General features: G+C 48.3%; 98 protein-coding genes and 4 pseudogenes (2 of these 102 only partly in view). 38 read left to right on the top strand and 64 right to left on the bottom strand.

The annotated features are described in order from the left end of the window. The 18 genes from nuoI to GN241_08130 all read right to left on the bottom strand — a co-directional run. On the bottom strand, positions 1-53 hold the 5' portion of the coding sequence (gene nuoI / locus GN241_08215) for an NADH-quinone oxidoreductase subunit NuoI (protein ID XAT57352.1). Its footprint begins 442 nt before the window's first position; only the first 53 of its 495 coding nucleotides appear in the window; it begins with the start codon at positions 51-53; the stop codon falls past the left edge of the window. Between the two features lies 1 nt (position 54). Next, a complete protein-coding gene (gene nuoH / locus GN241_08210) occupies positions 55-1,092 on the bottom strand; it encodes an NADH-quinone oxidoreductase subunit NuoH (protein XAT57351.1) in 1,038 nt (345 codons plus the stop codon). 81 nt (positions 1,093-1,173) lie between these two features. Beyond that, the gene (locus GN241_08205; protein ID XAT57350.1) at positions 1,174-3,183 is read right to left on the bottom strand and encodes an NADH-quinone oxidoreductase subunit G; all 2,010 of its coding nucleotides are present in this window, start codon (positions 3,181-3,183) and stop codon (positions 1,174-1,176) included. A 139-nt stretch (positions 3,184-3,322) separates the two neighbouring features. Next, a complete protein-coding gene (locus GN241_08200; GenBank protein XAT57349.1) occupies positions 3,323-3,649 on the bottom strand; it encodes a hypothetical protein in 327 nt (108 codons plus the stop codon). 4 nt (positions 3,650-3,653) lie between these two features. Then, entirely contained in the window at positions 3,654-4,949 is a 1,296-nt protein-coding gene (gene nuoF, locus GN241_08195; GenBank protein XAT57348.1) for an NADH-quinone oxidoreductase subunit NuoF, read from the bottom strand. Between the two features lie 7 nt (positions 4,950-4,956). Further along, positions 4,957-5,181 (bottom strand): hypothetical protein, encoded by a 225-nt coding sequence (locus tag GN241_08190; protein ID XAT57347.1) that lies wholly within the window; start codon positions 5,179-5,181, stop codon positions 4,957-4,959. 48 nt (positions 5,182-5,229) lie between these two features. Further along, entirely contained in the window at positions 5,230-5,847 is a 618-nt protein-coding gene (locus GN241_08185) for an NADH:ubiquinone oxidoreductase (protein ID XAT57346.1), read from the bottom strand. A gap of 39 nt (positions 5,848-5,886) precedes the next feature. Further along, positions 5,887-6,933 (bottom strand): NADH-quinone oxidoreductase subunit NuoE, encoded by a 1,047-nt coding sequence (gene nuoE, locus GN241_08180; protein ID XAT57345.1) that lies wholly within the window; start codon positions 6,931-6,933, stop codon positions 5,887-5,889. Then, complete coding sequence (locus GN241_08175) at positions 6,933-8,150, bottom strand: NADH-quinone oxidoreductase subunit D (protein ID XAT57344.1); 1,218 nt, start codon at positions 8,148-8,150, stop codon at positions 6,933-6,935. The genes nuoE and GN241_08175 overlap by 1 nt, the downstream gene beginning before the upstream one ends. Then, positions 8,147-8,764, bottom strand: coding sequence for an NADH-quinone oxidoreductase subunit C (locus GN241_08170; protein XAT57343.1), 618 nt, complete (start codon positions 8,762-8,764; stop codon positions 8,147-8,149). Before GN241_08170 ends, GN241_08175 begins: the two co-directional genes overlap by 4 nt. Further along, positions 8,761-9,285: an NADH-quinone oxidoreductase subunit B gene (locus tag GN241_08165; protein XAT59223.1), complete on the bottom strand. Its 525-nt coding sequence runs from the start codon at positions 9,283-9,285 to the stop codon at positions 8,761-8,763. Before GN241_08165 ends, GN241_08170 begins: the two co-directional genes overlap by 4 nt. After that, positions 9,285-9,650 carry an NADH-quinone oxidoreductase subunit A gene (locus GN241_08160; protein XAT57342.1) on the bottom strand — a complete coding sequence of 122 codons (366 nt, stop codon included), beginning with the start codon at positions 9,648-9,650 and terminating at the stop codon, positions 9,285-9,287. The genes GN241_08165 and GN241_08160 overlap by 1 nt, the downstream gene beginning before the upstream one ends. Before the next feature lie 201 nt (positions 9,651-9,851). Continuing rightward, the gene (locus GN241_08155) at positions 9,852-11,786 is read right to left on the bottom strand and encodes a biotin/lipoyl-binding protein (protein XAT57341.1); all 1,935 of its coding nucleotides are present in this window, start codon (positions 11,784-11,786) and stop codon (positions 9,852-9,854) included. A gap of 77 nt (positions 11,787-11,863) precedes the next feature. Beyond that, positions 11,864-13,468, bottom strand: coding sequence for a methylcrotonoyl-CoA carboxylase (locus tag GN241_08150; protein ID XAT57340.1), 1,605 nt, complete (start codon positions 13,466-13,468; stop codon positions 11,864-11,866). Then, positions 13,452-13,823: a hypothetical protein gene (locus GN241_08145; GenBank protein XAT57339.1), complete on the bottom strand. Its 372-nt coding sequence runs from the start codon at positions 13,821-13,823 to the stop codon at positions 13,452-13,454. The genes GN241_08150 and GN241_08145 overlap by 17 nt, the downstream gene beginning before the upstream one ends. A 46-nt stretch (positions 13,824-13,869) precedes the next feature. Further along, a complete protein-coding gene (locus tag GN241_08140) occupies positions 13,870-15,033 on the bottom strand; it encodes an isovaleryl-CoA dehydrogenase (protein XAT57338.1) in 1,164 nt (387 codons plus the stop codon). A gap of 1,153 nt (positions 15,034-16,186) precedes the next feature. Then, entirely contained in the window at positions 16,187-17,404 is a 1,218-nt protein-coding gene (locus GN241_08135; protein ID XAT57337.1) for an aminotransferase class I/II-fold pyridoxal phosphate-dependent enzyme, read from the bottom strand. A gap of 105 nt (positions 17,405-17,509) precedes the next feature. Beyond that, positions 17,510-18,187, bottom strand: coding sequence for an HAD-IA family hydrolase (locus GN241_08130; GenBank protein ID XAT57336.1), 678 nt, complete (start codon positions 18,185-18,187; stop codon positions 17,510-17,512). A gap of 139 nt (positions 18,188-18,326) precedes the next feature. On the opposite strand from GN241_08130, the gene glmU reads away from it, so the two are divergent. From glmU to GN241_08090, 8 genes are all read left to right on the top strand, one after another. Beyond that, complete coding sequence (gene glmU, locus GN241_08125; protein XAT57335.1) at positions 18,327-19,682, top strand: bifunctional UDP-N-acetylglucosamine diphosphorylase/glucosamine-1-phosphate N-acetyltransferase GlmU; 1,356 nt, start codon at positions 18,327-18,329, stop codon at positions 19,680-19,682. Further along, positions 19,682-21,502 carry a glutamine--fructose-6-phosphate transaminase (isomerizing) gene (glmS, locus tag GN241_08120; protein ID XAT57334.1) on the top strand — a complete coding sequence of 607 codons (1,821 nt, stop codon included), beginning with the start codon at positions 19,682-19,684 and terminating at the stop codon, positions 21,500-21,502. Before glmU ends, glmS begins: the two co-directional genes overlap by 1 nt. A 321-nt stretch (positions 21,503-21,823) precedes the next feature. Continuing rightward, positions 21,824-22,417, top strand: coding sequence for a resolvase (locus tag GN241_08115; protein ID XAT57333.1), 594 nt, complete (start codon positions 21,824-21,826; stop codon positions 22,415-22,417). Positions 22,418-22,682: 265 nt separating this feature from the next. Beyond that, entirely contained in the window at positions 22,683-23,216 is a 534-nt protein-coding gene (locus GN241_08110) for a hypothetical protein (GenBank protein XAT57332.1), read from the top strand. 10 nt (positions 23,217-23,226) lie between these two features. Further along, entirely contained in the window at positions 23,227-24,939 is a 1,713-nt protein-coding gene (locus GN241_08105; GenBank protein ID XAT57331.1) for an N-6 DNA methylase, read from the top strand. Continuing rightward, positions 24,932-26,218, top strand: a complete 1,287-nt coding sequence (locus tag GN241_08100) for a restriction endonuclease subunit S (protein ID XAT57330.1) — start codon at positions 24,932-24,934, stop codon at positions 26,216-26,218. Before GN241_08105 ends, GN241_08100 begins: the two co-directional genes overlap by 8 nt. A gap of 276 nt (positions 26,219-26,494) precedes the next feature. Then, complete coding sequence (locus GN241_08095; protein XAT57329.1) at positions 26,495-28,432, top strand: hypothetical protein; 1,938 nt, start codon at positions 26,495-26,497, stop codon at positions 28,430-28,432. Beyond that, positions 28,429-29,055 carry a GIY-YIG nuclease family protein gene (locus tag GN241_08090; GenBank protein XAT57328.1) on the top strand — a complete coding sequence of 209 codons (627 nt, stop codon included), beginning with the start codon at positions 28,429-28,431 and terminating at the stop codon, positions 29,053-29,055. Before GN241_08095 ends, GN241_08090 begins: the two co-directional genes overlap by 4 nt. A gap of 2 nt (positions 29,056-29,057) precedes the next feature. On the opposite strand, the gene GN241_08085 is transcribed toward GN241_08090, so the two are convergent. From GN241_08085 to ehuD, 3 genes and pseudogenes are all read right to left on the bottom strand, one after another. Then, entirely contained in the window at positions 29,058-29,378 is a 321-nt protein-coding gene (locus tag GN241_08085) for a hypothetical protein (GenBank protein ID XAT57327.1), read from the bottom strand. Beyond that, positions 29,341-30,137, bottom strand: a pseudogene (gene ehuA, locus GN241_08080) (ectoine/hydroxyectoine ABC transporter ATP-binding protein EhuA). The gene GN241_08085 and the pseudogene ehuA overlap by 38 nt, the downstream one beginning before the upstream one ends. Positions 30,138-30,155: 18 nt before the next feature. Continuing rightward, positions 30,156-30,670, bottom strand: a pseudogene (ehuD, locus tag GN241_08075) (ectoine/hydroxyectoine ABC transporter permease subunit EhuD). Between the two features lie 641 nt (positions 30,671-31,311). Between ehuD and GN241_08070 the strand changes: the two are divergent. The 7 genes and pseudogenes from GN241_08070 to GN241_08040 all read left to right on the top strand — a co-directional run bounded on the left by GN241_08070 (position 31,312) and on the right by GN241_08040 (position 36,174). After that, positions 31,312-31,785, top strand: a complete 474-nt coding sequence (locus tag GN241_08070; GenBank protein XAT57326.1) for a hypothetical protein — start codon at positions 31,312-31,314, stop codon at positions 31,783-31,785. Positions 31,786-31,889: 104 nt separating this feature from the next. Then, on the top strand, positions 31,890-32,357 hold the full coding sequence (locus GN241_08065) for a hypothetical protein (protein ID XAT57325.1): 468 nt from the start codon (positions 31,890-31,892) through the stop codon (positions 32,355-32,357). A gap of 57 nt (positions 32,358-32,414) precedes the next feature. Next, on the top strand, positions 32,415-33,305 hold the full coding sequence (locus tag GN241_08060; GenBank protein XAT57324.1) for an EamA family transporter: 891 nt from the start codon (positions 32,415-32,417) through the stop codon (positions 33,303-33,305). 259 nt (positions 33,306-33,564) lie between these two features. Beyond that, positions 33,565-33,984 (top strand): annotated as a pseudogene (locus GN241_08055) (XRE family transcriptional regulator). A gap of 210 nt (positions 33,985-34,194) precedes the next feature. Further along, positions 34,195-34,512, top strand: a complete 318-nt coding sequence (locus GN241_08050; protein ID XAT57323.1) for a hypothetical protein — start codon at positions 34,195-34,197, stop codon at positions 34,510-34,512. A gap of 52 nt (positions 34,513-34,564) precedes the next feature. After that, complete coding sequence (locus GN241_08045; GenBank protein XAT57322.1) at positions 34,565-35,125, top strand: tetratricopeptide repeat protein; 561 nt, start codon at positions 34,565-34,567, stop codon at positions 35,123-35,125. 149 nt (positions 35,126-35,274) lie between these two features. After that, positions 35,275-36,174, top strand: a complete 900-nt coding sequence (locus GN241_08040) for a LysR family transcriptional regulator (GenBank protein ID XAT57321.1) — start codon at positions 35,275-35,277, stop codon at positions 36,172-36,174. Here the strand turns inward: GN241_08040 and GN241_08035 are convergent. The 13 genes from GN241_08035 to GN241_07975 form a co-directional block, all read right to left on the bottom strand. Further along, a complete protein-coding gene (locus GN241_08035; protein XAT57320.1) occupies positions 36,171-37,283 on the bottom strand; it encodes a dimethylsulfoniopropionate demethylase in 1,113 nt (370 codons plus the stop codon). The genes GN241_08040 and GN241_08035 overlap by 4 nt on opposite strands. 3 nt (positions 37,284-37,286) lie before the next feature. Then, the gene (locus GN241_08030; GenBank protein XAT57319.1) at positions 37,287-37,637 is read right to left on the bottom strand and encodes a hypothetical protein; all 351 of its coding nucleotides are present in this window, start codon (positions 37,635-37,637) and stop codon (positions 37,287-37,289) included. Next, a complete protein-coding gene (locus GN241_08025; protein ID XAT59222.1) occupies positions 37,637-39,355 on the bottom strand; it encodes a thiamine pyrophosphate-binding protein in 1,719 nt (572 codons plus the stop codon). Before GN241_08025 ends, GN241_08030 begins: the two co-directional genes overlap by 1 nt. A gap of 53 nt (positions 39,356-39,408) precedes the next feature. Next, positions 39,409-40,527: an alpha-hydroxy-acid oxidizing protein gene (locus tag GN241_08020; protein ID XAT59221.1), complete on the bottom strand. Its 1,119-nt coding sequence runs from the start codon at positions 40,525-40,527 to the stop codon at positions 39,409-39,411. Between the two features lie 521 nt (positions 40,528-41,048). Continuing rightward, positions 41,049-41,603, bottom strand: coding sequence for a hypothetical protein (locus GN241_08015; protein ID XAT57318.1), 555 nt, complete (start codon positions 41,601-41,603; stop codon positions 41,049-41,051). Between the two features lie 16 nt (positions 41,604-41,619). Beyond that, entirely contained in the window at positions 41,620-43,284 is a 1,665-nt protein-coding gene (locus GN241_08010; protein XAT57317.1) for a hypothetical protein, read from the bottom strand. 64 nt (positions 43,285-43,348) lie between these two features. After that, positions 43,349-48,706, bottom strand: a complete 5,358-nt coding sequence (locus tag GN241_08005) for a filamentous hemagglutinin N-terminal domain-containing protein (protein ID XAT57316.1) — start codon at positions 48,704-48,706, stop codon at positions 43,349-43,351. Between the two features lie 373 nt (positions 48,707-49,079). Beyond that, complete coding sequence (locus GN241_08000) at positions 49,080-49,811, bottom strand: ATP-binding cassette domain-containing protein (protein ID XAT57315.1); 732 nt, start codon at positions 49,809-49,811, stop codon at positions 49,080-49,082. Then, a complete protein-coding gene (locus GN241_07995; protein ID XAT57314.1) occupies positions 49,811-50,644 on the bottom strand; it encodes an ABC transporter permease subunit in 834 nt (277 codons plus the stop codon). Before GN241_07995 ends, GN241_08000 begins: the two co-directional genes overlap by 1 nt. Beyond that, positions 50,644-51,456, bottom strand: a complete 813-nt coding sequence (locus tag GN241_07990; protein XAT59220.1) for a transporter substrate-binding domain-containing protein — start codon at positions 51,454-51,456, stop codon at positions 50,644-50,646. Before GN241_07990 ends, GN241_07995 begins: the two co-directional genes overlap by 1 nt. A gap of 39 nt (positions 51,457-51,495) precedes the next feature. Continuing rightward, a complete protein-coding gene (locus GN241_07985) occupies positions 51,496-51,753 on the bottom strand; it encodes a hypothetical protein (protein XAT59219.1) in 258 nt (85 codons plus the stop codon). Positions 51,754-52,538: 785 nt separating this feature from the next. Next, positions 52,539-53,495, bottom strand: coding sequence for an NAD(P)H-binding protein (locus tag GN241_07980; GenBank protein XAT57313.1), 957 nt, complete (start codon positions 53,493-53,495; stop codon positions 52,539-52,541). A 147-nt stretch (positions 53,496-53,642) separates the two neighbouring features. After that, the gene (locus GN241_07975; protein XAT57312.1) at positions 53,643-54,065 is read right to left on the bottom strand and encodes a hypothetical protein; all 423 of its coding nucleotides are present in this window, start codon (positions 54,063-54,065) and stop codon (positions 53,643-53,645) included. Positions 54,066-54,483: 418 nt separating this feature from the next. On the opposite strand from GN241_07975, the gene GN241_07970 reads away from it, so the two are divergent. The 6 genes from GN241_07970 to GN241_07945 all read left to right on the top strand — a co-directional run bounded on the left by GN241_07970 (position 54,484) and on the right by GN241_07945 (position 62,620). After that, complete coding sequence (locus GN241_07970; GenBank protein ID XAT57311.1) at positions 54,484-56,688, top strand: HAMP domain-containing protein; 2,205 nt, start codon at positions 54,484-54,486, stop codon at positions 56,686-56,688. Between the two features lie 585 nt (positions 56,689-57,273). Further along, positions 57,274-58,818: an ABC transporter substrate-binding protein gene (locus tag GN241_07965; protein XAT57310.1), complete on the top strand. Its 1,545-nt coding sequence runs from the start codon at positions 57,274-57,276 to the stop codon at positions 58,816-58,818. 144 nt (positions 58,819-58,962) lie between these two features. Then, positions 58,963-59,946, top strand: coding sequence for an ABC transporter permease subunit (locus GN241_07960; protein XAT57309.1), 984 nt, complete (start codon positions 58,963-58,965; stop codon positions 59,944-59,946). Between the two features lie 3 nt (positions 59,947-59,949). Beyond that, positions 59,950-60,855 (top strand): ABC transporter permease subunit, encoded by a 906-nt coding sequence (locus tag GN241_07955; protein ID XAT57308.1) that lies wholly within the window; start codon positions 59,950-59,952, stop codon positions 60,853-60,855. Continuing rightward, a complete protein-coding gene (locus GN241_07950) occupies positions 60,855-61,814 on the top strand; it encodes an ATP-binding cassette domain-containing protein (protein XAT57307.1) in 960 nt (319 codons plus the stop codon). Before GN241_07955 ends, GN241_07950 begins: the two co-directional genes overlap by 1 nt. Further along, positions 61,811-62,620 (top strand): ATP-binding cassette domain-containing protein, encoded by an 810-nt coding sequence (locus GN241_07945; protein ID XAT57306.1) that lies wholly within the window; start codon positions 61,811-61,813, stop codon positions 62,618-62,620. Before GN241_07950 ends, GN241_07945 begins: the two co-directional genes overlap by 4 nt. A gap of 322 nt (positions 62,621-62,942) precedes the next feature. On the opposite strand, the gene GN241_07940 is transcribed toward GN241_07945, so the two are convergent. Then, positions 62,943-63,371 carry an AsnC family transcriptional regulator gene (locus tag GN241_07940; protein ID XAT57305.1) on the bottom strand — a complete coding sequence of 143 codons (429 nt, stop codon included), beginning with the start codon at positions 63,369-63,371 and terminating at the stop codon, positions 62,943-62,945. Positions 63,372-63,489: 118 nt separating this feature from the next. On the opposite strand from GN241_07940, the gene rocF reads away from it, so the two are divergent. The 3 genes and pseudogenes from rocF (at position 63,490) to putA (ending at position 68,844) form a co-directional block, all read left to right on the top strand. Further along, positions 63,490-64,419, top strand: coding sequence for an arginase (gene rocF, locus GN241_07935; GenBank protein ID XAT57304.1), 930 nt, complete (start codon positions 63,490-63,492; stop codon positions 64,417-64,419). Between the two features lies 1 nt (position 64,420). Further along, positions 64,421-65,491 (top strand): annotated as a pseudogene (locus GN241_07930) (ornithine cyclodeaminase). Continuing rightward, a complete protein-coding gene (gene putA / locus GN241_07925) occupies positions 65,479-68,844 on the top strand; it encodes a bifunctional proline dehydrogenase/L-glutamate gamma-semialdehyde dehydrogenase PutA (GenBank protein XAT57303.1) in 3,366 nt (1,121 codons plus the stop codon). Before GN241_07930 ends, putA begins: the two are co-directional and overlap by 13 nt. Positions 68,845-69,245: 401 nt before the next feature. Here the strand turns inward: putA and GN241_07920 are convergent, their stop codons facing one another. The 8 genes from GN241_07920 to GN241_07885 form a co-directional block, all read right to left on the bottom strand. Then, a complete protein-coding gene (locus tag GN241_07920) occupies positions 69,246-69,485 on the bottom strand; it encodes a hypothetical protein (GenBank protein ID XAT57302.1) in 240 nt (79 codons plus the stop codon). A gap of 26 nt (positions 69,486-69,511) precedes the next feature. Continuing rightward, positions 69,512-69,706: a hypothetical protein gene (locus tag GN241_07915; GenBank protein ID XAT57301.1), complete on the bottom strand. Its 195-nt coding sequence runs from the start codon at positions 69,704-69,706 to the stop codon at positions 69,512-69,514. A gap of 157 nt (positions 69,707-69,863) precedes the next feature. Then, the gene (locus tag GN241_07910; protein ID XAT57300.1) at positions 69,864-71,150 is read right to left on the bottom strand and encodes an amidohydrolase family protein; all 1,287 of its coding nucleotides are present in this window, start codon (positions 71,148-71,150) and stop codon (positions 69,864-69,866) included. A gap of 8 nt (positions 71,151-71,158) precedes the next feature. Then, complete coding sequence (locus GN241_07905) at positions 71,159-72,100, bottom strand: ABC transporter permease (protein ID XAT57299.1); 942 nt, start codon at positions 72,098-72,100, stop codon at positions 71,159-71,161. A gap of 2 nt (positions 72,101-72,102) precedes the next feature. After that, the gene (locus GN241_07900; GenBank protein ID XAT57298.1) at positions 72,103-73,176 is read right to left on the bottom strand and encodes an ABC transporter permease; all 1,074 of its coding nucleotides are present in this window, start codon (positions 73,174-73,176) and stop codon (positions 72,103-72,105) included. Further along, positions 73,173-74,690, bottom strand: a complete 1,518-nt coding sequence (locus tag GN241_07895) for an ATP-binding cassette domain-containing protein (GenBank protein XAT57297.1) — start codon at positions 74,688-74,690, stop codon at positions 73,173-73,175. Before GN241_07895 ends, GN241_07900 begins: the two co-directional genes overlap by 4 nt. Before the next feature lie 41 nt (positions 74,691-74,731). Then, the gene (locus GN241_07890; GenBank protein ID XAT57296.1) at positions 74,732-75,724 is read right to left on the bottom strand and encodes a BMP family ABC transporter substrate-binding protein; all 993 of its coding nucleotides are present in this window, start codon (positions 75,722-75,724) and stop codon (positions 74,732-74,734) included. A 300-nt stretch (positions 75,725-76,024) separates the two neighbouring features. After that, positions 76,025-76,897: an SIS domain-containing protein gene (locus tag GN241_07885; GenBank protein XAT57295.1), complete on the bottom strand. Its 873-nt coding sequence runs from the start codon at positions 76,895-76,897 to the stop codon at positions 76,025-76,027. A gap of 120 nt (positions 76,898-77,017) precedes the next feature. Here GN241_07885 and GN241_07880 point away from each other — a divergent pair, with 120 nt between their 5' ends. The 7 genes from GN241_07880 to GN241_07850 are packed head-to-tail and all read left to right on the top strand — an operon-like array spanning position 77,018 to position 84,710. Then, a complete protein-coding gene (locus tag GN241_07880) occupies positions 77,018-77,797 on the top strand; it encodes an N-formylglutamate amidohydrolase (GenBank protein XAT57294.1) in 780 nt (259 codons plus the stop codon). After that, a complete protein-coding gene (locus GN241_07875) occupies positions 77,785-78,354 on the top strand; it encodes a TRAP transporter small permease subunit (protein XAT57293.1) in 570 nt (189 codons plus the stop codon). Before GN241_07880 ends, GN241_07875 begins: the two co-directional genes overlap by 13 nt. Beyond that, entirely contained in the window at positions 78,354-79,682 is a 1,329-nt protein-coding gene (locus GN241_07870; protein XAT57292.1) for a TRAP transporter large permease subunit, read from the top strand. Before GN241_07875 ends, GN241_07870 begins: the two co-directional genes overlap by 1 nt. A gap of 45 nt (positions 79,683-79,727) precedes the next feature. Next, a complete protein-coding gene (locus GN241_07865; protein XAT57291.1) occupies positions 79,728-80,759 on the top strand; it encodes a C4-dicarboxylate ABC transporter in 1,032 nt (343 codons plus the stop codon). 58 nt (positions 80,760-80,817) lie between these two features. Then, a complete protein-coding gene (locus GN241_07860) occupies positions 80,818-82,182 on the top strand; it encodes a glutamine synthetase (protein XAT57290.1) in 1,365 nt (454 codons plus the stop codon). A gap of 4 nt (positions 82,183-82,186) precedes the next feature. Beyond that, positions 82,187-83,560 carry an aldehyde dehydrogenase family protein gene (locus tag GN241_07855; GenBank protein ID XAT57289.1) on the top strand — a complete coding sequence of 458 codons (1,374 nt, stop codon included), beginning with the start codon at positions 82,187-82,189 and terminating at the stop codon, positions 83,558-83,560. 4 nt (positions 83,561-83,564) lie between these two features. Then, positions 83,565-84,710 (top strand): iron-containing alcohol dehydrogenase, encoded by a 1,146-nt coding sequence (locus tag GN241_07850; GenBank protein ID XAT57288.1) that lies wholly within the window; start codon positions 83,565-83,567, stop codon positions 84,708-84,710. A 444-nt stretch (positions 84,711-85,154) separates the two neighbouring features. Here GN241_07850 and recG read toward each other — a convergent pair whose 3' ends face one another. From recG to GN241_07830, 4 genes are all read right to left on the bottom strand, one after another. Then, the gene (recG, locus tag GN241_07845) at positions 85,155-87,245 is read right to left on the bottom strand and encodes an ATP-dependent DNA helicase RecG (protein ID XAT57287.1); all 2,091 of its coding nucleotides are present in this window, start codon (positions 87,243-87,245) and stop codon (positions 85,155-85,157) included. After that, on the bottom strand, positions 87,242-89,356 hold the full coding sequence (gene ligA / locus GN241_07840) for an NAD-dependent DNA ligase LigA (protein XAT59218.1): 2,115 nt from the start codon (positions 89,354-89,356) through the stop codon (positions 87,242-87,244). Before ligA ends, recG begins: the two co-directional genes overlap by 4 nt. 93 nt (positions 89,357-89,449) lie before the next feature. Next, a complete protein-coding gene (locus GN241_07835) occupies positions 89,450-90,166 on the bottom strand; it encodes a response regulator (protein XAT57286.1) in 717 nt (238 codons plus the stop codon). Positions 90,167-90,249: 83 nt separating this feature from the next. After that, a complete protein-coding gene (locus tag GN241_07830; protein XAT57285.1) occupies positions 90,250-90,531 on the bottom strand; it encodes a DUF1153 domain-containing protein in 282 nt (93 codons plus the stop codon). A 116-nt stretch (positions 90,532-90,647) separates the two neighbouring features. Here GN241_07830 and mnmA point away from each other — a divergent pair, with 116 nt between their 5' ends. Both mnmA and GN241_07820 read left to right on the top strand, forming a co-directional pair. Next, positions 90,648-91,784 (top strand): tRNA 2-thiouridine(34) synthase MnmA, encoded by a 1,137-nt coding sequence (gene mnmA, locus GN241_07825; protein ID XAT57284.1) that lies wholly within the window; start codon positions 90,648-90,650, stop codon positions 91,782-91,784. Between the two features lie 45 nt (positions 91,785-91,829). After that, positions 91,830-92,003 carry a hypothetical protein gene (locus tag GN241_07820; GenBank protein XAT57283.1) on the top strand — a complete coding sequence of 58 codons (174 nt, stop codon included), beginning with the start codon at positions 91,830-91,832 and terminating at the stop codon, positions 92,001-92,003. Positions 92,004-92,060: 57 nt separating this feature from the next. Here the strand turns inward: GN241_07820 and GN241_07815 are convergent, their stop codons facing one another. From GN241_07815 to GN241_07800, 4 genes are read right to left on the bottom strand one after another with little or no spacing between them, the layout of a single operon-like run. Then, complete coding sequence (locus GN241_07815) at positions 92,061-93,269, bottom strand: beta-ketoacyl-ACP synthase II (GenBank protein XAT57282.1); 1,209 nt, start codon at positions 93,267-93,269, stop codon at positions 92,061-92,063. Then, positions 93,266-93,523, bottom strand: coding sequence for an acyl carrier protein (locus GN241_07810; protein XAT57281.1), 258 nt, complete (start codon positions 93,521-93,523; stop codon positions 93,266-93,268). The genes GN241_07815 and GN241_07810 overlap by 4 nt, the downstream gene beginning before the upstream one ends. Before the next feature lie 12 nt (positions 93,524-93,535). Beyond that, positions 93,536-94,657, bottom strand: a complete 1,122-nt coding sequence (gene lpxD, locus GN241_07805) for a UDP-3-O-(3-hydroxymyristoyl)glucosamine N-acyltransferase (protein XAT57280.1) — start codon at positions 94,655-94,657, stop codon at positions 93,536-93,538. An 11-nt stretch (positions 94,658-94,668) separates the two neighbouring features. Beyond that, positions 94,669-96,291 (bottom strand): L,D-transpeptidase family protein, encoded by a 1,623-nt coding sequence (locus tag GN241_07800; GenBank protein ID XAT57279.1) that lies wholly within the window; start codon positions 96,289-96,291, stop codon positions 94,669-94,671. Positions 96,292-96,579: 288 nt separating this feature from the next. On the opposite strand from GN241_07800, the gene GN241_07795 reads away from it, so the two are divergent. Together GN241_07795 and GN241_07790 are read left to right on the top strand one after the other, a co-directional pair. Further along, the gene (locus GN241_07795) at positions 96,580-97,152 is read left to right on the top strand and encodes a DUF882 domain-containing protein (protein XAT59217.1); all 573 of its coding nucleotides are present in this window, start codon (positions 96,580-96,582) and stop codon (positions 97,150-97,152) included. Positions 97,153-97,338: 186 nt separating this feature from the next. After that, positions 97,339-98,706, top strand: coding sequence for a hypothetical protein (locus GN241_07790; protein ID XAT57278.1), 1,368 nt, complete (start codon positions 97,339-97,341; stop codon positions 98,704-98,706). 1,377 nt (positions 98,707-100,083) lie between these two features. Here GN241_07790 and GN241_07785 read toward each other — a convergent pair. Then, entirely contained in the window at positions 100,084-101,088 is a 1,005-nt protein-coding gene (locus tag GN241_07785) for an extracellular solute-binding protein (GenBank protein ID XAT57277.1), read from the bottom strand. A gap of 222 nt (positions 101,089-101,310) precedes the next feature. Here GN241_07785 and GN241_07780 point away from each other — a divergent pair, with 222 nt between their 5' ends. Further along, on the top strand, positions 101,311-101,883 hold the full coding sequence (locus GN241_07780; protein XAT57276.1) for a heme-binding protein: 573 nt from the start codon (positions 101,311-101,313) through the stop codon (positions 101,881-101,883). Positions 101,884-101,966: 83 nt separating this feature from the next. Here the strand turns inward: GN241_07780 and GN241_07775 are convergent, their stop codons facing one another. The 10 genes from GN241_07775 to GN241_07730 form a co-directional block, all read right to left on the bottom strand. Further along, positions 101,967-102,800 (bottom strand): universal stress protein, encoded by an 834-nt coding sequence (locus tag GN241_07775; GenBank protein ID XAT57275.1) that lies wholly within the window; start codon positions 102,798-102,800, stop codon positions 101,967-101,969. 260 nt (positions 102,801-103,060) lie between these two features. Continuing rightward, the gene (locus tag GN241_07770; GenBank protein XAT57274.1) at positions 103,061-104,581 is read right to left on the bottom strand and encodes a tripartite tricarboxylate transporter permease; all 1,521 of its coding nucleotides are present in this window, start codon (positions 104,579-104,581) and stop codon (positions 103,061-103,063) included. 11 nt (positions 104,582-104,592) lie between these two features. Continuing rightward, on the bottom strand, positions 104,593-105,084 hold the full coding sequence (locus GN241_07765; GenBank protein ID XAT57273.1) for a tripartite tricarboxylate transporter TctB family protein: 492 nt from the start codon (positions 105,082-105,084) through the stop codon (positions 104,593-104,595). A gap of 74 nt (positions 105,085-105,158) precedes the next feature. Then, entirely contained in the window at positions 105,159-106,127 is a 969-nt protein-coding gene (locus GN241_07760; protein ID XAT57272.1) for a tripartite tricarboxylate transporter substrate binding protein, read from the bottom strand. Positions 106,128-106,608: 481 nt separating this feature from the next. Then, positions 106,609-107,421, bottom strand: a complete 813-nt coding sequence (gene phnE / locus GN241_07755) for a phosphonate ABC transporter, permease protein PhnE (GenBank protein XAT57271.1) — start codon at positions 107,419-107,421, stop codon at positions 106,609-106,611. After that, positions 107,421-108,236 (bottom strand): phosphonate ABC transporter, permease protein PhnE, encoded by an 816-nt coding sequence (gene phnE, locus GN241_07750; protein ID XAT57270.1) that lies wholly within the window; start codon positions 108,234-108,236, stop codon positions 107,421-107,423. Before phnE (GN241_07750) ends, phnE (GN241_07755) begins: the two co-directional genes overlap by 1 nt. A 2-nt stretch (positions 108,237-108,238) precedes the next feature. After that, entirely contained in the window at positions 108,239-109,042 is an 804-nt protein-coding gene (gene phnC / locus GN241_07745; GenBank protein ID XAT57269.1) for a phosphonate ABC transporter ATP-binding protein, read from the bottom strand. A gap of 70 nt (positions 109,043-109,112) precedes the next feature. Further along, complete coding sequence (gene phnD / locus GN241_07740; protein XAT57268.1) at positions 109,113-110,090, bottom strand: phosphate/phosphite/phosphonate ABC transporter substrate-binding protein; 978 nt, start codon at positions 110,088-110,090, stop codon at positions 109,113-109,115. A gap of 281 nt (positions 110,091-110,371) precedes the next feature. Then, positions 110,372-111,172, bottom strand: coding sequence for a TIGR03084 family protein (locus GN241_07735; GenBank protein XAT57267.1), 801 nt, complete (start codon positions 111,170-111,172; stop codon positions 110,372-110,374). 106 nt (positions 111,173-111,278) lie between these two features. Then, positions 111,279-111,482: a hypothetical protein gene (locus GN241_07730; protein XAT57266.1), complete on the bottom strand. Its 204-nt coding sequence runs from the start codon at positions 111,480-111,482 to the stop codon at positions 111,279-111,281. 47 nt (positions 111,483-111,529) lie between these two features. Here GN241_07730 and GN241_07725 point away from each other — a divergent pair, with 47 nt between their 5' ends. Both GN241_07725 and GN241_07720 read left to right on the top strand, forming a co-directional pair. After that, a complete protein-coding gene (locus tag GN241_07725; GenBank protein ID XAT57265.1) occupies positions 111,530-111,988 on the top strand; it encodes a thioesterase in 459 nt (152 codons plus the stop codon). Between the two features lie 192 nt (positions 111,989-112,180). Then, a complete protein-coding gene (locus GN241_07720; protein XAT57264.1) occupies positions 112,181-113,092 on the top strand; it encodes an EamA family transporter in 912 nt (303 codons plus the stop codon). A gap of 149 nt (positions 113,093-113,241) precedes the next feature. Here the strand turns inward: GN241_07720 and GN241_07715 are convergent, their stop codons facing one another. Together GN241_07715 and GN241_07710 are read right to left on the bottom strand one after the other, a co-directional pair. Beyond that, on the bottom strand, positions 113,242-114,078 hold the full coding sequence (locus GN241_07715; GenBank protein XAT57263.1) for an NAD-dependent epimerase/dehydratase family protein: 837 nt from the start codon (positions 114,076-114,078) through the stop codon (positions 113,242-113,244). A 168-nt stretch (positions 114,079-114,246) separates the two neighbouring features. Next, on the bottom strand, positions 114,247-115,343 hold the 3' portion of the coding sequence (locus GN241_07710) for an FAD-dependent oxidoreductase (GenBank protein ID XAT57262.1). It continues 118 nt past the right edge of the window; 1,097 of the gene's 1,215 nt are visible here — the last part of the coding sequence; the start codon falls outside the window, past its right edge; the stop codon is at positions 114,247-114,249.

Raw genomic sequence — 115,343 nt, 5'->3', positions numbered from 1 at the left:
ACATCGGCAAGCAAAAAATACTTCGCGGCGCGTGTATAATCTATCTGGCTCATCTTAACCCCCTATCATCCAGCGGGCATAAGCGCCGCCAAACAGCTCAAATTTTGCAAAAAACGCTACAATAACAACCCAGGCTAACGACATCGGCAAAAAGACTTTCCAGCCGATCCGCATCAATTGATCATAGCGATAGCGCGGCGTAATCGCCTTCACCATGGCGAACATGAAGAAGAAGAATGCCATTTTGCCGACCATCCATAAAACTCCATCGGGAATTCCTGGGATTGGTGACAACCAGCCCCCGAAGAATAATAATGAGGTCAGCGCGCACATCAGGAAAATCGCAATATATTCGCCTGCCATAAACAACAGGAATGGCGTCGAGCTATATTCAACTTGATAGCCAGCCACCAATTCTGATTCAGCTTCCGGCAGATCGAAGGGCGGGCGATTTGTTTCTGCCAATGCAGAGATGAAAAACAAAAACACCATGGGCAGATGCGGTAACCAATACCAGCTGAAGAACCCATAAGCACCGTCTTGCGCTGCAACAATATCGCCAAAATTCATGGATCCCGTTGAAATAATAACCCCAATGATAATCAAGCCGATCGACACTTCATAAGAAATCATCTGCGCTGCTGAGCGCAATGAGCCTAAAAACGGATATTTTGAATTCGAGGCCCAGCCCCCCATGATAACGCCATAGACCTCAAGCGAAGAAATCGCGAAAACATATAGAATAGCAACGTTGATATTGGCCAAGACCCAGCCATCATTGAACGGGATCACCGCCCAGGCTACCATCGCCAACACAAAAGAAATCAGCGGCGCAAGGAAAAAAACCGTTTTATCGGCGCCCGCGGGCACCACGATTTCTTTCACAACGTATTTCAGCGCATCCGCGACTGTTTGCAACAGACCAAACACGCCAACCACATTAGGGCCGCGGCGCATCTGTACGGCCGCCCAAATCTTTCTATCTCCGTATACAAGAAAGAGCAGACTGACCATAACAAAGCCCAAAACCGCGAGACATTGCGCCACGATGGTTAGCGCAATACCGCCTGGAGTTGTGAGAAAATCAGCCATCGGTATTCCTAACTAGTTTCGCTGAAAACGTGGAAGAACGCGGGGTAATCTGCATCGCGCAGACCTTATTTAAGGAAAGAGTCATTCTGCCGCCACCGGCGCTTGAGCGCGCGCCTCAGTACCCGCCGAAAGTTCTGCCATCAATTTTGACGCCCGCGCAATCGGATTGGTTAAATAGAAATCTGAAATCGCGCTTCGGAACGTAGCTTTGCCCAACGTCCCCGCCTTAAGCGGCGCCCATTCGCTTTGCGAGATCTGATCGATTTGGCCAAGATGCGGGTGAGCTTCAAGCAAACTCTGACGCAATTCAGCGAACGAATCGAAGGGCAAGGTAGCGGCTAACTCGGCTGATAACGCCCGCAAAATCGCCCAGTTTTCTTTCGCCTCACCAGGTGCAAAACCCGCCCTTACGGCCAATTGTGGGCGCCCCTCGGTATTGACGAATAAGCCGTTCTCTTCCGTGTAGGCAGCGCTTGGGAAGATGATATCTGCGCGATGCGCACCACGATCACCATGGCTGCCTTGATAAATTACCACTGGACCAGCGGCAATTTCAACTTCATCCACCCCTAGGTTGAAAACAACCTCAGCCGAATCAAGCGCTGCGGTGACGCCGCCCTCACAGGTGGCATCGATATCCAGCATGCCCACGCGGCTGGCTGCCGTGTGCAGCACCATAAGTTTGCCGCCCGCGTCTTCGGCCAGCCCCATCGCGTGCCCCAGCACAGCCGCACCATCAGCCTCAACCAAAGCACCCATGCCAATGATGAATAATGGCGCCGTTGCAGATTTTGCGGTTTTCGACAATTTGGCCAGCGCAGCTCGATCCGCGCCAATCAGTTCATAGTCATAAGTGAGATCAACCGCCTGCCCGACAAGTTTGACTTGCGCGCCTTTTGTCCAAGCTTGACGAATGCGCGCATTCAAAACCGGCGCTTCCAACCTAGGATTACAGCCGATCAAATAAATTTCATCCGCGGCATCAATATCTTCAATCACCGCAGATCCAACATAGCCAGAGCGGTTCAAAGCGGGCAGCTGCGCGCCATCAACGCGGCATTCAACCGCGCCCCCCAAACCTTCAACCAGGTTTTTCAGCGCAAAACCCGCTTCAACCGGCACAAGATCCCCAATTAAACCAACCAAATTCTTCCCCGACATCGCCGCTGCTGCGGCCTTTAAAGCCTCGGGCCATGTGGCGGGGCGCAATTTGCCATTTTCACGCAGATAGGGTTGGTCAAGCCTTTGCCGGCGCAACCCATCCCAAACAAACCGGGTTTTATCCGAAATCCATTCTGCATTCACCTCGTCATGATTGCGTGGCAAAATACGCATCACTTCACGGCCTTTCGTATCCACGCGAATATTGGATCCAAGCGCATCCATCACGTCGATTGTTTCTGTTTTTGTTAACTCCCAAGGGCGCGCGGTGAAAGCATAGGGCTTTGACGTCAAAGCCCCAACAGGGCAGAGATCGATAATATTGCCTTGCAGGTTGCTGTTCAGCGTTTCCCCAAGATAGCTGGTTATTTCGCTATCTTCGCCGCGTCCAGTTTGACCCATCTGCGTGATTCCAGCAACTTCTGTTGTGAAGCGCACGCAGCGCGTGCAACTGATGCAACGCGTCATATGCGTTTCAACTAGAGGGCCAAGATCCAAATCGGTACTTGCCCGTTTGGCTTCGCGAAACCGCGAAAAATCAAGGCCATAAGCCATCGCCTGATCCTGAAGATCACATTCACCACCCTGATCACAAATCGGACAATCCAGCGGATGATTGATCAGTAAAAACTCCATCACGCCTTCACGGGCCTTTTTGACCATTGGTGAATTGGTCTTGATCACCGGTGGCTGCCCTTCCGGTCCGGGGCGCAGATCGCGCACCTGCATCGCGCAAGAGGCCGCAGGTTTTGGTGGCCCCCCGACAACTTCGACCAAACACATACGACAATTACCAGCGATTGTAAGGCGCTCATGGTAACAAAAGCGCGGCACTTCAATGCCAGCTTGCTCGCAAGCTTGGATCAACGTCATGGCGCTATCTACTTCAATTTCATTATCGTCGATAACGATGGTACGCATTGTGGTCATTGTATGATCTCAACTTTTGTTGCGTTAGAGGGCTGCGCTGCGACGGCTCTTAATGCGCTGACCAGCATGTGGCCAAGCGTGGCTGGGCAGACAAGGCAAGAATAGCACCCCGTTTGGCGCATATCGGATAACGCTTGGCTCATAAAATCACGCAGCTCCCAGTCAGGTTAAAATTGCCATTTTCAAGCTCTAAATCGGGGTTGTCAGGGCCCATTATCCAAGCAATATCTGAGGTTCCAAACTTTTCAACGCAATATTTCGTTGCCTCATAACGCCCGGCTTCGCGCGCCCCCGCAACACTTTTCGTAGCTTTTTTTACGCGCAGCGAGAAGGCCTCAGGGGCGTCTTTTCCCGCTTTCAAGGATGCGCTAAATTTCACACCGTCAAACGCATGTTGATTGTCTGTGTAGCTTTCACCACAAGAGACGCAGAACATGATTGGCAATATGGCTATCAAGCAACGCATTGTTTTATTCCGCCGCCACCGCATCGATCGAACCAGATCGCTTATGCGCGATCCGATCTTCTATTTCATCTCTGAAATTGCGGATAAGGCCCTGAATCGGCCAGGCCGCAGCATCGCCAAGCGCACAAATAGTGTGCCCTTCCACTTGTTTGGTCACATCCAACAGCATGTCAATTTCTTCAACACCGGCCTCGCCTGTCACCAAACGGTCCATCACGCGCATCATCCATCCAGTACCTTCACGGCACGGCGTGCATTGCCCGCAACTTTCATGCTTATAAAACTTAGAAAGACGCCAGATCGCTTTGATAATATCGGTCGATTGATCCATCACAATCACCGCCGCGGTTCCTAGCCCCGAGCGTTGCTCGCGCAAATAATCAAAGTCCATGATCGCATCACGCATATGCTCGCCGCGGATACAAGGAACCGAAGAACCGCCGGGAATAACGGCTTTCAAATTACTCCAACCGCCACGAATTCCGCCGCAATGCTTTTCAATCAATTCTTCAAAACTGATCGACATGGCCTCTTCAACAACGCATGGGTTGTTCACATGCCCAGAAATCGCGAACAGTTTTGTTCCCGCATTATTGGGCCGCCCAAAACTGCTAAACCAGTCAGGGCCTCGGCGCAAAATAGTTGGAACAACCGCGATCGACTCCACGTTATTCACCGTCGTAGGGCAGCCATAAAGCCCGGCACCTGCAGGGAATGGCGGCTTCATCCGCGGCATTCCTTTTTTGCCTTCAAGGCTTTCCAAGAGGGCAGTTTCTTCACCGCAAATATAGGCACCCGCCCCATGATGCAGATAAAGATCAAAATCCCAACCCGACTTGGCGGCATTCTTGCCAAGCAAGCCCGCATCATAGGCTTCATCGATCGCCGCCTGCAGCGCTTCGCGCTCGCGAATATACTCGCCGCGGATGTAAATGTAACACGCGTTGGCATTCATCGCAAAACTGGCGATCAGACAGCCCTCGATTAATGTGTGCGGGTCATGGCGCATGATTTCGCGGTCTTTGCACGTCCCCGGCTCTGATTCATCCGCGTTAACAACAAGGTAAGCCGGACGCCCATCGCTTTCCTTGGGCATGAAAGACCATTTGAGGCCGGTCGGAAACCCAGCGCCGCCGCGGCCGCGCAGACCCGATGCTTTCATTGTGTCAACGACCCAGTCGCGACCCTTTTTGATAATGGCCGCCGTACCATCCCAATGGCCGCGCGCACGCGCACCGGCGAGCGAACGATCATGCATGCCATAGATATTAGTAAATATCCGATCTTTATCCGTTAGCATACGCGCCTCATTTCCCTTGTTTCTGGCGGTGCCGCCACATGCGCAGAGACACCACCATCGCCCAAATAAACGCTGCCAAAACAGCGAGATCTATCAATATTGCAAACCGCCCGGCCAACCCCAACTTGGGACCAAGCCATTGCACAACAATCCAAAGCAGCATAGCGCCTGCGATGACCAAGGCCACCAAACGGCCCTGTCTGTTTTCATGTTGCCCCGCGCCCTGCGCCATCATCTTCCCTTCGAACGCGAGCCGTGCCGCATCCTTTTATCGTTAATTCTATGTCGTTAAGGCTTTCGCCTGCGCCACCCATTCATCGCGGCTGACACGCCCCTTAAACCCGTTTAAGTTTTCATCCATCCAAACAATATCATCTGGTCCCCAGGCCGTAATTTGATCATAATGAAAAACGCCAAGCGCGTTCAAAAGCGCTTCCAGCTTTGGACCAACGCCTTTTATCTTTTTCAGATCATCTGCTTGACCGTTGCGCGGCTGCGCTATCGCGCCTGGGGCGGTAACATCTGCACCTGCTGCAGAGGACGCATAGGCCCATTCAGGTTTACGTCCGGCAAGTTCAACCTCTCCGGGAAGCTGCGTAGAAGCAGGCTCAGATGCTGCGTCATATCGTTCAGCACCAACGCCACCAAGCGAAGTATCTTCAGCGCTGGCCTCAACCAAAGAACGCGCGCGCGCGCCGCCAAGCGGAGCCAAAGGTGTGCAAAACACCCACCCCAACAGCAAACCCAGGGCAACGAAAACGGTCGCAGCAAAAAAAACCGCGCCCATGAAGACTATTTTGCCCAAACCAAAACACATTATGAAGGTCAACACAGCTGAAGCGCCCGAAATTGCCCAGCAGCCCAGCTGGCAGCTTGTATACTTAATCGGCTCTAACATATTGAAACTCCTCTCTAATGGAACTCACGCTTAAAAACGCTATTCCTTTGTACCACGAGTTTGAGTTTTCGTCTTGTTTTGCGCGCTAAGCGCTTCCGCCTGCGCTGGCCAAGCATCACGACTAGCACAGCCTTTAAATCCCGGAAAATGCGTGTCAGCCCAGGCCACATTCTCAGCAGTCCATTTTGAAATCTGATCAAAGTGAAAGATGCCCGCAGCGTTTAAAAGCGCCTGTAACTTTGGCCCAATGCCTTTGATTTGCCCCAAGTCATCAGCGCCCGCTTTGCGCGCCATCTTTAAAAGCCGCGGCTGTTTCGCCGCAATGCCCGTTAAGCTTTCACTCGCGCTGGATTTAGCGATTTTGGCCTTTGCTCTTGACTTGCCAAGCCACGGCGTTGTCAGCGGCACTTCGCTTCCATCGATGCGCTTGAGCGTATCGTTTAGCTCAACCGCAAGCGCTGCACTGGCGTTATGGGCTTGCCGGTTAGCTTCATATTGCGTCAGAGACGTTGCGCCCCCCAAAGGTTCGCAAGAAAAACGACCATTTTGTGGGCCTGGCAGCGGTATTGCGCCCTCTGCCATTTTATCGATCAACGCAGCAAAGCCGTCTACCGTTAGGTTTTCGTAATAATCCTTGCCGATCTGGGCCATTGGTGCGTTTGTACAAGAACCCAAACATTCAACCTCTTCCCAGCTGAACTTCCCGTCAGCTGATAGCTGATGGGCCTCGGAAGCGATTTTCTCCCGACAAACTGAAATCAGATCTTCCGCGCCACAAATCATACAAGATGTGGTTCCACAGACTTGAATATGCGCAATAGATCCAACAGGTTGCAATTGAAACATAAAGTAAAATGTCGCCACTTCCAAAGCCCGCATATACGCCAAGCCGAGCATATCTGCCACGGCTTCAATGGCAGGGCGTGGCAACCAACCCACTTGTTCTTGCGCGCGCCAAAGAAGCGGGATGATCGCCGAAGCTTGGCGGCCTTCGGGGTATTTGCTGATTTGCGCTTCCGCCCAAGCTTTATTCGCAGGCGTAAACTCAAAACTATCCGGTTGATCAGGGTGTAAGCGGCGCAGCATCAGCGGTCAATCTCTCCAAAAACAACGTCCATCGTACCAATGATTGCAGCCACATCCGCAAGTTGGTGCCCAGACGCGATGTAATCCATAGCTTGCAAATGCAAGAACCCTGGCGCACGCAACTTTGCCCGATACGGTTTATTGCTTCCATCCGCCACCAAATACACGCCAAACTCACCTTTCGGAGCTTCTACCGCCGCGTAAACTTCACCGGCGGGAACATGAAAACCTTCCGTGTAGAGTTTAAAATGATGAATAAGCGCTTCCATCGATTGCTTCATCTCGGTGCGCTTTGGCGGTGTCAGCTTACCACGCGCCAAAATATCGCCCTTTTCGACACGTAACTTAGCAATGGCCTGCCGAATAATCGAAACCGATTGGCGCATTTCTTCCATCCGCACCAAATACCGATCATAACAATCCCCGTTCTTTCCAACCGGGATTTGAAACTCAAACTCATCATAGCACTCATAAGGCTGTGCCCGCCGTAGATCCCAAGCCAAACCGGATCCACGCACCATCACGCCCGAGAAGCCGTAATTCAGAATATCTTCTTCGCTGATCACACCAATATCGGCATTGCGCTGCTTGAAAATTCGGTTTTCTGTTAATAGCCCATCGATGTCATCCATCACTTCTGGAAACGCCAAGGCCCAAGCCTCTATATCATCGATCAAATCATCGCCGATATCCTGATGCACCCCTCCGGGACGGAAATAAGCCGCATGCAAACGCGCGCCGGAAGCGCGTTCATAAAACACCATCAGCTTTTCACGCTCTTCGAATCCCCAAAGAGGCGGCGTCAAGGCGCCCACATCCATTGCCTGCGTTGTCACATTCAACAAGTGATTTAAAACGCGGCCTATTTCACTGTAAAGAACCCGTATCAGCGAGGCACGACGTGGCACCTTAACGCCGGTCAGCTTTTCAATCGCCAAACACCACGCATGTTCTTGGTTCATCGGGGCGACATAATCCAGCCGGTCAAAATAGGGCAGGTTCTGCAAATAAGTGCGGCTTTCCATCAACTTCTCAGTGCCACGATGCAACAGGCCAATATGCGGATCGCAGCGCTCTACGATTTCGCCATCAAGCTCCAAGACCAGCCGCAACACACCATGCGCCGCCGGATGCTGAGGGCCAAAATTTATGTTGAAATTTCGAATTTTCTGTTCGCCTGTCAGCGCATCATTAAATTCGTTGGAACCATCCATCATTTCGCAGCCTCTTTTTCATCACCAGGAAGCACGTATTCAGCCCCTTCCCATGGCGACATAAAGTCAAATTGCCGGTATTCTTGCACAAGACTCACAGGCTCATACACAACACGCTTTTGCGCTTCGTCATAGCGCACCTCGGTATATCCGGTTGTCGGAAAGTCTTTGCGCAGCGGGTGCCCGCGAAACCCATAATCTGTCAGTAATCGCCTCAAATCAGGATGACCAGTAAATAAAATACCAAACATATCAAATACTTCGCGTTCAAACCAATTCGCTGAGGGATGAATATCACAGATCGATGGTAACATTTCATCTTCGCGAATTGACACCCGCAGGCGAACCCGTTTGTTTTGATACATCGATAGAAAATGATAAACGACGTCAAAACGATCGCTGCGCTCTGGATAATCGACTGCGGTAATATCTACCAAGCTCGAAAACTGACAATTCGCATCTGTCTTCAAAAAACTCACAAAATTATGCAAATTAGACGGAGCAACACAGATTGTGAGCTCATCAAACGCAATCTCCCAGCTTAAAACGCAATCCTTACGCTTATCGGCCAATTGAGCGCCTAACTCCTTCAAAGCAGAAACATTTGACTGGGTCATCGTACAATCGTTCCCGTGCGGCGGATTTTACGTTGCAAAGCCATGATCCCATACAGCAACGCTTCAGCTGTTGGTGGGCAACCGGGGACATAAATATCAACGGGCACAATGCGATCGCATCCACGCACCACGGAATAGCTGTAATGATAATAGCCGCCACCATTGGCGCATGAGCCCATGGAAATCACGTAACGCGGTTCGGGCATCTGATCATAAACTTTGCGTAATGCTGGCGCCATTTTATTGGTTAAAGTACCCGCCACAATCATCAAATCCGACTGGCGCGGGCTGGCGCGGGGTGCTGTTCCAAAACGCTCAAGATCGTAGCGAGGCATCGAGGTATGCATCATTTCAACGGCGCAACACGCCAATCCAAACGTCATCCAATGTAAGCTGCCCGTACGTGCCCAATTGATAATATCTTCTGTCGAGGTTAGCAAAAAGCCTTTATCTTGAAGCTCTCGGTTCAGCTCTTGCGTGGCAACTTCTTTATCCACACCCGCCGCGTTTACGCCCGCCATCAATCCCATTCCAGAGCCCCTTTTTTCCACTCATAGGCAAAGCCAATCGTTAAAACGCCCAAAAACACCATCATAGACCAGAATCCGACCATGCTTATATCCTTAAAGGCCACCGCCCAAGGGAATAAAAAGGCAATTTCCAAATCAAAAATAATGAAGAGGATTGAAACCAAATAGAATCGGACATCGAACTTCATTCGCGCATCGTCAAAGGCATTAAATCCGCACTCATAGGCAGAGACTTTTTCGGGATCTGGATTTCGAACAGCCACCACTACGGCGGCCAAAATAAGCAATAAGCCAAGGCCAATAGCGATGGCCATAAATACAAGTATCGGGAGGTATTCCCTTAGCAAGTCATCCACAGACGGCTCCATATTTTGGCGTTACGGTGGCAAACCCAACGCCCAGTTGGCTTGGCTCGGTTTACCCCTCTGGGAACTCGGGGTCAACATGCCAAGAGAAGAATTCACCGCCCAGAATAGCGCAACCTAACCATATTGATCGCAAACCTCTAAAATTCGGAAAATTCGATCAAAAAAATCTCGTTTCAAACCAAAAAAAATTTAATTTTGATCATTTTTTAGCTGAATAAGCAGTGCTTGCGCCTCAACATAAGCGCCCTCTTGAACAGCAATCTCATCAACCCTGGCGGAAAAAGGGGCAGAGAGCACTTGCTGCATCTTCATCGCCTCTAACGTGATCAAAGGCTGGCCCTCTTCCACCTCCTGCCCCGCGCTCACAGATACTGCAATTACAAGCCCGGGCATCGGAGCCTCGATCTGTGTTGTGCCAACAGCAGCCACTTCCGCGCGGCTTAAAGGGTCAATCAGCTTCAGCGCTATACCGCCCTGATCAAACACTGTGATATCGCGCCCCGCCCGGTGAGCGGCCGGCAAAGCCTCCCCCTCAAATTGCCACCCCGCATCGCTGTAAACCGCGAGATAATCTGCACCCTGCCATTTTAAAATAATTTGGTTTTCAATCAGCTGTACCGGCAATACGATCTGTTGCCCCTCAAAGATTACTTGCACCCTTTGTGACGCGCCTTTCCAAAGACAAAACCCGCTTAAACGCGACATGGTGACCTGGTTCCCAACTGCAGAGACCACGCCCGCCAATAGGGCGCGTGGCGTCAACTTGACCGGCGCAGTCAGCACCGATGAATTTCTAGAAATCAAACCTGTATCCAGCCGGCATGATGTGAAATCGCTAATTTGGGTTAACGCAGCGAGAAAACCCAGATTTGTCTTAATGCCGGCAATCTCAATCGCAGCCAAGCTCTGACCCATTTTATCGATCGCAGCGCGCCGATTTTGACCAAACACGATAACTTTCGCCAACATCGGGTCGTAAAATGCGCTTATCATATCATTGGCAATTACCCCAGAATCGATGCGGCACGCGCTGGGAAAGGCCAAATGCGTCAGCTGTCCCGCAATTGGCAAAAAATCTTGCTGGGGATCTTCGGCGTAAAGCCGCGCTTCGATCGCATGGCCAGTGATCTGTAAATCTTTTTGCTGCATTGGTAATTTACCGCCCGCCGCCACGTTTAACTGCCACTCCACGAGATCCACGCCGGTAATGGCTTCGGTCACAGGATGCTCAACTTGCAAACGGGTGTTCATTTCCATGAACCAAAAGCGATCTTCACGCAGCCCATCAGATCCATCAACAATGAACTCAACCGTGCCTGCTCCGCGATATTCTATAGCCTTGGCCGCTGCAACTGCGGCCTTGCCCATCACCGCGCGCATCTGCTCGGTCATCCCGGGTGCAGGCGCTTCCTCGACAACTTTTTGATGGCGCCTCTGTAAAGAGCAATCCCGTTCAAATAAATGCAGAACATCTGCCCCGTCCCCAAATACCTGTACTTCAATATGACGCGGTTGCGAAATGAATTTTTCCAGCAAAACATTGCCATTGCCAAAGGCATTTACCGCCTCAGAACGCGCCTCGGATAGGGCTGCCGCGAAGGCATTAGCAGATTTGACCAAGCGCATACCTTTCCCGCCGCCGCCCGCAACCGCCTTAATCAAAACCGGAAATCCTATTTTTTCAGCTTCTTTTTGCAAACGCGTGGGATCTTGATGGCCGGAAAACCCAGGCACCACGGGCACTCCTGCCTTCGCCATCAAGGCCTTTGCCGAATCTTTTAACCCCATGGCTCGAATGGCGCTGGCCGAGGGCCCAATAAAAACCAAGCCGGCAGCCTCTACCGCCTCAACAAATTCGGGGTTTTCAGATAAAAACCCATAACCAGGATGAATAGCCTGCGCCCCAGAGCTTAAAGCGGCTGCAATTATTTTTTCACCGCAAAGATAGCTTTGCGCTGGCAATGCGCCACCAATATGCACCGCGTGATCGGCTTGCAAAACATGTTGTGCATTCTGATCCGCATCGGAATACACCGCAATGCAACGCACGCCCATGCGCTGGGCGCTGCGCATCACGCGCAAGGCAATTTCACCACGATTCGCGATTAAAATAGCCTCAAACATGTAAACCCCCTATCTGCGGTTTCATGCCAAACTGACCAAATATAGATTGGATTACGCGCGCTGCGCCTCCGCTTATGTTACATTCTAAATAGGCCAAAGCGGGTCTCCTCTATGGGCGCGTTCAAGGCCGCCCGCAACGAGCAATAAAGCGTTTCACGGGTTTTTCGCGGATCAATGATCCCGTCATCCCAAAGCCGCGCCGAGGCGTAAAGCGGATGCGATTGCTCTTCAAACATATCCAAAGTGGGTTTTTGAAATGCCGCTTCTTCTTCAGCGGACCAAACGCCGCCCGCCCGCTCGATATTATCACGCTTCAACGCGGCCAGAACTTGCGCCGCTTGCGCGCCGCCCATCACCGAAATTCGACTATTCGGCCAAGTCCATAAAAAACGCGGCTGATAAGCCCGCCCCGACATACCGTAATTTCCCGCCCCAAAACTGCCCCCGATCAGAACCGTCACTTTTGGCACCGCCGTGGTGGCAACCGCTGTCACCATTTTTGCACCATGGCGGGCGATACCTTCATTCTCATAGCGCTGCCCCACCATAAAGCCTGTAATATTTTGTAAAAACACCAGTGGTATTTTTCGCTGGCTGCAAAGTTCAATGAAATGCGCGCCTTTTTGCGCGGCTTCGCTTAGCAAGACCCCGTTATTGGCGACAATTCCGACAGGGCACCCCATCACATGCGCGAAGCCTGTTACCAAAGTTGTGCCAAAACGGGCTTTAAACTCATCAAACCGTGACCCATCAACCAAGCGCGCCAACACTTCGCGTATATCATATTGACTGCGCAAATCTCGCGGCACAACGCCTAAGATTTCACTTGGATCATATTGGGGGTCCTCAACAGGTTGCAAATTTGGCAGCTCCAGTTTTGGACGGTTGAGATTGGCCACAGCTTGGCGCGCCAAAGCCAGCGCATGGTCATCATCCTCAGCCAGATAATCAGCCACCCCGGATAGGCGCGTATGCACATCAGCGCCACCAAGATCTTCGGCGCTTACAACTTCCCCCGTGGCAGCTTTGACCAAGGGAGGACCGGCTAAGAAAATCGTTCCCGCGCCGCGCACGATAATTGTGATATCAGACATCGCCGGAACATAGGCACCGCCCGCAGTGCAAGAGCCCATCACCACGGCAAGTTGAGCGATGCCTTTGGCAGACATTCTGGCTTGATTGTAAAAAATCCGCCCAAAATGGTCTCGATCGGGGAAAACCTCATCTTGATTGGGCAAGTTGGCACCGCCACTATCCACCAGATATAGGCAGGGCAAATGACATTCTTCTGCGATCTCTTGCGCGCGCAAATGCTTTTTCACGCTCATTGGGTAATAGGTTCCCCCCTTCACCGTGGCATCATTGCAAATGATCATACAGTCCCGACCGTGCACCTGACCAATACCCGCAACCAACCCGGCCGATGGCGCATCGCCATTATACAGCCCATGCGCCGCGGTTGCGCCAATTTCCAAAAACGCGCTTCCATAATCCAACAGATTGGCCACCCGCGCGCGCGGCAACATTTTGCCGCGGTCCAGATGCCGCTGCCGGGCCTTTTCGCCGCCGCCAGCCGCTGCAAGCTCGGCCGCCGAGCGAACCAATTCTAGGCTTTCCAAATGCGCAGATTGGTTACTCATGAAATCTTCTGATGCCGTTTTTATTTTAGAGAAAAGACGCATTTTGACCTCCGATAAACGCTGCCTGCAAATCATCAGAGCCAAGAGGCGTCCGAGATGTACCGATCAATTGCCCCCAAGGCGCGATCAAAAAGCGGTAGGGTGCTGCCGCGCCTGGCTGGCAAATCACCTCAAGGCGCACCCAAAATAAATCATGCGGCGTTGCATAGCAATCGCTCTCAGACCCGCTATGCCCCTCTTTAGAGGAGACAATGATATAATGCCTTGCGTAAAAGGTGATGGTTGCTGTCTCATCCAAAACGGCAGCTTTCACCCCCAAACGCAACGCCAAAAAAAGTAAGAGCAGGCAAAACACGCCAAGAACCAACCACGCGGGATGCAAGTTACGCAGCCTCACCTGACGCCCGTCTTCATGGCAGCCATTATGATCCGCATCTTCCCCATCAGCGCATCGCCGACATCAGCTCTCGACCGATCAACATACGCCGAATTTCAGACGTACCGGCACCAATTTCCATCAATTTTGCATCTCTAAAAAGGCGCGCAACCGGCGCGTCAGCCAGAAACCCTGCCCCGCCCATCGCCTGCACGGCTTGGTGGGCTATTTTCATCGCTTGCTCGGATGCATAAAGCACGCAACCGGCGGCATCTTGGCGGGTAATTTCGCCCCGATCACAGGCTTTTGCCGCCTCATAAACATAGGCTCGGGCTGAATTCATCGCTGTATACATATCTGCAATTTTGCCCTGCATCAGTTGAAAATCCCCGATACTTTGGCCGAATTGTTTGCGTTCAACCAAATAAGGCATCACCTCATCCAGACAGGCGGCCATAATCCCAGTACCAATTCCCGATAAGACAACCCGCTCGTAATCCAAACCCGACATAAGAACCTTGGCCCCTTTGCCCTCTTCCCCCAAAACGTTTTCAAACGGCACTTCAACATCTTCAAAAATAAGTTCCGCCGTGTTGGACCCGCGCATGCCTAACTTGTCAAAATGAGTTGAGGTCGAAAAGCCTGACATTGCTTTTTCGATCAAAAAGGCAGTAATACCTTTTGAGCCTGCTTCCGGATCGGTTTTGGCATAAACAACCAATGTATCCGCATCAGGCCCATTGGTGATCCAATATTTGCTGCCATTTAACCTATAATAACCGTTTCGTTTTTCCGCGCATAACTGCATTGAAACCACATCAGACCCCGCTGCAGGTTCTGACATCGCCAAGGCCCCAATATGGTGTCCCGACACCAGCTTGGGAAGATATTTTTGTTTTTGCTCTTCAGTGCCGTTTAAACTGATTTGGTTGACGCACAGGTTTGAATGCGCGCCATATGATAAAGCCACGCTCGCGCTGGCGCGGGCAATTTCTTCAATCGCCACAGTATGCGCTAAATAGCCCATCTCAGCGCCACCATGCGCGCCCGAAATGGTAATGCCGAGCAATCCCATTTTCCCAAGCTCTTGCCAAAGCGCATCAGGAAATTTGTTTGACCGGTCAATTTGGCCAGCTAAGGGGCGGATACGATCTTGAGAAAATCGATGCACCACATCCTGCAGCGCTTGCACATCTTCGCCAAGATCAAACCGCATAGAGGCTAAGAACATATCGCACTCCATTTATTGAACACTTGTTCATTAAATGGATTACTTTGGATCAATAGTCAATAGTTTTACACCAGCAATCGCAGCCCCAAAAGCGCAAAAAAACCCAAGCAGACCCTCGCTTTGAATACGAAGAAAAGTAAATTTAACCGTTAAAACGGTGTGAACCTTTGACGACAATTTGCACGTGAATTTTATCTATATGCGAGAATTATGTCGTTGAGAGCCTTTTCAGGTGCTCAAAAACGTCCTGGTTAGGGATTTGGCCCCAAAGAAGCCATTTTTATATTTAATTGAGATTTTATAGACCAATGCATTTCTGATTTTATCATTTGTTACTTAAATAAGGAATTTATCATAAAACAGGTTTCGATTGTTGCATGGCTTTTGTTTACGCTTAGTCCCGCATTCACCGCCGCCGATCACATTTGCCTTGGCTCGGGCCCTCAAACACCCCGTGATATCTCTCAAAAATTTGGCACCAATACCAGCAGCTTTAATCTCGCACCGAGCTATCGCGATATGAACTTATGCAACATAAACACCCACACTTTCGCTGAGCATAAAGGCCCTGGATTCTCAATTTCCGCTAATAATGGACAAACTGACGGATATCGCTGCAATGACACTGCAGGACTATCTCAAGAAGAACTCACAGATCTAACGCATGGAAGTGGCGCTTTTCAAGGCGTCGCCCCGGGTGATACGATTGAAGTGCATTGGGTATATTCCTCTTGCGCCGTTCAGCCAGGTCAAGGATTAACCTTTTGCTTCATGCCGCTTGTGCAACCCGGCAATTTCGGCAGGAAGCGCAAGTCTTTTTTAATTGATCAACAACTCATATGCCCTGAACCTTCAAACCAAAATATAAGACAAAACGGTGATTGATGCGCGCCATCAAGCGAAGAATCTGCAAACCTATACTGGAACGACAATCGTTTTTGCAGGTTTTCAACCGGCCCAAAAAATACGGCTAAAAATGCTCACCCCATCAAGTCACCTGGAGCGTTCGTCTAAAATGCGAAAAGTTAGATATGGCATCTTTGCATGACTGGGCGGCCAATGGGAATATTTTCAACGCAAGTCACTCTTATGGAGTTCGCGCGCCTGTCACTGAATCAGTGCTGTCTGCCACGATAAATGAAGCACAATCTGCTTATATTGCGGTTTGGGCCGCGCTATCTGCAAGCTGGTAGAGCGCGCCCACTTCTGCGCGAATAATACGCCCAATCACCGCGCAATCTTCGAGGCTGAAAGTAAGCGGCAAGCGCATATCGATCACCCCAGCCAAAACACGGTCGCTTTTTGGCATTGCAGATGATGGGGCATAGCGCCAACTGTCATAACGTGATGTGAAACCGGTCGGCTCTTGCCCGCCAAACCACTTCAACTCAACCCCTCTTGAAGCACAGCGCGCCAGCATCTTTTCAATCCTGTCAGCTGCCCAATCTAGCAATAAAAACTGAATAGATGACCCGACATAGCTTTCTTGTTCTGGTCGCGATATCAGCGTTAACCCCGGCGTATGCGCAAGCGCGGCTTCAACGGCTTGATAGCGCGCGTTCCACGCCTGCGCTTGCGCCTGCAGATTGGCCAATTGTGGACGCAGGATTGCGGCGCGCAAATGATCCATCCGGCCGGAAACATTGGGCGTGTGATACCGGACATCGTCAAAATGGCTGGCCGCCGGTGCGGCAATATGGCGATCATAAAGCATGTAAGATCCCGACAATATAACCGCTTTGGCCATCACATCCGCATCATCAGTGACCAAAAATCCGCCCTCGCCCGAATTTATATGTTTGTAAGTTTGTGTTGAATAACACCCCACCACTCCATGACGCCCAGACCATGTTTCACGCCATTTCGCACCCATCGTATGCGCACAATCCTCAATAACTCGGACGCCTGCATGCTCACAGATTTTAATCAACTGATCCATGTCGCAAATATGCCCACGCATGTGGCTGAGCATAAGCACATCCGCTTGTGCAATTTTTGCCTGCAAATCCTCTAGGTCGATCACCAGATCTTCGGTCACCCCAACATAAACCGGTATGGCGCCAACAGAAGCAATAGAGCCGGGAACCGGCGCAAGCGTAAACGCATTGGTTAAAACCTTATCACCTGGCTGCACATCCAATGCGCGCAGCGCCGTTGCCAACGCATATCCGCCCGAAGCAACCGCCAAGCAAAACGAAGCCTCCACGCTTGCTGCAAATTCCTGCTCGAGCAAAGCCACATGACCTGGCTCACCCTTTGCAACATTATAGCGATGCAATCGACCGCTTCGCATCACGGCCACCGCAGCTTCTATTGCCGCTTCCGGGATGGGTTCCTGCTGGGTGAATTCACCGGTGAATATTTCTGTCATAATACGTTGTTGCCTCTTCAAAAGCGAAGGTCAAGAGCGCAAACCCTCCCGGTTGCGCCAAGACCAGATTATCACCGCTTTGTAAGCCTTTGGCCCTACGCGCGATCACCGCATCGCCAAGCGTGCAATCAAGGGCGGCAGCTCTTCAAAAGACTCTATTACCGCTTCAGGCCTCAGCGCACGGATTTCTTGTGAAAGCGCTGACCCTTTGGGATGAAAATCAACCAAAATGCTGGGCACATTTGCAGCCCTTGCTGTGGAATGGTCGGTGAGCGTGTCTCCGATCATAAACGCCTTTTCAGGCAGGCCGCCGGCTTGGCGAACCGCTTCAAAAAATGGCTCCGGATCGGGCTTTCGCACGGATAAACTGTCAGCCCCAATCAGCGAGTCAAACAGCGCACGCTGCCCCATGCGGACCATCAGATCATCGGCAAGAGCAAATGGTTTATTCGTGCAAATGCCAATTTTAAACCCCGCAGACTTCAAATCTTGAACCGCTTGAAGCGCACCAGGGTAAAAAGTGGTGAAGCGATTGATTGAAGCGCCATACGCCTGCAAAAGAACCGGATAGAATTCATCAATCACCGCTTGATCAAATTTTCCCAATCGGGTCAACCCGAGGGTCAACATCGCCCGCCCGCCCCGCAAGGCGGTCGCAGCATCCTCAGGCCAGGTCAAAAGCTCGGGATGACCCATCTGTGCAAAACAAAAATTTGCGGCCGCCAATAAATCGCCGCTGGTATCAGCCAAAGTCCCGTCTAAATCAAAAATAACTGTTTGCATTGCCCCTGCCGATACATTGTTCGGCGGTTAACTGCCACGACCCGTAACATTGTGCAATGAAACTTGTGCAGCGCGGGCTTGCGCTTTGTGGCCCACCCGATAAAAGAGCCTTGCACTTTTAGTAATGGGTTGAGATCTTATGCAAACCGCCATTGTGATTTTAGCAGCAGGCAAAGGCACTCGGATGAAATCAGAGATGCCAAAGGTTTTGCATGAAGTTGCCGGCGCGCCACTACTCATGCATTGCATGAAAACAGCGCAAACAATCGAGCCCGAACATTTGATCATCGTGGCAGGTCACGGCAGCGAAGATGTTACAAAAGCGGCCGAAACCTACGCGCCAGATAGCCAAATTGTGACGCAAAGCGCGCAATTGGGCACCGCGCATGCCGTTGCGCAAAGCCGCGAAATTTTAAGCGGCTTTGAAGGCGATCTCATCATTCTTTATGGCGACACGCCCTTTATAAGGCCAGAAACGCTTGAAAAGCTGGCGCAAGCCCGGCAAAAAAGCGACCTTGTTATCTTAGGGTTCGAAGCAAATGATCCCGGCCATTACGGCCGTTTGATCACATCCGGAACAGATTTACTTGAAATCGTTGAATATAAAGAGGCTAACGCGGCACAAAAAGATATTACGATTTGTAACAGTGGCGTTTTGGCTGGCCCAGCTCAACTAATCTTCCAACTGATCGAGCAGGTCGAAACCTCCAACAAAGCTGGTGAGCTTTACCTAACCGATTGCATTGCTTTGGCGCGCGCCGCTGGAAAATCTGCGAGCGTGGTGACATGCCCCGAGGCAGAAACGCTTGGGGTAAATTCTCGGCGCGATCTCGCACAAGCTGAGCAGGTCTTTCAAAACAATGCGCGCGCGGCTTTAATGGATGCAGGCGTTAGCCTATTGGCGCCTGAAACAGTGTTTTTAAGCTTTGATACGGTGATTGGCCGCGACGCTCTGATTGAACAAAACGTGGTCTTCGGCGTTGGTGTCACGGTTGAAACCGGCGCAAAAATCCGTGCTTTTAGCCATTTGGAGGGATGCCATGTGTCGCGAGAGGCGGTGATTGGCCCTTATGCTCGCTTGCGCCCGGGGGCTGAAGTTGCAAATGCTGCCAAGATTGGAAATTTTGTTGAAATAAAAAATGCCCAAATTGGCGAAGGCGCGAAAGTCAACCACCTAAGCTATATTGGCGATGCCGATATTGGCTCAGACAGCAATATTGGCGCGGGCACAATCACCTGTAATTATGACGGGGTGATGAAACATCATACGCAAATCGGCCAGAACGTTTTTATCGGTTCAAATACCATGCTGGTCGCACCGGTTGGCATTGGCGATGGAGCAATGACAGCAAGCGGCGCTGTCATCACCAAAAATGTTCCTGAAGATGCGCTGGCCCTTGCGCGCGCCGAGCAAATCAACAAGCCGGGACTAGCGCGAAAACTTCGTAAACTTTTGGCCAAACGGAAACAGCAAAAAGAAACTGGACAAAGCTGATGTGTGGAATTGTTGGAGTTTTAGGGAAAAATGAAGTTGCCCCTATACTTGTCGAGTCGTTAAAGCGGCTTGAATATCGCGGCTATGACAGCGCCGGGGTTGCCACAATTGAACATGGGAAGTTGGACCGCAGACGGGCCGTTGGCAAATTGGTTGAATTAAGCGATGTGCTGGTGCGCGAACCGTTGCGCGGCCGCGCGGGCATTGGGCATACAAGATGGGCCACCCACGGAAAGCCCACGCTATCAAATGCCCATCCGCATCAATTTGGCGCTGTAAGCGTAGTCCACAACGGAATTGTAGAGAATTTCCGCGAATTGCGGCGTGAATTATCCGAGCACAATATCCACGCTGAAACCGATACTGACACCGAAACCATTGCGATGCTTACGGGGCATTTTATTGCCCAAGGGCAAAGCCCTATCGACGCGGCGCGCAGCACGTTGAAAAAGCTAGATGGCGCATTTGCGGTTTGTTTTTTATTCGCCGGATATGACGATTTGATGATCGCAGCACGCAAGGGCTCACCCCTGGCGATCGGGTATGGCAAGGGGGAGATGTTTGTTGGATCGGATGCAATTGCCTTAACGCCTTTAACCAACCAACTCAGCTATCTTGAAGAGGGCGATTTTGCCATTTTAACTCGGCAAAGCGTGGAGATCCATGACAAAGACGGCCAACCCGTTCAACGCGAAAAGCGGATCATTCGCGGCGATAGCAGCCGCTATGACAAGGATGGTTACACCCATTTCATGGAAAAAGAGGTTTTTGAGCAACCCAGCGTAATAAAAACCGCAATCACTCAATATTTCAATCCAAAAAAATCGCAAGAAACGCGGCTTAAAGATATAGATTTCAGTCGTTTTGATAGAGTTTTGCTGATCGCATGCGGCACTGGCTATTATGCCTGCCTCACAGCAAAATACTGGCTGGAACAATTGGCAGATATGCCCGCTGAAATCGATATTGCTTCGGAATTTCGATATCGCGAGCCGCCCATTACCCCAAATACTTTAGCGATCTTCGTCAGCCAATCCGGAGAAACCGCAGATACCCTGGCTGCGCTGCGCTATTGCGCGGGAAAAGCCGCTGAAATTTGGTCGGTAACCAATGTCGCGGAAAGCTCAATCGCCCGCGAAAGTGACGTCAATTTTCCTATTTACGCCGGAATTGAAATCGGTGTTGCATCAACAAAAGCCTTCACCTGCCAATTAACGGTTCTGCTCGCAATCGCAATGAAAGCAGCCGAGGCGCGCGGCTCTATGAGCGCGCGCGCGCACGAAACCTTATCACAGGCAATTTTGGATCTGCCGGCCTTAATCAACCGAGCGCTTGATCAGCGCGAGGCCTATCAAACAGTTGCCAATGATCTGGCGAAAAGCCAAGATATCTTATTTCTTGGGAGGGGTTTAATGTATCCACTGGCGCTTGAAGGGGCGCTAAAGCTAAAAGAGCTCAGCTATATACACGCCGAAGCTTATGCAGCGGGTGAATTGAAGCACGGACCGATTGCGTTGGTGGATGGCGCAGTGCCGGTGGTTGTGTTTGCCCCTAAAGATACATTATTCGAAAAAACCATGTCCAACATGCAAGAAGTGATGGCACGCAAAGGCAAAATAGCCCTTTTCTCTGAACCTTCAGGGCTTGAAGTAGCTGGAGAAGAACCTTGGCATAAAGTTTCCATGCCGCCTTGCCATGAAGCACTCACGCCAATTTTATACGCCATTCCCGCGCAATTATTGGCCTATTACACTGCCGTGACGATGGGGACGGATGTTGACCAACCGCGGAATTTGGCTAAGTCGGTCACAGTGGAATAGATTTCGCAATATAAAATGCGAGGATGTTGATTACGGTTTTGACATCAAAGTTGTGACCCAAATCCTTACATTAAAGGACATACCGGAAGACCAACTTAAACGTCTTCTATTGATTGAGACCCTTTATGAAAAGGGTCTCAATTCTGTTCAAATCTCCGATTTTCTCAATAGTCAGCAGATCTCTACCCCTACTGGTCTTTCTTATAACCCAAAACTTGTTTGGGTTACTCACAACAAATTTCAAAAGAGAAAAGAACGGATCAACGGCACTTTTGTGTCGGTTGACCAAGACTACTTTTATATCAGAGAAGGAGTGAAGTTTTGGACCGTGTAGCAATTTATGGTCGAGTATCAACAACTGAACAGACCTCGGATAATCAGATCAATTTCCTACAAGAAATCGTAAGTCGAAACGGTTGGGAATTGGTTCAAACATATGTTGATGAGGGAATATCAGGGACCAAGGGACGAGACAAAAGACCAGAGTTTGATCGACTTTGTAAGGATATGGTAAGAAGAAAATTCAACAGAATTCTCGTGTGGGATATCTCTCGTTTAGGTCGCTCACTCCAGCATCTAGTTGAATTTCTGAATGAAGTTCAGTCGGTCAACTGTCACTTATACATTCACCAGTCGGGACTTGACACCTCTACCCCTTCTGGTCGGATGATGTTTCAAATGGTGGGTGTGTTTTCAGAATTTGAAAGGTCGATGATCTCAGAACGGGTCAAGTTAGGATTGGAGAGGGTTAAATCCAAAGGGACTAAGTTAGGCAGACCAACTAAGATAGATGAAGAAACGAAAGTTAGAATTTGGTCACTCATAGACGAAGGGACGTCACTTTCAGAGGTATCAAGGGTTCTTCAAATTTCTAAAATGTCGGTTTCGAGGGTGAATCGAGAAAGAAATCCATGACATTGGATTAGTAACTGGTAACATGATTTCTTATAAGAAATCTATATTGTGGGGAGGACAGACATGTCAAAGAGTGATGGTGATTATTCATTAATTCACACCCCTGATGGTCAAACTAGACCGGACGAGCAAACTGACACTAAATTTTCATTCACAAACTTCTCTAAAGAGTTTGATGATCATATCGACAAATCTATCCGAGGTTATTCGACCCTTAGACAAGATGTTCTGTCACTGAGTCGATCCACAACGAAGAAATAGACTAATCGCAATAGCGGTTAGACCAGATATTTGTCGCAAGGTAGGCATAAAATCAGAAAGGGATCTCCTAGAGATTTATCCTCAGGGATCAATCTATGAACCAACACTTAAAGATGGACTTCAGGGTTTGGAAATAGATCCGACGCAAAGAAATTATCTATTAATGTCGTCAGTGAAGTCCTCTGCCTATGAGATATTGAAGTCTATTCCTAAAAATCCATCCCGCCCGATTGGAGTTGGTAATATCGATCCGGACTGGACATCGGATTTTAACCTAGTTCGAGCAAGTTGGGATCACCCATCTCCAACTCTGACCCAGATGGGACAACAAGGTGGTGGCGGTGGAATCCACCATCCCGATGAAGATAGAGTCTTTACGACTGATGAACTCAAAAGATTAATGGGGTTGCCGGATGACTTCCGTTTGACCGGGACCTTTAACCAAAAAGCAGAACGATGTGGACGGATGGTTACACCTCCCTTGTATAAACATCTATCAAGGTCGATATATGAAAAAGTGATCCTCCCATCACGATAAAGGATATTTTATGAATAACACAACTAACCTGTCATCCTTAATTTGGTCATCAGCAGACGATGTCCTTCGTGGTCTTTTCAGACCTTCTGAGTATGGTCGGGTCATCCTACCTTTCGTTGTCATGAGACGACTGGATTGTGTTCTAGAACCTAAAAAGGACGAGGTATATGAACTCTATAACAATTTCAAAGACCAACTCTCAGACCCCTCTCCGGTCATTCTAAGACAGGTTGGACTACCATTCTTCAATACCTCTAAATTTGATCTTTCACGTATCAAAAGTGACCCGACAAACGTGTTGATGAACTTCAATAATTACGTTCAAGGTTATTCAAAAAATGTTCTCGACATCATTGAAAACTTTTCTATCATCCCACTAGTCGAGAAACTTCACAAGAATAAACGTCTGTATCTACTGATCGATAAATTTACAGAGTTTGATTTACATCCTGACAAGATCGACAACCATCAGATGGGATCGGTCTATGAAGAACTTCTTCGTAAATTCTCTGAGATGTCGAATGAAGAAAGTGGTGACCACTTTACTCCTCGTGATGTAGTTAAACTTCTCGTCTCATTTGTGTTTGGTGGGGACAAGGAAGACCTTCAAGGGGAAGGAAAAATTAGGTCTGTCTTCGATCCGTGTTGTGGAACAGGAGGGATGTTAACGATCGGTAAGGAGTGGGTTCTTGAGAACATAAACTCCAATCTCAAAATTGATTTGTATGGTCAAGAACTCAACGATGTAACCTACTCAATCTGTAAGTCTGATCTTCTCATGATGGATGAGAATCCTGAAAACATTCAGGGTCCAACATCATCCATCTCAGATGATCGTCATCAAGGTCGTAAATTTGATTATATGATTACCAACCCACCATTTGGGGTTAGTTGGAAGTCAGAAGCAGAATTCGTTAATGAGGAAGCAAAAGACCCGAATGGTCGTTTCTTCGTTGGAACACCAAGAACATCAGACGGATCATTGTTGTTCCTTCAACATCTGATTCACAAGATGAACCCTGAAGGTTCTCGTATTGGTATCGTCTTTAACGGATCACCTTTATTTACGGGTGATGCTGGTAGTGGTGAATCCGAAATCCGTAAATGGATAATCGAAAATGATTGGTTGGAATGTATCGTTTCACTACCTGATCGAATGTTCTTCAACACAGGTATCACAACCTACATTTGGATTGTTACGAATAAGAAGTCCTATGACCGTAAAGGTAAGGTTCAACTCATCGATGGAACTTCTTTTTTCTCTCAAATGAGAAAAAATCTTGGTGATAAAGGTAAATACATTACCGACGAACAATCCCAACAACTATTTGAAATCTATCAGAACAACCAAGAAAACGAATTCTGTAAGATTTACCCTAATAATTTCTTTGGTTACACAAAGGTGGTCGTTGAACAACCACTTATCGAAAACGGTTATACCAAAACGGACAAAAAAGGAAATCCGAAACCAGACACGTCAAAACGGGATACAGAACGAGTTCCTCTTTCAGAGAGTATTGATGATTACTACGACCGTGAAGTAAGACCACATCTATCCGACTCTTGGATGGATCGATCAAAGGACAAGGTCGGTTATGAAATCAATTTCACCAAGTATTTCTATCAATTCACTCCACTAAGAAGTTTGGAAGTGATTTCAAACGATCTCAAAAACCTAGATGATGAAATTCAAAAGTTATCGTTGGAGATGACTAATGAGTAATTCAGTTGAGAATAAAAATATAGGTGTTGATTGGATAGGGAGTATTCCTTCGAATTGGAAAGTTTCTCGTTTCAAACACCTTTTTGACGAGAAAAGATCAACAAAAAACCCAGAGTTAAATTCGGGTTCGATAAGTTTTGGTCAGGTAATTTACAAGGATGATGAGTCAATTCCTGAGTCTACGAAAGAAGGTTATCAAGAGGTTCTAGAAGGGGAATTTTTAATAAACCCTCTAAATCTCAACTACGATTTAAAAAGTCTGAGAATTGCTTTATCAAGAATTAACGTGGTAGTCAGTCAAGGATACATTGTTCTGAAACTCCGTGACCATCTTCACCCTAACTACTACGAATACTTATTGAGAAAATTTGACGTAGAATACATGAAGAGTTTGGGACAAGGTGTTCGACAGACAATATCATTTACACACCTTAAAGACGAAAATTTAGTTGTTCCTCCAATTGAAGAACAAAAACTTATCTCCCAATACCTTGATAAAAAGACCAGTCAGATTGATTCATTGGTCGATAAGATTCAGAAGAAAATAGAAATCCTTAAAGAACAAAGAACTTCCTTGATCAATCAATACGTCACTAAAGGTCTCGATCCAAATGTTGAGATGAAAGACAGTGGTGTTGAATGGATTGGTGAGATCCCGAAACATTGGAGTATATCCAAGTTACGTTATCAGATCGATGGTATCAAAGACGGAACTCATGGAACTCACAAAAATGTTGCTGACGGGTATCTCCTTCTCAGTGGGAAGAACATCCAAGACGGGAATCTGGTAATTACGGATTCTGAACGGAGAATTTCAGAAGAAGACCATCTTTTGATAACCGGTAACGGATACCCAAAGAAAGGTGATATTTTATTTGTCTCGATTGGAGCAACGTTAGGAAAAACTACGGTTTATACGTTAGATGACTCACTGTCCTTTCAACGAAGTGTTTGTTTCATAAGACCCAAATCCTCGTGGGATTCGTTTTATATGGGACAACTTTTGTCAAGTGAAACAGTCCAAGGTCAAATAAAACAAAATGTAAATCAATCAACAATTGGTGGGATTTACATGGGGGATCTAGTTGAAGTGTTTGTTCCAGTCCCACCACAAAAAGAACAGAAGGACATGACGAAACAGTTAGATAAGGAACTTAAACAAATTGAAGAAATGATAAGATTGGAGAAAGATAGAATTTCTCTTTTTGTTGAATATCGTCAATCCTTAATCTCTTCTGTTGTGACTGGTAAGGTGAGAATATCAGAGGAAATGATATGAGTGCTCTGAGTCCTACCGAAAAACGGTTTGAGGAACATATTGAAGATCATCTCCAAACGGTCGGATATTCAACAACCCATTTCAGCGAATACGATCGTAATCTTTGTTTAATCCGAGATCACGTCGTCGATTTCATCAAGAGAACACAACCCGAAGAATGGGGTCGTCTTCAAGAGATTTACGATGTAGATACAGAGAACAAGATCCTTTCTAGGATTTCCTCGGAGATCACACACGCTCACCTCATTGTATCGATCAACAGGTGATACAAAGAGGATGTTCGACACAATCATCGTTGTAACCGATAGAACAGTTTTGGATGATCAACTTCGAAATACTATTCGGTCACTCGAAAAGATCGATGGTGTTGTGAATGGTGTTGAACATGGTTCTCAAGAACTTAAGAAGTTCTTAGAACAAGGTAAGGATATCGTAATCACGACAATCCAAAAATTCCCATTCATCTCTGAAACAATTTCATCATTGGGTAATCGGACCTTTGGTGTGATCATTGATGAAGTTCATTCCAGTCAATCTGGAGAGTTGTCCAAAGAACTCAAAAAATCACTGTCAAAGTCGGATGACGATGATGATTTTGATTACGAGGAGATGTTGAGACAAGAAATCCAAAGTCGAGGGAAACAAGATCACATTTCATTCTTTGGTTTCACAGGAACACCAAAGGAAAAGACCCTTGAGTTGTTTGGAACGAAAACCACCGAGGGAACCTTTGTTCCCTTCCATATCTACTCAATGTATCAATCGATACATGAGGGTTTCACACTCGATGTTCTCCAGAACTACACAACATACAAACGATACTTCAAAGTAAAACAAACCAAGGATGGGGATATCGAAGTCCCTACCGGTAAAGGTAAGAGAGAACTTGTTCGGTATGTTGACTCACATGAGATGACGATCCGAAATAAGGTCCAAATTATGTTGGATCACTGGATCGAAAAAGGTTCAAAAGAGATACAAGGTCGATCAAGGGGGATGATCGTCACACAGTCTCGGAAACATTGTGTTTGGTATTTCAATGAGATCAACAAACAACTGGAGGAGAGAGGTCTTTCTTATAGATGTTTGGTTGGATTTTCAGGTGAAGTATCGATTGATGGTGAAAAATTCTCAGAACCAGGGTGTAACCAAACTATTGGTCATGAAGGTGATGTCCCCCTTGGTCTGAAGAATCCGAAGTATCGATTATTAGTCGTAGCAAATAAGTTCCAAACTGGTTTCGACGAACCTCTCGTTCAATCAATGTATGTCGATAAAAAACTTGGAGGTGTTCAATGTGTTCAGACACTTTCACGGTTGAACAGAACGACATCAGGAAAAACACAGACCTTTGTTTTGGATTTTGTGAATGAACCGGAAGATATCCGTGAGTCTTTTCAACGGTTCTATCAATCAACAATCCTTGAAGGTGAAACCGATCCGAACCGTCTCTATGACCTACAACGTGAGGTCTATGATTTCCATCTTTACACTAATGAGGATGTTAATCGGTTCTGTGAAGTTTTCTATGACCCTAAACGAGATGAAGGAAATCTTCATCCAATATTGGATCATGTTGTCGATAAGTTTAACTCGATTGACGAAGACGAGATCAAAGAAGATTTCAGATCCAAAATTCAGTCATACATCAGAATGTATGGGTATCTTTCTCAAATCATCAACTTCAGTGATATTGAACTAGAGAAGACCTTCGTCTTTCTTAAGTATCTCAATAAGAAGTTACCAAAACGTCAGACGGACAGATTTGATCTATCAGACACGATTGATTTGGATTCCTTAAGAATCCAAAAGATCCATGAACACGTTGAAGATCTTGTTCGAGAGGACACAATCTTGAATCCACCAGATTTTGATTCCACCGGTGTTCAGGAACCAGAATACGATTTCTTATCGGAAATCATCAATCAGGTGAACAACACCTACGGGGTAAATTTGACCGAGGAAGATCGGTTGGATCTTTCAAGGTTGAGTAAGAGATTGATCGAAGATCCAGAAGTCGAAAAATACATGAATGGTAATAATACCGAAGACAACAAACGTAACTTCTTCAAACAACAATTTGAAGGAATGATGATCGATTACATCAATGAGAGGTTCGATTTCTACAAGAAAATGGATGATAACCCATCGATGAAGAACCTCATCTTCCAAATGATGTATAAGGATTATCAAACTCAGAGGGTTCAACCTTGACCGAGATAGTCTATATCCTCACAAACCCCGTTATCCCTGATCTTGTAAAAATAGGGAAAACGACAAATCTTGAAGAACGAGTAAGATCACTATCATCGCATTCGGGTGTACCTGTCCCATTTGAGGTCTACTACGCTTGTGTGGTTTCAGATTCATCGAAGGTGGAAAAACATCTTCATGATGGGTTTGGTGATCACAGGGTCAATCCAAAGAGAGAGTTCTTTAGGATCAATCCTGAACGAGTTCTATCGATACTTAAGTTAGTTGAAATCCAGAATATCACTCCAAACAGCGATTTTGTTGAAGACCAAGAAGAACAACAGTCACTGAATAAAGAACGAGGAAGAAGGTCGAATTTCACTTTTTCGTCTGTCGGAATTCCTGTTGGTTCAATACTTCACTTTGTCAGAGATGAAACTGTGACAGTTAAAGTGGTCGATGACAGAAATGTTGAGTTCGAGGGTGAGGTTACATCACTGACACAGTCCTCGTTGATCTTGCTCAATCGGGATCATGGATGGAATTCATCATCTGTTACCGGACCTCGTTACTGGGTGTTCGAGAATGAGACATTATCTGAAAGACGTCTACGTCTTGAAAACGGAGTGAGTCAGGAAAGTTAGGATCATAACGCGGCTTTAACCTCGGCATCGTTTTCAAGGTTAGAACAGATTGCAACAACCTTTTCCCAAGGCGCATCAACTAGCTCTACCTCATCGCCTTGCGCATGCAACACCGTTACCTTATCCAACCGACCATGGATCGGAATATAATCAGCATTGCCCGCCTTCCCGTCTAATCCATCAATGTTTTGGGTGATAAGTTTCTTATCAGCCAACCAATCATGAACATTATTCGGCTGAATATGCCGATAGGACGCAAACCGTCGGAAATACCATAGCAGAAATTCATCTGGATGGATCAAATACATCGCACGAGTGGCCATTTCTTGAGGTGTATAATTTTCGCTCCCGATTGTCCAATAGCTCTTTTGGGGGACCCTGTTCTAAAATCTTTCCTTCCGTGAAAAAACAAACGCGATCCGATATTTCTCTGGCAAACCCCATTTGATGCGTTACCATGATCATTGGCAGATCATATTCCTTATTCAGTGACCTGATAACATTCAAAACCTCCCCCACAACTTCAGGATCCAAAGCAGACGTGATTTCATCCAAAAGCATGAGCTTTGGACGCATCGCAAGCGCTCTTGCTATCGCCACCCGTTGCTGTTGGCCGCCAGATAATCGGCTAGGGTGCTGATCTTTTTTACTGCTCAAGCCCACCAGTTCGAGCAATTCAAGCGCCCGTTCTTCGGCAGCCTCTTTATTCATACCAAGGACCTGCATCGGCGCTTCGATGCAATTTTGCAGCGCCGTCATATGCGGAAACAAATTAAACTGTTGAAATACCATTCCGATTTTAGAGCGACGTTGCCTAAGATGCTTTTCATCCGCTTCAATGATCGAGCCGTTGGAAGCCATATGGGTGAGCGGCTTGCCATCAAAATGAATTATACCACCATCGATTTTCTCCAACGTCATCAGCACTCGGAGCACGGTTGTTTTCCCTGAACCAGACGGACCAATGATTGATATCATTTCATTTTTTTAAACTCTAAGTTCAGTTTATCGAGGACAACTAGGTCACCATACCTTTTTGTCACCTGATCAAACTTAACGATACAATCATCTTTTTCTGCCATGTCTCAACTTTTCTATTTCTACCGAGTCGTTTTGCCTTGAGCTTTGTTCACGCGCTTCTCAAGCCGTCGCACCCACATTGCGGCCGGGATTGATAAGGTCAAAAAGATCACTCCAACCATCGTATAGGGCTCTAATTATCTAAATTATAACCGCCAACGGCCGTTGCCGCGTGAAACAGCTCGGCCACTCCGATGGTTGACAGCAAGGGCGTATCTTTAAAAATACCCACGAGATAGTTCCCCATGCCAGGAATAGCGATTGGAAATGCTTGTGGCAGTATAATTCTTCTATAGGCATAGGCATTAGAAAAATTTAACGCTCGGCAAGCTTCCCACTGAGCTTTGGGAACGGCTTCTAAAGCCCCCCGGTAAACCTCGCAGAGATACGTTCCAAAATGCAGACCAATGGTGAGCATGCCGCAGACCCAAGCCGATAGGGTTATTCCAAATTGAGGCAGCACGAAATAAACGAAAAACAATTGTATCAAAAGCGGCGTCGAGCGAATAAACTCGACGATTTCTCTTGTGATCATATTCAGTATTCTGGACCTACTTGGCTTTTTTAGATTGGTCTGAAGTAATGTTCTTTTACAAAGCTAGCCGCTTCAAAAAAACAATTAAGGAGTGGCTGGGGTGTCATTAAATTTCTCTCGTAAGCGGGCTTCTATTTGATGAACAACACATTGTCTGCGTTAATCATCTTAGGCTTGGTTGTAACTTTTGCGATTGGTTTTCTGGAAGGTGAAAATAACTTGCAAGGTTGGCCAATCGGCCGAACATCATGCTCAACACCTTCCTGTGATTTTCAATAATTTCGATCGCGCGCGAAGCAGACTAACAAGACATTTAAGTCGATGAAAATTTTTTCTATCTGATTGTGCGGATACAAAATTGATCTAAATCTTGTTTGCAATCGTACCTTCCCCATCATGTCTGATAAGCCTTATGACCTCTAGTGTTTGCGTGAGTGGCCTTTTTCATTGACGCGGTGTGGGCCACCGCTGACCAGGATGCAGCATAAATTAATAAGGGAACAATTCATGTTTTTGGCAAAAAAGATCTTAGTAACTAACCTAGTATTGACCGGAGCTTTAATTGGAACAGCTTCCCTTACACTTATCGCATATGGCTGTAAAAACAAAAAAGACAGCTCTACAAAACAGGGACGCACATAATGAAAAAGGCCTGCGTGATATTTTTTGGTGCATGCTTGATTGGCACCTTTACGTTTGCGGCGGGCAGTTCTAGCGACACATCTTCCAGCTCTGATCGCTATGGCCCATCAAGCGCAGAAACAGACCGTTTTTCCAAGATCAATGCGCTGATCAAACTAGAAAAATTTGCTGAAGCCCATGCAGAACTGAAAAACCTCTCGCCTCAAACAGACGAGGCAGATCGTCAGAACCTTTTAGGTTTTACCGCTCGTAAATCTGGCGACTTGGTAGCAGCTGCCAGCTATTATAATACTGCATTGACGATTGACCCCAAACATATTGGCGCGCTGGAATATCAAGGCGAGCTATTTATTCAACTTGGTGATATCGAAAATGCTCAGAAAAATTTAGCAAAATTAGAAAAAATATGCTGGCTTCCTTGCCATGAAGAATATGAACTGCGAAGTGCTTTAGAAAAAATGCTCACCAATTAGGTTTGCGGCTATGTAAAATCATTCTGGCTCTCGACATCGTCTTCCTCAGAAGACCGTGTTCAAGCTTGTACGAGCGCTTCTTTTTTAAAGGTTAGGGGCTTTAATTGAAACTAAAAGTAGCGGTTTGGCTTTTATTATACGCGAGCACGATTGTGGCAGCTTCGGGCGCTATTTGGTTTGTGGGTAATTTGAATGCTAACAATTGGATTGCGCCGGATATAGCGCCGCCTCCATGGCTTTTTGGCCCCGTTTGGACAGTCTTATATCTGTTTATTGCAACAAGCGCCTATCGCGTGATTTATGCAGATCCTCATAATTTAAAAGGCGTTGCATTAGCTTTATGGAGTTTACAAATGTGTTTAAATACACTTTGGACACCTGTCTTCTTTGGCGCATTTGATTTACCCGGCGCTCTGGCTCTTATTGCTGTGCTTTGGGTGGTCATTGGAGCGTATAGCTCTGTTAGCTTCTCAATTGATCGGAAAGCTGGATATCTTTTTTTGCCCTATTGGGCTTGGGTCTCCTTCGCTACAATTCTGAACTATGAATATATGATTTTGAATCCGATTTAACTTAGTCTTAAAATGAATGCCGCGCCGGTTCCCCTAAATAAGGTTTAACTATCTATCATGCGTTCTCTCAATCGAACCGGACTTGCTATAATATTAAGCTTACTTGCATTGGCATTGTTCGATGCAATGGGTTTAATAATAAAGCTGCTTTCTTCAAAGTTTTCTGCTGCCGAGCTTTCGACTTGGAGAAACCTATTCGGACTTATTCCAGCTTTTTTAGTACTTTATTCGTCGAGGGTTTGGCGCCAAGCAGGGCAAGTTTTTAAAATAAGGCAATGGAAACTAGGTCTATTTAGGGGCGTTATTGCCACGCTAGCTCAGCTTTGTTTTTACATGGCACTCGGCCTGATGGCATTTGCAACCGCGTCTACAATTACATATGCCGGGGCGCTTTTTACAACTGCGTTTGCGATCCCAATTTTAGGAGAACGCGTAGGTTGGATGCGCTGGGGGGCGGTGATCGTCGGATTTGTTGGTGTTGTTTTTATATTGCAACCTGGCAGTGATGCGTTCTCATTTTCCTCAATCTTACCTTTAGCCGCAGCGGCATTCTATGCGCTGCTGACGATCACGGCTAAATTATTTGATGATGAGGTGCCTAGTGCTTTGTTAAATCTGTACTCTTCTTTTATTTCAACAGTTTGCGCTGCCATCATAACGTTATTCATTGGAGGATTTACTGTGTTTACTTCTTTTGAAGAGGTTCTCTGGTTAGTGCTTATGGGAGGGTTTGGCGGATCTGCAGTTCTTTTATTGGTGACCAGTTACCGAATGACAGAACAAAGCAATTTGGCGCCATTCAGTTATTTTGGAATTCCTATCGCTTTTTTATTTGGATGGGCATTTTTCGACGAAACACCTTGGAACACATTATTCCCAGGCGCAGCACTCATAATTCTTGGGGGGTTGTTAATTGTATGGCGGGAAAGTGCCCTCGCAAAACGTTAGACCTAAAATTTATATTGAGATAAAATTTGTTCAACAAAATCCTATGCCTTTTTCAATAGCTTTGGCAGCTTGTTTGTCGAAGTTTGACTTTTGAGTTGCGTATCCAAAAAGATTTTCTGTTTAAAGCAAATACAAATACACCCATAAAGGGTCCTTCCCAACGAGGCCTCAGATTGAGTGCCAGAACAGAAGCTATGCACTCTTAATTATAAGAAAACTACGTCTGGAAAAGGGGCTCACACATGCACAGCTCGCGCATATGGCCGGCATCAGCATCCGCACTTTACAGCGGATTGAGCGCGGTGCGCATGCCAGCCCAGAGGCGTTGAAGTGCATAGCCTCTGTTCGCGAAACCGATTTTGAAAATCTCTGGACATAACAGGAAATGCCAACTGTAGAAGAGCCCGAATTTCCTAGGCTCTTAGCCAAAGAAAAAGAAGCCATGGTATATGTAAGTGGCTCAAGGCATTCTGCATGCACCTCTTTGTCGTTGCCGTTGTGTTCACTACCCTTTCGATCATAAACCTGTCTTTGTCTTTAGAATATTTCTTTTTGGGCCGCGTTTGGCTGGGGCATTAGCCTCCTCTGCCATGGCCTGGGTGTCTTCCAAATCTTTAACCTCTTTGGAGACACTTGGGAGATAAGGCAAATCGAGAGGCGGATGCGCCGCCAAAGATAAGCTTAATGTCTAATACCCATGCTGGACATCCGAACAACACTCTATCGGCTATCGGGATCCTACATAGGGCCAAACCAGGAACACGAACTATGGCTCCAAACCCTTCTTTGCATCACGCAGACCTCATGAAATTCTTAAGAGTGAATTTTCAAAACCGCTGTTTTTGGCGCGGTAATTGCAAACCCTACCTCTAAGAATAGGAGGATAGACATGTCAGAGGTAAACAATATCGGGCTGAATGCGTTTCTCGCGCAGCAATACGCGCCGAAGCAATCAGAAAAAATACCTACCCCTGCGGCAAGCGAAAAAACAAAATCTGAACCAAGCAAAAATGCAGATAACCGCTCTGTCGTGGTTAAGATAAGCGCCGCTGCACGCTCTATGCTTGAAGAGACGCGCGCGCTTGAAAAGCGTCAGGCCGATGCAAATAGAGCTAATGCGGCGATTGATAAGCGCCTCGAGACCGTACGCTTGGACAGCCAACGCCTTGAAGAAACACTATCTTCAAAAATCACAGAGGCCGCTTAAAAAATCGAACTATATAATTTGACGAAACGCCAATATAATCTATCTCCGTTCAATGAACATGTGGTGGAAACATATTTTAAAGCACTGGATTGCATTTGCGACGCTTTTCATTTTCACGGCCAGTCTTAGCCTAGCAGATTCAGAAGACCTGTTGGATCAGTTGGCGCTCAGCGCCTCCGAACAAGAGGCGCAGCCGATCATTGCAAAACTTTGGAGTGAATGGACCAGCGCGCATAGCTCGAATGCTGAGGGAAGCCTGATGCAACGTGGAATCATTGCGATGAACCAAGGCCGTATCGATGATGCAGATGTGCTGTTTGGCCGGTTGATTTTTCTAAACCCTGATTTTACCGAAGCGTGGAACAAACGCGCCACGTTACGTTTTATCAAGGGCGATTACGCAGGCTCCGAAGCCGATATTTATGAAGTTTTGATCCGGCAACCACGCCATTTTGGAGCCTTATCAGGCTTGGGTTTAATAAATATGAAATTGGGTGAATGGCGAAAGGCCGTTAACGCATATGAAAGCCTTTTGGGCGTGTATCCCCATAGCCCCGATGCCAAAACCTATCTTCCCGCGCTGAAACGGAAACTGGGTGAAATGGAACTTTAAAAGTTTTTAAACCAGAAAACAGATCTGGCGTAAAGCAAGGCCGGACCACACCCTTATGGGCCAGCGGGGCCTTTAACACATGCCTGCTGTTCTTTTTCCCAAAACGATTTATAGATACCCCCACCCGATCTTGAAACAAATGGTGGGTCATGAATTTTCGACAATTAGAAGCCTTCCGAGCCACAATGCGTTCCGGCTCAATCACGCGTGCGGCGGCGTCGTTGAATCTTTCGCAACCCACGGTAAGCCGTCTGATCAAGGATCTTGAAGCCCAGATAGGCTTTGCCCTTTTTATCAAATTGGGGCGTGGCATCAGGCCAACGACAGAGGGACAAAAATTTTATAAGGGCGTTGACGCCACGTTTATGGGCCTTGACCGGCTGGATGATTTGGCCAAAACGCTGGAAAGCAGTTCCAGCGGCACCCTAGCTTTGGGGGTCATCCCGTTGCTGGCAACGATTGAAATTCCAAGTGCCATTAACACCCTATATCAAGCCAGACCTGACGTTAAATTACAGATTTACCTGCGCAACACACCTGCCATTATCGAAGCTATTCAATTGCAGCAATTGGATCTGGGCGTGATCAGCCGGCAACCACCCTATAATGGCGTTGAAATCCTGTATCAAACCACCCTGCCCTATGTTTGCTTGGTTCCCGAAGAACACGCTTTGGCAAGTTCTCAAACTGAAGTGAATTTGAACGACCTAGCGCAGACGGAAACCTTTATTACTTTTGGTGGCATTTTCCCCGAACAGATAGCCGGTCTGGATGCGGCAACCATCGCCCATCTAAAGCAACGCTCGCGTTTATCGGCGGCCAATATGCCGATGGCTGCGGCCTTGGCAAAAGAAACCGGCACGCTGGCGATCGTTGACGTTTTATCCGCCGGCGTCGCCGTTGGGACAGGCGGTGTCACCAGCCTGCCATTGGTCCAAAATCTTGAATATCATCTGGCTGTTGTCACGCATAATGCTGGCACATTGTCACGACACGGGCAAGAATTAGCGGGCATTATTGCCAAGCGCTTTGACAGAATTAGACCTTAAGATACCGGCAAATCTCTTATCCACCCCGCACGCTGAGCTTGATCTTCCACCCGCACCTCGACGTTTAAGCCTGCGCGCCAATAGCCTTTCTCGATAAGAGATAAACCTATATTGTTTTCTAAACGCGGCGAATATATTCCCGATGTGATTTCACCAATTTTTTGTCCCTCACAAATCACAGGCCATGGGATCGCACAGGTTGGCACGGGGGGACCTTCAAATTCAACCGCATGGATCAACCGCTGAGGGCCTTGAGCAGCGATCGCGCACACCGCATCCCGGCCGATGTAATCAATAGAACCGCTCACATCACAAAATTTACCCAGTCCAATTTCAAATGGATTGTTTTGAAGGGTCATCTCATTGCCATATGAAAAGAGGCCGCCCTCGATCCGTTCGATCAGATTGGGGCACCCGGGGCGGATGTTATACGCTTGCCCTGCCTTCCAGAGCAAATCCCATAAACCAGGGCCCTGCGCCGCCCCCTGCACATAAATCTCAAACCCGCCTTGGCGCGAATACCCGGATCGGGCGATAAGCTGCTGGGTTCCCTCAACCTCAATCCACCCAAATTTGAAAAATCCAATATCGCGTATATGAGGCCCGAAAACCTCGGCCAGCAATGCCTCAGCCTGCGGCCCCTGCACGGACAAAGGAAAAACATCAGGCTCATGAATATTTACATTTAGCCTGCGGCCCAAGGCCAGCCCTTTCGCATAAAGCAGCAAATCGCTATCGGCGATTGACAACCAAAACCTATCTTCGGCCAACTTTAAAAGAACCGGGTCATTTATCAGCCCAGCCTGGTCATCAATGATCGGCACATATAGGCATTGCCCTACCTTTGCCTTACTGATGTTGCGCGGGGTCATCAATTGCACCAAATTGCCTGCATCTGGGCCCGATATTTCAACCTGCCTTTGGCAAGACACATCCCAAAGCTGCACATAGGTGCGCAAATGCCAATAATCTTCTTCGACGCTGGTTTCGAAGGCTTTGGGCAAGAGCATATGGTTGACCACGGAAAACCCCCGAACCCCCAGCGCCTCGACACGATCCGTATACGGTGTGCGACGAATGCGCCGCGACATATTTAAGCCATCAGCCATTGGTTAATCTCCTGACCACCAAACAGAGTAAGAATTCGGATTGATAATAATCGGAATGTGGTAATGGCCTTCCCGATCAGGCATCGAAAAACGAAAGATGATTTCATCCATAATCTGCAGTTTTGCGCGAATGAGATCTTGGTTTTGCCAGTAATCTTTGGTTTCAAAGACCAGTTCATAGCGCGCCTCGGCACTCAAAAGCCGCGCATCCAAGGTTTCTTTAAGCCGCCCGCCAGCATCCATCTGAGTGTCGAATAAACAATTTTGATTGCTTAGATTGATCAGGCGGACGGGAATAAACCCGGCATGCGTGCCATCGACTCCGTTCAGCGTGTGAGATGTTAAAACGGCCATTATTCAATCGATGCCTTATCACGTTTATCGGAGGTGGCCGCTACGATTGGGCTTATAACACCGCGACATTTCACGTTAACGCACGCGGTTTTGCCGCTGGCCATCGCCCGTGCCAAAGCGGGGCCCAAAGCGGCACGATCCTCGACCAATTCCCCATATCCCCCCATACCTTCAAAAAGGCTGTGAAACGGAATATCGCGAAAATCTGTGGCAAAATGGGAACCGTTCGCAAATAAACGCTCTTGCTGCTGGCTGATACAATCCAATCCGCCATTATTATCTATTACTACGGTGATCGGCAGTTTTTCCTGAAACGCCGCTTCGATGGATAAGCCACCCGACAAAAAGGCACCATCCCCCGAAATTAACACAACATTGCGCTCCGGATGCGCCGCTTTTGCCGATAAGGCAAAGCTAACCCCAACACCCAGCAAACTGTAATTCCCCGGGTGCAAAATGCCACCAAGTTTTTGACCACGCCATCCGGCCATATTCACGGCAATTTCCGACCAGAAATGCGTGTTGCCGCCGTCAAAAACCAACCAATCCTGATCCTGTAACTGGCTTTGCACATCCAATGACAATTGCAGCGGGTGCATTTTACGCCTTTGCGCGTGATCGAGTGCATTTTCTGCATCCAAATGCGCGTACCATTCCTCAACCCATTTGGCGCGGCGCGCTTGCTGCAACTCAAGCCAAGGCGCAAAATTGACTTTCACGCCTGTCAAAAGATCCAAAAATGCAGCGGGATCGCTGAGTATCACCCGATCTGCGGCGCGATTGTAATTCAGTTCTTCATGGCTGCCATTGATACAGATCAAATGCGTTTCCGCTTTGATAAAAGGCGGATTTCCGAAATTCATTTGATTATCGAGCCGCCCTCCAATCATCAATATTATATCCGCGTCGTGCAACGCCTCTTTAGAGGGGTGATATTGATGAAAATCCGCCAAACCCATATAGGTTTCACATTCTTCACCCAGTAGTTTCTGATGATAGGGAACGTTGAATACAGGAATTTTCAACGCTTTCGACGCGTCTTCAAGCTTTTTTTCCGCGTGTGACCACCACACACCGTGCCCTGCGATGATAACAGGGCGCTTGGCCTTATGCAGACGGTTTATCACATCTTCCATTGCCGCAGGTTCTGGCCAAGCTTTTGGCAAAGGCCTGTCACTGCGATCAAACGGGCGCTCATGACGACCTGCATCCGCTGGAAAACTCGCAAACATTAAATCAACCGGCAGGCTGATATGCACAGGCCCTGGATAACCCGTGGTTGCCGCTGTCCAAGCCCGATCGATAAATTCGCTGATCCGCTCACCATCGGTAATTTGCACCGAATATTTCACCAATGGGGCCGCGATGGCGACATCATCAATTTCTTTAAACCCGCCTGCACCTTGGCGCTTCAGCGTCGATGACCCGGTCACAAATATCACCGGCGCTCGCTCACCGCCCGCCTCCAACATAGCCGGCACCGCATTTGCGAAACCTTCCGGGCCAACCAAACACACAGCCGGTTTGCGCGTGATACGCGTATGACCATCAGCCAAATGTCCGGCAACCTGCTCATGGGGGCAGTTGATCACAGGCATTTGGCATTTCATAAACCCTTCGAGCGCAGGGTTACAAAAGCCACCAGCAAGCGTAAACACATGCTCAGCTCCTTTTTCTTTGAGTGCACGTGCGAGAATCTCGCCACCACGCAGTTTTATCTCTTTGCTCTTCTCATTCACAGGATCTTCACCTTCTTACCCATTAAACCCACCTAATCTAGCAGGGCATGATTATTTTTTACGATCATCGCAGGCGTCAAATCGGATATGTTACGCGCACCCAATTGTGCCATCGCAGCAGAAACATCATAAGCCAAACCGCTGAACAACGCGTCCAGTCCCCGCGCACCATCAGCCGCCAACGCGTAAAGCACCGGACGGCCCAACATCACCATATTAGCGCCACAAACCAAGGCCTTCACGATATCTTCGCCATTGCGAACGCCGCTATCAAAAAGCAACGGATAATCCGGACCAAGCGCTTGCCGGATCAATGGTAACACTGCAATTGACGGCGGCGCGCTGTCCAACTGCCGCCCCCCATGTGTGGAAATATAAATCGCATCTGCGCCGCACTCATGCACCTGCAACGCGTCGGGCACCGAGGTAATTCCTTTGACCACCAGCTTGCCCGGCCACAATTCACGCAATCGTTTCAAAAATTCCCAATCCGCTAAAGCGCGGCTTGCATCTCGATCAAAACCATCCCCATTATCCGGAAAGTTCAGGGGTTTGGGCACGCCGTTTGCCAAAGTTGCGAGGCTCCACCTTGGATGGGTTGCGAAGTCAAAAAATTGTTTTGACCTCATCCGAAAGGGCATTTTAAACCCATTTGCAACATCGCGCAAACGCCGGCTCACTTGAGGAACATCCACCGTGAATACCAAGGTTGAATATCCAGCATTTTGGGCCCTTCGCACCAAAGAAAGCGTATGATCGAGCGGCGGTGTTACATAAAGCTGAAACCATGCATAAGTACCGGCCCATTTGCCCATATCCTCAAGGCGACTTGACGCTGCAGATGACAATGCCACCGGAATCTGCGCAGTTTTCGCAACTTGCCCCATTATTTGGTCCGCCTTGGGATGCGAGAGATTACACATTCCCATCGGCGCGATTCCAAAGGGCAGCTGAAACGATTGATCGATAAATTTTGTGGTTAGGTTTCTGGGGTCAACCTGGCGTAAAACACGTGATTGCAGTTGAATATCATCAAATGCCTGTTCATTGCGTGCCTTGCCAATTTCGCGCCCTGCCGCCCCATCAATAAAGTCAAAAATAAGTTTGGGAAGCCGCTTTTTGGCCAGAAAGCGCGCATGAGCTGCGTCAATAACGCAGGGCTCGCCCGATTTGATTGACCTTTTATAAGACACATATCCCCCAACGCCTATGTGAAGGGGAATACTAAAGCTGATAGGTAAAAACAATTCGCTTTTATTTTACAATTCATTCATTTTTCGTATGCATTTATCGAGGCAAATATTCGTTATCGAGGGAACAAACTCATTTCAAATTCTGACGGTTGATATTTTCTGTCTGCCAACTCGTACGGGGGCAAATGACACGTACCGGCAATTTAGATGGAAAACTTAAATAAATCTGTTAATGATTATCACAGTTGAAGTTTTAGTTAAAAGAAAATTCGATGAATAAATTCATAACGATCACATGCATCGCACTTTGTTGCGCCACTGCCGCAAGCGCACAAATGGTACCAGCGACGCAAAATGGCAAAACAAACTTAGAAAATGCAATATCGAATTTAGGACCCGCCTCTAAATTGACAGGCAGTTTTTTATTTATAGCCCTGTTATCTTTGATCGGAGGCAGTAATTCAAGCTCGGCTTCCGGCTCATGACTTTATCGGGTTAAGTTTTGCTATCCCCCGTGAAAACCCTTTGAGACTTACCTTTGCCAAGATTGCCTCTTCAGCATTTAGCATTCTAAACCGCAAAGAAAAATCACGGTTTTTCTTCATGCTCTCAATAAGTGGTTCATCCAACTCGAAAGAGACCAAACACCCCTGAGAAACACAGGTGACAAAAGGGTAGGTTTTTGGATCAATATATTCCGACCACATCTCTAAGCCAAATGCCAGATCTATTTGAAGCGGAAGCAGCACCTCAAACATCATTTGTTCCTTTTTCAACGCAATTGTAATCATCGAAAAGGGGCGTTTTTCTCCACTATTTTCGCGCAGGGTTTGTCGTAATATGCAAGTCTCAATTTTCTGCTCAAGCGTGCAAATACTTTCCCAAAAATCATGCTGTGTGCGCGTTATAGAGATATCATTCACCTCTCCTTCGGGTTCTTGCGAAGCAACAGAAGCCGGGCTAAGCCCGAACACACTTATCCAAAAACAACATAACAAAACCGAAAAAATAAAACTGCATCGAATGTTAGACATTTTCAAATCACCTTTATTAAAAATTTATGTTTACGGAAGTCCAAAATTGCGGATCACGGTTCGAAGGATCCACCGAGGAGGCTGCCATACTTAGACGTTGGGCCAAGCTTAAATCTAAACTCAAACGTTTGTTTGAAAATTGCACTCCAAGCCCGGCACCGGCGAGACGGCGCGTGTTTTCACCAGCATTCTCAGCCACTTGCCCAAAATCAAGAAATAGATACGCAGCTGAGACCGAATTTAAAGGTTCATGAAGTTCAAACTGACCCAAAAAACCGTTACTTCCGCTTGCCTCTCCCACCGGATAAGCGCGAATGCCATAGGCCCCCCCTAAAGAAAAACCTTCCAGCGAATTTAAATTTTGGCGACTTGCGGCTTGAAAAACCAGCCTGCTTTTCAAAACGGCTGAACGCGCGATCCGTTGATGCTGTTCAATATTTCCAGATAAGATAACAGCCCGACCTTGCACGGCACCAGCTCTATCGGAGCTCACATTTGTCGCAGCAACCGTTATCTCTCCAAAGCGTCGCGTGGCCGTTAGCTGTGATTGCTTTCGCTCGAAACTTATCCCAAATTCGAGTTTCTCATTGGCACGTTTTTCAAATTTTGCGCCGGCCAACATCTCCACTATTTCATCCTTTTGAACTCTTACAAACCCATCTGTTTCTTTTTTATTTCTTATCAGGAGTGGATAAGAAAACTCAGCTAGATATCCGGTTGAATGCCCCTCTAGCGGATCAAACTGATCCGATAAATCATATGTACTTCTTGATATTTCCGCTTTGACGCGCCCACCGCTATACCCAATGGGGCGCGCATAGCCGATACGGCCCAAATAAAAAGTTTCACTCGTCTTCATAAACGTCATATTAATTTGGTCACCAAAAATCACTTCTGGTATAAGCGTAATGTCAACACGGCCACGGTTTTTCCCAAAAAACCGACTTCCATCATTTGCTAAGTTTAAAGTGCCAAACGCATGAGGGGTCGGTTCAATTCTTACACGCAAATCACTTTGACCGATTTTTGCGCCTGGAGATAATGTATACTCTGTCTCAAATCCCGGTAATTGAGAGATTATACCAATTTTTCTGATTAATGGATCCGAACGAATAACAGCATCTGTTTTTAAGTCATTTAGATAGGCCGTTACTTGTGGCCCATACGCCGCATCCCCCTCACTATAAATTTTACCGTATTGACCCTCTAAAATTACGATAGAAACAGTATTATTTTCAATTTTTTGATTAGGAATGATAGCGCGTGCAAGGAAATAACCCTGATCACGGTAATGGCGTGAAATTTTATCAGCAAGTTTGAAAAGTTCCATAAGGGAAAACGACCGAGAAGGCATTCCACCAATGACGGCTAAAATATCTCTGCGCGTAAAAACCGTGTTATTTAAAAATTTTATATTATTTATAAAAACCTTTGCGCCAGCCTCTTGTGGATCAAACCGTTCTATCGGCGGCGCCTCAAAAATTGGCAATGTATTTTTTAAGTTTAGGGTTTTAGCAGGCGGTTTAAAGTTGTTTTTTAAAGCTCCCCCTGTGTCAATTGTTTCTGCTAGCCCATAAAGGTTAGAGACAAACCAAAGAAGAGCGCTTATAAAAAACAAAGGCAAAACCACAGGGAACTGTGATTTAAGTAAAATGACCTGAGCGAGTTTTTTTATGTTCATATTAAATATTTTCGAGTAAAATTAGTTAAGTAATAAATTTATTTAAGTGCTAACCAGCCTAAAATTATCTCTCTATAAGGCAGACAGACGCCGTTAATTGACGCCCAGCCCGACAACCTGAATTATTCGCTGGCACAAGGTAAAGTTTTTCTAATTCATCAACCTCTACGTTTTTGTCATATGAGTCGTACAAAGAATTTAAGTCTTTTGTCTGGCCCCCAACGCTTTTCAATACGATTTTCAGCTTGATATCCGTATCAAACCGCAAACTTTTAGGGTTTTCCAATGAAAAACCATCGGAATCTTGACTTGAAAAAGCCAAAGCGTTTGAATTACGTTTATCAATATATGTGTTTTCTTGGAAGCTGCCCGATAAGGTTGCGGGTTTGTTTAGAAAACTCGGAATATTCCCTAACGCGTTATTTAAATTGGTTTCCTGATCGCTCAAGCCATCGGTATTTCCATATGTTTGCTTCACAACGTCTACAGTGAAACCAGACGGAAAAAGCAAACTATAGTTTCTTCGATCAGCTCCGATTAGGGTGAGCCCAGCGATAGTTACTGGAACATCGCGCGCAACGTCTGCCATCAAAACGTAACCTATAGCAGTCCCTGCAAGGCTAACATTATCTTTTTCATAAGGAGCAATTCTAGGATTGCCTTCTAGACTGAAGCTAGAATCTTTAGAATATACAAACGACGGTGGTCTCACCCCCGTAATGCTCAGCGCTTTCACCGTGATCCTGGCCTCAACATCCGCCGTATTGGCCAGCGTGTAATTGCCCGCCAGACCCCCATTCGCACCATCGACAAGCGTGTAGCGCACCGTCGTTTTATAATCGCCAATATCCTTGCTGCCCAGCTCAAAAGCGCTAGCCGTGGCTGTAACCGTCTCATTTCCCACAAAGCCCGATAAATCCCCCGGCGTGACAGAGCCCGCGCTCTTCGTGCCATCATAGATCCTATCCGAAATGCCCGGAGCAGAAACGCTCAGCGCTTTCGCCGTGATCGTGGCCGTGGCATCGTCATGCTCGGATAGGCTATAATTGCTCGCATTAGTCCCGCTCAGGCTTAAACCCAAAAAGCTTACCGTTTTCCCGCTGCCAACATTTTTATCCCCAAACGCCGCACTGGCCGAGCTTTGAGAAACGCCAATATCATCGCCTTCATAGGCTTTGCCATCATCGCTACTGCCCGCACCCACAGCGCTCAGCGCCAATAGCGCGGCTGTGCCGACAAGCTCCGCAGAAACCGTGCCATCATAGATCTTATTCGCCGTGCTCAGACCAGAAACGCTCAGCGCTTTCGCCGTGATCGTGGCAATAAGCCCTGAGGATTCAGCAATCTGATAGCCATACACTTCGGCGCTATTATTGCTCCAACTGCCTTTTGCACGCGTGAGTGAAACATTTATATTTTCGCCCACGTTCTTTGAGGCCAAATTACCCGTGGTGGGTTTGCTCAAGGTTACAGTATCGCCATCAACCGCCCCCGTGATGGATCCATAATTTGCCTCGGTGAGCGTGGTGATGTTGCTCGACCCATCATATGTTTTAGAGGCGCTGCCGATAAGGGATGAACTGAGGGTCGGTGCTAGCGTGTAAAGAAACCCATTTTCAGACCCCTCCACGCTCGTGGTGCCATAGATCGCATTATATTGCTTGAAACCATATGCAAGGCCGCCGCGGGTATCCCCCGTTGAAATATTAAACGGATCTTCGTTTGCCGACCAGACCAGCCATCGGCCAGAATTTGCTGATAAGGCTGCGTCGCCAGCCTCATTTTGAAAAGATTGTCCGGATAAAACGATCGCATCGCCGCTGCCGGATGCGGTCAGCGCGCCGGAGTTTAAAACGATTCCACTGCCATCAGTGCCCCCAAGATTGACGGCCGAAATTGTAGCCGCTGAGATGGTTCGTAAACTTATATTACCGCTTTCAGAATTTGTTTTTGCAGCGCCATTCCCAAGCGTAATAGAGACAGCCCCCGTACCGGCATCAAGACTCACGCCATCGGCCATTGAAATCTCCGCAATGCCCGCATCGCGATGCGCATCCACAACGCCATTCGCAAGCGTGTCATTCCCGACCAGCGTAAGATCACCATTTCCGGTGGTCATATTTGCGTTCAATAAAATGCTGCGCCCCGCCTGCAGCGTCAGCCGCCCTCGTGACTCTCCCTCGGCAACGCTGAGGGCGCTTGACACTGTGATATCATTTGAAGCTTGCAAGGTCACATCTGTGCCGGATGTGACAAGATCTGATATCGCTGAGGAAGCGAATGTAACGGTCTCCGAGGGCTGTTGCGCAAACGCACCTGCATCATCGGGTAAAGAGGCCGCATCATAATGAAACAAATAAACCGCGCCCGAATTTGCGGAGGTATTTTCCGCACCGCCATTCAAACTAGACCCAACCGCCAAGTAATCTCCCGCACCATTTAGCGCCACCGACATGCCAAATTGATCATTTGTAGCAACTCGAACGTCCTCGTCAGATAATGTGGAAAGATTCACATCATTATCACCCGAATACCCTGCCCCAATCGTTCCAATTTGCGTCGCGCCATTAAAATCTGAATCGCTAAAAGCAAAAGCATATACTGCACCCGAAGCGCTGATAGAGTTATCACTGCCATCATCAAAACCGGCCCCAACCGCCAGGCGATCCCCGGCAGTATTCAAGGCAACGCCTGTGCCGAAGCGGTCTCCGGCTTCTAGCCCACTCACATCAAAATTTTTGCCCCCAGAATATCCTATTCCAAACGTGGCCTCTAAAGCTGCCCCAGAAAACGCGTTATCATTAAAGCTAAAAAGAAATACGGCACCGCTGCTAGTCTGCGTGCCATCCGCAGCCTCGGCATTGTGAGCTCCGACGGCCAATCGATTTCCCGCCCCATTCAATGTCAGGCTCCTGCCAAATGCATCATGCTTTGCAAGCGATGAAACATTAAAGCTTTTGGAAAGAGGGCTATCGGCATCTTCATAGTTTTTGCCAATAATCCCTTCCAAACTTGCACCTGAAAACGAACCGTCGTCAAATTTGAACAAGTAAACCGCGCCAGTGCCTCTCGTCGCATTAGGATCATCAACGCCACCAATAGTCGCTCCATCATCCCCACTAGCCCCTATCGCCAAAAGCGTCGCGTCATCGCTTAGCGCGAGCGATGTGCCAAACTGATCGCTGGCGGGATTTTCTACCGCTCCCAGCAATCTATCGACAGAAAAGTATTTACCACCAGAATAACCTTTTCCAATCACAGCCTCGGTTTCAAAATTTGAAATCGCGCCGTCGGTATCAGTGAAACTGAAAAGATACACAGCCCCCGCTTTGGCATCTGTTTCATCCTCATCCACATTAGCAAAGTCATCGCCAATCGCGCCGACAGCCAGTCGATCTCCCGCGCCGTTGAAGGCCACAGAAGCCCCAAAATTATCACTAACACTTAGCCCCTCTACGGGGAAGTTTTCGTTCAGGCCAATGGTGGCGTTCAATGCCCCCCCGGAGAATGTATTATCTGAAAAACTAAATAAAAACACCTTGCCTGAATTTGAAACACTTCCACCATTCTCAGATCCATCAGCAAATAGGGCTCCAATCGCCATACGATTCCCAGCAGCGTTCAAAGCAACCGCCCTGCCTGCATTATCACCATTTGAAAAAAACCCAGACGTATCTAGGTTCTTTCCGCCGGTATATCCAAGGCCTATAATACCATTATAGTTCCATCCAGAGGCATCGGCCGCATCACCCAAGGTGATATTTTTAGGATCAAGCAATAAATGACCACCAGGGCCGGTTTCGATGGATTTCAAGCCGATATAGCGCAAGTTATTTGCCGAAGAAATTTCAACCGAACCGCCATAAAGCGGACCTTTAGCCATGATCTTCCCCAAAAAAGTGGTTTGTTGATCTGACCAAGCGATCGCCGTGCCACCCCGGCCCTTCCCGGAAGAGACATCAATCGACACGCCATCATTCACAAAAAGCGATTGGGCTGAGGAAAGATCGGGCAAGCTGCCCCATAGATCTACAAAACTATGGCGTAAACGCTCGGCTGTATCTGGGGTTTTTCCACCTTGGAACGCGCCCCCTAAGCGCACCAAACCGCCCAATATTACGCCAGAGGCGGTGATTGAATTGGATAAAAACCGCGTATCGGGCGCCGTAATATCAATGCGACCGCCATTTTCCTGATGCCCAATTGCGGTAAAATCGGCAGATGAAAAAACTTCCGTGCTGCCTGTGAGAATGATATCGCCACCCGATAAAAACCCATCTGCCTGGTATAAGGCGCTGGATGTTTCGGTAATATTTTCAGCAGAAATTGAAATGGATCCACCATCCTCGCTTGCTGAATTGGCGGTAATGACACCTGAATTATTAAACCTTCTTGACACATCCAGCAGCACTTCTCCGCCAGCTTGCGCCGCGCCACTGGCCGAGGCGTCAATTTTTCCAGCTTGCGTCAGGTGATCGGCTTTAATTGTAACGCGACCGGGTTTTTTGCCTGCAACCGAAAGTTGCGAATTCTCTGATATGCGCACGCCACCATTGCTGACCAGATAGATATCGCCCGCTGCGTCTTTGGTCAGAGCGGTTGCTTCGCTTATACCCGCATGATTTACGACCGTAGCCATCAAATCATTGGCGGTTTGCGCGTTCAATATGAGGCGGCCGCCTTCAGCCTGTATCGCCCCACCTTGCTCAATTTTGGCATCAAGGGCAGCTTTTTCGACCGCAATGGAAAACCCTGCTCCCAAATCAAGGCGGACCTGCGATCCAGCCGCTAACCCGACATGCCTGGCTTTGATACGACCATAATTTTCTATCTGCGCCGCGATCAAGGTTACAGACGCGTCACCACTCGTGTTGAGGGCGCGTAAATCGCCATTATTGATGATTGAGCCAGAACTTTCACCTTTGAATAAAAATGATTCATCTGCGCTAAAAAATCGCTCTTGCGAGCCAAGATGCAATGTTGAAGCAAGCAACCCTCCAACATTCACTTGGGCATCTGAGCCAAACACAATGCCAGATGGGTTGATCAGAAAAACCCGCCCATTTGCTTTCAGCGCGCCGTGTATATGCGATATATTTCCATTCGGCACGGTGTTCAAAGCGATTGATCTGGAGGAGGGCTGAACAAAATTGACTGTTTTATCAGCTCCAATCGAAAACTCATCCCACAAAAGAGACACGCGATCACTGCTTTGAAAAACCTCAACGCTATGCGTTTGCCGGGTGATAACCGCCTGACCGCCCGCAACAGATCCGCCATGCGGCAAATCTGCCGCAAAAAGAGGAGCGCACACAGCGATACAAACAGCAGAAAAAAATGAAATTTTTCTGGCTTTGGGATGAAATAGCCTGCGATAGAGTGCCCGAAATATATTCAAAATACGTACTTTAACAATATGCATAGATCACCCAAAATAAGGATTCTCTAAACGAAAAACACGTCTTTCCAGCGTCTTTACGCGCCCATGACGGGTTTAACTTTAGAGCTTAGGCAATGACACCATGCGGGTCAGAATTTAACAAACAGTTCAAATAATTTTCTTTAATACAAAAAAAAGAAACAATATCGCACTGGAAGTCAATCAAAATATGGATCTCCACGCTGTTTTCAAGCTGTGTATATCAATAATCCCTGCTCACCCTTCAATAAATATAGATAAAGTACGCCATACTAGTTGCTGTTTTTATTTACTTTTATAAAAATTAAAAATGCGCAATACGTGTTACCCTTTGGGGTTTGTCACTCAAAGCTTTTGACCGGAACCCATTTCAGATTTACTTTAGCGCTCTTTCTAGGAATAATTTCGTTTCGCTGTGTTGCGGCGCGCCAAACAGGCTTTGCGCCGAGCCTTCTTCTAAAATAGATCCATCCTTAAGAAAGCAGACCTGATCGGCGGCCTGCCTTGCAAAACCCATCTCATGCGTGGCCAATATCATCGTCATACCCTCAGATTTGAGCTGCAGCAAAACATCTAAGACTTCTCCCACCAATTGCGGGTCTAAAGCAGAGGTGATTTCATCAAAAAGCATCACTTCGGGGCGCATCGCCAATGCCCGCACAATCGCAACGCGCTGCTGTTGCCCGCCTGAAAGTTGATCTGGATAATTATGCATGCGATCGGCGAGATTAAAACGCTCGAACAAAGATTCAACTTGGGGCCTAAACGTATTGCGGGGGAGGTTGTGCACCCGCCGCGGCGCCAACATGGCATTTTCAAGCGCGGTCATATGCGGAAATAAATTAAAGCTTTGAAATACCATCCCGATGCGCCCGCGAATAGCTTGTGGATCCAAGCCAGGCTGGGAAATATCATCACCATCAAGAAAAATTTCACCATCATCAATTGGATCTAAAAGATTAATACATCTGAGCAAAGTTGATTTTCCAGCGCCGGACGCGCCGATAAGACACACCATTTCACCTTGCTGCACATCCAAACTGACACCATTGCACACCGTGTTTTCGCCAAAACGCTTCACCACATTGCGCAGTTTTACCTTACTCATCAGCGTCTCTCGCGCGTTTGTTTTGCCATTAAATAATCCGCATAGCGTGTGGCGGGAATGGTAACGGCCAAAAATATGATCGCGGCCCCAACATAAGGTGTGAAATTGGCAAGCAACGACTTGAACACACCGGCCTGCCGAAAAATCTCAACAGGGCCAATAAAGCTGAGCAGCGAAACATCTTTTTGCAGAGCGATAAGCATGTTCATCTGGCTTGGAACAACGTTGCGAACCGCTTGAGGCAGTATCACATCGCGCATGGCTTGGCCTTCCGATAGGCCAAGCGATAAGGCCGCCGAACGTTGGCTGTGATGCACGCTGTCGATGCCCGAACGGAAAATTTCGGCCACATAAGCGGAATAGGTCAGAACCAAAGCAACGGAGCCCCAAATATAAGGGGAATTCCACGGCCTTGGCAGACCCAAGCCCGGAATTCCAAAGCCAATCAAATAAACAGTCAAAATAACCGGCACACCGCGAAACACATCCGTGTAAATCGTTGCAAAAATCCGCAACGGAAATAACGTTGGCGCGCGAACATTCCGCGCCAAGGCGATCAACAGCCCTAAAACCGCTATCGAAGGCGCCGACCAGGCAAAGATCATCACGTTAACCTTGAACGCATCCAAAAGCCTGGGAAAAGACTTTGCCAAAACCGCCCCGTTGAAAAAACTTTTCTGAACTTTTTCCCATCCAGGCGTCAAAGGAACCAGCATGATTAAGGCCAGCACAACCACTGCCGTGCTGGCCGCTGCAACCGCCAAGGACCTTCGCCGCCGCTCAGCTTCATAAATCTCGCGACGCGTAGCGCTCACAGCGTGCCGTCTGCTCATTATTTGATTAACGGAACGCCGGTTGTATCCTGCAACCATTCAGCTTCAATCGCAGCCAAGCTTCCAGTCGCAGCCAATTTTGTAAGGGCTTGGTCTACACAATCTTTTAACGCGTTTCCATCTTCCATTAACATTCCGAACTGATCAGGATTATCGCTTGCATCAGCCGAAAATTGACCAATCACTTTTGAGCCTTCAATCATCACAGCACTCAGAAACAACGCCGTCGGCAAATCAAAAAGCGCGGCGTCAATCTGGTTGGCACTTATCGCGGCATTGACATCTGCATTATCCGCGTAAAGCAAAATTGCACTTTCCGGCTTTACAACGTTTTCCAATTTAGAAACCGCAGTTGTTGATCCGACTGCGCCCCATTTCAAACCCTTAAGATCCGCCATAGTCGGCGCAGTATCGACGGCCCCTTTGCCAACCAAGACGGCCATCGGCGCCGAATAATAAGGAACTGAAAAATCGACAACGATTTCACGTTCTGGCGTGATTGAGTATTGCTGCATATTCAAATCAAAGTTTTTTGCCCCTGGTTGAATCGCTTCGTCAAATGACGTTCTCACCCAGACCACATCTGCGGCGGAAAACCCCATTTCTGACGCCATCGCATAAGCAACTGCAGCCTCAAAGCCTTTCCCGCTTTCGGGCGCGTCATCCATCACCCAAGGGTAATAGGCTGGATTTCCAGTGGCAATTGTTAGCTTACCATCCGTCAGCGTCTTTCCCGCGGCACAATGCCCCCCCGCATGCGCAGCCGAGGTGACCAATGCGCTGGATAACAGCGCAAATACAAAACGTTTCATCATCTTACTAATCCTTATTTATGAGCCATCGACAAAAGACTATGGGTTGCGCACTGAGCTGTCCACCAAAGATATTGCCAGGCGAATTTCCTGCACAGTCTTTACTTTGTAAGCGAACATTCCCTCAGCAAATAAATTACGAAATCTGCGCTCTGACGCGGTGACTGCAATGACAGGCTTGCCAGTTGCAAAAGAAAACCAAATTTCCGCGGCCATGCTAGAATCGATATCTTGACCGGTAACCAAAAAAGCCGCCAGATCCGCAGCCTGAAGCCCCCATAAGTCATTATTGAAGATTTTATCTTTTGTTTTTTTTGCTCATATTAGCTGATGAGTGGTTCTGAGCAATTTGCCCGTCACCCAAATCTGTCAGCTGCCAGCGATATCCAAACCGACAAACGGCAGCACATCAGTTATGTCTTTGCGCCAATAGTAGACACGATTCAAGTCGCTTTAGGTGAGCGATAGTTTGGTTCCTTGGCTCAAAGTCGTCAAACAAGTCCCGTTAATGACAATATGTCTGTGACGATCAGCATAAGAGCTAGTCCAGTGCCAAGCTGAAATAATGCATTGCGGTCAGAAATTTCCGTTCCTCGGACTGTCATGATAACAAAGAATAAAACAATGTTGGCCTATGGTAAGTAGAAGTACATTGGTTGCTCCTTTGATGGGTTGCTGCCAAATGATGTGCCGTCCAGCTCTCACGCTTCGATTCCGGTTTGATCTCTATGGGGCAAAAAACAATCATACCCGTCGGCTTATAGCTCATAGGCGATATCTTGAAGACAGCCTCGTCCAAGAGCGTTAAATAGCGGGCCTGCGATATATATGGTTTTAATCAATTTGACCTCAGTTTTCTAAATGCCAAAAAATGGAGCTCATTGCGCTTTCCCAACACATCACGGTTGCAACGCCCCGCTTCAGATCGCTGACCGGCGAGTATAATCCTTCAAAAAGCTCACAAGGCAGCATCGATGCAGTGGAAGGTTTGAAAGCCGCAAGGCTTAAATATAGTCAGTAAAAAAGGATATGCTTTACCTTCACTTTTAATCTGAAACGCTCTATCAGCTTGACGGCAAATTCTAAAATAATTTATGCGCCCCCAAATCCTGACCATCCAGACCAGTCTTTAAAGCTTGGCGATAAAACGCCTCCAAGCTCTGGTCGCCAAATTCTGGGGTGTTTTGCGCAGAATATACTGACAACTCTGGATCCCAAAGCAACATCGACTCAGTCGCATAATAATGTCCGATATTTACAAATTCGCGTTTGTCAGCCAAACGACCCGACAGCAAAGAAGGCCCCGCCAAGACGCCGCCGATCACTTTGAAAAGCGCGCTGGGAACGCGCCGAATTTTTTCGGGCTTTTGCAAAAGGCGAAACAATAATTGCGCCTGCTCTATTGGCGTAATCGCAGGGCCAGGCCCCCCGATCGGTAAAATCGCATTGTGGCGTTTAATATCGTTTAAACATCCGCAAATATAAGCGGCCAAATCCGCTTCTGAAATTGGTTTACACGCCGTTTGCAGGCCATCATCGAACATCACAAAGGCTTTCCCAGCCTTTACCTTTTCTACCTGCCCCGAGAGTGATTTGAAAAACGCAGTCGGTCGCACGATACTATAGGTAAGACCAGACGCCTGAAGCTTTTGTTCAAATGCGCGCTTGGCATGTTGAAATTCCAAGCGCGGTTTTTGTACGCAAATCGCCGATAATAGAATATAGTGCTCGACCGCCCATTCTTGCGCGGTTTCCAGCAGCGTCATATTCGCGCGATAGTCAACCAACCACGCGTCTTGGCGCCCCCCCGTGCGCGAAGCAATACAGGAAATAATCGCTTCAATGCCCGAAAATCGCTGCGCCAACTGCTTTACTGCAACGGCATCGGTAACATCACAAATTTCATAAATCACGCCATTAAGGGGTGCTTTGGGCATCCGTCGCACCGGGCACAACACCTGATACCCCTTCTCTACAAGGGCCTTTGCCACTGCCGAGCCGATATAGCCGGTGGCGCCTGCAAGCAAAATGTCACACATATCTGACGTTTACCAGAAAAGCTTCAACGCGAAATATCATTGGTTTAAACAACGGCAACTCGGCCAGAAGGTCAATGAATTTCTGGGTTGAAAGGCCCGTATCAAACTTTGAAAGCTCTGGCCTTCATTCACAAAATCGTAATCGGGTTAGACAAAGTTTGCCGGCGCGTCTGTAATCGAAAATTCGGTAAAAACGGCCATGCGCGCGCTTGGTTTTGATTTCGCTTTCGGGGTTTCCACCGCATCGGAAAAGGGCATCAGCAAGCGGTGAATCACTGAAATACAATCTTCACCCAAGGCTGACAGAAGGTCGTCGCATAAATAGCTCTGAATCAGTTCATCCACCAACCTTGCTTCTTCTATGGTGATTTTATTGGCGCTTAAAATCGCTTCAAATGCCTGAAGCACGCAATTTGAGAAAACAAATTGCTTGCGCAAAAGCGCATGGTTATTTTCGGCTGGGCCTTTTTCAGACAGAGCCAAAGACAGCAGCGCGCTACGCATCCAGCTGGCCGGTTCAATCGGGGTTGGTGTGGCTGAATTGGATGGTTTAAAATCAGCAAGGTTCATAGCAGCGCTCCGGCGATAGATAGGGCATTTCGATTGAAGAAATTTTGCAAGTTCTGTGCCAGTCTTATTGCAGCCCCTGCGGGGGTTAAATTTTTTAAACGCAAAGCGCATGTTCCCAAAGATTTACACCGCAAACCTTTCTTTTAACCTCAAAAATTTTCTGAAAACGCTTGAAACAATGCTAAAAATATCAATACTGGTATTATTATTTTAAACGCAAACACTCAAAAATACACATTTTTAGACAACTCATTCACGCCCCGATGCCTATCAACTTCGTTTTACACTAATAATTCGTTCTGCAACCTAATATTAAGAATACTCAAAAAGTTTAGAATTGCGCATTTTTTATTGAATAAATAGCGCATAAAAGTCTCAAAATTACTTTTATTAATTTTTATTAAAAAGGGCTTACATCATGACCGTCTGGCGCAATTTAAACATAGGTACGAAAGTATTAACCGCACTTTTGCCGCTTATCTTACTTTCGATCGTTTTAGTATCTTCGATATCAATCGACATTGCCCAACGCGAACTTGAAAAGCAAGCCTTCAACAAACTCATCGCAACGCGCGAAATGAAAGCGGCCCAGGTGGAAAATTACTTTTCGCAGATCAGGCATCAAATTGAAACTTTTTCGGAAAACCACATGGTCATTTCAGCGATGAAGGATTTCGCAGAAGCCTTTAAAACAATCGCAGAAGAGCGCAACCTTACGCCGGACGCCGAGGCCGCGCTGCAAACCCGCGTCGCGGAATATTACCAAGGGGATTTTTTACCGAAACTTGCTGATAATTCACAAACCACGCCTCATTTCATCGATTATTTTCCAAACGAAAAAAGTACCCAGACCCTTCAGGATTTATATATTGCAAATAATCCCAATCAACTGGGGTCAAAACATAAGCTTGCTCGTGCAAGCGATAACAGCCGGTACAGTGACCATCATGAGCGCTATCACCCGGTCTTTCAAAATTTTCTAGAAAAATTCGGCTATTACGACATTTTTCTAATTGATATTGATACGGGGCATATCGTGTATTCCGTGTTCAAAGAAGCCGATTATGCAACCTCGTTGCTCACAGGGCCCTTTGCCACCAGCAATTTGGGGAAAGCCTTTCAAATTGCCAAAACAGCTAAAGCGCCAAGCTTCACATATTTGATTGATTTTTCGCCTTATGCGCCCTCTTACAACGCACCCGCTTCCTTCATCGTCTCGCCAATATTTGAGCAGGATAAGTTATTGGGCGTTGCAGCGTTTCAAATGCCTGTGGATCAGATCAACAATATTATGACCAACAACCAGAATTGGCGGGATATGGGTTTGGGGGAAAGCGGCGAAACCTATATGGTCGGTTCGGATCTTACGCTTAAAAATGAATCCCGCTTCTTGATTGAAGATCCCTCTGGTTACCTCGCACAAATGGAAAACCTCGGAATGGAGCAAAATTTACTGCGTGAAATTGAAAAATCAGGGAGCGTCATTGGCCGCCAAAAAGTGGATACAACAGCCTCGCAAATGGCCTTAAAAGGTGAAACCGCATCATTAATCATAGAGGACTATCGAAACATTTCTGTATTATCGGCGTTTAAACCCTTGGCGATTAAGGATGTAGATTGGGCAATTTTAAGCGAAATTGATGAAGCCGAAGCTTTTGCGGCAACGCATAACATGCGCAATACTATTTTAATATTTGTCGCACTGATCATTGCCGTCATCGCCGCTGTGATCGTTATATTTTCGCGGCAAGTGATTTCTAAACCCATCAACCAAATGCTGGATGCTGTCGAAAATCTTCGTGCCGGTGAAGGGGATTTAACACTCAGACTGCCCGATTTTGGTAGCAATGAAATTGGCCAAACAGCTGCCTCTTTAAACGGATTTATTCAGCGCATTCAGTTGATCATGCAGGATATAAAAACCGCTGTAACATCGGTTTCAACGGCGTCGTTGCAATTGAATGCCACCGCGGAAAGTTTTAAAACCAACGCGGGAACGCAGGCAGGTTCCATTGAGGAAACCAGCGCTGCACTAACGCAAATCAGCGTCTCGATCACCCAAAACGCTGATAATGCCCAATCGACCAACACGCTTGCCTCGCAGGCGGCCTCCTCAACCACTGAAGGCAGCGAAGCGGTGAAGCAGACCGTTTTGGCAATGAAAGAAATTGCGGGTAAGGTGACCTTGATTCAGGATTTTGCTTACCAAACGGATCTGCTGGCTTTGAATGCGATGATCGAAGCGGCCCGCGTGGGAGAGGCCGGAAATGGGTTTGCGGTTGTGGCAGACTCGGTCCGAAGTTTGGCCGAAGACAGTCAGATTGCGGCTAAAGAAATCAGTGACCTGGCTGAAAATAGCCTGCAGATCGCAGAAGAAGCGGGCCAATTGGTCGAAAGCGTGGTTCCCAATATTCAAGAGACCGCACAATTAGTTCAAGAAATTGCCTCGGCCTCAGAAGAGCAAGCAAAAGGGGTTAACGAAATAAATGAAGCGATGAAAAAACTTGACGGAGCGGCAAGCGAAAGCAGCGCCGCATCCACAGAACTGGCCGCCACCTCCGATGAATTCAACAAAATGGTTGAAAAAATTGAAAGCCAAGTTTCAAAATTCAAAAGTGAATAAATAGCCCATGCTGCCATAAAAATTTACAGTAGAGTATGCTTGAAGGTTTTTCAGATAAATGCGCCTGCGCAGGCAATCATTCTCTGTATTCATCGGCTCCAGGATATTTCAACGGTATAATTGGCAAAGTCTCTGAAACGCAGCCTCTAATCACTTGCCAGAAGTCTTAAATCAATTTCAACCATTTCTTGTGGGTGTTTTGGCTTTTTGAGATCTAAATGTATTTTCCAAAAAATACACCGACGCCAGCCTCGCAAACATTCATATTTTTCCACGGTGCTTTTGTTTCAACAACAACACCTTGTTTGCAAACGAACAGCTATTCATTAGCCACCACTCGAAAGGATTTAGTGCATTCTGCCTACAAGGTGGGAATGGGGTAAAACTGAAACGCAGTTCCAACCAACCTTGCTGAAAGGTGCGGAAGACCCAAAAAAATTATGGCGGCAAAACCTTCTAAGCTAGGCTCTGTCTGAACTCGAATTGAAATTAAACAGAGCGGAAGACGGTTTTGGCTTTGAAAATGATCTGCGATTGGTTAGTTATTTGCGCTAGAATTTTATAACGAAATAGGGAGATTCGATAATGATGAACAAACTCTTGGTAACAGCGGCGGCGCTGGCGCTAACAGCGGTGTCTGCTTCGGCAGAAACCATCCGCTGGGCGCGCGCAGGCGATTCAATCACCTTGGATCCACATTCACAGAATGAAGGCCCAACCCATGCGCTGGCGCATCAAATGTATGACCCGCTGCTGCAGCGTGATATGTCGGGTGCGATTATTCCTGTTTTGGCCACCGAATGGGCGGCTCTGCCGGATAATCCCAATATCTGGCGATTCAAATTGCGCCAGGGCGTCAGCTATCATGATGGCGCAGCCTTTGATTCTGAAGATGTGGTGTTTTCCTTAAACCGTGCAATGGCCGATGGTTCGGAAATGAAAGAATTGCTGTCATCGGTGAAAGAGGTGCGCGCAGTTGATTCTCATACGGTGGATATCGAAACCCATGGTGCAAACCCGCTACTTATCAACAATTTGACAAATATGTTCATCATGGACAAAGGCTGGGCCGAAGCCAATGATGTGATGACCCCGCATGACGTTGCGAAAGGCGAGACAAATTTTGCGACGATGAATACCAATGGCACTGGCGCCTTCATGCTGGTGAGCCGCTCAGTGGATGAAAAAACGGTTTTAACCGCCAATCCGAATTACTGGGGCAAAGATATTTACCCCAATCAGGTTTCTGAGCTTATTTATACGCCGATCCAATCCGCGGCAACGCGCGTTGCGGCTTTGCTATCTGGGGAAGTGGATATCATCCAAGATGTTCCAGTTCAGGATCTTGGACGGGTCAGCGCAACCGACGGGTTGAGCGTTGGAACCGCCGCGCAAAACCGCGTGATCTTTTTCGGTTTAGACACGAAAGAAGGCCCAACCAGCAATCTTAAGGTTCGTCAGGCTATGAATATCGCGATCAACCGTGATGCCATCAAGCAAGTTGTGATGCGCGGCCAGTCAGATCCAACCGGCGTGATCATGCCGCCCTTTGTGAATGGTTGGACAGAGGCGCTGAATGCCTACCCAACTTACGATATTGAAGCTGCAAAAGCATTGATGGCAGAAGCCGGCCTTGCGGATGGGTTTGATATTACGCTGAATTGCCCCAATGATCGCTACATTAACGATGAAGCCATCTGTCAAGCCGCTGTTGGGATGATGGGGCAGATTGGTATTAACGTGACCTTAGACGCCAAACCAAAAGCTCAGCATTTCCCAATCGCCAAAGGCGGCGAAGCGGATTTCTACATGCTAGGATGGGGCGTTCCAACGTTTGATTCACATTATATCTTTAACTATCTGGTGCATACACAAACCAATGATCGCGGATCATGGAACCCAACCGGATTTTCGGATGCTGATGTCGATGCGATGATTGCAAGCCTTGAATCTGAGACTGATTTGGCCAAGCGTGATGCAACGATCGCGTCTATTTGGAGCAAGGTTCAGGATGCACAAATGTATCTGCCGATCCATAACCAAGTGCTGAACTGGGGAATGAAAAGCAATATTGAATTTGCCGTACAGCCTGAAGATCAGCCGCATTTTCAATTCTTGAAAATGAACTAAGAGCCATGGCCACCAGCCGCCTATCAAAGCGGCTGGTCGCTTTCATGTGGACCCACGTATAATCACGTTACATCACAAGGCGGCCAAAGCTTAGACAGATCCTGTTTAGACCACAGCTGCATATTTTATAAACGAAAAGCTATAATGGTATTGATCTTACTCAGGCGTTTGGGCCAGGCGGTTCTGGTTTTATTTATCGTCGCACTGATTTCTTTTCTCATCTTTCGATATGTGGGCAGCCCCGTCGATAACCTGCTGGCGCAAGAAGCGACGGTTCAACAGCGGGCGGATTTAGAAGAAGCTTTGGGCCTGAACGATCCGGTTTATGTGCAATATTTCGGATTTGTCTGGAAGGCCTTGCATTTTGATTTTGGCAATTCTTATCGCGGCGCCCTGCCCGTTGCCGAATTAATTTCAAGCCGGTTACCGGCAACTTTGGAATTGGCTTTCACATCGGCGCTATTAGCTCTGATCTTGGGGGTGGTTACGGGTATTTATACTGCAATCCGGCGCGGAGGGCTGTTTGCAAATGTCATATTGTCTCTGTCGCTTATTGGCGTGTCACTGCCCACATTTTTAATCGGTGTGCTGTTGATATGGGTCTTTGCGGTTGAACTGCAATGGCTGCCCTCATTTGGACGCGGCGAGGTTGTCGAGCTTGGGTGGTGGTCAACCGGATTTCTGACCCTATCGGGGCTGAAATCACTGATCCTGCCCAGCATAACGCTTGGCCTTTACCAATTGACCTTAATCATGCGGCTGACCCGCTCGGAAATGCTGGAGGTTTTACGCCAAGATTATGTGCGGTTTGCCCGCGCGCTTGGGCTGTCTGAGCGCAGCGTTTATTTTAAGCACGCCCTGCCCAATACCTTGATCCCCGTAACCACGATTGCTGGGCTCCAGCTTGGCTCGATCGTAGCATTCGCCATCATCACGGAAACCGTGTTCCAATGGCCGGGCGTAGGGTTGTTATTCATTAACGCGGTTTATTTCGTGGATATCCCGGTGATGAGCGCATATTTACTGCTGGTCGGTGTGCTGTTCGTATTGATCAATCTGGCAGTAGATCTTTTATATCTCGCGATTGATCCGCGCTTGCGCGACTCTCAGCTGAGCGGAGAAGCTTAGCCTATGAAACGTTTCTTTGCTTCTGATTTTTTTTATGATTTCGTGCGCAGCCCTGTTGCACTGGTATCGTTTTTAATCGTTTTGTTTCTGATCCTCTCGGCTGTTTTCGCGGGTGTTATAGCACCAACCAATCCTTTCGACGCCGCCAGCCTAAACCTTATGAACGGGTTCACCCCACCGATGGAGCCAAATCTTTTCACCGGAGATGTGTTTTGGATGGGCACTGACGATCAAGGCCGCGATTTATTTTCTGCAATTCTCTACGGGCTGCGTATCTCGCTTTTCGTGGGGGCAATGGCTGTTGCCCTCGCCACCGTGATGGGCGTCTTGCTCGGCTTGATCGCCGGCTATATTGGGGGCTGGCTGGATAATTTGATCATGCGCTTTGCGGATATCCAAATGACTTTCCCCTCTATTTTAATTGCGATGCTCATCTTTGGGGTGGCGCGTGGAATTTTACCACCAGAATTGCGCGATGAGATGGCCATCACCGTATTGATCGTTTCTATTGGCCTGTCTGAATGGGTTCCATTTGCGCGCACAGTGCGCGGATCAACCCTGGTTGAAAAGGAAAAAGAATATATCGCAGCAGCACGTTTAATAGGCTTGAACCGGTGGCAAATCATGATCAGACATATTTTGCCCAACGTTTTGAACCCCGTTTTGGTGATTGCCACGATCACCTTGGCTTTGGCGATTATCGCCGAAGCCACGCTGTCCTTTTTAGGGGTTGGCGCGCCACGCACAGAGCCAAGCCTTGGCACACTGATCCGCGTTGGCCAAGATTTTCTATTTTCCGGCGAATGGTGGATTTTGTTGTTTCCTGCCAGCACGCTTTTGGCCTTGGCGCTTTCCGTCAACTTATTTGGCGATTGGCTACGCGACAAATTGAATCCGAGGTTAAAATAATGACGCAGCCATTGCTTGAGGTCAAAAATATCAGCGTAGAATTCAAAACCCGGGGCGGTGCTTTAAAAGCAGTCGATGATTTGTCGATTGACGTGCAACCGGGTGAAATATTGGGGCTGGTGGGAGAATCTGGCGCTGGAAAATCAATGATGGGGGCGGCGATTTTAGGCTTGATCGATCCGCCGGGCCGCCTGTCAAAAGGCGAGATTTGGTTTAAGGGCCGACGGATTGATCAAAACCCCGAAACATTGCGCGGATGCGAAATTTCAATGATCTTCCAAGATCCATTGGTCAGCTTGAACCCGTTAAAGAAAATTGGCGATCAATTGGTTGAAACCATCTTGCGGCATAAACAGATGTCGCGGGCGCAGGCAATCGACAGGGCCCGCAAAGGCCTGATTGAAGTAGGGATCGACCCTGAACGGCTGAATGCCTATCCACATACGTTTTCAGGAGGCATGCGCCAACGCGTGGTAATCGCCCTTGCCCTTGCCCCAGAGCCATCTTTGATTATTGCAGATGAACCCACCACCGCTCTTGACGTCTCTGTTCAGGCGCAAATTTTGGAGCTGTTGAAGAAACTATGTCGCGGCCGCGGCACTTCGATTATTTTAATCACGCATGATATGGGCGTAATTTCAGAAACCGCCGATAGGGTTGGCGTGCTCTATGCGGGCCGCCTTGCTGAAATTGGCAGCACGAACCAAGTTTTAAGATCTTCACAACACCCTTATACGCAAGGTTTGGTGGCCTCAACACCCAAGATCGACCCTTCTTCATTTGGGCAAAGCCTCTATCAAATCCCTGGCTCCATGCCCAAATTGGACGCAATTCCAACAGGCTGCGCTTTTCATCCCCGCTGCACACAAGGCATCGAAAAATGTAGCCAGGAACGCCCACCGATGATGAAAAATACCGCGGCGTGCTGGCTGTTGGAAGAAACGAGACAAGGAATATGAGTTTCATAACCGCCAAAAATCTGACTCGCCGTTATGACCTATCAGATCCGTGGATTGTGCGGCAATTAACCTTTCGGCCCAAGCGGTTTCTTACCGCGGTGGATGATGTCAGTTTCAGCGTTGAGAAAGGCACCACCTACGCCTTGGTCGGAGAAAGCGGGTCCGGAAAATCAACGATTGCCAAAATGGCGGTGGGTCTGCTTGCCCCCTCGGCAGGAACCATCACCCTCGACAATCACAATTTAAACGATCGAAACTTAAGCCCACAAAGCCAACAATCGATGCGGCGACGCATTCAAATGGTGTTTCAATCCCCCTATGCCAGCCTAAATCCGCGTTGGCGCGTTGGTGATATTTTGGCAGAACCGATTCAAAGTTTTGATCTTATCCAAGGCGCAAAAAATCAAGCCAAACGCGTGGATGAACTTTTAGAGCAAGTCGGGCTTTCACCAAGCGACGCTAAAAAATATCCACATGAATTTTCCGGTGGGCAAAGACAACGTATTTCAATTGCCCGCGCCCTGTCCTCGCAACCTGAAGTTATTATCTGTGATGAGCCAACCTCTGCATTGGATGTTTCCGTTCAGGCGCAGGTTTTAAACCTTTTTAAATCGCTTCAAAAAGAATTTTCCCTCACTTATTTGTTTATCACGCATGATTTGGCGGTGGTGTCGAGCGTCGCAAACCGCATAGGCGTGTTGAACAAAGGTGCGCTGGTCGAAGAAGCAAGCCCAAAAGATTTATTCACAAATCCGAAACAAGATTATACCCGGATGCTGTTAAATGCCGCCCCAAAAATGCTTTAGCGCGATGCATCTTACAGATTGAAAATTCAAAAAGTCAGATTTCGATGGCGGACCTTGGATTTAAACACCATTGCATTTTTGAAAAAGCCGCAAAGATCGTCTGAAACACCCAAAGCAAGCTAAAAAATGCGCCACGCGGCATACAAATCTTCGCAATAAGGTAAGCGATCAACTTCTCGCTCGGCATAACGTCATTGATAAGCAGCGCAGAGCGCGCGCTGCACAATCCCGAATGACGCGCAAACCAAAACCAGTTTCCCGCAAATTTACCGCAATTCGTAACGGTGCAAGGATCGAAAAGCCCAGCATAATGCTCCGCAACCTAACCGATTTGGCGCAACAACGGACAGGTTTCGGAATTTGAAACGCCCGCCAACTCTCGAATACGAGCCAATATACCATCAAACTCAACCAGATTGATGGTTTCGATCCCTACCACCAAATCCCAAACCCCGCAGGTACGATGCAGCGAAGTGATCTCGGGCATCCGCTGCAAGGCTTTTTGAACCGAATTGGCCGTATTCCCCCGCACTTCAATCATCATAATCGCGCGCACCAAATCATGTGTTTCTGGTGCGTTTAATTCCACCGTAAAGCGCTTAATCACTCGTGTCTGAATCAGGCGCGTTAAACGGCTTTGCACCGTGCCACGCGCTAAGCCCAATACACCCGATAATGTGGTTACCGAGGCCCGCCCATCAATCTTTAACCGAGCAAGTAGTTTTCTATCAACTTCATCTATACTCATCATTTTGATGAAACCTATGAACATTTTTTACAAATTATCGTCTTTTTGGACAATAATTTAGCTTATTGGTCAAGTTAAATGCTGACATCTTCTTCCCATCTTACAATAAATGGATCATCTGATGTCTAAACATTTCACAATTTTAGGCTTGCCGGTTGAGGCGGGAAGCGGCCGTAGCGGATGTTTAATGGGCCCGGATTCTCTTCGAACCGCAGGGCTTTGCGAGGTTATCAGCGACCTCGGAGGAGCGTTAAACGATTTGGGCAACATGGTGCAGCCCTCTTCCATCGTGCCAACGGCAGGGCCTGCACATCTGAGGAAACTTCCCGAGATAGTGGCTTGGACGCAGCATATACAAGCCCTAGCTTTTGATCTTGCCTCCCAGGATAGCTTTCCAATTTTTTTGGGTGGCGATCATTCGATGGCGGCCGGCACGCTTAGCGGGATCGCGCAAGCTGCCGCGCACGCGGACCAACCCCAATTTGTTCTTTGGTTGGATGCCCATCCTGATTTAAACACATTGTCGAGCAGTCTCAGCGGTAACCTTCACGGCACGCCAATGGCCTATGCATTGGGCTTGCACGGTTTCGTAGATATATTTCCACCGCTTATGGCGCCAATTGACCCTGCCAATATCTGTATGATGGGGCTTAGATCGGTGGATGACGCCGAGCATAATGTTATCAATGAATTGGGTTTAGACGTGTATGATATGCAGCGCCTAAAAGCGCTTGGCGTTGTAAAACCCATTGCGGGTTTCCTCGACCGGGTCGCCGCGGCCAAGGGCCGGTTGCATATAAGCCTCGATATTGACTTCTTGGATCCAGAAATCGCGCCAGCTGTTGGAACGACCGTTCCAGGTGGAGCCAGCGGCAGAGAGGCGCATCTGATCATGGATATGATCTGTGAGAGCGGTCTGGCCACCTCGCTCGAGCTATCCGAGCTGAACCCGTACTTGGATGTTGAAGACAAAACAGCCGCGTTGCTCTGCGATCTCGCAGGTTCTCTTTTGGGTCAAAAAACCTTGAAACGCCACAAAAAGGGTGAATGATATGAACGTTTCTTGCCCCTCCCCGCGGGCCATGGTGCCTTTTGTGTCGGTGCATAATATGATGCGTCTGATCCATGAAGTCGGCGTCAATGAAATGATCATTGGCCTTGCTGCTTACATAGAAGAGGATTTCAATCGTTGGCCATTATTTGACAAAACACCACGCGTGGCGGCGTATGCGCGGGATGGCGTTATTGAGCTTATGCCGACATCGGATGGGCAGCAATATGGATTTAAATATGTTAATGGTCATCCGGCCAATATGGCTCGAGGCCTGCAAACCGTAACGGCGTTCGGCGTGTTGGCAAATTTGTCTAACGGCTATCCTGTGTTGATGTCAGAAATGACACTACTGACCGCCTTGCGCACGGCTGCAACAAGCGCGCTTGCCGCGCGCTATTTGGCCCCCAAATCTGCCCGCATAATGGCAATGATTGGCGCTGGGGCGCAATGCGAATTTCAAGCAATCGCTTTTCATGAAATGCTTGGCATAACCAGAATACGCCTCTTTGACATTGATCCGCTTGCCACACAAAAAACCGCGCAGCACCTTGATAAATTGGGATTTAATATCGTGATTTCTGCGAGCCCCGAGCAGGCCGTAACTGGTGCTGATATTATCACCACTTGTACCGCAGACAAACAAAACGCAACGGTTTTGACCGATAATATGGTTGGAGCCGGAATACATATTAACGCGATAGGCGGTGATTGCCCCGGCAAAACAGAACTACATCGCGATATCCTTCTACGCTCTGATGTTTTTGTCGAGTATTTGCCACAAACCCGAATAGAAGGCGAAATTCAAACGCTTACACAGGATCACCCGGCCACTGAACTTTGGCAAGTTATCCGAGGCGATGCAGCGGGCCGCTGATCGGTTGATCAAATCACGTTATTCGACAGCGTTGGCTTTGCCACTGAAGATTTCTCAGCCCTGCGTTATGTTTACGATCAAATCCAAAAAACTGAGTATTACCAAAACTTAGATCTTTTGGCCGACCCAGATGATCCGCGTGACCTTTACGGAATGCTTCAACGCTCTCAAGAGGATGGACGATGCAAAACCTAAGAGCCAAAATCCGCGCGGCAAGTTTCATCAGGGATGAAGAGGCGTTAAAAGATCTGCTGCCGCTTGCGTCCTGCCAAACCGATCGCACCAAAATCGCAAGGCATGCGACGGAGATGGTCACCCAATTACGAAAAAGCGCCCATCCGTCGGTCATGGAATTATTTTTGATGGAATATGGCCTATCATCTGAAGAGGGGGTGGCCTTGATGTGCTTGGCAGAGGCACTTCTTCGCGTGCCTGATGGCACAACCATCGACGCGTTAATCGAAGATAAAATTGCGCCCTCACAATGGCGCAAACATTTGGGGAAAAGCCCGTCAAAACTCATCAATGCTTCATCTTGGGCTTTGTTTTTCACAGGAAAAGTTTTGATGGTCCCGGAACAGGGTATCGTAGGCTTGTTACGCGGGGCGATAAAGCGCTTAGGCGAACCTGTCATCCGGCAGGCAGTGGCCCATCTTATGCGCGAAATGGGGCAACAATTTGTACTTGGAGAAACGATCCAAGACGCGCTCAAACGCGCCCGCAAAGCCAGCGCCAGCACGTTTTATCACAGTTATGATATGTTGGGCGAGGCTGCGATGCATGAGCAGGATGCGAAAGCCTATCATATGGCCTATGCGGATGCGATTGCGCAAATCGCCAAAGCCGCAACCAGCTCAGACCCACGTTTAAACCCCGGTATTTCCATCAAGTTATCCGCCCTTCACCCCAATTATGACCCGCTTCACCGCCAGCAAGTTTTATCCGAATTGGCCCCGCGCCTGCTATCTTTAGCCGTCTTGGCAAAATCGGCAAATATTGGCATGAATATCGATGCAGAAGAGGCCGCTAGGCTGGATCTATCCTTAGACGTGATTGAACGCGTTTTATCAAATCCAAGTTTGGCCGGTTGGGATGGGTTTGGCGTGGTGGTGCAAGCCTATGGAAAGCGCGCCGCCTTTGTTATTGATTGGCTCTATGAACTCTCCAAGCATCTCAATCGACGCATCATGATACGGCTTGTCAAAGGCGCCTATTGGGATAGCGAGATAAAGCTGGCGCAAGCAGAGGGGCTTCCCGGATTTCCCGTTTACAGCGCCAAGCATCACACTGATATAAGTTATATTTGTTGCGCCGCTAAACTGCTCGCTATGTCAGACCGGATCTATCCACAATTTGCCACGCATAATGCGCATACGATCGCTGCGATTTTGCATCTGGCTCAGAAAAAGCAGATGACAGATTTTGAATTTCAACGCTTGCATGGCATGGGAGAAGCCTTGCATCATCAAGTTTCAAAGGCATTTGGTACGCCCTGTCGGGTCTATGCACCTGTCGGGCAACACCGTGATCTTCTGGCCTATCTGGTACGTAGATTGCTTGAAAACGGGGCGAATTCGTCTTTCGTAAATCAAATTTTTGATGCCACTGTTGCATCCAGATTGGTGGCGGCGGATCCGTTTGATAAATTAGGCATGCCCGGCCCTGCCCTGAAACACCCCAAAGATCTCTTTGCCCCAGAGAGACAAAACTCAGCCGGTTATGATCTGGCCAACCCAGACATTCTGGAAAGATTACAAACCGCCAGAACCATGCCAAGAAGATGGTCCTTCGGCCAAGAAGGCGCTATCCAGCAGGTGTATAATCCGGCCACCGGCAAAAGCCTTGGGCAAGTGCGATTTTTATCGCCAGAGCAAGCTCAAGAAAAAATAGATGCTGCGCAGCCTTGGGGGGCAACATCAAACGAACGCGCCAATGTTTTGCGCGGGATCGCTGAACTGTTCGAAAAACATGCAGAAGAGTTTTTTGCTCTTTTAACGCAGGAAGCGGGCAAAACCCTGCCCGACTGCATTGGAGAATTGCGCGAGGCAGTTGACTTTCTGCGCTATTATGCGTGCCAGGCAGAGGCGCTTTCCGATGCAGAGGCCGGCGTTTTCAGCTGCATCAGCCCATGGAATTTTCCATTGGCAATTTTCACCGGGCAGATTGCAGCAGCGTTGGCAGCCGGTAATGCAGTATTGGCGAAACCCGCAGAAAACACCAGTATGATTGCATATTTGGCCACTCAATTGATGTATGAGGCTGGCGTTCCAGCTGCGGCGTTCCACCTAATCGCGGGCGATGGCCCAAGCTTGGGTGCCCGCTTATGCAGTTCGGATAAAATAACAGGTGTTTGTTTCACCGGCTCAACCAAAACCGCTCAAACAATCAATCGCCTTATGGCGCAGCACCTGCCCCCCCATATTCCACTAATTGCGGAAACCGGTGGTTTAAATGCAATGATCGTCGACAGTACGGCGCTGCTTGAACAAGCTGTAAGGGATGTGATCATCAGCGCGTTTCAATCGGCTGGCCAGCGCTGCTCTGCCTTGCGCATGCTTTACGTGCAACAGGATATAGCCGAGGATTTTCAAGATATGTTGTTCGGAGCAATGCGCGCGCTTTGCATTGGGGACCCGGCAGAGGCCGCCTGTGATATTGGCCCGGTTATAGATCAAGCCTCTCAAGAAAAGATCACCCGATATATTCAAGAGCGCCACGTTTTGTTCGCCACAATCGCCCCTGAAACTGGATGTTTTGTCGCGCCAACCGTTTTATCTGTTACCGGAATTCAAGATCTTCCAGAAGAGATATTCGGCCCAGTTTTGCATTTTGCAAGCTTTGACATAAAGGATTTAGACCGTGTGATACGCGATATTAACGGCTGTGGTTTTGGGCTTACCTTCGGATTTCACAGCCGCATTGATGAACGCGTGCAACGCGTCATCTCTCAGATCGATGTTGGAAATCTTTATATCAACCGCAATCAGATCGGCGCGGTTGTCGGCTCTCAACCTTTTGGGGGGCACGGATTAAGCGGCACTGGCCCCAAAGCGGGTGGCCCCCGTTATGTGCCGCGATTTGCAAAACAAACGCTTTTGAAATCGATTCCAACCAAACCACCTAAAATGAACGCAGCACAACTTGCGCGCACCTTTCAACACCAAGAGCAAACCGCTTTTTCAGGGTCAAAGCCCATAAACCTGCCGGGGCCCACCGGCGAATTAAATCAATACCACCTTACACCTCGGCAGCGGGTGCTTTGTTTGGGACCAGGCGCCGAGCAGCTGGCCAAGCGCGCCTTGGCCTTGGGCTGCTGCGCGATTGCAGCGGATATAAGTTCACAGGATCTAAGCGCAGTGCCACAATTAGATGCGGTGGTCTATTCGGGCCCAGATGGGCATCATATCCGCAAAGCTTTAATCACCAGAGACGGAGCAATCGTACCCATTTTGATGGATGAAACCTTTGAGATCTGGCTGATGAAAGAGCGTTCGGTTTGCATTGACACTACAGCTGCAGGAGGAAATACAGCTTTATTGGCAAGCTAGTGCCACACCGGTAAATCTTGCATTTCATGGTAAAAGGCTGAAAAAGAACTAGGATGCCAGCGGCAGAGTACGAGGCACACGCATCCTCCTAAACGCCCGTCTCCAAAGCTTTAGCCCGGTTTGAAACTTGCGGCCTATCAGTCCGCTCTGACCATGCGGTCTAATAAAGCCTAGACTTTAGGGAGCTTTTTTTGGCCTGCTATCTGTTTTTGTACTGCAATCCGGAAAAGGATATTTAGCGCGACATACCAAACACACCCGCCAACGCACTGAGATATTTCAAAAAATACGCCGCCAATGAGGGTTTTTTAATAGCATTTAAAAACCAGAGGACCCCGCTCAAACGGGGCCGTAGATCAAGAATTATGACAGTGTTTGTCGATGAGGCCGCGCAACGCGTTTCAATGACATTGCCCTTGAAGGTGGCACCCAAGCAAGCGTTGCGCATTTTCATCGCACTCTACCGGGAAAACAGTTAAATTGCAGGGTTGAACGCGCAATCTAAGTTCAAAATCTTCCACTGCGGCAAAAGCAATAATTTTTTCCTCAGCCGCAAGACTGCCACACCATTCCGCAAAACACTCAAAAATCAAAGTGATCGGTTCTGAATACGGAATTTCAAATCCACGATGATGAAGCATAAAACCATCAAACTGCCCTTGCGTCGTCAAGGTTTCAAATGTCTGCTGTTTTTCCAAACCGGTTGTTTGAAGGATATAGTTCCTTTTAAGATAACCACGCTATTTTCGCTATAAACACTGTTTAGATAACTTTCGACAACATCAGGCCTAACGCAGCTGAGCGCAACCGCTTGAGTAAAGCTGAAAACGTAAAGAAAAAGCATATAAATAATTTGTTTCATCTCATACCCTTCGATTGCCAAACCACCAAGGCTTAACCATACGCTTTTTCAAAGCCACAAAACAAGAATAGCCGCTTTGCAACGCGTTAACCGCTTTTCAAGTATAGGGCAGAGAAAGGGTTATAATTTTAAACCTCTGAATACGTCGCCCTTTGGATCAAGATTTGGGGGCAAAGCTTGACGGATCAATGGTTGTGGGGCGACCGGGCAAATCCATTTCGCTGCTTAGCGGAGCATTGCGCGCGATAATTTTTCCCCGCCGAACAACCTGCAACCGATGTGCTCGCAATCTAATCGCCTCAATGCTGTCTTTCGCTTGCAACAAGTTGAAATCAGCGAAGCAGCCTTTTGCGATACCATAGTCCTCAAGCCCCATGATTTGCGCTGAGTTTTCAGTGATTGCGGTGAAGCACCAGGCCATATCCTCACGGCTTGATAATTGACCCGCATGCAACCCCACAAACGCCACATCCAGCATATCTGCCCGGCCCAAAGAATACCAAGGGTCCATCACGCAATCCGAACCAAAGCCAACCGTCACCCCCGCATCGCGCAGCTCGCGTACCCGCGTTTGGCCGCGTCGCTTCGGGTAACTGTCATGCCGCCCCTGCAGCATGATATTGATCAAAGGATTAGGAATAACGCCAATGCCAGCCTCAACAATAAGTGGGATAAGCTTGGACACATAGTAGTTATCCATAGAATGCATTGATGTCAGATGCGACCCGGCAACCCGCCCTTGCAGTCCGAGGCGCTGCGTTTCAAAGGCCAAAGTTTCAATATGTCGGCTCATCGGGTCATCGCTTTCATCGCAATGCATATCCACCCTCAAACCGCGCTTTGCGGCAAGCTCGCATAAGACCCGCACCGATTCTGCGCCATCGGCCATCGTCCGTTCAAAATGAGGGATACCACCGACAATATCCACCCCCATATCCAAAGCTCGAATGGTGAGTTCAAGCGCCGCAGGATCGCGCAGCACGCCATCTTGTGGGAAGGCAACCAGCTGCAAATCCAGATAATCTTTTACCTGGTTGCGCACCTCTAAAAGAGCCTGCACACCGGTTAGCTTTGGATCGCAAGTATCCACATGCGAGCGGATTGCGCCAATGCCCATTGAAACCGCCAAATCACAATAGCGCAGCGCGCGCTCAATGATATCATCGATGCTTTGCACCGCCTTCAGCTCTCCCCAAAGTTCAATACCTTCAAGCAATGTGCCCGACATATTCATCCGAGGCGTGCCTAAAGAAAGCGTGGCGTCCATATGAAAATGCGGATCGACAAACGGCGGCGCAAGCAAGCAGCCTTCGGCCTCAATCACCTGCCGAGCCTCGGCTGAAATATCGCGCTCTAACGCCACAATGCGATCGCCTTTGCACCCAATATCCAAGCCGCTGCGCCCATCGGGCAGAACCGCATTCTTTACCAATAAATCAAACATAGCAGCTCCTATCGTTGGCCTTTAAACCAAGGGGTTAACAAGGCCCGTGGATAATCCGCGCTTCTTGCCGCGATCACAAGGGCAATGATCGATAAGACGTATGGAGCCGCCAGAAAAACTTGGCTGGGCACAGACCCGCCAACCTCGGTTTGTAGGCGTACCTGCAAAGCATCAAAAGCTCCAAATAAAATCGCCCCCAAAAGCGCCTTTCCAGGCCGCCAACTGGCGAAAATAACCAATGCGATGCAAATCCAGCCACGGCCATTTACCATGCCAAAAAAGAAGGCATCAAAGGCAGACATCGTTAAAAACGCGCCGCCAAGCGCCATCAAAGCCGATCCGGCCATCACGGCGCCGATGCGCAGCGTATAAACGCTTAATCCTTGCGCATCCACTGAGTTCGGATTGTCACCAACCGCCTTTAAAGCAACACCCAGCGCGGTTTTGTTAAAAATATACCAAACCACGGCAACGCAAAAAAGCGCCAAGAAGGTAAGCGCCGTTTGCTGAAACAAAATCGGGCCGATAAAAGGCAAATCTGACAAAATCGGAATATCCAACGGTCGAAACGGCGTTATGCGCGGCGGCGACGACACGGTAGGAAGCGCCGTGCGGTAAGAAAAATAGCTGACAGAGGTGGCAAAAAGCGTGATTCCCAAGCCCGACACGTGTTGGCTTAGGCCCAGCGGGACCGTTAAAATACCATGCAGCAATCCAAAAAACGCTCCTGCAAGGGCTGCGGCAAGCACCCCGCCCCATAAGCCAGCGCCCAACCAAACCGCCATCCAACCCACCATTGCACCAGCCACGAAAATGCCTTCGATTCCAAGATTCAAAACACCGGATTTTTCGCAAATTAAGGCGCCCAGAACGCCAAAGATAAGCGGTGTTGCGATCCTGATCGAGGCAGACCAAAAGCTTTCGCTGAGCAAAATTTGAAGAATATCCATGATCAAAGCCGTTCCAATTGTCGGCGCACCCGCACAAATTTATAACGCGCGACAAAGCCACCAACCAAAACACAGAGTAAGGCCGTTGCCACAACCAAATCGGCAAGATAAGACGACACGCCCATAGCGCGGCTCATGCTATCGGCCCCCACAAAAACCGAAGCGATAAAAAGCGCCGACACGACCACCCCGCCGGGAGACAACCCCGCAAGCATCGCGACGACAATGCCAGTATAGCCAAAACCTGGGGAAAGATCTGCGGTCAGATAACCTTTAAGGCCGGCTACTTCGCTCACACCCGCCAAGCCTGCCAACGCCCCCGAAATAGCGGCCGCCGTCAACAAGCTTCGATTGACCGGTATGCCCGCATGTCCGGCGGCATTTCTATTTTCACCAACCGCGCGCAGTTTGAACCCCCAAACCGACCGCAACAGCATAAATTGCGCCACGGCCGCGCAGATCAGGGCGATAACAAACCCGTAATGAATGCGCATACGCTCCATCAAAGGCGGCAACATGCCTTGATCCAAGATAGGCGCTGTCTGCGGCCAACCAAGACCCATCGGATCTTTTAGCGGCCCCTCCAACATATATTGAAGAAAAATTAAGATAATAAAATTCAACAGCAATGTGGTGACCACCTCATCTGCCCCAAAGCGAATTTTCAGCGCTGCGGGCACCGCCATGCCAAAGGCACCTGCTGCACAGCCGCATATAATAATCACTGGGATCAACAGCAGCCCTGAAATATCCAGCACCCCAGTGCCAATCGCTGCTGCGGCCAAAGCGCCCAAATAAAGCTGGCCTTCCGCGCCAATATTCCACAGTTTGGCCCGAAAGGCCAAGGCGGCAGCAAGCCCCGTAAATATCAATGGCGTGGCCCGCGTGAGCATTTCGGAAAACGCAAATTTTGAACCAAAAACGCCCATAAACATCTGCGCGTATGAGGCCCCAACAGGGGCGCCTGCAAACATCAACGGAATTGCCGCCAAGAGCAACGCCACGCAGGCAGATAAAACGGGAATGCCCAATTTCATAAAAGATGAAGCGGATTCTCTAGCTTCAATTCTGATCATGCCGCCTGCCCTGCCATCATCAAACCCAATTGCGCACGGTCACGCGTTTTTGCAATGGAAAACGCGCCATCATGAACCACCAAAATGCGATCAGCCAGCTTCAGAATTTCGTCTAAATCTTCGGAAATCAAAACAATGCCGGCGCCGCGCCCGCGGGCCTCAAGAAGCCGCCGCGCCACCTCAGAGGCTGCCCCCATATCCAATCCGCGAGTGGGTTGATTAGCAAGAATAAGCTTGGGGCTGCGATCAAACACCCGCGCCAAAATCAATTTTTGGATATTGCCGCCTGACAACAAGCGTGCCGAAGCCTGCGCCCCTGGCCCTCGCACGTCATATTCTGACAATAGCGTCTCGGCATAATCGCGGATCGCATCGCGCCTCAGCAATCCATTTCGTTGTAAAGTTGGGTCGTCCAACTGCTCTATAACCATATTCTCAGCAACACTCATCGATCCCACAATTCCATCTCGATGGCGATCTTCTGGAATGCGCCCAACGCCGCGCGAAATCATCGCGGCGGGGGTGATGTCCAACAGTGGTTGCTCTTCTATCAAGACCTCTCCGCTCTCGATTGAGAGCATGCCAGAGATCACGCCAGCCAAGGCTGTCTGGCCATTGCCCGAGACGCCCGCGATCCCTAGGATCTCACCAGAGAAAACGGTCAGATCAACATTTTTCAAACTGTCGCGGCGCGCGCGCCCTTGCACTGAAACCCTTTTAAACCGCAGTAAAGCAGGCCCATTTTCTTGCAGTTCGCGAGTGTGGGACAGCGTTTCTGACCCCACCATCATTCGCGCAATTTTCTGCTCATCCGCCTGATCAGTTTGAATTTCTCCTGCATTTTTGCCATGGCGTAAAACGGTTATGCGATGCGAAAATGCCAAAACCTCGCGCAATTTATGCGAAATAAAAATAACCGATAGCCCATCCTGCGCCATGGCCCGAATATTTTCAAACAGCGCATCCGCCTCTTGCGGCGTTAAAACCGCGGTCGGCTCATCCAAAACGAGTATTTTTACATCGCGATAAAGGGCTTTTAAAATTTCAACACGCTGACGTTCGCCAACCGTCAATTTACCCACTGCAACATTTATAGGAGCCGTCAGACCGCTTTGAGCCATAATCGTGCGGATCTTCTTTTCGGCGGCGGCGCGCTTTCTGGGCAATAAGGTCATAGGTTCAGCGCCCAACATAATATTATCAACCGCATCCAAATTTTCGGCCAATGTGAAATGTTGATGCACCATACCAATCCCCGCGGCAATCGCTGCCTGAGGATGCCCAAGCGTCAGCGGTAAAAACCGTTGATTGGCATCAGCCACTTCGATTTGCCCCGCATCCGGCATGTAATGCCCGAACAACATATTCATCAAAGTGGTTTTTCCTGCCCCATTTTCACCCAGCAACGCCAATATCTCTCCGCGGTGCAGATCAAGATCAACATCGCAATTGGCAGCGATGGTTCCAAAGGTTTTGGACAGGCCTTTTAAGGCTAATATTTTATCAGAATACATTTTAAAAAAGGCCGGCCCTCTCTACGGGCCGGCCTGCTCTTTTATCCGTCAGACGCAGGTCGCGCATCGTTCACATTCACACGAAACAGGCCGTCGAGAATGTCTTTTTCGGTGGCTTTCACTGCGGCAGCAACGTCAGCCGGCACCAGTCCCTCATCCAGAACCATAGATCCCCCGCCAAAGGCCATGAAACTATACTGACCATAATCAGCCGCCTCAAAATCATCTGAGGCCACCTTGGCGATGGCTTTGTCTATGGTTGCTTCCATATGCCAAATCGCCGATGCCAAAATCGTTCCAGGATAATCGCCGGACGTGTCAATCACATTCCCAATCGCTTTTACCCCCCGCTCTACGGCCGCATCCGCAACGCCAAAGCGCTCTGCATACATAATATCAGCACCCGCATCCATCATCGCAAAGGCGCTTTCTTTGGCTTTGGGCGGATCGTACCAGCTGTCAATAAAGTTCACGAGGAACTTCACATCAGGGTTCACTGCGCGTGCGCCATCCATGAAGGCATGCATCAAGCGGTTCACCTCAGGAATAGCATAGCCACCCACCATGCCAATCATATTTGATTTGGTCATTGAACCGGCGACCATACCCGTCAAATAAGAGGGTTCATGTATCCAATTGTCAAACACCGAGAAGTTCGGTGCCACGGGGCCGAAAGACGAGCCCATTAAAAACGCGGTTTCCGAATAATCTTTCGCCACTTTGCGCGCGGCCCGCTCAAGGCCAAACACCTCGCCAACAATCAAATCATGTCCTTGTTCGGCATATTCGCGCATCACCCGCTCATAATCCGTATTGGCCACGTTTTCTGAAAACGTATATTCGATGGTTCCGCTTTCGGCGGCAGTGTTTAAAGCCTTATGAATGCGACTTATCCATTGCTGTTCGACGGGCAAAGTATAAATCGCGGCCACCTTAACTTTTTCCGCGGCAACAGTCCCGGCGCTTGCCAGCAATCCCACGGCGAGCGCTGCAGTGGTAAACAACCGCCGCCCCATTTTTTGTGAAATATTCATAAATTTCTCCTTCTGAGGTACTACGCAACCATCACGTTATTTGATCATTTGGTCAATAAATAGATTCTCAAACAGCCTTAAAATGTGAAAAACCGTCAATTTTTTAAGCGATTTTTTATCCCCTAAAAAACCTTCTGAAACTCAAACTATGTAAATTACGAAAAATTATTTCGTAGCCTTCATTGCGCCAGAAGGTTTAAAAGGTTTCAACCTCTCTGCATGCGCTGTGCTGATCCGGGCACAAAATCGGTTTCCTAATATAAGCTTACGATTGAGGTCGTATTTTACCTTGCCAGATCATCACGTAAATTTTCGGAAAAGCTTCGTCTGGTCAAACATCTCTTCAAGCGCTTCCATCCTATCTTTTGTATCGCCCCAAGTGATCGCTTGAACGGTAGAAATCATCGTTTCAAGCAAAAGCAACGGCGTAATCGCAGAATCCCACGCCGAGGGCACGACGATGCGGCTGCCAAAGCTTTGCTCCGCCATCCGATGAATAGGCGAGCGCCATTGATCGGTGAATAAGATGATTTTCGCGTCTCTTTCATAGGCCATTTCTGCCAGTTTCAGCGTATTATTTTCATATCGCCGCATATCGAAAATAATGAAAACATCGCCCGCTTTGACATCAAGCAAGTAATGAGGCCAGGTATTCGACGTCGATTGAATATGCGTAATTTTGGGTCGGATAAGCTGCATATGTAAAAACAGATATTCCGCCAAAATATGCGAAATCCGCCCCCCCACAATATAAAGATGGTGGTTTGTGTTGGCCGCGATACGGCAGGCGTCATCAAACGCACCGGAATCAATTTGCCCCAGCGTATGGCGGATATTATCGATCACCGACTCGGTAAACCTATTCAACAGATGTTCTGAAGGCGCGCCCTCTGACCAAGCATCATGTTTTGCAATGGGGCTTTTTACCTTCGCCCGAAGCTCTTTGCGCAGCTCTGTTTGAAACTCTGAATAGCCTTGAAAGCCAAGTTTTTGCACCATACGGGCAACGGTTGGAACGGATACTTTCGCATCTTTGGCCAAGGCACTGAGAGGCCCCAAACCCGATGCGGGGTAATTCTCAAGAATTGAAAGTGCCAATTGCCGCTCTGCGCGCGTTAAATCATCAAGCTTATTCTGAATGCGATCCGAAATTGTTAAACTGGCTTCCATCATAGGCACGCCCCTTCAGTTTTGATAAATAAATAACATATTCTTAGCACTGGGTAATTAATTATCACTATTGTGTTGACAGAAGCATGTTTTGGCAAGAGCCTTGTACCTGAAAGAGGAATCATGACCAGCACGCCGTTTGAATATTTCAGTGACTATGTTGCCACGATAAACCCATCTGGCGGGTCCTCCATTGTGCTGGCCTGCGAGCACGCCTCTTCTTACATCCCTGATGACTACAACGCTTTGGGTCTGACATCGGAAGACCAGAGCAGCCATGCGGCCTGGGATCCAGGAGCTTTAGGTGTTGCACAAAAGCTTTCTCACCTATTGAACGCAGTTTTGGTGGCCAGCCAAGCGTCGCGTTTGTTATATGACTGTAACCGACCTCCAAACGCGACAAGCGCAATGCCAACGCGCAGCGAGTTAATCGATATACCTGGAAATAAAGATCTCACAGCTTCCGAAAAATCACAGCGGGTCAAGCTGTTTTATGAGCCTTTTCGCGAGCAACTGCATCAAGCCATGATGCGGCGACCTGATCCCATTTTGGTAACGGTTCATAGCTTTACACCTATTTTTTTTGGTAAGCCAAGATCCTTGCAAATAGGCGTTCTGCACGATGCAGATACCCGGCTAGCGGATGCAATGCTGGATATTTCTAACGAAAAACGCGACCAGAATATAAAGCGTAACGCCCCCTATGGGCCTGAGGACGGCGTAACACATACCCTGCAAGAACACGCGATTGCGCACGGCCATCTCAACGTTATGCTAGAAATCCGCAATGATTTAATCGCAACAGACGATCAACAAAACGCCATGGCAAAAATGATTGCAAAATGGATTGATCAAGCCTGCATCCGCTTAGGCGTGGTCGGAGATGTACAATGTCGCGCCTGATGCAGCTTTATATCTCGTCGATTGACCGGGTCAATTTGCGGATTGGGCGTATTGTGATGTACGGTATTTTTGTTCTGATGGGCATTTTATTATGGTCTTCGATCAGCAAAACATTTTTCCTCCCCTCTTTATGGACGTTAGAAATGGCCCAATTTACCATGGTGGCCTATTATATTTTAGGGGGGCCTTATTCCCTACAAATGGAATCGGACGTGCGCATGGATTTATTTTACGGCACGTGGTCTTTGCGCAAAAAAGCTTGGTTTGATTTGCTGACTGTTTTGTTTTTGATCTTCTATCTTGGGGTTCTGCTTTACGGCGCAATAAGTTCTACGGCCTATTCATTGGGATATTGGGGCACCGAGCCGTTCTCATTTTTTGCAGGATTGATCACCGGTGCGGAAGAAATTGGCCGGATGGAGCGCTCATCAACGGCTTGGCGCCCTTACATGTGGCCCGTTAAAGCTTTGATGATCGTGGGCATGTTTTTGATGCTGCTGCAATGCCTGTCAGAATTGTTTAAAGATATTTTGCGCGTTAAGGGCGAAGCGATCTGATGCCATATGAAATGATCGCCACGCTGATGTTTTCCACCATGATGCTGATGCTGCTCACAGGGCAACGGGTGTTTGGCGCAATCGGGTTTGTTGCAGTGGCGGCTGCATTGCTGCTTTGGGGGGATAAAGGCGGTTTTGACATAGGCTTTTCTGCCGCGATGAAATTGATGAAATGGTACCCATTGCTGACGCTGCCCATGTTTATTTTTATGGGTTATGTGCTGTCAGAAAGTAAAATTGCGGATGATCTTTACAAGATGTTCCACGTTTGGATGGGCGGCCTTCGCGGCGGCTTGGCGATCGGAACCATCGGGTTAATGGTGCTGATTTCAGCGATGAATGGGCTTAGCGTTGCCGGTATGGCGATTGGCGCAACGATTGCCCTGCCCGAACTTTTGAAACGAGGCTATGACAAACGCATGGTCACCGGCGTGATCCAAGCCGGATCTAGCCTTGGCATTTTGGTGCCGCCCTCGGTGGTTCTGGTGCTCTATGCGATGATCGCGCGTCAACCGGTTGGACAGCTCTGGTTGGCCGGTGTCATACCCGGATTGATGATGGCGGCCTTATTCATCCTCTATATTACTGTGCGGTGCCGCATAAACCCTATACTTGGCCCCGTTCTGGATGCCAGCGAGCGCGATATTCCAAAAGCCGAAAAGATGCGGCTTTTGCGGGCTGGATTGCTGCCGGTGACCATCTTTGCCGCCATGATGGTGCCATTTGTGAATGGCTGGACATCACTTGTGGAAAGTTCCGCAATAGGGGCGATGGCAGCCTTCCTTGCCGCAATCCTAAAAGGCCGTATGACCAGAGAAGTGTTCGAAAACTCTGTTAGAAACACGCTTGGGATCACCTGCATGTTCATGTGGATTATTTTGGCGGCGCTGGCCTTTGGGGCGGTATTTGACGGGCTTGGCGCCGTTAAAGCAATCGAAAGCGTGTTCACCGAGCGCCTAAATTTAAGTCCGCTGATGATCCTGATCCTGATGCAACTTAGTTTTATTTTGATGGGCACTTTTTTGGATGATACGGCGATGCTGGTGATCGTTGCACCGCTATATGTTCCTTTGGTGGGCGCTTTGGGCTTTGATTTGATCTGGTATGGCATTCTCTACACTATCACCACTCAGATTGCTTATATGACGCCGCCTTTCGGCTATAACCTTTTTCTTATGCGCGCGATGGCGCCGCCAGAAATTTCTTTAAAAGACATCTATGCCTCTATTACGCCCTTTGTTTTGATTATGGTCTGTGCGCTAATATTGATCATGATTTTCCCAAGCATCGCTACTTGGCTTCCTGATTATGTTTATAACCAACCTTAACAGAACCGCATAAAACGTGGTCGCAACCCAACCAAGGAGACTGACATGACTACCAGACGTAAGTTTATTCAAGGTGCAGCGATCGCTGCACCTGCGGCCCTTGCCACTCCGGCGCTGGCCCAAAGCACCATTAAATGGCGGATGCAAACCTATGCCGGTGCGTCTCTCGCAGCGGAAGTAATCGTACCCGCCATTGATATGTTCAACAAAATTGCTGGCGACCGGATGCAAATCGAATTGTTCTTCGCCGATCAGCTGGTGCCCACGGGTGAATTGTTCCAAGCCATGCAGCGCGGCACCATTGATGCTGTTCAATCCGATGATGATTCGATGGCCTCGCCCACCGAAGTAACCGTGTTTGGGGGCTATTTTCCATTCGGATCGCGCTATTCGCTCGATGTGCCGGTGCTGTTTAACCAATATGGCTTAAACGAAATTTGGGATGAGGAATATTCTGCCGTTGGCGTAAAGCATATTTCTGCAGGCTCTTGGGATCCCTGCCACTTTGCCACCAAAGATCCCATCCGCAGCTTGGATGACATGAAAGGTAAGCGGATCTTTACCTTTCCAACTGCGGGGCGTTTCCTCAGCCAGTTTGGCGTTGTTCCTGTGAACCTGCCTTGGGAAGATATTGAAGTGGCTGTGCAAACCGGCGAACTGGATGGGATCGCATGGTCTGGCATCACGGAAGATTACACCGTGGGATGGGCTGATGTAACCAATTACTTCCTGACCAATAATATTTCAGGCGCTTGGGCGGGATCCTTCTTTGCCAATATGGAGCGCTGGAATGAATTGCCCGAAGACCTGCAGACGCTGTTCCGCGTGTGTTGCGACCAATCGCATTATTACCGCCAATGGTGGTATTGGGGCGGTGAAGCCAACCTGCGCGTCAATGGAACAAAACTCCAGCTGACCACAATCCCAGATGAGGAATGGGCAACGGTTGAAACGGCCGCCCAAGAGTTTTGGGAAGAAATTGCGGCAGAAAGCGAAACCAAACGTCGCGTTGTTGATATCTTTAAGAAATATAATGCCGATATGGTGAAAGCGGGTCGTCCCTACCGCTACGGCTAATCGATCACAAAGGGGGCAGCAATGGGCTGCCCCCTTACCCTCAACGAAAGACATATCTATGCCCGGACAATTTACCTTTGAAACCTTAAAAACCCAAGTCTCAGACGGCACAATAGATACCGTTCTGGCCTGTTTCGTTGATATGCAAGGGCGTTTGATGGGAAAGCGCTTTCACGCCGCAAATTTTGTGGAAACCTCTTTTGAAGAAACGCATTGTTGCAATTACCTATTGGCCACGGATCTCGAAATGGCCACCCCGGATGGTTATGCATCAACAAGCTGGGAAACCGGTTATGGCGATTACGTAATGAAGCCAGACCTCTCGACCATCCGCCTGCTTCCCTGGCTAGAGGGAACCGCGCTTGTGCTGTGCGATATTTTGGATCACCACACGCATCAGGAGGTAGCGCATGCGCCCCGCGCCATGCTGAAAAGGCAGATCGCGCGCTTCAATGCGATGGGGTTAGACGCTAAAATGGCAACCGAGCTTGAATTTTTCCTGTTCGAAAAAAGCTTTGATGACATACGCAAAGACGGCTTTCAAAACCTAGAGCCTATCAGTGGCTATAATGAAGACTACCATATTTTACAGACCACGAAGGAAGAGGGTGTTATGCGCCCAATCCGTAACCACCTCTATAAGGCCGGCTTGCCGGTTGAAAATTCAAAAGGAGAAGCAGAGGCAGGGCAAGAAGAGCTGAATATCCGCTATTCACCGGCCTTGGATTGCGCCGATTATCATTCCATCGCGAAACATGCGATCAAAGAAATTGCTTGGCAAAATGGCCGCGCGGCAACCTTTTTGCCCAAATGGCACAAGGATCGGGTTGGCTCATCCAGCCATGTTCATCAATCCCTGTGGAAAGACGGCGCACCCGCCTTTTATGACGGCGAAGGCCCGTATGGCATGTCAAAACTGATGAGCCATTATATGGCAGGTTTGATCAAATACGCGCCCGATTACACCTATTTTCTTGCGCCTTATATCAATAGCTATAAGCGCTTTGCCAAAGGCACTTTCGCGCCCACAAAAACCGTCTGGTCGGTTGACAATCGTACAGCTGGATTTCGTTTATGCGGCGAAGGCACAAAAGGCATCCGCGTTGAATGTCGGATCGGTGGCTCAGATTTAAACCCTTACCTGGCGCAAGCTGTGATGTTGGCCGCTGGTCTGAAGGGGATCGAGGATGAATTGCCCCTGCCCCCAGCCACAACCGGTGATGTCTATGCAGCGACAGAGGCGGCGGATATTCCGCAAACCTTGCGCGCCGCAACCGAAACATTGCGCAATTCAACATTCCTGCGAAAGTGTTTGGGAGATGCGGTTGTCGATCACTACACCCGCGCCGCCGAATGGGAACAAGAAGAATTTGACCGCGTTGTCACCGATTGGGAAATCGCGCGTGGTTTTGAAAGGGCCTAAGAAAATGACCATTCAATGTATTTCGCCGATTGACGGATCGATTTATGCCACGCGTCAAACGCTTGCCTATGCCGATGCGAAAACTGCCGCTCGTGCCGCAAAAGTTGCGCAAGGGGAATGGGCAAAACGTTCTTTAAGCGAGCGGATTTCACTGGTCAAAGCAGGTGTGGCGGCAATTGGCGCGATGAATGACGAGATCGTTCCAGAACTGGCTTGGCAAATGGGGCGCCCTATCCGCTATGGCGGTGAGTTTGGCGGGTTTGACGAGCGCGCATCCTATATGGCGCAGATTGCCCAAAACGCATTGGCGGATATAGAAATCGAAGACAGTGATGCGTTTCGCCGCGTTATCAAGCGGGTGCCGCATGGCGTGGTTCTGGTGGTTGCGCCGTGGAATTACCCCTACATGACCGCAATCAACACCATTGCACCGGCGCTTATTGCCGGAAATACGGTGATCTTAAAGCACGCTTCGCAAACGCCTTTGGTGGGCGAACGTCTTGCGCAAGCCTTTCACGGTGCCGGCGTACCAAAAGACGTATTTCAAAACCTTTTTTTAGATCATGAGACAACATCAGCGTTAATTTCAGAGCGCGCCTTTGGATTTGTCAACTTCACCGGCTCGGTTGCAGGTGGCAAAGCGATGGAAAGCGCCGCCAGCGGCACATTTACCGGTCTTGGCTTAGAGCTTGGCGGAAAGGATCCTGGCTATGTGATGGAAGACGCTCACCTTGACGCTGCCGTAGACACGCTGATCGATGGTGCGATGTTCAATTCCGGCCAATGCTGCTGCGGCATTGAACGTATTTATGTGCAGGAAGCTTTGTTTGAGAGCTTTGTTGGAAAAGCCGTTGCCACCGTAAATGGCTATAAGCTGGGACACCCGCTTGATCCAGAAACAACGCTCGGTCCGATGGCTCAAACCCGCTTTGCCGATCTGGTCCGCGCCCAAACCAAAGAGGCCATCGCGGCAGGAGCGACGGCCCATATCAAACCCGAAGCTTTCCCTGAGGATAATGGGGCCTATCTGATGCCTCAAATTCTTACCAATGTCAGCCATGATATGCGCATCATGCGCGAAGAAAGCTTTGGCCCTGTGGTCGGGATCATGCCCGTTAAAAACGATGCAGAGGCGATAGCGCTTATGAATGATAGCAATTTTGGATTAACGGCCTCTTTATGGACCCAAAACAGAGCTCGCGCCGAAACCATCGCCGATCAAATCGAAACGGGAACCGTTTTTTTAAACCGCGCCGATTATCTTGACCCTGCCCTGTGCTGGACCGGTTGCAAAGATACTGGCCGTGGTGGAGGGTTATCCGTTATCGGATTTCACAATCTAACGCGTCCTAAATCATATCACTTCAAGAAGGTCTAGAATCATGAGCATCGTTGCAAACTGGTCTTATCCAACCGCCATTCGCTTTGGTGCGGGCCGCATTTCTGAAATCGCCGAAGCCTGCGCAGCAGCCGGAATAAAAAAACCACTTTTGATCACGGATCGCGGCTTGGCCCCGATGGAGATCACAACCCATACTTTAGACCTGCTTGAGGCAGCTGGCCTTGGCCGGGCTCTTTTTGCCGATGTGGATCCAAACCCGAATGAGAAAAATGCCGCCGCAGGCGTTGCCGCTTTTAAGGAAGGCGAACATGATGGAGTTGTGGCTTTTGGAGGAGGCTCCGGACTTGATCTGGGAAAGCTGGTGGCGTTTCTGGCCGGTCAAACACGCCCTTTGTGGCATTTCGAAGATATCGGAGATTGGTGGACACGCGCAGATGCCGATGCAATTGCGCCAATTGTGGCTGTGCCAACCACGGCCGGAACAGGATCAGAAGTGGGCCGCGCCTCGGTGATTACCAATTCCATAACCGAAGAAAAGAAAATCATATTTCACCCAAAGTTGTTACCAAGCGTGGTGATTTGTGATCCCGAACTTACCGTTGGGATGCCAAAATTCATCACAGCGGGCACCGGCTTGGATGCGTTTGCGCATTGCGTAGAAGCGTTTTGTTCGCCCCATTACCACCCGATGTCGCAGGGCATAGCACTGGAAGGCATGCGGCTTGTAAAAACTTTTTTGCCCCGCGCTTATGCTGATGGCAGCGACCTTGAAGCTCGGGCGCATATGATGTCGGCCGCGGCGATGGGGGCGACAGCCTTTCAAAAAGGTCTGGGCGCCATTCACGCCTTATCGCATCCGATCGGGGCCATGTATCATACGCATCATGGCACAACGAACGCAGTATGTATGCCGGCTGTTTTGCAATTTAACAAAACCGCTATTGAGAAAAAATTATCCGCCGCCGCAAACTATCTTAACATTCAAGGCGGTTATGATGGATTTTGCGCATTTGTGGATGATCTTAACGCTTCGTTGCATATCCCAAAAACGCTGATCGGGCTTGGTATTGCAGATATTGATATTGATCGCGTTGTTGCGGGGGCTCTAAGTGATCCCAGCACGGGCGGAAACCCCGTGGAAATGACGCCGGAGAATACCCGGGAGCTATTACTCGAATGTTGTTAAGAATACCCATCAGCTAAGGTCTCAAAATTTAGGTGTAAAATACAGCTAGCTAATCATATAGCAACATTGTCTGAAGGATCGGATTAATTTTACCCTAAAATAGACGTGCTGGGATTTACGTCATCCCCCTCTTGAAGAAGCTATTTCTCTGATAAAGACGTGCTCGGCTTGTTGGTCTGAGCTCTTTTTTCGCTATATAACAATGAATTCGAATTTTCAGCCAGGGTCACGACCAGCCCGGAAGATGCAAGGCCACGACCAGTATAAACATCAAAGACACCGCACCAAACATGTCTTTGATCACATGTTCACCAGACTGTTTCAGAATTGTTTTTATTTCATGCATTTTATCATCCCGACTCGTGTTTATGATTTGTTCTCATTTTTTTGGGCAGATGTAAAGATATTTTGGGAACATTTGAGAACAAAATGCGTATATTACGACTAACCTACTGACAATAAATGAATTGCTTTATCTTGTTCCATCAACCAAAGCAGACCTCTTGCGGCCTGTCCGCGCTTTGATGTGAGTTTTGGGTCAAGGCTTAGCAACGTGCGCGCATCGCTTTGGGCGGTGTGCATTAAATCCGTCATAGCCTCGAGATCTGCGATACGAAACTGTGGCAGACCAGATTGCACCGTGCCGATTAAATCTCCCGCCCCGCGCATTTGCAAATCTGTTTCGGCGATCAAGAACCCATCATCCGTTTGCCTTAAAATTTCCAAACGTTTTTTGCCGCCTCCAGATAGCGGCGCTTGATAAAGCAAAAGGCAGGTTGATTTCTGCGTGCCCCGGCCAACGCGTCCGCGAAGTTGATGAAGCTGCGCCAGTCCAAACGCCTCGGCGCGTTCGATAACCATTATGCTTGCCTTTGGAACATTAACCCCCACCTCAATCACGGTTGTTGCCACAAGAACTTTTGCATCACCGCTTTGGAAGCGCGCCATTGCTGCATCCTTCTCGGGGGCAGGCATTTGCCCATGTACAAGCTCGACCAAGCCCTCACCTAAAGCAGCGCGCAGCGACGCAAATCGATCGCTAGCAGATTTATAATCCAGAACTTCGCTTTCTTCCACCAGCGGGCACACCCAATAGGCTTGCTGTCCAGTTTTGATCGCCGCGCGCAAATGATCAAGCACTTCTTGGATGCGCTCGGTCGAGACCATTGCGGTTGTTATTGGCTGCCGACCAGCAGGTTTTTCATCCAAAACCGAAACGTCCATATCGCCATATTGCGCCAATGCCAAAGACCGTGGAATTGGCGTGGCCGTCATCACTAGAACGTCTGGCCTATCCCCTTTACGGCCCAGTTCCAAACGCTGGCGCACGCCAAACCTATGTTGCTCATCAACCACTACCAACCGCAAATCGCCAAACGCCACGTCGGTTTGAAACACCGCATGGGTCCCAATAAGAATATCGGTTTGACCAGTTTGCAAAGCTTGTAATTTTGCAACGCGGTCTTTGCCTTTGTCACGGCCCGTCAAAAGCGTTAAGGAAACGCCTGCCGCCTTTGCAAGCGGCTGCAAGCCTTCAAGATGCTGACGCGCCAATATTTCGGTCGGAGCCATTAAAACACCCTGCCCCTTGGATTCCACCGCAATCAGCAAAGCCATAAAAGCAACCAGTGTTTTTCCTGATCCCACATCGCCCTGCAGCAACCGATTCATGCGTGACGCCGCGCCCATATCAGCTGCAATTTCATCGATTGACCGGAGCTGCGCCACTGTTGCTTGATAGGGCAAGCTTGCCAAAACCGCGCGGCGCAACAGGCCTGTGCCCATAGAAGGCCTTCCAGCCGCTTTTTTCAAACGCGCACGCGCCAAACCCAACGTCAGCTGATGCGCCATAAATTCATCATAGGCCAAGCGCTGCCGCGCCGGTGCAACGGCCATCAAATCGGCGATAGTGCGCGGCTGATGCGCCATTTGAACGGCGTGCCGCCAAGACGGCCACCCAGAGCGGGCTTTTTGCACAGGATCAATCCATTCTTCCAGTTCAGGAAGCTTGGCCAAGGCCGAGCCAAGCGCTTTTGCAACGGTTTTCTGAGTAATCCCCGCCGTCAGTGGATAGACCGGCTCAATAGCCGGAATAGAAGCGCTCTCTTCAACCTCTAAAATATAATCAGGATGCGCAATTTGGATGAGCTGATCAAAACTTTCCACTTTGCCAGAGATCAGCCGTGTTGAACCAACAGGCAAAACCTTAGCAAGGTAATCTGCCCGGGCATGAAAAAAAATCAATTGAAAAACGCCGCGCGAATCCTCCATATCAACGCGATATGGGGCTGACTTTCTGACGCCGGGCCGATGCGCCAGAACCAAAGCCGAAACCGTCACGATTTTACCCGTTGGTTGGCCATAAACGGTTGCCACCAGAGAGCGATCGATCAGCGATTGCGGCAAGGTAAAAATCAAATCGCGCGGTCGAAACACCTGCAAACCGGAAAAACTTTTTGCCGTTTTACTGCCAACCCCCGTTAAGGTTGAAAGGTCGGCAAACAGGGGAAAAAGAAGTTCTGGACGGCTGCTCATAATGGCGCAAGCATAGCCAACCATTCTGCCTCATCAAGCACGGTTATGCCCAAATCTGCGGCTTTTTTGGCTTTTGAGCCCGCTGCAGCGCCTGCAACTAAAAAATCTGTTTTGGCCGAAACCGACCCTGCAACCTTTGCACCAAGCCGTTCGGCTTGCGCTTTGGCCTCAGCACGAGACATTTTTTCGAGGGAGCCAGTGAACACAACCGTCTTTCCCGTAATAACATGATCCTGCGCGGCGATGGTCTCTGCATCTGTAATCTCTAACCACGCGCATAGCCTGTCAATCGCGGCCCGTTCGCTAGGCGATTGAAACGCTGAAACAAGCGATTGCGCCATCACCTCTCCGACCCCATCAATCGATAACAGCTCGGCCCATGCCTCGCTCTGGGAATTTTGGGCTTGATCAAGCGTCTCGATCAGTTTGCTCCATTTTTTATAATGGCCGGCCAATAAATTTGCGCCCACCTCTCCAACGTGGCGAATACCGAGGGCGAAAAGCACCCGGGCAAAGCCAATGCTACGACGCTCCTGGATCGCTTGAAATAAATTTTCGGCGCTTTTACGCCCCCAGCCATTGCGATTTTTCAATTGCGCGATTTTTAGTTCATCGCGCTGTTGAAGCGTGAAAATATCGGCCGGCTCGCGGATCGGCAGACTTTCATCTTTAAAGAACATTTCAATTTGCTTTGAGCCGAGCCCGTCAATATCGAAAGCTTTGCGCGAAACAAAATGTTTAAGCCGTTCAATGCTTTGCGCAGGGCAAATCAAGCCTCCAGAGCAGCGCCGCACCGCATCACCGGCTGCTCGGATCGCAGGGCTGCCACATTCCGGGCAAGTTTGCGGAAATATATATTTGGCGCGAGTTTGATCGCGACGGGTTAAATCAACATCGGCAATTTTGGGAATAACATCTCCCGCGCGATACACTTGCACACGATCACCAGGGCGTATATCGCGTCCCGCTCGAATTTTGGCGCCATTGGAATCCACACCGAAGATATAATCTTCATTATGAAGCGTTGCGTTTGACACTACAACGCCCCCAACCGTTACCGGCACGAGACGGGCCACCGGGCTAAGGGCGCCGGTCCGCCCCACTTGAATATCAATCTCTTCCAGGTCCGTCCAGGCTGTTTCGGCTGCAAATTTATGCGCAATCGCCCAGCGCGGGGTGGTCGAGCGCTCTCCCAATCGTTGCTGAAGCGCCAGTTCATCTATTTTATAAACCACCCCATCAATATCGTAATCCAGATCAGCCCGCAGCGCTGAAATATGTTGATAATGCGCAATCAACTGCGCAACAGATTGGCAGGTGAGCGTTAAGGGATTGATCGCAAACCCCAGCTTAGAAAAGATTTTGAGAACCTCGCTTTGCGAGGCTCCAAGCGGATTGGAGAGTTCACCCCAAGCATAGGCAAAAAATTTCAATGGTCGGCTGCGCGTAATGTCTGCATCTAACTGCCGCAAAGACCCTGCCGCCGCATTGCGCGGGTTGGAAAACAGCTTGGCTTGGGCTTGGGCTTGGGTTTCGTTCAAACGCTGAAAGTCAGAGCGCGCCATGTAAACCTCTCCGCGCACTTCTAGCACGGGCGGGGCATCTTTTAAAACCTGCGGAATATCCGAGATCATGCGCGCATTTTGAGTGACATTTTCTCCAACACTGCCATCACCCCGCGTGGCCGCTTGAACAAGGCGCCCGGCTTCATATCTCAGCGTCAATGAAAGCCCGTCAATCTTCGGCTCTGCAGTATAGGTTAAAACGGCCTCAGACTTGAGGCCCAAAAACCGCCGAATGCGTTCATCAAACTCATCAACATCCTGTGCATCAAACGCATTTCCAAGCGAAAGCATGCGTTGGCTATGCGTAACTTTTGAAAACCCAGACTCGGCTTCAGCGCCAATTTTATCCGACGGGCTATCACTGCGCTTCAAAGAGGCAAAACGCGACTCAATTTCAGCGTTTCGACGTTTCAGGCGGTCAAAATCTGCATCGCTGATAAGCGGATCATCTTGCGCATGATAGGCAATATTTGCTTGATTTAAAACTGATGCCAAGCGTGCAAGCTCATTTTCAGCTTCCGCCCTTGTCAGTTTTGCAACATCGATGCTCTCAGTATCCACCGGTTGTCCACTCCAAACCTATTGGTTCTGTGATAGAGTGGCTTGAAACCGCGGTCCAGAGAAGAATCTTAAATTTGCTTAGGCACCAACAGCCAGAGCAACCGGTTCGTTTTGGCTGGGTTTGGGGTCTTTCAAAACATAGCCCCTGCCCCAAACCGTTTCGATGTAATTTTCATTCGCGCAGGCACGCGATAATTTCTTACGCAATTTGCAAATAAAGACATCTATTATTTTAAGTTCCGGCTCATCCATCCCGCCATATAGATGATTTAGAAACATCTCTTTGGTCAATGTGGTTCCCTTGCGCAGCGAAAGAAGTTCTAGCATTTGATATTCTTTTCCAGTCAGATGTACGCTTTTTCCATCCACCTCTACGGTTTTTGCATCCAAATTAAGTGCTATTTTACCTGTTTCAATGATCGATTGAGAATGCCCTTTCGACCGCCGGATAATCGCATGGATCCGCGCAACCAGCTCTTCACGGTGAAAGGGTTTGATCAAATAATCATCTGCACCAGAGCCCAGACCCCGAATTTTGCTATCTGTGTTATCATCGCCCGATAATATCAGTGTTGGCGTATCAATCCGCGCCAAGCGCAATTGTCGTAACACCTCATGCCCGCTCATATCCGGCAGTTTCAAATCTAGAAGTATCAGGTCAAAATCATACAGTTTGGCCAAGTCGATCGCTTCTTCGCCAAGATCTGTCGTATACACGTTCAAACTAGCATGAGATAGCAACATCTCGATACTTTTCGATGTTGTCGCATCGTCTTCAACCAATAGAATACGCATCAAAATCTCCAATACTTACGCGCGTCACCAAAGCTTCACCATAAAGGTTAACCACTCGTTACCATAACGTAATTAACTTAACTCTAGCGTGAAATATTGCTGCGCGACGTTATTTTTAAACCAGAGGGGCCATTGGTCGCCAAGCAATTCACCCAATCACAAAATTCTTCTTCGCTGATGCTGTAGGTTTCAAGAACTTCTTCTTGCGTCCGTAATTGATAAATTACGGCACGCACCACTGCCAATTTGCGCGAGGCCACCCACCGCGTTGTGTCCCGAGGCGGCAAATCCGCGTCGCTTAAAAGTGAGCCATCCGCAAGGCGCACCAACCCCGCGCCAGTTTTCATATCTTTTCTAAACCGCATAGTACCCCCTTTTCCCAAAGAAAAGATTGCGGTTAGGCGGCTTAATGTCTAATGAACCGTCACGATAAAAATGTTTAAAATGTGATCTTTTTAAACGTAAACAAAAAGGAACTCTCGTGACGGACTCGCCCCTCAATTCTTTAGGGTTTGCAAAACCGCCTGCGGAAACACGCGTCGTCGTGGCCATGTCTGGCGGTGTCGACAGTTCTGTTGTGGCCGCGCAATTGGCGAGTGAAGGCTATGATGTGGTTGGCGTTACCCTGCAACTTTACGATCATGGGGCGGCTTTGGCAAAGAAAGGTGCGTGTTGCGCCGGTATTGATATTCATGACGCGCGCCGCGTGGCTGAGAATATGGGTTTTCCACATTACGTGCTGGATTATGAAAACATCTTTCAAGAGGCTGTGATCGATGACTTTGCAGATAGTTATTTGGCCGGGGCAACGCCAGTGCCCTGCATTCGCTGCAATGAGCGGGTGAAATTCAAAGATCTGATGCAAACAGCGCGGGATCTTGAGGCGGATTGCATGGCGACCGGCCATTATATTCAGCGCAAACAAGGCCCAAATAAAGCCGAATTGCATCAGGCTGGCGATGCCACGCGCGACCAAAGCTATTTCCTATTCTCCACCACCCAACCTCAAGTTGACTTTCTGCGTTTTCCGCTTGGACATTTGACTTCGAAAGCACAAACACGCGCCTTAGCCCACAAATATGGGCTTGATGTCGCCAGCAAACCAGACAGTCAAGATATTTGCTTTGTTCCAGATGGAAATTATGCAGCGGTGATTGAGAAGTTGCGCCCCGGTTCCGCTGAACCGGGGGATATAGTGGGGGTGGATGGTACAATATTGGGCCAGCATCACGGCTTGATCCATTATACGATTGGGCAACGCAGAGGTCTGGGGATTGGTGGCTTAGCTGACCCGATTTACGTGATTGGCTTGGACGTTGAAAAAAAGCAGGTTATTGTGGGGCCAAAGCACTTATTGGCCGTGCGCAAAGTGCCCATTATGGGTATCAATTGGTTGGGAGATACTCCGTTTGCAGATCGGGCAGAATGGCATCTCTCGGTTAAATTGCGCTCTACGCGAGGGCCGAAAGAGGCGCTTGTAAAACCGCTCAGCGAGACGACCGGCGAAGTCGAACTTTTAAACCCCGAAGAAGGCGTTGCCCCAGGGCAAGCCTGCGTGTTTTATGACACTGACAGCACCCGTGTCTTGGGCGGTGGCTGGATCACCAAGCGCGCGTAAACGCAGATGCTTTTCAATCACATGAAAAGCTTTTAGGATCTAGAAATGAAGCAATTTCTTTTGATCGTTATTCTGTTATCCGCGATGGGAATAGGGGGATATTTTGCCAAACCTTATTTGGGCATGAACACCAAACCCAAAAACTGGCAAAATGGGCAGCAAGGCTATGTTCCTGCACGCCTTAAGAATACGTTAAACGGGCTCGGCAAAGGGTTTTAGCCTGTCACAATAACCGGCAGGCATAGATCTGCGATACATTTACGCTTTTATATTGGGTTAAAACTTTCGCAACGCAATAACAGCATTTAGACCACCAAATGCAAAGGCATTGCTGAGCGCCACGCTCACCGAGGCCTCCCGCGCAATGTTGGGCACAACGTCCAGCGCGCATTCCGGATCTGCCTCTTCGTAACCGATTGTCGGGGCGACAACGCTATCGCGCAATGCCATGATACAGGCCAAAAGCTCAACAGCCCCGGTGCCGCCGATCACATGGCCATGCATGGATTTGGTAGAACTGATCATCAAATCATCCGCGTGGCGCCCGAACACCGTTGCCACGGCTGCGCATTCGGTTTTGTCATTCGCAGCAGTGCCCGTGCCATGCGCATTGATATAGCCAACATCTTCTGGATTAAGACCTGCATTTTTTAGCGCACCCGCGATTGCACGTTCAGCCCCCTGTTTAGAAGGCATCACAATATCAGCAGCATCCGAAGACATCGCATAGCCGACGACTTCAGCCAGAATTTCGGCTTTGCGGGCCTTCGCATGTTCCAATTCTTCAAACACAAATATCGCGGCACCTTCGCCCTGTACCATGCCATTTCGATTGGCCGAAAAAGGGCGGCAGGCATCTCGGCTCATCACCCGCAACCCTTCCCAAGCTTTAACACCGCCAAAACAAAGCATGGATTCAGATCCCCCCGTTACCATTGCGGGCGACATGCCTGAGCGGACCAATTGAAAAGCTTGCGCCATGGCATGATTGGAGCTGGCACAAGCGGTTGACACCGTAAAGCTGGGGCCTTTCAAATTATATTCCATCGAAATATGGCTGGCCGCTGCATTATTCATCAGCTTGGGCACCACAAACGGATGCACCCGGTTCTTACCTTCTTCATATACGGCGCGATAATTATCATCCCAGGTGCTCACCCCGCCGCCAGCAGTGCCCAAAACCACACCGGATGTCGCGGCAAGCTCCCCGGTAAAGACCAATCCAGATTGCTCTAACGCCTCTTTCGCAGCCAATAAACTGAATTGCGTAAACCGATCATAAAGAACCAATTGCTGGCGATTGAACACCTCTTCGGGAGTAAAGTTACGAACCTGCCCTCCGATCTGAATTGACAACCGCTCTACATCGCGAAACATGACCGGAGCGATGCCGCAGCGCCCCTCACGCATCGCCTCGAACGTTTCTTTGACACTATGCCCAAGCGCGTTGATTGTGCCTGCGCCTGTAATCACAACCCTTTTCACGGCTTTTTTGCCACCAATTCTTGAATTCCGGCAATGATTGTTGCTACCGAAGAGATGTCAAACTCACTATTTTGGAGATCATTCGCGTTGAAGGGTATTTGAATGTCAAAGGTTTCCTCTATTGCGAAAATACTTTCGACCAGCCCCAGACTATCGATCCCCAAACTGTCTAAACTGCTATCTAAGGATACGTCTTCAACTTCAAGAACTGCAAGTTCCGCTATGATTTCAATGACTTTATTTTCTATATCCATGATTTCAACCTTCTAATTCTTATCCTTAAAAGATTCATCTTTTTGATTTAAAAACCGGGCTTTGAACTCTGCAAAATCGCGCATCAAGCGCGGCAAGCGGCGCAAGGCCTTATACGCCTCAAGGTGGCTATCCATCTTCATAGCCGGATAGCCCAGCATAACGCGCCCCGCAGGAACATTAGACAGCACTTTCGTTGCGCCGCCCGTGATCACGTGATCTCCAATAAATAAATTATCGCTCACCCCCGTTTGCCCGCCCAGCACAACATGTTTGCCAATTCGGGTTGATCCCGCAATCGCCACTTGCGCGCAAATCAAACTATGCTGATCGACCGTCACGTTATGGCCAATTTGCACCAGATTGTCGCATTTCACACCATCACCAAGGACAGTATCGCGGATTGTACCGCAATCAACGCATGTATTGGCCCCCAGTTCGACATCATCTCCAATCGTAACGCTGCCCAAAGAATGCACCCGTGCCCAGCTTTGCTGCTGAACAGAGGCGGTTTGATCGCCCAAGGTTGCACGGGCAGCCTCCACGCCCGAAATTTCTTGGGTCACGAACGAAAAGCCATCCGCCCCAATAACAACCCCTGGCTGCGCGATAAAGCGATCCCCAATCTTGACACGCGCGCCAATTTTAACACCCTCTCGCAGGCGCGCATGATCACCCAAAACGCTGGAAGCGCCGATATGACAATGAGGGCCTATCAAACAGGCATCGCCTAATTCAGCGTTTGGACCGATATAACTGAAAGGACCGATGCAAAGATTTTGTCCAAGCTTAGCGCTCGGATCAATCACTGCAGATGGGTGAATGCCCTGCGGCACTGATTGCCCGGGATCAAGCATCGCGGATAAACCCGACAAAGCAAATTTCGGGCGCGGCGCCAAAAGCGCAGCGCGCAATCCAAGCGCTTGCCAATCCGCCCCTTCGCGCAGCATCGCCATTTCAGCCGCTCCTTCGCCAAGTTGAGCTTCATAGGCGGGCGACATGGCCAGAGCCAACTGGCCTTGCTTGGCGCTACTGGGCTCTGAGACGCTGTGCACGCGCATGTACGGATCCCCCACCAGCGTAAGGCCGAGAGACGCCGCAATATCTTTAAGGGTATACGCGATTTTTTTTTCCATCTCAGATTGGTTTAGCCTTGCGTGGCCTCTAACGCCAGCCCTGCCATCCGTAAGGCCTCAAAAATACGCGCATCGCGGCCATAAATATCCCGTCTGAACCCAATCCGTCCGTCATATTCTGCAACGGCGGTGCGATAAATAATGTGAACAGGAACTGGATTCTTGAGGATAATGCTGGCCTCTTTGCCCGCATCTAAAAGTCGAAAAAAATCGCCAACGGGATCATAGCTTTGATCTGACAGAAGCTCAAAAGCAAAATCAAAAGGCTGATGCAGGCGGATACAACCATGGCTGAAAGCCCGCGTCTCTTTCGCGAATAAGGCTTTAGACGGCGTGTCATGCAAATAAATGTTATGCGGGTTGGGCAACATAAACTTTACCAACCCAAGCGCGTTTGTTTGCGATGGCAGCTGCTTTAAATCATAAGGGAAGCTGTCTTGATCATAGGCCAAAAAATCAACAAAGTCTCGATCAACAACCTGCCCGTCTTGATCATAAAGCGTAAGATAGCTATGCGCACTTGGATCTTCCTGTAGCTCAGGCAAATATTCATTTAGCGTGATCGATTTTGGAACATTCCAAGTCGGATTTATAACCATATATTCCATTACATCTGAAAACTCTGGACTGCGCTGATCATCAATATCCGCGCCCACGACCGAGCGGGTTTGAAATTTTACCGTGCCATTTTCTATAAGCTTGACCGTGTAATCAGTTAAATTCACCACAATTTGACGATTTTGTTGCGGATGATTAATCCAGCGTTCCCGCTCCATGGCAACTTCTATAGATTGCAAGCGCTGCGATATTGGAACGTTCAACTCAGCAATCGTATTGCTGCCGGCAATGCCATCGGGCGATAACCCGTGGTCTTTTTGAAAGCGTTGAAGCGCCAACCGCAAATCACCATCGAACCGCGCAGAAGCCGTGTGCTTCAAATAGCCCTGTGATATAAGTCGATCGCGAAGTTGAACAACCCGATCTCCCTCGGCACCTTTGGCCAGCCGCTCATCTAACAGAACCGGCCCCCACGGCGCATTCAGGCGCGCCTTAAGCAGTTTCTGCCGCGCCTTCATCAGATTCTTATAGGCGTCGCTTTGCGGTGGCAGGCTGTTAAAAACAGCTTTTGCTGGTTCTGAAACAACCCGTTGCAAAAGCTCGCTTGGATTAATGCGCGGCAGCTTGCGGAAAATCAATTCGTCTACTTTGCTTGGATTTAAAAGACCCGCATGGACGTCTTTTGCATATCGTAAAAACGCCATTGTAAGTTGGCCTTCTAAGATACCCAACTGCCTTCCATCTTGGCCGCGCTTTTTGAAAAGCCTTAAATCAGCCCTGTAGCGCCTCTTCGGCAACGCGTGCAAATCAGCCTGTTCAAGCGCTGTGAATAAAGCCGTTCGGCGCTCAGTAGCGGCTGGACCCTGCCCTATCCAGACGGGCCTGAAATTCCGGTTTTGGTAAAAATCTTCAACGGCTTTTTCACCAGCCACTTTTTCTAGCAAACCCAATTTAAACGCAAAATCAGTCAGCTCAGCCCGTAGGCTCTGCGTGAAAAAAATAAAAAAAATGACACATAAAAAACCCAATTTAATAAAAAATGATCTTTTTATCTGCTCAAGCTGCTGGCCGACCATCGCCTTTCCCACCCTTGGTATTTCACATATCTTTATATAGCATATGTAGTTGATTGGAAGCACAGATCACGTCACTTTTTGGTGACGGCTCTTTAAAAGTTATCAAAATTTCTAGGCTTTTAGATTAAAAAGACCGCATACCAACGGCAAAAATTGCCCTGAAAAAGGTCAGATACAAACTATCGGTAAATAAAATCTTGGCTAATGCTCTCTTTTATGGCAAGAAGCGTGGCGTGGGTGAACGGGTTTCGATCGCCTGGTAGAAATATGGACAAAGGGTTTTCGGGAATGGATCACACGCAAAACTGCACCGCGCTATCGCGACGCTTTTTGCTTGGTGCATTTGCAGCAACGCTCGTATCAGCAGCGCCTACGTTTTCGAAAGCGGCTGGTTTCCTGCGCAGATCAGGCGATATTCGTAGCCTGAATTTGTATTCAAAGCGCAGCGGCGAGCGGGTGAATACGATCTACTGGATTGACGGGCAATATATTCCTGAGGCTATCGACGAAATCAATCGCATTATGCGAGATTGGCGTCGCAATGAAATTAAGCAAATTGATGTGCGCACGATCGACATCATGGCAGCCAGTCACCGCCTTTTGGACACGGATGAGCCGTATCAACTGCTTTCTGGGTATCGTAGCGCTAAAACCAATGCGATGCTGCGCCGTCAATCGCGATTGGTGGCCAAGAAGTCATTGCATATCTCTGGGCAAGCTGCGGATCTTCGATTGTCATCGCGTTCAGTGCGGCAACTTTCCAAAGCTGCTAATTCTTGCAAGGCTGGCGGCGTTGGGAGCTATTCACGTTCAAATTTTGTTCATGTCGATTGTGGTCCCCTGCGCAGCTGGGGCAGATAAGCCCAGTTTAACCACCTGAGATGTTTTTAAGCGTTTCTCGTGGCAGCCGTATTAGATAGTTTTTAATAAAATCTGCTTCAAGTAACCTGTTTCAAATATTAAAATTCTATCAAAATCAAAATTTAAATCCCTAAAGCGCTAAACAAAATCGCCTGCGGTCGTTTCTATTCCTGAAGGAGATACGCAATGGCAGCTTTTGACCTTAACAGAACATCCGATCTATCGGCATCTATGACCTGTTCATCCGTTGCAGCCTCTCTTGAAGAGACCTCTTCCATTTTAGCCCAGGAAGCGCTGATCGAGATCGAAACGGGCGGTGCGTCAGATTCTCAGCCTTTGATCAATCCTATCTTGTCAAAGCTATTGATCAATCTGTTTCAAAAAGGCGAGTACGAATCTGTTGTTACATCTGCAGGACAGCTTTTGAGCGAGTTTCCCGAGTCAATCTTTCTTCACAATATTATGGCCGAAAGCTATTCGAAACTGGGCCATGACGTAAAAGCAATTTTCCATTATGAACAAGCGATAGAAATCAAACCCTGCCCCTCAGAGCAAAACATGCAACGGGACAACAAGGTCAACTATCACAACAACGTGGCCGTATCTCTCAAGTCGCTTGGATTGCTGGATAGATCAGAGCAGCATTTAAAAGCGGCTCTTAAGATCAACCCGCTCTTCTCGCCTGCCTATAATAATTATGGCAACCTATTGAACGATCGCGCCGATATTAAGGGCGCTCAGGATTGTTTTTTGAAAGCGATTGACATCGATGAAAACAGTTTTCGCGCCTATTGGAACCTGCATTCTACGGTAAGCGATGCAGAAACTGCCCAGGCGATTGTGGAAATGTGCCTTAAAGCAGAGCCCATGTATCGTGATGCAATTTTCACCCTAGCCGGTATGAACGCATTCAAGGGCGACCGAAGCCATTTTGACTCATTAATGAATAGCGAATTGTCTGACGATCCAATCTTGAAAAGCATCGAATGGGTGTTGTCTTTGAAAGAACAGCCCAGCTTACATTTTAACCGCTGGTCGATTTTTGACCTTGCTGTATCTTTATCAGACCGGTCACGTCCCTTTTATGAGTTTGGCGTTTGGATGGGAGACTCGTTCAGGTATCTGATGAAGAGTTATAAAAAAGGGTTTGGATTTGATACGTTTGAGGGCCTGCCCGCAGATTGGCGATCTGTTCCCAAAGGGTCATATAGCAGCTTTGGAAAAGTACCAGATGTCCCCGGAGGTGAGTTCATCGTCGGTGAGTTTGACAAGACTTTACCAAGCTTTTTTGCTAGCGAACGCACCAAAGCTGCGTTGATAAACCTTGATGCAGATCTATACGGATCAACCTTGAGCGCGCTTAAAAATGCGCGATCCGTCATAGATGAACAGACGGTGATCATTTTTGATGAATTGATTATCAACCAGGGTTGGCAGCAGGATGAGTTTAAGGCGTTAAATGAGTTTTGCGCGCTCTTTGATTTGCGATATGAAGTCCTCGCAGTGTCTCTTTATACCAAACAGGTGGTTACCCGAGTTTTACCCGCAAGTTGAGCTTACCGCTTCAATAAGAAGGGTCCGATTAAGCTCGAACTGGACCATGAGAGCGCAAGCAAATCGGGTCTTATTCCTGTCTTCGCCATTCTGACTGTTCAATTCCTAAAAGCACGCTTTTGAACACCGGATCGACGCAAGTCTTTGATCACGTTTATAAGCGACAGACGTGTTGAACCGCGCCCGCAAGGTAAGGCGGCGAAGCTGGCTGCTCATTTTCCTTTGGGCGGGCTTAATTTTGTATAATGCAAAGCATATGGGCCCAGCGGTTCTCGTTAAGGACAAAAGCTGGCCAAGCTCTGACATAATTTTAATCTGCGGTTAGACAGAGCTAGCCCCAAGCTTTTTAATTTTACGTTTCAATCACTAAATCAATGAGGCTTAAGAAAAGTTTCATTGTTAAAATGCGTTGCAATCGTATGTCTATTCTGAGCATCAATTTACGTATCATGAAATCACAAATAACAGCTTAAACACACGAAATTCGAGTTGAAAATCAAACAATTTCTATCGAGATCTAGGCATCTCAATTCAATTCTGGCTGACCATTTTCTTTTGCCGATCAGGTGAATTGAGACTCAAAATCAATAGCGCGAAAAGCTCATAACTCTAAAGAGAAAAATTTTTTAACTTGAATCTGGCCAGCTGACACAGTTTATCAGCTCAATGCCAGTGTTTGCAAAGCGGAGGCTGCGCCTGCACGACCCCGATATTTAAGGCAATCAGGCGTAGATTGAGGGCAAGGTCCATCGCGAAATCCAGCAGGATTAGTGCAACTTCGGGGCGTACTAAATTGCAGGCCATTAAAAAAGCATCTTCACGCTGCCCCTCCACAGCGTAGTCCAGAAAATTAACAAATCCCGATTCATCTCCGCCTAGGGATTTACAATTCACACAATTTAAAATGAAGGGTCTGTGGTCATGGCTAGAACAGATTGCAAACACGCTTTCAAACGCCGAAAACGCTTGTTTTGCGGGGGTTGGTCCTAAACTTCGTGAAAATTCATTCCAAATTTCCGCTTGCGCCTCTGGCCCCGCTCACCAAAGCCGCAAATACCGGATACAAAGCGCCTCATCAGGGGTTAGGTCTTGGACTAAGCCAACCGGCGCCGCCCCTCTGATACCTAATGGATTTTCTAACATGTGACACCTCTTCTCATTCAGACAATACCGACGGATCTTAGTAAGGCTTTTACCTGCTTGCGCGCCGCTGAAGCTGGGCTAGGGCTGCAACGAATTGCAAAAGAAAAAAGATCTCTTTAACAGAGCTTCATCTACCCCGGCCCAAAACCGCCCCTACCCGGCCGTGATTTAATTTGACAGGAACGCGGCGTGATAGGCCGGCCCAGCTTTAATACTGGGCCCAGCACGATGTGCTTACCCGTCAAAATCCACAACTTCAGTGATTTTCAAGGCAAGCTTGCGCCGCGCGGCCAATTCCATCAGATTCACATCATCTGCCTGAAAGCTACCCCAACCCTTAACCAATTCTGCTGGTTCGGTGTTCGGAGCGATTGGATATTCATAATTGGCAGTCGCATAGACTTCTTGCGCATCAGGAGATGTCAAAAACTCCATAAACTTAAGCGCGTTTTCTCTATTTGGCGCATGTTTTGCCATGGCTATACCGGAAATATTTACATGCGTACCGCCATTTTCAAACTTTGGAAACAACACATTGACGCTGTCTGCCCAAGATTTTTGTTCAGAATCCGCAAGCATGTTACCCATATAATAAGTGTTTCCAATAGAAATATCGCATTCACCCGCCCAGATGGCCTTAACCTGCGCACGATCATTGCCCTGAGGTTTGCGCGCCAAATTTGCCTTAACACCCTCAAGCCAAGTTTGTGCACCTGCCTCACCGTGGTGATAAATCACCGCCGACATAAGCGCCAAATTATAGGCATTGGTGCCCGAACGCGTGCAAAGCCTACCGCGCCATTTTGGATCAGCAAGATCTTCATAGGTTGTCACCTCGCCCGCAGCAACACGCTCTTTGCTTGCATAAACAATACGAGCCCGCGTGGTTAACCCAAACCATTCCTTGCCCGGATCCCGATACAGGCTGGGTACGTTCTCTTCCAGTAATGCGCTCTCAACCGGCTGCGTTAACCCCGCGTCTAACAAAGCCGCAAGGCGCGAAATATCGACGGTTAGCATCACATCAACAGGGCTGCGTTTGCCTTCTGCTTTCATCCGCTCGACCATACCTTTTTTAAGGTAAGCCGCGTTCACTTTGATACCCGTTTTTTTTGTGAACGCATCGGTAAGTGGCTTGATCAATTCGGGTTGACGATAAGAATAAACGTTCACGTCCTCGGCTTCAGCAGCGCTTGTGAGAACGAGACCTGCCGCGATCAGTTTTACAAAAGATTTCATGTCATAATTCCATATTTTTTCAGTTAATAGACCATCAATATATTTCTTGACAATTTTTGTAAAGAATAATTGTTGACAAAAATACTAAGAAAAAAATTCTTCCTCAACTCTTTTTGCAAAAAAAGAACCCTCCACATCTTCATAAAAAGGTGAAAATTAAATTTTAACAGATACTAATAGCTACATAATTGATACAACATATCCAAAAGCTATATTTATATTATGATAGAAATCTCTCGCATATTGACCACCGGCCTTATGGTTTGGGTGTTATTTTCCGGAGGCGCAATGGCCTATGAAGAGACAGAATATAAAATTTTGGAAACAAATGACGCGTATGAAATTCGTCAATATAAAGACCGGCTTGCTGTTCAAACCATTCAGGGTCACGGCAGCAATTCGGCATTTCGCCGATTGTTTTCGTATATTTCGGGCAGCAATGAAACCTCTTCGAAAATTTCAATGACCATTCCGGTCACGCAAACCGACCAAAACGGTACAACGCAAATGCAATTTTATTTGCCTCAAGCCTTTACCAAAGAAACGGCCCCAGCACCTTCACACGGCTCCGTAAAATTGGTTACGGTGCCCGGCGGATATTACGCGGTGATACAATATTCTGGCAGGTCTACCGACAAAAATTATCAAACTCGCGCTGCGCATCTTAAGCGCCACTTGCAAGAGGCTGGCGTGACGATCCTGGGCCCATCGATCAAGGCAACCTATAACGGGCCGCTAACGCCTTTTTTCATGAGACGGAATGAAGCCATCTACCCGATAGACTGGCAACCTTGATAAGACGTCTGGGTTGCCCAGCCAGCGCAGCGCTCCAAACGCATGTGAAGGTGAGGCAACCGTATATTGAAGCTGTAAAAGGGCTAATGGCTCATCAATACGGGTATTTCGGCGCCAAGCGAAATATCCTGTGTCACGCCCCCAAATAACCCTTCGCGAAGCGGCGAATGTTCGTAAGCGCCCATCACCAAAAGGCCAGCATCAACGTTGCGGCAATGCTCTACAAGAGTTTGCGAAATGGTCTTTTTAGACAGCGGTATCTCACTAATTGTAACGTTCCAGCCATGGTTTTTAAAAAGCTTCTCAATATCAACGCCTGGGGTTGCCTCGGCAAGCGGCATGCGCCCGATCGACACAAGATCAACATTATGGCCCGCTCTTAAAAATAGTTTAGCATCAGCCAGCGCCCGCGCCGCCGCCCGCTTGCCATCCCACGCAATCACGATGGTTTTATCAAAGCAATCCATGGGAGGATTTGATGGAAACACCAAAACCGGCCGCCCACTTTCCAGAGCAATTCGGTCTGGAAAAAGCTCTAAATGCGATAGGTTATGCGCAAAGCTTTTTTCATGCATTCCCAAAATTGTCAGATCAAACAGACGAGAATACCGCGCAACGGTGGTTTGAACAGATCCCCCGCTATTTATCCATGTTTTCTTTTCAGTTGGAACTAACTGACATATCTGATCAAATTTTTCTCGAATATCATCACTGGGGCTATCCGCAGCCTCCACGATTGCATCCTGCATTTTTTGTGGCATCCACGCCTTGTGCAACTGCCGCGATAAAAACGGATTGCCATGCGCAAATAAACCGGTGAGATCCGCATCAAAGCGCTGTTGAACCTGCACAGCGCCTTTCAACGCCGCATCGGATCCAGGCAAACCATTATAGGCCACAAGAATATTTTTAAGCATGTAACATCCCTCTTTCTAACGCGAACCTGAAGGTCTTAAACGCGTTTTAAACGCTGCCTGCGATACATCTTTTAAGATTTTGTGACATACCTCTCGTGCAGAGCGTAAGTTAAAGGTTTTTAAAAAAACCGCACTTTGATTAAAAATTACACTCTGAAATAAGGCAGGAAATCCCAAAATATGCCTTAATGAGCAGCAGATATAACAACTGAATATCTGGTCAACACGACGGTCTATTTGCACCAAGAAAAGCCCCCTTTCTACGATTGCGAGCTGACCGAGGCAGCCCGTTTTCGAGATAGAAAAAACTTTAAAAAAGGCAATAGAAACAAAATGATACTTATACCTAAAAAGGTTGCGGATAATGGCCGCTCAACGAAGGCGAAAATGTTTCCTTGCTCGGCAATCAATGTTTGCCGAAAGCTTTTTTCCATTAACCCCCCCAGCACCAAGGCCAAAACCAAAGGGGCCAAGGGATAATCCGCTTTTCGCAAAATATACCCGCAGATGCCAAAGCCAATAATCAACCAAACATCATGAATTTTTTGGCTCGGTGCGTAGCCTCCAACCAAGCAAAGCAAAAACACCATCGCGCACAATACGCTAAACGGCATCCGCAACGCCCAAACAAAAACTGGAATTAACGCCAAATTGACAATAACGGCCATAACATTGGCGGTATAGAGTGAGGATATCAAACTCCAAACAAACTCGGATTGTTCAATGAACAGCATGGGCCCCGGGACCAGCCCCCACATCACCATGCCCCCAAGCAGCAAAGCCGTGGTCGGGGAACCAGGTATTCCAAGCGTCAACATCGGCAATAGTGATCCTGTTGATGCCGCATTATTGGCGGTTTCTGGGGCGGCCACGCCTTCAACCGCGCCTTTTCCAAATTTTTCAGGGGTTTTTGACGATAATTTTGCCACCCCGTAAGACATAAGCGCAGCAGGGGTGGCGCCTGCAGCAGGCAACATACCCACGAAAAACCCCAGAAAAGAACCAAAGCTCATCGTTTTCCAAAGCTTATTCACCTCTTTCAAACCAGACCAAATATCTTTGAAAGACAATTTCGCCGACGTCACTGAGGGGGCCGTTTTCTGCGTTTCAATCGTATATAAAATTTCCCCCACCCCATAGGTGCCAATCGCCAAAACCAGAAAACTGATGCCCGAATAAAAGCCGGGTTGATCAAAGAAAATCATCCGAGGTTGCCCAGATATCATATCCAAACCAACCGTCGATAAAATCAAACCTAAACAGATCATAATGATCGTTTTATAGACATCATCACCGCCCAGCCCAACAAATGTGGTGAAGGCCAACAAAACCAGGGTAAATTCTTCTGCTGGTCCAAAGGCCAATGCCAGATCCGCCAACGGTTCTGCGAAAAGTGTAAATAAGATGATCGAAATTGTTCCGCCAATAAAAGAGGCGGCCGCCGCCGTTAAAAGCGCCAGCCCGGCTTTGCCCTGTTGCGCCATTGGCCGGCCATCAAACGTGGTTGCCACGGCGGTTGATGCGCCAGGAATACCAAGCAAAATAGAGCTTACTGCGCCGCCATACATCGCGCCATAATAAATCGCTGCAAGCAAAATAATAGCCGAGGATGGAGGCACGATAAAGGTTAAAGGCAGCACAATCGCAACACCATTCACCGATCCAAGCCCCGGCATAGCCCCGATAAATAAACCTGCAAAAACACCAATGAACACGATCACCAGGTTTAAAGGTTGCAAAGAAATCGCAAAGCCATTCGCCAACTGGTTTAGTAAATCCATCTTGGGTTCCTTTAGAAAAACTGCGCGTAAAGCGGGATAAAGACAGACTCTGTGATGCCTTTAGGCAAAAGAATTCTGAGCGTCACCTCAAAGAAAAAGAAAAAGAATACGGCGCTGGCGATGGCCATAAAAAGGCTTAGCCCCCATCCATGCCCGCCAAAAAAACGCAAATACCACAAGGTAAAAGCGGGAAGCGCTATATAGGCCCCAATCCAAGGCAAAAGCGCCACGGTTACCACCAAGGCCAGCGTCACGATAACCACAGATCGCAGCATTTCGGGATCAAAAAACGAACCTTCGCTTTCCGATTTTGATTTATAACTTCGGCGTAAAATACCTAACGATGCCAGCATCATAATGGCTGAAAGCCAAAACCCAAAGGCCCCGCCACCCGGACCACCCGTCATACCATTCCATCCGATGGGCAACTCGCTGGCATACCACATAAAATATAGCGATAAAAATATTAGAAAACACGCGATGACACGATCAGCAAGCAACATTTGAGCGCCCTTATATTAATATGACGGCCGCGCAATCGCGACCGCCTGGTTTTTTAAATTCCGTTCAAAACTGATCAGTTTGAAACGTTTAGCAATTGCGCATGTTTGGCACGTTCATCCAAGAAATAAGACTGCAACGCGTCTCCCGTTAGGAAATCTGCCATCAAAGCTTTTTCTTTTGTGTAGGTCTGCCATTCAGAAGAGGCCGCCAATTTTTCAAACATAGCTGTATAATAATCCACTGCGTCTGGGGCCATATCTTTGGGCGCCACGAAAGAGCGTTGCATCCAATATACCAAATCATGACCCAATTCGCGCATGGTCGGTGTTTCCGGAAACACATCAATCCGGCTTGGCGTGAAGGCCGCGATCGGCACAAGTTTTCCCGCTTTGTAAAAACCCAAAGCCTCAGAGGGGTTGTTCACAGACGAGTTTATGACCCCGCCAACAAGACTCTTTGCTACCGCTCCGCCCCCTTTGAAGGGAACATAAGTCACCGAGATATCGAACTCTTCTTCCAGCATAGCTGTCACCAGGCTGTCTTCCTGTCCAGTTCCCGTGCCACCCATTTTCCAAGCGCCACCTTCGGCTTTCACCGCGGCAACATATTCTTCGATCGTGGTGATGCCCGTATCTGCGTGGACCCAAAGCACAAACGTATCCAGCGCCATCCGCGCTATCGGGGTAAACTCTTCGATATTCACCCCAATATCTGTCCGCAAGGGCGTGGTGTAATAACTGTTTAGCGTGGCCATAATCACATGATTATCACCGGCTTTGTCTTTCAGATACCGCAGCGCTTCCGCGCCAGATCCGCCGCCTTTATTCACTGGCAAAACGGGCATATCTGCTAAGTTTTCCTTTTGAATGATGCTTTGAAACAGTCGCGCAAGCCGATCGGCACCCCCACCCTGACCTGCCATAATAACCATTTCAACTGGCTTTTGTGGTTTCCAATCGCCGGCCAATGCAGGCAAACCTGTCGCCAAAGCCAAAGACGCAGCCAACAGAGGTGTAAAGAGGCTCTTCAAGTCTAGTCTCATTTTTTAAAACTCCTATTCGTTTACAACAGGGTCTGTCACCCCGCCAAAAACCTAAACATATCCCCAAAAACGACTCGAAAGCCGGTTTCTGACAATATTAACTATTTCGAAGTAATTTTATTTCAATAGAAATGTTTTTTATAAATTTTTATTACTTACTTAATTTTTTTTATTCAAATAATGAATGGGCAACTCTCATCAATAAACTCCTTGCAAAAGCTCTTAATAAAAGTGCAGGCAGCCGAAACTTTTTAACTGAACGCAAAGGTGTGGTGAGCTAAGCCGATGGAAGCCTTGATTGGGATACGGTTTACAAAAAAGGGCAACCCTTCGTACCACGATGGATTACCCCCTTTTATTATTTTATTTGTTGATCACGCCTCGGAAAGAAGCTCAACCCCTCTTCGCCAGTTTAAGTCGGCATCAAAGGCCCGTCTTGGAATATTATCCATGCTATAATTTACCGACCTCGCTTTGCAATTTAAATGATCGCACCGCGCACCTTTGCAGACACCCATTCAGAAATAAACACGGTGATCAGAATCACGATGAGGATCATCGAAACTTGCGTCCAGGCCAGCGTGTTCAGCGATCCGTTCAATTGCAAGCCGATGCCACCGGCTCCAACCAGTCCTAAAATAGTTGACTCGCGAATATTGATGTCCCAGCGGTAAATTGCAACGCCTGCAATGGTCGGCAGCACTTGCGGTAAAATCCCAAAGATCATTTGCTGCGCTTTATTAGCGCCAGTGGCCTCGATTGCCTCAACTTGCGTATGATCAATTTCTTCAATCGATTCATAAATCAATTTGGCGCAAAATCCGACCGATCGTAAGCCAATTGCAATCGTTCCGGCCAGCACGCCTGGCCCAAGGATGAACACCAAGATAAGCGCCCAGATCAATGAGTTTACTGATCTTGAAGAAACGATGATAAAAAGCGCAATCGTTCGCACGATAATATGCGGTGTGGTATTTCGCGCTGCTGCAAACGCGACGGGGCCTGCGATGACCATCGCAATGACAGTGCCCAATGTTGCAATATTAAGCGTATCCCAGACGGGTTTCCACAATTGATCGAGATAAGACCATTTGGGTGGAATCATACGCGCGACCATATCCGCACCTTGCCCCGGCGCATCCGCAACAAAAAACCAAATGGTTTTTTCCGAAATCATCTGCCACGAATAGGCAATGATGGCTAAGCTGACCAGCCAAAAGAACCACCGGATCCACTGCTCTTTAGTGGTGCGGTGCTTCCAGGATTCACCGACGCTGGTTTGATATGAAGGCATTATTGCACCCACTTTCTCATAAAGCTTGAGGAATATTCCAATCCCATTACGATCAAGATTATGATCAATAGAATTGCGGCAGCCGTGTCGAACTCATACCGAGAGAAGGCTGTGTTCAAAGTGGCGCCAATACCGCCTCCTCCGACGATGCCGACAACGGCTGATTCGCGGAAATTGATGTCTAACCGATAAATCGATAGGCCGATCATTCGGGGCATCACTTGTGGCTGAATGGAATAATTTACCCATTGAAACCAATTCGCGCCAGTGGCTTTGACCGCCTCGGCCTGAGATGCACTGCAATTCTCGATATCTTCGGCAAGCAGTTTTGCGTAAAATCCAATCGTTCCCAAAGCCAGAGCAACGAAACCCGCAAAAGGCCCAAAGCCAAATAGCTTCACCGCGAAAATCGCCAAGATAATTTCGGGAAAGGTTCGCGAGCCTGCGATGATGCCTCGGCAGAATAAGTACACCCAAGCCGGTGCCAAGTTCCGAGCCGCGCCAAGACCAACCGGTATGGATAGCGCGATTCCCGCAACCGTGGAAATAATTGCCATCCAAATGCTTTCGGCAATCCCTTCCCAAACGACGCCCCGGTTATCGGCAAAATTAGGGGGGAAGAACGAATCTAAGAAGCGTTTCGCGCGCGGCAAGCCTTCTTTGATACGTTGGATATCGATATCCATCGTTCCCAGAGCCGCTGCCAAATAAATTGCAACGCCGAGAAAAAGCAACCACCGTAAAAAATCATTTTCGATGAATGGGGCTTTTTTCCAAGCACTCGGATAGGCCGTATTTTGCGAAGTGTTTTTCATTTTCAAAACTCTTCTGTTGTATCGTCATCATCATGGTCGTCTTCGCTCGCCTTGATGGTGGCAGACCAATCTTCCTCACCGTAGATGCGCGTCAGCACCTCGGGCGACAAACCATCCGGCGGGCCATCATAAACAACTGCGCCAAGTTCGAGCCCAACCACACGTTGCGAGAACATTTGCGCCAAAAACACGTCATGTATGTTAATGATCGCGGTAAGCCCGCGCTCTTGGCACAGTTCCTGTATCAGCCGCATGATTTGACGCGATGTTTTTGGATCAAGGCTGGCTGTGGGCTCATCCACAAGCAATACATCAGGATCTTGAATCAAGGCACGGCAAATACCCACCCGCTGCCTTTGCCCACCGGAAAGCTCATCCGCGCGTTTATCGGCCATATGTTTAAGCCCCACGCGATCGAGCAAACGATACGCTTCCTGAATATCGGCGCTTGAGAATTTTCGGAAATAGCTCCGCCAAAAACCCACATAGCCCAGACGGCCAGAGAGAACATTTTCCATCACGGTGAGCCGTTCAACAAGCGCATATTCCTGAAAAATCATACCCATTTTACGGCGTGCGCGCCGCAGCGCTGTAGACGACAGCCGCGTTAATTCTAAATCTTTCAGCTTTACGCTGCCCGAACTTGGTTCAACCAACCGATTGACGCAGCGGATAAGCGTTGATTTACCAGCCCCAGAGGGACCAATCAGGGCCAGTACCTGCCCTTGCGGGACATCAAGAGTAACACCTTTAAGTGCATAATCACCTGTATCGTAGCGTTTCTTTAAATCACTTAATTGAAGCATTCTATCTCTCTGTCTTTATAAGTCAAAAAAAGCGAGCCAGGTTCTAACTTAACCTGGCTCGGCTCAATATTTATTTACAGTCGTAGCTTACGCCATTCGCTGCATCGATTTGGCGGATCACAGCCCAGTCATTTTTATGCCGAATACCGACAAAACGGTCGGCTTTCGCAAATTCTTTTTTGTAAACCGGATCTGAATCGAAATCGAACGTGAAAAATGCTGATTTGATTTTTCCAACCAACTCTGGGTGCAAATTATGCGCATGCCCATAACCTGTAGTTGGGAAAGTTGGTGATTGATAAACCGTTCTGATTTTATCGGCTTCGATAACGCCTCGGCGCACCATACGTTGCAACACAGAGTTCGCAACCGCAGCTATTTCATAATCACCATTATACACACCCAAGATCGAATTATCATGCTTGCCCGAATATGTGGGTGTGAAATCCCGATCAGCGATTAAATCAAATTCACCTTTCAAGATCGCGGAAGGTGCTTTGAAACCGGAGTTGGAGGTTGGCGATGTAAAGGCCATTGTGCGTCCCTTAATTTCAGATGGCGATTTAATTTCGCTATCCGCATGCACAATAATTTCCATCTCATACCCGTACGAGCCATCATCTTTCGCGTGCATCGCAAATGGAACAAAGCCTGCACAGCTGACCGCAATCGGGTTAGAGCCGGTATTAAAGCCTGCCACATGCAAACGACCAGAGCGCATGGCCTCTAATTGTGCTGCATTTGATTCCACGGGGAAGAACACAACTTTTCTATCCGTGTAAGCTTCAAGATGCTTAATAAAGGGCGTCCAGATATTAGCATATACCGCCGGATCTTCTACCGGTGTATAAGTGAAAATAATGGTTTTAGGATCAACCCAGTCTTTTTCATCTAGGGGCAAATCCGCCACTTGATCCATATTTCTATCACAATAAGCGGCATCTAAAGTGCCTCTGTAGCAATCTTCCGCCATTGCTTGGCTTACCGCAGCTCCGACAAGAAACGTCGTAGCAACCGTAAGCGCTGACAGTTTTGTTGTTGTAGTCATTCAAGCCTCCCATATTACTTTAATTGGATCAGCGTATGTCGACAAAAATCCCAAAACAACAAAATTTATCACAAAACTCCATTTTTTTATTTGAGTGGAAAATTTATCTTTAAATTTTCAGGTGGCCTATGCCTGTGGTGCTTTTTAACCTCTAAAAATCTTAAAAACGCGCGATCATCAAGCCATTGCGCCGAACGTCACGACACGCATAAATATCTTAAATTAAAATTTTTATGTCGATTTGACTGCCGTGATTAACGTATATGCGACGTGAATAATGATTAGAGTCTGCGCGTGAAACGCGTATTCTTGGCAGGTGGCGTTTCCGGCTTGCCGGCAAAACATTGGGCAAGTTCCATCCAGCTTATCGCGTTAGCGCCGACCAATTGCAAATCGGTATCTTCGATGTTGCGCACTTGCGTTACGACTTGCGCGAAGTCCACCGCCTTGCCCTTCACATATTGGGTTTTGCTTGGAGAATTCCACGTCCAAACCGTCCCTGATGGCGCAGTAAGGCACACATATGGAGCCTCGTCTGGCACCGGCAAACCTCTGTTTTGAAACGTCCACGCAAACGTTACCGCGCCTAAATGGCAAATATTGCGGATCCGATCATGCGCTTGGCGTGGCCTGCCCAACACGTCAAAAACCGCTTGTCCATGCGCCCAAGTTTCCATTTGCCGGGCCGTTATGCAGGATAGTGCGCTCATTTCTGGCCCAGCCCATTTCACCCTCTGCTTGGGGTTCGCTGAGCGATAGGCCGCGCTGACCACCTGCGCCGTGGCGTGCCATTTTTGAAATAATCCGATGCCGCTCAAAGATCCTAGAAACGGATATTGGCACTGCAACAACGTTAAACCTTGGTTCAAATTCGTTTGAATTGGGGCAAAAAAAGCGTCAAAGGCCGCGTCACTTTCCAATGCGGCGAGCGCGGCGAGATCAAACATATGAAGATGACCGATCACGTCATTGACCGTCCAAGATTTAAACAAGGTTTCCAATTGGAAAACATCCTCCGGCTGGCCGCTCAATAAATCGGCAAGCGCCTCAACTTCTTTTAAATAATCATCAGCTTGCTGCATATACCGCCCTATGCCATTTTTCAAACCGCGCCTTGTTTGGCCATTCATTAACGGCAGCAACTACACGTAACTTCTGCTTATACCCAAAGCCATTTTTACAATTCTTTCAAGCCCAAAGCCCTGAGCGCACAGCCCCGGCACGGCAAGCAGCCCCAAGCGCGCAGACCAAAACGATCAGATGCCAGCACATGCCCTGTAAATATTGATCTGCGATATTTATGCGCAGGCGCGGCCTTTTTAACGCAGAGCCGCGCCAACCGCCTTGCCCCTGACTTTTACGCAACACCATCCCATCATAAAATAGGTTCAAACGCGCCCAAAATGATGATCTAGATACAGAAAAGGTAGAGATTTCAGATGGCTTTTACGTATCATACCAAGGTTCACTCAGATTGGATCGATTATAATGGGCATATGCAAGATGCATATTATGGCCTGGTGTTTAGCCATGGGGTAGATGCACTACAAGATGAAGTGGGCTTTGACCGCGCGTATCGCCAGGCAACAGGCTGCACGATCTATTTGGTCGAAGAGCATAAATATTTTTTGAAAGAGGTAAAAGACGCGGATGCGCTTGCAGTAAACATCCATCTCATATCGCAAACGGATAAATTGTTTCATCTCTATGCTGAAATGATCTGCGCACAAAACACCGTGGCGCTATGCGAATTAATCGAAATGCACGTGCAACAAAAGCCCTGCCCGCATGGCGTTCCCATCCCGCAGCACATTGCCCACGCGCTGAGCGCCTTTCAGATGAAGGATCAAGCCTTATCTGACCTCAAACACCGCTCGCGAAAGATGGGCCTGCGCTGATGATCTTTGGCGCTTCATCTTTAACAGAACAAAGAAATACCGGATCCGCCCACAGCTCTGATAAGTCTATCAAAGTAAAAATTTAATTTGCAGCCATATTTTAAAAAACCCTAAGCGTTCAGTTTAAGCTCGCCTATTGCACAAACTGATCCTACAGATTTGAAGCAGCGGTTTGCTTCATAGGAATGCACTATGCCCGAAAAAAAAACAGAGAATATAAAAGGTGCCATGTTGATGGTGTTGAGCATGGCGGCTTTCACCACCAATGATCTGTTTGTCAAACTGCTCGGGGCTCAGTTACCGCTGTCACAAATTTTAATGCTGCGCGGGGCTGTGGCGCTGTTGATGATTGCGGGCTTGTGCCAATTTTATCGAGCTTGGACGATAAGATACGCCCGAAAAGACTGGGGCTTAATCGCTTTGCGCTGCGCCGCAGACGTTTGCGCAACTTATTTTTTCTTGAATGCCCTGATCAATATGCCGATTGCGAATGCCACGGCTATTTTACAATTGCTGCCCCTCACGGTTGCCCTTGGTGCTGCACTGTTTTTAGACGAATTGTTGGGGTGGCGGCGCATGATTGCCATCGGCATCGGGTTTTTGGGTATGCTTATGATTGTACGCCCTGGCGCTGAGGGGTTTAGCAATTATTCCTACTATGCGTTGATCGCGGTTTTGTTTATTACCTTGCGAGAGCTCGTGACCCGCTCCATGAGCGCACATATTCCCAGCCTTATGATTACCTTTTTTGCCGCGCTCAGCGTTTTTATTTATGCCTCAATTTCAATGCTTTATATCGAATGGGTGCCAGTAGAGCGGATGCAGACATGGTATTTGGTTGCTTGCTCTCTGCTCATTTGCGCAGCGTATTTTTTCAGCGTTTTAGCGGCTCGGGTGGGCGAGTTATCCTTTGTCGCGCCCTTTCGCTATACGGGCCTCTTATGGGCGCTCTTATTCGGCTTTTTGGTCTATGGCGATTGGCCAACGCATTTGGCATTGGCGGGCGCTGGCTTAGTGGTAGCCGCCGGTCTTTACACGATGTGGCGGGAGGCTAAAACCAAAGAGAAACCAGGGATGGCGCCGTTAAAACGGGGTCGAAAATGATGGTTTGAAAACCTCGTGCAACCTCGATTTGACGGCAGGGCTGTTGTCAAAACTATTTAAGGCAAATCAGATCACAGGCTCAAAGCGACCTAAAAGTTACGTTAAGTTATCAATCGAGGACAGAGAAAAAATGGAAGACCGACAGCCGCTTAAATGACCTTCTTATCGTCAATAATCGTCATTGTGGCCAGACCACTTTCGCCAAGATCAACCTTAGCAAAAGGGCCACCATGGCACATATGACCCGGATCTTGACTGTCCAAGACATCGGTTTCAGCCAATATCTTTTCGGCGAATTGCTCTGCATTATCTTTTGGACGAAAGCCGAGAAAGGACGCTTTGCTATTATCGACGGCAGCGCGGTCATTGTTTGAAACACCATACACAACGGCAAAACCTGTGACAGGTGTATCGATACAGCGCTTGGTCAGTTGGATCAGATCATCATAGGATAACCAAGTTCCAAGCGCGCGCGCGCTGGTGACCTGAGCACAAGATAAAATACGCATATGCACGCTTTCAAGCCCCCGCTTATCCCAATACATCGAGCCTAGATCTTCTGCGAAACATTTTGCCAAGCCGTAAAACGTATCGGGGCGATGCCGGCTATCGGCATCGAGAGTTTCTGTAATAGGGTGCATTCCGACCGCGTGAATGGAGCTGGCATAAACCACTCTTTTTAGCCCGTTTTGATAGGCTGCCTCCCAAATATTATAAGCCCCGATAAAGTTTGGGCCCAATAGTTTTTCAAAGGGCCCCTCATCGACAAATGCACCCATATGGATCACCATATCGGCGCCCTGCAGAATACGCATCATATCATCTAAGCTGGCCAAATCCCCTTGCGCATAGATTTCACCAGGGTAGAGATTGCCGATATCATCCAACAAATCAGTTGAAACCAACTCATCGCACATTTTTGATAATGGCTCGCGCAGGTAAGATCCAAGGCGCCCCGCTGCCCCCGTTAAAACTAGCTTTTTCATTTCACTCGCCCTTTATTTCAATTCAGCTTGGATTTTATAAAACAGTAATCTGCGCACACCGGTTTCACAATCAATTACAGCAAAAGAAGCCAAGGAAACAAACCTCCCCAAAAATACAAAATGCAAGTTTGGTAAACTAACCTGGCACCCCGCTTTACCGCAGGTTTATTAGATAACAGCTTTTTCCAAAATTGGGCGGTTCGCGGCAAATCGGTCAAATCCGAAAGCAGTCAAATCAAGCGTTTGATAGGCGCCATGGACCATAATTTCAGCGATTGCCCGCCCCATCGCCGGAGATTGCTGCAACCCGTGACCAGAAAACCCATTTATAAAAAAGAAATTTTCTACAACCGTATGGGGCCCTATAATCGCATTCTGATCGAAGCAATTATACGCGTAATGCCCGGCCCATTCTGATTGAATTTTTATCGCATCAAACTGGGGAATACGCGCCGCTAAAATAGGCCAAATATGGGCCTCCCAAAGCGAATGATCCATGTCAAAATCATCATATTCCACCGCTTGATCATGAAATGAACGCCCACCGCAAAGATAGGTTCCCCCGCCATTATCGCGCATATGAACCCCAGAGGGATCGATAGTCAGCGGCAGCGGTTGATCCAAAGGTTTTTGCGCTGAAAATATCCAACTATATCTTTTGCGCGGTTCCACGGGAATCTGCGCCCCAGCCATTTTTGCGGTTTCTATCGCGCGGGGCCCGGATGCGTTCAACACTTGCCCGCATGATATCACCTCACCGGTTTTCAACATCACGCTCTCTACGCGGGTGCCTGCTGCATTTTTGCTCATCCCGACCACTTCGTTTTGAATAAATTCAACGCCCCGATCGCGCGCCAATCTGCGCCAGCAATCAAACACCGCAACACCATCCCAATAGCCTTCATCGATAAGATTGATGGAACCCAGAACAATATCATCGATGTTGTAAAAGGGATAAGCTGCTTTAATCTGCGCGGGCGTCATAAGCTGCGTTGCCGCACCGCAGGCAATTTGAACCGCTTGATTTTCGCGCAAAACAGCAGCGCCGGAAAGGGTATTCGCCAAATATAGATAGCCAAAGCTGTTGATCTTTAACTTTGGAGCGCGCGGATCGCCCTTCATGTAACTGGGCAGGTTTTGAATAAAATCTGCACCGAATTGGGAAATACGCACGTTGAGCGGGCTTGAAAATTGCTGACGAATGCAAGAATTACTCTTCATCGTGGATGAAAACTCATAGCTTGTATCTTTTTCGACTACCAAAA

Source organism: Rhodobacteraceae bacterium IMCC1335 (assembly GCA_039640495.1).
GTDB lineage: Bacteria > Pseudomonadota > Alphaproteobacteria > Rhodobacterales > Rhodobacteraceae > Thalassovivens.
The sequence above is the reverse complement of the archived record's forward strand: the minus strand, read 5'-3'. Positions and strand labels throughout refer to the sequence as shown.

Bases quoted from the DNA above. Each gene is read 5' to 3' on its own strand.
- nuoH (XAT57351.1), bottom strand. From the start codon at position 1,092: ATGGCTGATTTTCTCACAACTCCAGGCGGTATTGCGCTAACCATCGTG.
- GN241_08205 (XAT57350.1), bottom strand. From the start codon at position 3,183: ATGACCACAATGCGTACCATCGTTATCGACGATAATGAAATTGAAGTA.
- GN241_08200 (XAT57349.1), bottom strand. From the start codon at position 3,649: ATGCGTTGCTTGATAGCCATATTGCCAATCATGTTCTGCGTCTCTTGT.
- nuoF (XAT57348.1), bottom strand. From the start codon at position 4,949: ATGCTAACGGATAAAGATCGGATATTTACTAATATCTATGGCATGCAT.
- GN241_08190 (XAT57347.1), bottom strand. From the start codon at position 5,181: ATGGCGCAGGGCGCGGGGCAACATGAAAACAGACAGGGCCGTTTGGTG.
- GN241_08185 (XAT57346.1), bottom strand. From the start codon at position 5,847: ATGTTAGAGCCGATTAAGTATACAAGCTGCCAGCTGGGCTGCTGGGCA.
- nuoE (XAT57345.1), bottom strand. From the start codon at position 6,933: ATGCTGCGCCGCTTACACCCTGATCAACCGGATAGTTTTGAGTTTACG.
- GN241_08175 (XAT57344.1), bottom strand. From the start codon at position 8,150: ATGATGGATGGTTCCAACGAATTTAATGATGCGCTGACAGGCGAACAG.
- GN241_08170 (XAT57343.1), bottom strand. From the start codon at position 8,764: ATGACCCAGTCAAATGTTTCTGCTTTGAAGGAGTTAGGCGCTCAATTG.
- GN241_08165 (XAT59223.1), bottom strand. From the start codon at position 9,285: ATGGCGGGCGTAAACGCGGCGGGTGTGGATAAAGAAGTTGCCACGCAA.
- GN241_08155 (XAT57341.1), bottom strand. From the start codon at position 11,786: ATGTTTGAGGCTATTTTAATCGCGAATCGTGGTGAAATTGCCTTGCGC.
- GN241_08150 (XAT57340.1), bottom strand. From the start codon at position 13,468: ATGCGTCTTTTCTCTAAAATAAAAACGGCATCAGAAGATTTCATGAGT.
- GN241_08140 (XAT57338.1), bottom strand. From the start codon at position 15,033: ATGTTCTTAGCCTCTATGCGGTTTGATCTTGGCGAAGATGTGCAAGCG.
- GN241_08135 (XAT57337.1), bottom strand. From the start codon at position 17,404: ATGACAGAAATATTCACCGGTGAATTCACCCAGCAGGAACCCATCCCG.
- GN241_08130 (XAT57336.1), bottom strand. From the start codon at position 18,187: ATGCAAACAGTTATTTTTGATTTAGACGGGACTTTGGCTGATACCAGC.
- glmU (XAT57335.1), top strand. From the start codon at position 18,327: ATGCAAACCGCCATTGTGATTTTAGCAGCAGGCAAAGGCACTCGGATG.
- glmS (XAT57334.1), top strand. From the start codon at position 19,682: ATGTGTGGAATTGTTGGAGTTTTAGGGAAAAATGAAGTTGCCCCTATA.
- GN241_08105 (XAT57331.1), top strand. From the start codon at position 23,227: ATGAATAACACAACTAACCTGTCATCCTTAATTTGGTCATCAGCAGAC.
- GN241_08100 (XAT57330.1), top strand. From the start codon at position 24,932: ATGAGTAATTCAGTTGAGAATAAAAATATAGGTGTTGATTGGATAGGG.
- GN241_08095 (XAT57329.1), top strand. From the start codon at position 26,495: ATGTTCGACACAATCATCGTTGTAACCGATAGAACAGTTTTGGATGAT.
- GN241_08085 (XAT57327.1), bottom strand. From the start codon at position 29,378: ATGGCCACTCGTGCGATGTATTTGATCCATCCAGATGAATTTCTGCTA.
- GN241_08070 (XAT57326.1), top strand. From the start codon at position 31,312: ATGAAAAAGGCCTGCGTGATATTTTTTGGTGCATGCTTGATTGGCACC.
- GN241_08060 (XAT57324.1), top strand. From the start codon at position 32,415: ATGCGTTCTCTCAATCGAACCGGACTTGCTATAATATTAAGCTTACTT.
- GN241_08050 (XAT57323.1), top strand. From the start codon at position 34,195: ATGTCAGAGGTAAACAATATCGGGCTGAATGCGTTTCTCGCGCAGCAA.
- GN241_08045 (XAT57322.1), top strand. From the start codon at position 34,565: ATGAACATGTGGTGGAAACATATTTTAAAGCACTGGATTGCATTTGCG.
- GN241_08040 (XAT57321.1), top strand. From the start codon at position 35,275: ATGAATTTTCGACAATTAGAAGCCTTCCGAGCCACAATGCGTTCCGGC.
- GN241_08035 (XAT57320.1), bottom strand. From the start codon at position 37,283: ATGGCTGATGGCTTAAATATGTCGCGGCGCATTCGTCGCACACCGTAT.
- GN241_08030 (XAT57319.1), bottom strand. From the start codon at position 37,637: ATGGCCGTTTTAACATCTCACACGCTGAACGGAGTCGATGGCACGCAT.
- GN241_08015 (XAT57318.1), bottom strand. From the start codon at position 41,603: ATGTCTAACATTCGATGCAGTTTTATTTTTTCGGTTTTGTTATGTTGT.
- GN241_08010 (XAT57317.1), bottom strand. From the start codon at position 43,284: ATGAACATAAAAAAACTCGCTCAGGTCATTTTACTTAAATCACAGTTC.
- GN241_08005 (XAT57316.1), bottom strand. From the start codon at position 48,706: ATGCATATTGTTAAAGTACGTATTTTGAATATATTTCGGGCACTCTAT.
- GN241_08000 (XAT57315.1), bottom strand. From the start codon at position 49,811: ATGAGTAAGGTAAAACTGCGCAATGTGGTGAAGCGTTTTGGCGAAAAC.
- GN241_07995 (XAT57314.1), bottom strand. From the start codon at position 50,644: ATGAGCAGACGGCACGCTGTGAGCGCTACGCGTCGCGAGATTTATGAA.
- GN241_07990 (XAT59220.1), bottom strand. From the start codon at position 51,456: ATGAAACGTTTTGTATTTGCGCTGTTATCCAGCGCATTGGTCACCTCG.
- GN241_07980 (XAT57313.1), bottom strand. From the start codon at position 53,495: ATGTGTGACATTTTGCTTGCAGGCGCCACCGGCTATATCGGCTCGGCA.
- GN241_07975 (XAT57312.1), bottom strand. From the start codon at position 54,065: ATGAACCTTGCTGATTTTAAACCATCCAATTCAGCCACACCAACCCCG.
- GN241_07970 (XAT57311.1), top strand. From the start codon at position 54,484: ATGACCGTCTGGCGCAATTTAAACATAGGTACGAAAGTATTAACCGCA.
- GN241_07965 (XAT57310.1), top strand. From the start codon at position 57,274: ATGATGAACAAACTCTTGGTAACAGCGGCGGCGCTGGCGCTAACAGCG.
- GN241_07960 (XAT57309.1), top strand. From the start codon at position 58,963: ATGGTATTGATCTTACTCAGGCGTTTGGGCCAGGCGGTTCTGGTTTTA.
- GN241_07955 (XAT57308.1), top strand. From the start codon at position 59,950: ATGAAACGTTTCTTTGCTTCTGATTTTTTTTATGATTTCGTGCGCAGC.
- GN241_07950 (XAT57307.1), top strand. From the start codon at position 60,855: ATGACGCAGCCATTGCTTGAGGTCAAAAATATCAGCGTAGAATTCAAA.
- GN241_07945 (XAT57306.1), top strand. From the start codon at position 61,811: ATGAGTTTCATAACCGCCAAAAATCTGACTCGCCGTTATGACCTATCA.
- GN241_07940 (XAT57305.1), bottom strand. From the start codon at position 63,371: ATGATGAGTATAGATGAAGTTGATAGAAAACTACTTGCTCGGTTAAAG.
- rocF (XAT57304.1), top strand. From the start codon at position 63,490: ATGTCTAAACATTTCACAATTTTAGGCTTGCCGGTTGAGGCGGGAAGC.
- putA (XAT57303.1), top strand. From the start codon at position 65,479: ATGCAAAACCTAAGAGCCAAAATCCGCGCGGCAAGTTTCATCAGGGAT.
- GN241_07920 (XAT57302.1), bottom strand. From the start codon at position 69,485: ATGCTTCATCATCGTGGATTTGAAATTCCGTATTCAGAACCGATCACT.
- GN241_07915 (XAT57301.1), bottom strand. From the start codon at position 69,706: ATGAAACAAATTATTTATATGCTTTTTCTTTACGTTTTCAGCTTTACT.
- GN241_07910 (XAT57300.1), bottom strand. From the start codon at position 71,150: ATGTTTGATTTATTGGTAAAGAATGCGGTTCTGCCCGATGGGCGCAGC.
- GN241_07905 (XAT57299.1), bottom strand. From the start codon at position 72,100: ATGGATATTCTTCAAATTTTGCTCAGCGAAAGCTTTTGGTCTGCCTCG.
- GN241_07900 (XAT57298.1), bottom strand. From the start codon at position 73,176: ATGATCAGAATTGAAGCTAGAGAATCCGCTTCATCTTTTATGAAATTG.
- GN241_07895 (XAT57297.1), bottom strand. From the start codon at position 74,690: ATGTATTCTGATAAAATATTAGCCTTAAAAGGCCTGTCCAAAACCTTT.
- GN241_07890 (XAT57296.1), bottom strand. From the start codon at position 75,724: ATGAATATTTCACAAAAAATGGGGCGGCGGTTGTTTACCACTGCAGCG.
- GN241_07885 (XAT57295.1), bottom strand. From the start codon at position 76,897: ATGATGGAAGCCAGTTTAACAATTTCGGATCGCATTCAGAATAAGCTT.
- GN241_07880 (XAT57294.1), top strand. From the start codon at position 77,018: ATGACCAGCACGCCGTTTGAATATTTCAGTGACTATGTTGCCACGATA.
- GN241_07875 (XAT57293.1), top strand. From the start codon at position 77,785: ATGTCGCGCCTGATGCAGCTTTATATCTCGTCGATTGACCGGGTCAAT.
- GN241_07870 (XAT57292.1), top strand. From the start codon at position 78,354: ATGCCATATGAAATGATCGCCACGCTGATGTTTTCCACCATGATGCTG.
- GN241_07865 (XAT57291.1), top strand. From the start codon at position 79,728: ATGACTACCAGACGTAAGTTTATTCAAGGTGCAGCGATCGCTGCACCT.
- GN241_07860 (XAT57290.1), top strand. From the start codon at position 80,818: ATGCCCGGACAATTTACCTTTGAAACCTTAAAAACCCAAGTCTCAGAC.
- GN241_07855 (XAT57289.1), top strand. From the start codon at position 82,187: ATGACCATTCAATGTATTTCGCCGATTGACGGATCGATTTATGCCACG.
- GN241_07850 (XAT57288.1), top strand. From the start codon at position 83,565: ATGAGCATCGTTGCAAACTGGTCTTATCCAACCGCCATTCGCTTTGGT.
- recG (XAT57287.1), bottom strand. From the start codon at position 87,245: ATGAGCAGCCGTCCAGAACTTCTTTTTCCCCTGTTTGCCGACCTTTCA.
- GN241_07835 (XAT57286.1), bottom strand. From the start codon at position 90,166: ATGCGTATTCTATTGGTTGAAGACGATGCGACAACATCGAAAAGTATC.
- GN241_07830 (XAT57285.1), bottom strand. From the start codon at position 90,531: ATGCGGTTTAGAAAAGATATGAAAACTGGCGCGGGGTTGGTGCGCCTT.
- GN241_07820 (XAT57283.1), top strand. From the start codon at position 91,830: ATGAAGCAATTTCTTTTGATCGTTATTCTGTTATCCGCGATGGGAATA.
- GN241_07810 (XAT57281.1), bottom strand. From the start codon at position 93,523: ATGGATATAGAAAATAAAGTCATTGAAATCATAGCGGAACTTGCAGTT.
- lpxD (XAT57280.1), bottom strand. From the start codon at position 94,657: ATGGAAAAAAAAATCGCGTATACCCTTAAAGATATTGCGGCGTCTCTC.
- GN241_07800 (XAT57279.1), bottom strand. From the start codon at position 96,291: ATGGTCGGCCAGCAGCTTGAGCAGATAAAAAGATCATTTTTTATTAAA.
- GN241_07795 (XAT59217.1), top strand. From the start codon at position 96,580: ATGGATCACACGCAAAACTGCACCGCGCTATCGCGACGCTTTTTGCTT.
- GN241_07790 (XAT57278.1), top strand. From the start codon at position 97,339: ATGGCAGCTTTTGACCTTAACAGAACATCCGATCTATCGGCATCTATG.
- GN241_07785 (XAT57277.1), bottom strand. From the start codon at position 101,088: ATGAAATCTTTTGTAAAACTGATCGCGGCAGGTCTCGTTCTCACAAGC.
- GN241_07780 (XAT57276.1), top strand. From the start codon at position 101,311: ATGATAGAAATCTCTCGCATATTGACCACCGGCCTTATGGTTTGGGTG.
- GN241_07775 (XAT57275.1), bottom strand. From the start codon at position 102,800: ATGCTTAAAAATATTCTTGTGGCCTATAATGGTTTGCCTGGATCCGAT.
- GN241_07770 (XAT57274.1), bottom strand. From the start codon at position 104,581: ATGGATTTACTAAACCAGTTGGCGAATGGCTTTGCGATTTCTTTGCAA.
- GN241_07765 (XAT57273.1), bottom strand. From the start codon at position 105,084: ATGTTGCTTGCTGATCGTGTCATCGCGTGTTTTCTAATATTTTTATCG.
- GN241_07760 (XAT57272.1), bottom strand. From the start codon at position 106,127: ATGAGACTAGACTTGAAGAGCCTCTTTACACCTCTGTTGGCTGCGTCT.
- phnE (XAT57271.1), bottom strand. From the start codon at position 107,421: ATGCCTTCATATCAAACCAGCGTCGGTGAATCCTGGAAGCACCGCACC.
- phnE (XAT57270.1), bottom strand. From the start codon at position 108,236: ATGAAAAACACTTCGCAAAATACGGCCTATCCGAGTGCTTGGAAAAAA.
- phnC (XAT57269.1), bottom strand. From the start codon at position 109,042: ATGCTTCAATTAAGTGATTTAAAGAAACGCTACGATACAGGTGATTAT.
- phnD (XAT57268.1), bottom strand. From the start codon at position 110,090: ATGACTACAACAACAAAACTGTCAGCGCTTACGGTTGCTACGACGTTT.
- GN241_07735 (XAT57267.1), bottom strand. From the start codon at position 111,172: ATGCAGCAAGCTGATGATTATTTAAAAGAAGTTGAGGCGCTTGCCGAT.
- GN241_07725 (XAT57265.1), top strand. From the start codon at position 111,530: ATGGCTTTTACGTATCATACCAAGGTTCACTCAGATTGGATCGATTAT.
- GN241_07720 (XAT57264.1), top strand. From the start codon at position 112,181: ATGCCCGAAAAAAAAACAGAGAATATAAAAGGTGCCATGTTGATGGTG.
- GN241_07715 (XAT57263.1), bottom strand. From the start codon at position 114,078: ATGAAAAAGCTAGTTTTAACGGGGGCAGCGGGGCGCCTTGGATCTTAC.